The following is a 115,343-nucleotide window of genomic DNA, read 5'->3' as shown; positions in this document are numbered from 1 at the left end:
GCCAAGGCGATGTGGAACGGAGCGGTGCTCGCGGAGAGTGCCACGTACGAGGTAGTGGAGGGGAACGTCTATTTTCCACGGGAGGCGGTGAAGCGCGAGGTGCTGAAGGAGAGCCACACGCACACCACGTGCCCGTGGAAGGGAGTGGCGAGCTACTACGATGTGGAGGTGGACGGGAAGGTGAACAAGGACGCGGCCTGGTACTACCCGGATCCGAAGGACGCGGCGCGCAACATCCGGGGCCATATCGCCTTCTGGAAGGGCGTACAGGTAGAGCGCTAGCCTCTCCCCTCTCCCAGGGCGTACAGGTGGAGCGCTAGCCTCTCCCCTCTCCCCCCGGGAGAGGGTCGGGGTGAGGGTATCTGTCCCCCGAGTTCCCCAAGTGGAAGGACCCCCTGGATGTCCTGGCTGTTTCCCTGCGCATTCCTCTCCGCCGCCCTGGCGCAATCCCCCACGCCCCCATCGGACACGAGGTCCGCCGAGCCCCCGGAGACAACGGTGGTGGCGCCGAAGGTGCCCACGCCGCTGAGCCGCACGCCGGCGGCGGTGAGCGTGGTGGAGCAAGAAGACATTCAGGAAGGCCGAGCCACGCTGGGCCTGTACGAGTCACTGGTGGGAGTACCGGGGCTGGTGACGCAGAGCCGCAACAACGCCTCGCAGGACCTGCGGCTGTCCATTCGGGGATTCGGAGCGCGCTCGGCGTTCGGCATCCGAGGCATCACCGTGCTGGTGGACGGCTTCCCGGAGACGCTGCCGGACGGGCAGTCGAACGTGGACAGCCTGGACATGGCCTCAGCGGAGCGCATGGAGGTGCTGCGGGGACTGGCCTCGTCGCTGTACGGGAACGCAGCAGGCGGAGTGGTGAGCATCACCACGGAGGACGGCCCGGAGCGGCCCTTCGTAGAGGCGCGCACGGTGCATGGGGACAACGCCCTGTGGAAGCTGAACGTGAAGGGCGGGGGCAAGAGTGGGGACGTGCGCTGGACGCTGGGAGCGTCGCGGCTGACGCAGCAGGGGTGGCGGCGGCTGTCGAGCACAGAGCAGGTCCTGCTGAACGGGAAGGTACGCTGGACACCGGATGGGCGCTCGGAGCTGAAGGCGGTGCTGTCGCTGGTGGACGCACCTGAGGCGGGGGACGCGGGCGGGCTGTCACGGGCGGAGGTGGAGAGCGACCCTCAACAGGCCTCGCCCCTCAATGCGCAGTACCGAGCGGGCGAGTCGGTGCGGCAGGGTCGGCTGGGACTGACGTACCGCCGGCGCCTGGGCGAGGAGCACGAAGTGGAGGCAAGCAGCTTCCTCGCGCTGCGAAGCTTCCAGAATGCGCTGCCCCAGGTGGTAGTGGCGTTCGATCGGACATTCGGCGGGGTATCGGTGCGCTACGGCAACCGGGGGCCGCTGCTCGGGCTGCGCAGCCGCTTCACGGTGGGGGCGGAGGTGCAATCCCAGGCGGACCGGCGGAAGAACTTCGACAACGCGGAGGGCTTACCAGGCGACACGCTGCAGCTCGACCAGGACGAAGGGGTTCTGGGCTTGGGCCTCTTCGCGCAGGAGGAGTTGGAGCTGCGCGAGCGCCTGACGATGGTGGCGGGGGCGCGGTACGACGTGTCGCGCTACACGGTGGAGGACTTCCTGAAGAGTGACGGGGACGGGACGGGGGCGCGGACGTTTCAGCAGCCAACGGGACGGCTGGGGCTCATCTGGGCGCCGAGACCGGAGGTGTCGGTGTTCGGGAGCGTCACGCAGTCTTTCGAGGCGCCGACGACAACGGAGCTGGTGGTGCCCGCGGGAACGGGCGGCGGCCTGTCGAGGGACTTGAAGCCCCAGCGCTCGAACGGGGTGGAGCTGGGGGCGCGCGGGCTGCTGTGGAGCCGGCTGCGCTACGACGTAGCGCTGTTCGCGGTGTGGATCCAAGACGGGCTGGTGCGCTTCGAGGACGAGCAGGCGCGCGCCTACTTCCGCAACACGGGGCGCTCGCGGCACCTGGGAGCGGAGGTGGCGTTGGAGGTGAAGGTGACGGAGGAGTTGCGGATAAAGGCGGCCTACAACGCGTTGCAGGCGACGTTCCGTGACTACGTGTCACAGGGCCGGCAGTTGAGGGGCAAGCAGGTGCCGGGGATACCGGCGAACCAGGTGAGCGCGGAGGCGGTGTACCAGCACGCGAGCGGGGCACGGGCAGCGGTGGAGGTCTTCAGTGCGGGCGGCATGTACGCGGACGACGCGAACACGGTGCGAGAGCACACGGCCTGGGTGGTGAACGCGAGGCTGGGGCACCGCTTCCCGATGGGGGGCTTCGAGGTGAGCCCGTTCCTCGGGTTCCAGAACCTGCTGTCGGCGCGCTACAGCGACAACGTGCGGGTGAACGCAAACCGGGGGCGCTACTTCGAGCCGGCGCCGCCCCTGTCCGTGTACGCAGGAGCAGGCCTGGCACACCGCTGGTAACACCGTGATAACACCCCTCCTATGACCGCCCCCGCCTCGAACCCGCTGCTCTCCGACCGCGACGTGGACTTCCAGCTCTACGAGGTGCTGGACACCGAGTCGCTGTGCAAGCTCCCAGCCTTCGCGGACCACTCGCGCGAGACGTTCACGCTCTTCCTGGACAGCACGCGCCGCTTCGCGAGGGACGTGCTCCTGCCCACGTACCGGCTGATGGACGCCGAGCCACCGGCGTTCCGGGATGGCCGCATCCACGTGCACCCGCTGATGCGCAAGCTGTACCCGCAGCTCGTGGAGCTGGGCTTGCTATCCGCCACCCATCCCGTGGAGGTGGGAGGCCAGCAATTGCCCATCACGGTGTACTCGCTGGCCTCGGCGTACCTGATGGCGGCCAACCTGAGCGCGTACGGCTTCGTCGGGCTCACCAGCGGCGCGGCCCACCTCATCGAGGCCTTCGGAAGCCCCTGGCTCAAGGACGAGTTCATGGCCCGGATGTACCGGGGCGAGTGGACGGGCACCATGGCGCTCACCGAGCCACAGGCGGGCAGCAGCCTGGCGGACGTGAGGACGCGGGCCACGCCGGCGGAGGACGGCTCGTACCGCATCACCGGCTCGAAGATCTTCATCAGCGGCGGGGACCACGACTTCACGGAGAACGTGGTGCACCTCACGCTGGCGCGCATCGAGGGCGCCCCGGCGGGGACGCGGGGCCTGTCACTCTTCGCCGTGCCCGCGCGCCGGCCCGAGGGCGGGCGGCTGGTGGACAATGACGTGCGGGTGGCGGGGGCCATCCACAAGATTGGCTGGAAGGGGCTGCCCAGCCTGGCGCTCAACTACGGCGAGGGCGGGGACTGCCGCGGGTGGCTGGTGGGCGAGGCAGGCAAGGGGCTGGCCCATATGTTCCAGATGATGAACGAGGCGCGCATCATGGTGGGCCTCAACGGTGTGGCGACGGCCTCGGTGGCGTACCACGAGGCGCTGGCGTACGCGCAGAACCGGCCGCAGGGACGCCCCGCTTGGGAGAAGGACGCGGCCCGGCCGCAGCGCCCCATCATCGAGCACGCGGACGTGCGGCGGATGCTGCTGCGGCAGAAGGCCATCGTCGAGGGAGGCCTGTCACTGCTGGCGATGGCCTCGTTTCAGGCCGACGTGGCGGCACACGGGAAGACGGAGGAGGAGCGGCGGCGCGCAGGGCTGCTGTTGGACTTGCTCACGCCGCTGGCGAAGACGTTCCCCGCCGAGAAGGGCTTCGAGGCCAACGCGCTGGCAGTGCAGGTGCACGGGGGCTACGGCTATTCGAGCGAGTATCTGCCCGAGGCGTACCTGAGAGATCAGAAGCTCAACAGCATCCACGAGGGCACCACGGGCATCCAGGGCTTGGACCTGCTGGGGCGCAAGGTGATGGCGGCGGGGGGCGAGGCAATGAGGGCCTTCGCGGAGGAGGCGGGGGCGACGGTGGAGCGGGCGCGGCGGGCGGGAGTGGACCCTGCGTGGGGCGAGGCGCTGGGCCGGGCGCTGCAGGAGGTGGTGGAGCTGACGATGGAGCTGGGAGCGGCGGGCATGGCGGGCGAGGTGGAGCGGATGCTGCGCCACAGCGCGGACTACATGGAGCTGTTCTCGGTGCTGGCGGTGGCGTGGCGGTGGCTGGCGCAGGCGGCAGCGGCGCGCGAGGGGCTGGCGCGCGGCGGCGAGGGCCGGGATTTCTACGAGGGGAAGCTGGCGGCGGCGCAGTACTGGCTGCACACGGAGCTGCCGCGGGTGCGCCATCTGGTGGCGCTGTGCCGCTCGGGGGAGGACTCGTACACGCGCATGCGGCCCGAGTGGTTCTAAGGTGTCGCACACGGGCAGACGGACGACCCTCACCCCGCCCCTCTCCCAGCGGGAGAGGGCCAAACCTGAGTCCCCTCTCCCTCTGGGAGAGGGCTAGGGTGAGGGTCTAGCCTCCCGAGGAACCGTGTCCGTCTCCTTTCACCTGTGCCAGCCCGGCCGTGGCGCCTCGTGCGGCGCCTGCTGCGGCCTCTACAACTTCCGAGACCACTCGCGCGCCACGCTCACCCAGCAGCTCGCCGCTCAGACCGAGGCCCTGCGCACCGTGCCCCACGAGCCGAACGCCTGGCACACCGCGGCCCGGGCCCTCCTGGAGTCCCGGCGCGAGAGCCCCCTCTTCCCCGCCGTGCGCGTCTGCCCGCTGCTGGGCTTCATCGACGCGGAGCACACACGGGTGGGCTGCCTCGGCCACCCGAAGGTGACGGGCGGCGCGGACCTGCGCGACTGCGGCGTCTACCGCGCCGACATCTGCGAGACCTTCACCTGCCCTTCCTTCACCTGGCTCTCCGACGCCCAGGCCCTGCTCGTCCAGGCTGCGTGCGCGGACTGGTATCTGTACGGGCTCGTCATCACCGATGTGGAGTTCGTCCGCGGCTGCCTGCGCTTGCTCGAGTGGGAGCTGGCGGGACCCGTGGACCCCGAGGTGCTCGCCGCTCGCCCCGAGACGCTCGAGGCTGTGCGCCAGCTCTTCGCCCTGAAGGAGACCGCGCCGGGCCGTGGCACCCACGCCGCAGTGTTCGGCCGCTTCACCCCGGACACCGAGGGCGAGCCCCTCTCGCGCACGCTCGACTACGCCGCGCTGGGTGCACGCGCTGCCCCCGAGGATGAGGTGGTGCTGTGCCTTGGGTATGTGCCCACGCACCAGGAGGAGCTCACCCGGGCCCGCGAGCTCGTCCGCACGCACGTGCGGGCCGTGGCCCACGCCCTGGGAGCGTAACGCCATGGACAACCTCACCCATGGATTGCTGGGACTGGCCCTCGGCGCCCTGCGCCGGCCCGACGCCCCCGCCGGCTCGCCCCTGTCTCCCACCGACAAGGCCGTGCTCCTCGGCTCCGTCCTCGCCGCCGAGCTGCCCGACCTCGATACCCTTCTGCCCGCTGCGAACTCGGTCGACCACGCCCTGCGCGCCCACCGCGGCCTGTCGCATGCGCTCGCATTCGCCCCCGTGGTGGCTCTCGCCGCCACCGGGCTCGCCCTGCTCTTCTTCCGCCGCGCCCGCTTCCTCCCCGTCTACCTCTCCAGCCTGCTCGCGCTCTATGGAGCCCACCTGTTGCCCGACCTGTGGACCGGTTGGGGCACCCGGCTCCTCCTCCCCTTCTCCGACCGCCGCCTCACGCTCGACTGGACGATGGTGGTGGACCCGCTCGTCACCCTGCCCCTGCTCGCCGGCGCGATATGGGCCTGGCGCCGCCGGGCGCAGTGGCGGAGGGCGCTGCTCGTGGGACTCGCGTGCTCAGCCGCGTACGTGGGCCTGCGCGTTGTCCTTCAGGCCACGCTGACGTCCCGGGTGCACGAGGCCTGGCCCTCGGCGGAGCGGGTGCAGGTCTTCCCCGCGTGGTTCTCGCTCACCACCTGGCGCTACGTGGCCGTGCTCCCCTCTGAGTACATCGCTGGCTCGGTGTCTCCCGGCGAGCCCCCGCGCGAGGAGCGCCGCCTGCCGAGACCCGCGATGGACACGCTCCCCGCTTCCGTGCGTGCCGTGCCCACCGTGCATGAGGCGCTCGCCTGGGCCCGCTTCCCCGTCATCTCCTCGGCCACCAGCGCGCAGGGCCGCACCGTGGTGCGGATTGGAGACCTGCGCTACCACCTGCGTGGCGAGCCGACTCTCACGTTCGTCCTGGAGCTGGCGCCGGACCTTTCGGTGGCGGACGCACGGCTCGAGCGCGGAGGAAGTGCGCGCGAGTTGATGGAACGGTGGCGCGGGCCGCGTGGGGGGAACCCATGAGGCGGATACCCTCACCCTAGCCCTCTCCCGGAGGGAGAGGGGATACACACGGGCGCACGTTGGCTTGCCTGCTTTCATCGCCTCCGTGCGGTGAGCGCTGGTGGACAGCCGCCCGGCCGGGTGGCTTGCCGTGGTCGTACCGGCGCCCCACCTTCCCCGCGGGCAAGGGTGGGGGTGAGGGGGATGGCGAAATGGGTGGGGTGGGGACTGCTGGGCTGCTGTGTCCTCTGTCTTGCTGGGTGCCGGAAGCAGGAGCCGAGAACGGATGTCACGCAGGTCGCGGTGGCCGCAGAGGCTCCCTCCGAACCCGCTCCCGTCCAGACCATCGACGTCGTCGAGCTGCCAGAGCTCGCGGCCCCCGCGACTGAAACCCAACAGGCCGAGCCTGGAGGAGAGCGCCTCGCGGACGAAACGGACACGGAGACTCCGCCCTCGCAGCTGCTGGAGACAGACTCCGGGTCCTGGGAGAGGCCGGGGAGCCAGGCTGACCGCTCCCTCATGGATGACGAGGACCGGGTTGGCTTCCTCGAGGCCGCGGAGGCGGCACGTGCCGGCAACGCGAGCATCTCCCCCACCGAGCCCGCCGAGGAGATCACCATCGCCACCGGCACCGTGGACGGCCGGGTGAAGCGCGTGCGCCCCGGCACCATCGAGGTGAGCGACGACGAGGGCAACATCTACGAGCTGCGCATCGACGGTCGCAGCCGCGGTCTGCGCCGGGGCCGGCACATCCCGCTGAGAGACATCACCGAGGGCACTCCCGTGCGGGCCTCGTTCGACCTGGTGGGCGGAGGCGAGAGCCTCGCGCGTGACATCCAGCTCCGGCGGTGAGCACGCCCCACGGTGCTCCGGAAAAAGAAAGCGGGCGGCCCCCGAGTGGAGAGCCGCCCGCCGTCAACCCATCCTGCTCACCGTGACTACGGCTTGGTGTAGCTGAGGTTCAGGGTGTACGTCGCCGCGGTGTAGCCGCGCACCATGACGTACGCGCTGGTCGTGCCCGCGGGCACCGTCAGGTCGCACGTCTCGGAGGCGCCGGAGGTGTACGGACGGCAGTTGTAGGTGCTGGTCGTGGGCGCCGCGCCGAAGCGGACGTAGAGGTCCGGGTCACCCGAGCCCGACATCACCACCTTGAACTTGGTGCCAGCCACCACGCTGTACGGGCCGAAGTTGTCCGCCGCGCCCGAGGCCACGCTGTCGTTGATGGTCTGGGTCACCGGCGTGCCGCCACCACCTCCGCCAGTACCGCTGTACGTGCCCGTGAAGGTGACGCCCGAGTACGACGAGTAGGGGTTGAGCATCACGTACCAGGTGCCCGCGGACGGGTTGGTGAAGCTGCAGCTCTCCGTGTTGCCACCCGTGTACGGACGGCAGTCGTAGGTGCTGGCGGTGGGCAGCGCGCCGAACTTCACGTGCATGTCCGCGTCACCCGTGCCACCGCTCATGTTGAACACCAGGTTGGACTGACCGGCGGGCACATCGAGCGAGTAGTACTTCTTGCCACCGGAGATGCCGGTCACCGCCACGCCGTTGGTCAGCGGGTTGATCACCGGCGGCGGAGGCGGCACGCCCACGGCCTTCCAGGCCTCGTCCACGGCCAGGGACTCGGCCGAGCCCGCGCCGTAGAGCGCATCAGCGGCCTGGATGGTGTACGTCTTGGCCTGCTCGAAGGTGGTGCTGGCGGTGAAGAGGTCCGTGTTGGCCTTGTAGAAGATGCGGCCGGCCTTCTCCGGGCCAATGACCGGAACCACGTTGGTCGACTTGCCGCGCGGGTGCGTGCCGCCCTTGGTCAGCAGCGAGAACACCAGGTTGCTGATGCCCGAGCTGTAGTGCACGTCCACGCCCGGGGCGTAGTCGCCGTAGAAGTCGAGCGAGACCCCGTCCTTGGCCGGGTCATCCATGTAGCGGAGCGCGTCGTTCGCGGTGGCCGGCGTCCAGATGTCCTCGCCAATCATGAACACGTCCGCGTCCACGGCCCAGCTGCGGTTCCAGCTCTCGCACACGCCGGCGAAGATGTCGGACATGGACTCGTTGAGACCGCCGGACTCACCCGAGTAGATGAGGTCCGACTCGGAGTCCGTCACGGCGTGGGTCAGCTCGTGGACGGTGACGTCCAGGTCCTTGCCCAGCTCGATGGAGTCCACACCATTGCCATCGCCGTACACCATCTGGGTGCCGTCCCAGTAGGCGTTGACGTAGTTGGAGCCGTAGTGAACGGTGCTGGTGAGCGTGGCACCCGCGTTGTCGTACGAGTCGCGGTTGAAGAGCGTCTTGTAGCAGTTGTAGGTAACGCCCAGCATGTCGTAGTTGATGTCGACATGGGCGTCTCCGATGGCCGCCTGGCCCTCGCTGCGCTTGAGCGTGCCGGGCGTGCTCGAACCGTTGTTGGCCGAGTACACCCGACGATTGAGCGCCGTGTGAATGAGCGGGTTCTCCAGCAGGACGCCACCGCGCTGCGCGTCCACGTAGACGAGATCGTCGGCGGGGATGCCGTCACGCTCGCCCTTCACGCGCACCTCGTAGGCCAGCCGCAGCTCCTGGCTACGCTCGGGGCGCAGGTAGACCAGCTTCGCATCACCCTGGGAGGAAGCACCGCGCGCGCTGGAGCCGGCCACAGCCGCGGTCAGCGCGGCCTCGGGGGCCACCGTCGCGGCAGCGGACACCTGCTCCCCCGTGCGGGCCGAGCCGTTGATCGCATAGATGTTGCCCGCGCGATCCGCGTGCACGACGACCTCGCCACCCACCACCTTCAGACCGTTGAGGGTCTGCTGGAAGCGCACGTGCCGGTGGCCCTGCTCGTCCACGGAGGAACGCTTGAGCACCAGGTCCTCGCCGCTCACGCGGAATACCGGCGCGATGTCCGTTACCGCCTCGCGCAGCTCGTCCCGGGCGCGAAGCTCGCCCACGGCGCCCGCGGGCGACAACCGGCCCAGCTTGCCCGTCACGGCGTAGGGAACGCCGGCCTCGCTGCCCACCACGCGCACGTCCTTGAAGCGCGCCAGCGCCGCCTGGACGTCCACGTCCTTCTCACCCGCCCGAACCGCCTCCTCGTTCACTTCCGCCGTCGAACCGCAGGCAGCAAGGCTCGCGCCCAACCACGCCACGCACAGCGTCCGCATCACTCGATTGGCCAATTCACTACTCCTCGTAAGAAGAGACTGTTCACTTGAACTCCAATTTAAGCCGTGAACAAGGGGTTATGATGGTTTTCAGGAATTTTTCTGCTTCATGGGTTGTAAACGCTGGCCCCATGACACTTGTCTCCGCGCGGGAGAGATGGAACGGTGCGCGATTTTTTCACGCGGGCCGGACTGTACTGGCCGCGTGCGTGCTCTCGGCGCTGGTGGCATGCGCTCCCCGCCAGGTGAGGCCGCAGGCGCCGCTGCCACCACGAGTCACCGAGGAGCAGGCGACACAGCTCGTGCCCCCGGATGAGAAGGACCGGGAGGGCTGGGCGGCGGATGTGCTGGCGGCGCTGGAGGCGCACCGGCTCTACCCCTCGGCGGAGGCGGTGTGCTCGGTGCTGGCCGTCATCGAGCAGGAGTCCGGCTTTGAGGCGAACCCGGCAGTGCCGGGCCTGGCGCGCATCGTTCAGCAGAAGCTAGAGGCGTATGCGGACAAGCTGGGCCCGCTGGGGCCGCCGGCGATCAAAGGACTGCTGGAGGGAAAGGGGCCGGGCCAGACGCGCACCTTCGAGCAGCGGCTCGCGCAGGTGAAGACGGAGCGGGACCTGGATCGCATCTTCCGCGAGCTGCTGGAGTACTACGAGACGGAGTACCCGAAGACGTACATCGCGGCGCAGCTTGCGAGCAGCCTCTTCAAGTCCACGCGACTGGAGGACCTCAACCCCATCACCACGGCGGGCTCCATGCAGGTGAGCGTGCGTTTCTCGGAGGAGCTGGCCGGAGGGGACGAGCGCGCGCTGCAGAGGGTGCGTGAGGAGCTCTACACGCGGGGAGGAGGGGTGTACTACGGCACGGCGCGGCTGCTGGGCTACGAGGCGCACTACAGCGAGCCGCTCTACCGCTTCGCGGACTACAACGCGGGCTTCTACGCCTCGCGCAACGCGGCGGTGCAGGCGCAGATAAGCCGCCTCACCGGCATCAAGCTGGTGACGGATGGAGACCTCCTGGCCTACGACAAGCAGGGCGAGCCGGTGGACGCGGACAGCAACTCGCTGAAAGCGATTCTGGCCTTCCGGGAGCGGTACGTGCCGGACGACGTGAGCGAGCGGCGGGTGCGCAAAGACGTGGAGAAGGAGAAGGAGCTCGCCTTCGAGGAGACGGACACCTGGAGCGCCATCAAGCGCGTGTACCAGGAGGAGACGAGCGAGACACCGGCCTACGAGCAACTGCCCACGGTGGTCATCCGAAGCCCGAAGATGAGCGGGGAGAAATCCACGGCGTGGTTCGCGCAGTCGGTGAACAGGCGCTACCAGAAGTGCATGAACCGCTACGCGGCGCTGCCGAAGTAGGGGGACAGCGGCACTGGGGAAGACCCTCACCCCGACCCTCTCCCAGAGGGAGAGGGCCAGACGTAACTCCCTCTCCCTCTGGGAGAGGGCAGGGGTGAGGGTATGCGCCTACTGCTTCTTCGCCGCCGTCCGAGGAGCGAAGTGCGGGTCAGTGATGCTCATCTCGGTCACAGGGCCGTACTTGCGAGCCACGTCGCGGATGGCCGCGGCCTTGCCGATGAACACCACGGTGAGGTCGTCCTGGGCGGGCATGACGCGCTGAATCGCAGCCTGGATGCGAGCCTTGTCCGCGGCGGACACCTTGGAGGCGAACTCATCCACGTCGTTCGAATCCAGCCCGTAGAAGGCGAGCTCGGACAGCTTCGAGGCGATCTGCTGTCCCGTCTCCAGCGTAGGGGGGAACTGGCCCAGCACGTACTCCTTGGCGGAGGCGAGCGTGGCGTCATCCAGGCCCTGCTGGCGGTAGTTGGCGAGCACGTCCAGCGCCATATCCAGCGCCTGGCCGGTGGACTCCGTCTTCGTATACGAGGAGATGGCGAAGGGGCCCGGCTGGATGTTGGGCAGCACCATCGAGCCGGCGCCGTAGGTGAGGCCCGACTTCACGCGCAGCGCCGTATTGAGCAGCGAGGTGAAGCGACCACCGAGCACCGTGTTGGCGAGAGCCACATTCACGCGCTCGGGGTCGGTGCGCGAGATGCCGGTGTTGCCAGCCCAGAAGTACGTCTGCGTGGCGTCTGGCTTGTCCACCAGCAGCACGCGCCGACCCTTCACCGGACTGGTGGAAGGAGCCACCGGGACCTGAGCACCCGCGCGATTCCAGCCACCGAGCGCCACCTCGAGCTGCTTCGCGAGCTTCTTCGCATCGAAGTCGCCCACCACCGAGAGGATGAGCCGGTCTCCGCCCAGGTGCGACTTCGCGTACGCCAGCACATCCTCGCGCGTGAGCGTAGCCAGCGAGGCCTCGCTGCCGCCCACCGGCCGGCCGTAGGGGTGCGGCCCGAAGTGGAAGGCCTGGAAGTAGGTGCCGATGACGCCGCGAAGATCTCCGTCCTTCGCCGCGGCGAGCTCCGACACCATGCGCTCGCGCATCTTCTCCAGCTCAGCGGCGTCGAAGCGAGGCCGCATCAGCATGTCCGAGAGCAGCTCCACCATGAGCGCGGTGTCGCGCGCCATGAACTGCCCGCCGATGTCGAGCGACTCGCGGCCGGAGTACACCCCGAGCACACCGCCCACGCTGTCCACCGCCTCGGCGAACTGCGCGGCGTCACGCTTGCCGGCGCCCTTCTGGAGCAGCTCGGCGGCGAGCGCGGCCACGCCCTCCTTGCCCTCCGGGTCTCCGAGCGCCCCGCCGCGCACCTTCGCGCTGAAGGACACCAGCGGCACCTCGTGCTTCTCCACCAGGAGCAGCTTCGCGCCGTTCTTCAGCTCCAGCACCGTGGCCTTGGGCAGCTTCACCGCGTCCTGCGCCGCGGCCTTGCGTACCTGCTGCGCCGTGGGGCCCTGGACCTTCGTCTCCTGAGCCCCCGCCGTGGAGGCCACCAGCAGCGCCGCGAGCGCCACCTTCCCGTTCAGCACCTTCATCGCGCCGCCTCCTTCTTCGCCTCGTCCGCCGCGGCCTCGGGCACCAGCACCCCCACCGAGCGGTTGTTCTTCGAGAACACCTTCGCCGCCACCTTCTGCACCTGCTCGCGCGTCACCGCCTCATAGTGCTCCGGCGCTTGGAAGAGCTTCTGCCAGTCCCCGTGGAACACCTCGTAGGTGCCGAGCGCCTGCGCCCGGCCACTGTTGGTCTCCAGGCTGCGCCAGAAGTCCGCCACGACGATGTTCTTCGCCTTGCGCAGCTCCGCGTCAGTGACGCCCGCGGACACCACCTTCGCCAGCTCCGCGTCGAGCAGCGCCTCGGCCTTGCCCAGATCGCCTCCCGGCGGCAGGTCCACCAACATCCACGTGAGCGAGGGATCGAACCCCGCGCCCCGGTACCCCGCCACGCTGATGGCCACCCGCTCCTCCTCCACCATCCGCCGGTGCAGCCGCGAGGAATCCCCCTCGGTGAGGATGCGCACCAGCAAGTCCAGCGCGGGCGCCTCGGCGTCGCTGGCCTTGAGGCCGTGGAAGGCCATCTGTAGCAGCGGCGCCTGGGCCAGCTTGCGCACCACCACCCGGCGCTCGCCCTGCTGCGGCGGCTCCTGGGTGCGCACCGGCTCGGGCTCGGGCTGGGCGGGGATGGGCTCGAGGTACTTCTCCGCCAGCGAGAAGATCTCCGCGGGCGTCACCGCGCCCACCACGATGAGGGTGGCGTTGTTGGGCGCGTAGTAGGTGCGGAAGTAGCGCTCCAGGTCCTCCTGCTTCCAGCTCTCGATGTCCGAGGGCCAGCCGATGACGGGGAACTGGTAGGGGTGGGCCACATAGGCAGTGGCCTGCACCTGCTCCATGAGCATCCCGCCGTTGTTGTTGTCCACGCCCGAGCGCCGCTCCGAGTAGACGACGCCCCGCTCGCTCTCCACCACCTTCGGGTCGATGGCGAGGTGCTGCAGCCGGTCCGCCTCCAGGTCGAAGATCTTCTCCAGCGCCGAGCGCGGGAACCAGTCCTGGTACACGGTGACGTCCTCGGAGGTGTAGGCGTTGTTGCGGCCGCCGTGCGCCTCCATGACGCGATCGAACTCACCCGGGCCGTACTTCTTCGCGCCGTTGAACATCATGTGCTCGAAGAAGTGGGACAGGCCGGTGATGCCGGGGCGCTCGTTGCGGCTGCCCACGCGGAACCAGTTGTAGAGCGCGACACTGGGATTGTCTGGGTCTGCCCAGACGATGACCTTCAACCCGTTCTTCAGCGTCTTCGTGGTCACCTGGGCGCCGGGCTTCGGAGCGGCGGTGGTGGCCGCCGCCTCGGTCCTCGCGGACCGTCCCTGGGCGCACGCAGCCGTTCCGGCCAGCAGCACCAACCCCGTGACGAGCAACTTCTGTCTGAGCATCCGCTCTCCCTCCATGCCGCGAAGAGCCCCCCCAACGGGTGGGTTCGCGGGAAATTCCCCGAGAGACTGTTCCGCCGTCAGCCCACCGACGACTTGAGGGCGGACGCGGGAGCGGGCATCTCCCGCTCGCTCAGTGGCCCGTGGATCCACCCGCGCAGCGCCGTGGACAGCCACGCCAGATGCGAGCCGCGCACCGCGCCAAAGAGATAGCGATCCGGACGGATGACGGCGATCTCCACCTTGTACTCGCGGAACCACTCGTCGAGCTTCCCCTCGGTATCCACCACCTCACCGGGCTGAGCCTGTCCGGAGCGAGGCGGGATGATGCGCAGGCAGCGAGCCCCGAGGCTCTCGGCGAGCGCCTGGGCTCCACGGCGCGAGGCCTCGCGGGTATCCGGGTGCACCAGCACCGCGAAGCCGGGGCCCATCAGCTCGTCGAGCCGCACCTCCCCACCACCCGGAGCGCCCACGCGGGGCTGGGGGAAGTAGGTGCCCTCGGGGGCCTGGCGGTGGCCCCGCGAGCCCCCGAGCATGAAGCCGCGGGAGATGAGAGGCCGGGGCTTGAACTCGAAGTTGCGGATGAAGCGCTGCGCGCGGGGAATGTGGTCGAGCGCCCGGAAGACGCGGTCGCGCAGCATGGCCATGGGGCGGTTGCCGGTGAGAACGACGCGACCCATCTGGACGCTGGTGTCGAGCATGGCCTCGACGTGGGGGCGGCGCTCCTGCTCGTAGGTGTCGAGGAGCGGCTCATCGGCGTGGCCGTGGAGCACGGACGCGAGCTTCCAGGAGAGGTTGTGGGCGTCGCGCAGGCCGGAGCACAGCCCCTGGCCGAGCACGGGCGGCATGAGGTGGGCGGCATCGCCGAGCAGGAACATCCGCCCGTCGCGCCAGCGCGAGGCCATGCGGCGGTTGAAGACGTAGGCGGCGGCGCGGAGGATGGTGGCGCGATCCGGGTCCACGAAGGGGGCGATGAACTCGCGGAGACGCTCGGGCTGGAGCAGGTCCTCGGCCTTCTCGTCCTGGCGGATCGTACAATCCACGCGCATCTCGTTGCCGGAACAGCGGGCGACGAAGATGTGGCGATGGGGATCGCACACCATGCGGCACAGGGGCGGCGGCGGCTCGGGCAGGAGGAGGGAGATGGCGAGCATCTGCTCGTCGTAGGTGGAGCCCACCATCTCGATGCCGGCGATGCGGCGCACGGTGCTGCGGCCACCGTCACAGGCGAGCAGATAGCGGGCGCGCACGGTGTACTCGGAGCCGTCGTGGGTGTTGCGAACGGTGGCGGAGATGGCTTGGGCGTCCTGCGAGTAGGCCTCGAGGGAGTGGCCGAACCGCAGCTCTACATGGGGGAAGCGGGAGAGGCCCTGGCGCAGGACGTCCTCGACGTAGGGCTGGCTGAAGAAGCGGAGGGCGGGGAAACCGTTGCCGAAGTCGAGTCCCTGGATGACGACGCGGGCGAAGAGCTCACCGTCGGCCCCGGTCATCTGGACCTCGGGGACGGTGTACATATGGGCGTCCATGGGTTCGGAGAGGCCAGCAGCCTGGTAGATGCGCAGGGCCTCGTCGTCACAGGTGATGGCGCGTGGCTGGCCATGGGGGGTGGGCAGGCGCTCGAGGACGAGCGTGCGGACCCCGTACAGACCGAGGAAATTGGCCGTCAGCGCCCCCACCGGGCCGCAGCCGATGATGAGCACATCCGTCTCTTCGACCCGTGGCGTCATGGAACTCCCTGCCCGAGGACCCCAACCGCGGGGCCCTGGCGGGACGGAATGTACCGGATGCAAGCCGTCCCACCACGTCCGTTGTCACGGGACTACCCGCCCGGCGCCCGAACGGGGGGTTGACCGCCTACACTGCGGGTGCACTCTCGTCGGCTCGAGGGACGGGGATGGGGCAAGACCCACCGGTACCTCGCCGGACCCCAGTCAAGCACCAGGGCAGGCAGCAAAGGACCCGGGGCGGTGGTGCCGAGACACAGTGCACGTGGGGTACGTTGCACGCGTGAGCCACCATGAATGAAGAACAGAGGCTCCTGAGTGCCATCCAGAACCTCCAGACCTGGAGGCGCCAGGGGCAGACGGCAGCACACAAACCCCTGCTTCTCCTCCTCGCATTGGGACGTATTCAACGCGACGAACCGAGGCTCGTCTCCTTCGTGGAGATCGAGCCCAAGCTCGTGTCACTCCTGAAGAGCCACGGCCAGGCACGAAACACTCCTCATGCGGGCTACCCGTTCTGGCGCCTACAGCACGATGGACTTTGGGAAGTCGAGGTCCGCAACAAGGCGGAACTGGTTCAGCGCAAGAGCAACACCGATCCGACCCTGACGTCTCTGCGCGAATCGAATGCCCGGGGCGGCTTCATCGAAGAATACGACCAGCTACTCCGCGCACGGCCGGAGCTCGTTCGACGTATTGCTCGCACGTTGATGAATGACCACTTCCCAAGCGAGCATCATGAAGCCCTGCTCCAGCAGGCTGGTTTGAGCATCGACTGAAAACCGGCCGCACCCGGGGTATAACTGCACGCCACCCCACACCCGGCCGCACCCAGTTTCCGCGAAGCCACAGATCCAAAAAACCGCCTTCTCTCGGGACTTTCTCTCCGGGCGGTTCCGGCGATACAACCGTGGAAGTCATGTTCGCCAGAACCACATGCAACGTCACCACCCATGCGTACCCACGGACTCACGGGGCAGCGCGCGGAGCTCCCCGATCGGGATGCGGAGATCAGCACTCGGATTTTCGCCCACGTCACCATCTGCGGGTATACCGGCCCCGAGCCGCTCCGGGAGCCATGTCGACCGATCTCCACATCATCGCCAGCTGCAGCGACCGGAAGCGTGTCCCCATTCCTCCAGGGCTTCACCTGCGAACCGTCCAGGCGGCGCCACCCGAATCCCGCGCCAAACTCTGGTGGAACTGCCTCCGCGACCACCCTCATCCCAAGCGCTCCGCACAGGACTTGTACGCGGGTGATCACTGGAGTGTCGTCCAGGAGTTGCCTCCGCTGGCCACCGAGGCCGGGCTGCGCTCCCACCTCTGGGTGGCTTCGGCGGGATACGGGCTCATCCCCGCGAACGCTCCCATCCGCCCGTACTCGGCCACCTTCTCCCGAGGCCACGCGGACTCCGTCATCCCCAAGGGAGAATCCCGCCCCACGGCTGAGTTGCTCCAGCTCTGGTGGAAGGCACTCGCCCGGGAATCCGGCCCCGCCCCGGGAACGCCCCGCCACATCCACCAGCTTGTGGAGTCCTCACCGCGCGCCCGAATCCTGGTCGTGGCCTCACCGGCCTATGTCGCCGCGTTCGCGGATGACCTGGCACGCGCTGCCCAGGCCCTGAACAAGCCCGAGCATCTCCTCATCGTCTCGACGCCTGCGCCCCTCTTCAAGGGTGTCCTGGCACCCCACCAGGTTCCCTCCAACGCCCACCTCCAGAATCGCCTGGGAGGCGCACGCCAGTCGCTCCACGCCCGTGTCGCCCGGGACATCCTCCAGCGCGCTCGCGATACGGGGAGCGAAGTGGACGCAACCCACGCTCGGGAGTACTACGAGCGTCTTATCCACCGCAGCGCTCCCCCCGTGCGCTATGAGCGGACGCCCATGACGGACGACGAGGTACGCCAGTTCATCGTGCAGGCGCTGCGCACGCAGAAACGTTCCTGTAGCGCCACCTTGAGGCAGCTGCGAGACAGCGGCCTCGCCTGTGAGCAGAAGCGCTTCGGCCGGCTCTTCCACGAGCTCCAGGAGCGCCCATGAGCCGCCGCGAACCCGATGCGCTGCTGCGCCGTGCCATCCGCATCGCGCAGCACCCCCGGCATCCGCTCTACCTCTTCACCCTCACGGCCTCCGAGCTGCTCCGGGTGGCCGACGTCTCCCGCGTGTCGCGGGACCAGGGCGGGGCCCTGCTCGGCTACCAGCGCCCCGAGGTGAAGCGGCACGTGCGCAGCATCACCGAGTACCTCGACGGTCCGCAGGTCCTCTTCCCCAACTCCATCATCCTCGCCTTGTCCTCGAGCACCCTCTTCAAGCAGGTCCGAGGGCCCAAGGTGGACTCCGGCATCGGCGAGGCCGGCACGTTGCGCATCCCCCTGCCCAGGCCGGGCCAGAGCAAGCCCGCGTGGATCGTGGATGGCCAGCAGCGAGCCCTGGCACTCTCACAGTGCAGGCGGCAGGACTTCCCCGTGCCCGTCAACGCCTTCGTGGCGGATGAGGTGGACCTGCAACGCGACCAGTTCCTCCGCGTCAACAACACCAAGCCCCTGCCGCGTGGACTCATCACCGAGCTGCTCCCCGAGGTGTCCTCGCTGCTGCCCAGCAACCTCGCGGCCCGCCGCGCGCCTGCAGCCCTGTGCGACCTGCTCAACCGGGACCCCGACTCGCCCTTCCGGGGTCTCATCCGGCGCGCCTCGCTAGACGCCGACTCCCGCCACTCCGCCGTGGTGACCGACACCGCCATAGTGAAGATGCTCCAGGAGAGTCTCTCCTCCCCCAACGGAGCCCTCTTCCCCTACCGCAACATCGCCAGTGGAGAGACGGACTTCGAGTCCGTGCGCAAGCTGCTCCTCATGTACTGGAAGGCGGTCCGCGACATCTTCCCCGAGGCCTGGGGCCGCCCTCCTACCCGCAGCAGGCTGATGCATGGCGCGGGCCTCTGCGCCATGGGGCGGCTCATGGACAAGGTCATGGGCAGCATCGACCTGCACGGTGCCCGGGCCCCCCAGGTGGTGCGCACCGAGCTGGCTCGCATCCGACCCATCTGCCGCTGGACGGATGGGAACTGGGAGGAGCTCGGCGGGCTGGCGTGGAACGAGGTCCAGAACACGCCGCAGCACATCCGCCTGCTCTCCAGCGCGCTGATTCGCGCCTACCTGAACAACCGACGGACATCCGCTTGAAGTTCTTCCTGCCAGACAGCCAGGATCTCGTCGATCCCACCTTCGATTTCGAGCGCGAGCGCCGCTCGGTGGCCCGTCAGCGCCAGACCGACGACCTCTACGCTCACGAGATCTTCTCCATGCCCGCTTTCGACGGGCTGCTGGTCTCCAAGGGCATCGTCGATGGTTTCGGCGCGCTGGGCAGCCGCTACACAGCGGCCCAGCGCCACCGGCTGCTGCGACGCGGCGCACCCGAGTTCTTCCGCCTGGAGCGGGCTCCTCACCCGCTCAAGATCATGGGCGACTGTGGTGCCTTCACGTACGTGGCCGAGGAGGTCCCACCGTATTCAGTCGACGAGGTGCTCGAGTTCTACGGTAACTGCCGCTTCGATATGGGCGTGTCACTCGACCACGTCATCCTCGAGTTCAAGCCAGCGGCGGACACGCCGGGTTCCGGGGTGGAGATCGCCGAGCCCGTCCGGGACAGGCAGAAGCTCACGCTGGAGCTGGCCCAGGAGTTCCTCCACAAGCACAAGGTGGGGCGCTATTCCTTCGAGCCGCTCGGAGTGGCCCAGGGCTGGAGCCCGAAGTCCTACGCCGCGGCGGTGAAGGCGCTGCAGAAGATGGGCTACGACTACATCGCGCTCGGCGGCATGGTCCCCCTCAAGACTCCCGAGCTCCACATGTGCCTGGAGGAGATCCAGACGGTGCGCAAGCCAGGCACACGCCTGCACCTGCTGGGCGTGACGCGCACCGAGCACCTCGCGGAGTTCTCCCGCCTGGGCGTCGCTTCATTCGACAGCACGTCCCCGCTGCGGCAGGCTTTCAAGGACGACCGCGACAACTATTACTCGGACGATTTCAAGTACACGGCGATCCGCATCCCGCAGGTCGAGGGGAACCCCGGTCTGCAGCGGAAGATCTCCTCCGGGCAGGTCTCCCAGGAGCAGGCGCGCCGGTTGGAGCGGGCCTGCCTGGAAGCCATGAAGCTCTTCGAGGAAGGCCGGCGCACGGTCACCCAGGTCGTGGAGGTGCTCATGGAGTACGAGCGGTTCTACGATCCCGACACGAAGAAGAACCACGCCCCCGCCTACGAGAAGACGCTGCGCGAGGCTCCCTGGCGCCGTTGCCCTTGCGAGGTGTGCCAGAGCCTGAAATACCACGTCATCCTCTTCCGGGGTGCCGAGCGCAACCGGAGGCGGGGCTTCCACAACATCTGGACTCTCTATCGGCAACTGCAACGGCTCGGGCTGGACACGCCCCAGGAGCCCTTCACGGAGTCCCGGCAGCCCTCGCACCGGTTGAAAGCACAGGCCCGCGGCTGATGAGCAAGGGAAGAAACATGTCGAAAGAACTGAAGCTTCCCGCCGTGGAAGTGCACCAGTCCCCCGGACGGAAGCTGTACTCCTTCGCGGTGGATGGAAAGCTGGTCCATCGCTTCGCCACCATCTCGCGCGTGAACCGTCATGAGGATGGTGGCCTGCATGGCTATCAGCGGCCCGAGGTGCTCTCGCACATCGATGAGATCCGCAACTACCTCGAGAGCCCCTCGCCGATGGTGCCCAACGCCATCGTCCTGGCCTTCGATTCGCGCGTACGCTTCGAGGCGGCCAAGGGCACCTTGACCACGGACTATGCGCGTCCGGGCTTCATCACCATCCCCATGGAGGAGAACCTCGCCGACGAGCGCAAGCCAGGCTTCATCGTGGACGGCCAACAGCGCCTGGCAGCCATCCGCGAGGCCTCCATCGAGAGCTTCCCCATCTGCGTGACGGCGTTCATCACCAACGACGTCAGCCAGCAGACGGAGCAGTTCATCCTCGTCAACTCGACCAAGCCCCTGCCCAAGGGGCTCATCTACGAACTGCTCCCCAAGACGACCGCCCAGCTACCGTCACTCCTCAACCGGCGCCGGCTCCCGGCCCAGATCCTAGAGCGGCTCAACCTGGACCTCAGCTCGCCTCTGCGAGGGATGATCCAGACCGCGACCAATCCGACGGGGGTCATCAAGGACAACTCCATCCTCAAGATGCTTGAGAACAGCTTGAGCGATGGCGCGCTCTATAAGTTCAGGCAGCCGGGAACCCTGGAGGGCGATGTCGAGCCCATGCTGGAACTGCTGCGCAACTACTGGATGGCGGTCGCCCGGGTCTTCAAGGCAGCCTGGGGACTGGCGCCCAGGAAGTCGCGGCTCATGCACGGCGCGGGCATCGTCAGCATGGGCTTCATCATGGACACCATCAGCGATCGGCTACATGACACGCATATCCCCACCGTCATGCACTACGAGGCCGATCTCCAGCCGCTCAAGGAGCTCTGCCGGTGGACCGCCGGTCACTGGGACTTCGGGGGCGGGCAGCAGCGCAAGTGGAACGAGCTGCAGAACACGTCCAAGGACATCGAGCTGCTCGCCAACCACCTCATCGCTCAATACAAGAACCTGGTGTGGAACCGGGTGCCTCCCAAGTCCGAGAAGACCGGGCGCGCCGCACGACGCTGAGGAGCCACTCCCCAAGGGGCCGTGAATGAACACGGCCCCGTGCCGCAGCCTCACCGCGGAGCTCGCTAGGCGCTGAAAACACGAAAGGCCGATACGGGGTGCGTATCGGCCTCGGTGTACTGCGGAATTCTGTAGGAAGTGCCCAGGGGCGGAATCGAACCACCGACACGGGGATTTTCAGTCCCCTGCTCTACCAACTGAGCTACCTGGGCGTTCTGCTCAACCGCTCGAAGTACCGGCGATTTACGGGGACTCGGCCCTCGCGTCAAGCTGGTTCTTCAACTCCCCTCCACTTCCTCTCCTTCCCCTCCCCCGCTCGCACGCCCGGCCTCCCGCCCTCCGTCCTCTCACGCACCGCCTGTGCGTTTTCGTTAAATCCCTGGCCTTCTCCCGGAGACCCCTCGCGTGAGCTGGCTCAACTACCACCACCTCCTCTACTTCTGGACCGTCGCCCGCGCCGGCTCCATCGCCAAGGCCAGCCAGGAGCTCCACCTCGCCCAACCCACCATCAGCGCCCAGCTCAAGCTCCTCGAGGAGTCGCTCGGCCACAAGCTCTTCGAGCGCCAGGGCCGCCGCCTCGTCCTCACCGATGTCGGCCGCACCGTCCTGCGCTACGCCGAGGACATCTTCCGCCTCGGCAACGAGCTCAAGAACGTCGTCAACGGCCTCCCCTCCGGCCAGCAGCTCCGCTTCTCCGTCGGCGTCACCGATGTCATCCCCAAGCTCGTCGCCGAGCGCCTCCTCCAGCCCGCCTTCGACGTCTCCCCCGACATCCGCATCACCTGCCGCGAAGGTCCCCTCCCCCAGCTCCTCGCCTCCCTCGCCCTCCACGAGCTCGACGCCGTCCTCGCCGACGCCCCCTCCGCCGAGCCCGCCAGCATCCGTGCCTTCAATCACCTACTCGGCAAGTGCGGCGTCTCCTTCTTCGCCGCTCCCAAGCTGGCCTCCCTCTCCAAGGGCTTCCCCCGCTCCCTCGACGCCGCCCCCATCCTCCTGCCCTCTGAGTCCTCCTCCGACCGTCGCTCGCTCGACATGTGGTTCGGCAGACAGGGCGTCCACCCCCTCGTCGTCGGCGAATTCGACGACAGCGCTCTCCTGATGGCCTTCGGCCAGCGCGGCCATGGCGTCTTCCCCGCTCCCTCCGTCATCGAGGCCGAGGTCTCCCGCCAGTTCAACGTCTCCGTCATCGGCCGCACTGATGACATCGAGACATGCTTCTACGCCATCTCCGTCGAGCGGCGGCTCCGCCATCCGGCTGTCGTCGCCATCGCGGAGACCGCTCGCTCACGGTTGTTCGGCTAGGAGCTTGTCGGAGAATCGCCGAAAAACGACTCCTACATACCAACCATAGCGGTGTGTTTGAGTCGCACTACCCCTCATGTAGTGGGTAGCCGAGGTATTCCGACAGGCTCCTAGGGGGAGCAGAGCTCCTGGAGCCAGGTCCGGGAGCTCAGTCCTTCCGTGCGGAGCGGTAGGCAGCCCATCCCCGGGCGCGGAGTTCGCACGCAGGGCACTTGCCGCACCCGTAGCCCCAGTCGTGGAGCACGTCACGCGCCCCCAGGTAGCAGGTGTGGGTCTCCGTTCGGATCAATTCCACCAGTCGCTGCTCACCGAGGGACTCGGCGAGCTTCCACGTCCTGGCCTTGTCGATCCACATGAGCGGTGTCTCGATGACGAAGCGCTGGTCCATCCCGAGATTGAGCGCCACCTGCAAGGCCTTGAGGGTGTCATCCCGGCAGTCCGGGTAGCCGGAGTAGTCCGTCTCACACATCCCGCCGACGAGCACCTTGAGGTCACGCCGGTAGGCCACGGCGGCGGCGAAGGTGAGGAACATCAGGTTCCGCCCGGGCACGAAGGTGTTGGGCAGCTTGTCCTTGTTCAGTTGAATCGTCTTCGCCTGCGTCAGGGCCGTGTCACTGATCTGCCCGAGCACCTTCAGGTCGATCATGTGATCGTTGCCCAGCTTCGCCGCCCACTTGGGAAATTGGGCCCGAAGCGCCGCCACGACACGGGTGCGGCATTCGAGCTCGACCACGTGACGCTGGCCATAGTCGAAGCTGATCGTCTCGACCCGGTCGAAATGCTCGAGGGCCCAGGCAAGGCAGGTCGTGGAGTCCTGTCCACCGGAGAAGAGGACCAGGGCGGACGAAGAGGCGGGGGTGTTCGTCGGAAGTGGGAGTGTCATATCGGCACGCTGGAGAGCCGTCGAAAGTGCTGTGGAATGCAGGGCCAGGCTCCGGGGGAGAGTCGCGTCAGTGCCGGACTCCCCCCAGGCGTCTAGGCCGCCGCAGAGTCCTTGGAAGGAGCGCCGGAGAGCCCGAAAAGAGTGAGCAGGTGCTGGTAGGTCCGCTCGATGGTGTCACGGGTGTTGTTGAAGGTGTAGCCCGCGAACTCCCCTCCGTCATGCTTGGCGACCATCATGCTCTGGACCCATCCGGCGGTGTAGCAGCACCCCTCGTGCTTGTTGACCTGTCCGTTCGGATTGGAGCAGGTGGAGGGATCGCCCACCTTCGCGCGCAACTCAATGTTCTTGAGCTGATCCACGACGCTCAGCAGGGGAGACTCTGGCGCCCAGAGCGCCTTCTCCCCAAGGGTGTAGCCCACTTTGCCAAGCGCCTGGAGGAAAACAGCCTGGAACGCCACGTTCTGCTCTTCCCTGCGCTCGTTGAGGTACTTCAGGCGGTCTCCGGACGATTTGACTTCGGGGATCCACAGGTCATTCAAGACGTTCGAGACCCGCTTCCAGAACGCCTTCACGAATTCCTTCTGGTACGAGACATCCTGGAAAGCCTCCTCGCTGATATCCTTGATCCCATCGTTCCGGCCGAGCATGGAGAGGCTGTAGGCCTGGACGAGTGCGGAGAGCGTGAACAGCTTGATGCTGCTCTTCGACACCGACTTCGAGTCCTCCTCGATGAAATCGGAACTCATCCAGCGATTCTCGTCCTCAATGCGGTCTTCTTGGAGAGACAGGGTGACCGGCGAGAACGACTCGAACTTGACCTGCTCCTCCTTGGACGCCTGCGAGTTCAGGGCGTTGCCCTCGATGTAGAGTCGCTTCTGGGCCGTGAGGTCGAGTCCGACGATCGAACCGTTCGCTTTGATCTCCTTGGCATAGATGACGAACGGGATGGCGGTATTCGAGAGGAACTCGCTCACCTTGTTGAGGTAGCCCTCGCACTCCTCGATCTTCACTCGAAGGGTTTCCGCTTCGGGACTTCCGGGCGAGATCTTCTTCTGCTCGCGGCGGGCCTTGGTCAGCATGTCTTGGGCGGTCTTGCGCAGCGAGTACAAGCCGAAGCACCGGCCCTGACCATCACCCACGGCCATGGCAATCTCATCAAGGCTAGGGTTCATCTCCAGGGTAGCGATCCGGGTGTGCTTGCCCAAGGAAGCCAGGGCAATCGAGAGGCCTCCGGGTAGGTTTCCCGTGTCCGCCTCGATGAAGCGCACCTGGGCCCCCTGGAACTCCTCGGGAATCACCAACTGGATGGCGCCCAGGAACCCGTGGGAGGAGTACCCCTGATCCAGGTAGCGGATCACCGTCCTGAGGAAGTCCACGAACCGTTCCATCCGCGGCGTACGGTGGACGCGCTCGTCCTGGAGGAGTTCCTTGGTGGTCTCCTTGGAGGCGCCCTTGGACAACGAGCGCTGTGCCTCAGGGTTGACTCCCAGGTGGCCGCTCAGCAGCATCGACACCACTTCGGCCGCCGAAAACGTGCCCACGAGCACAGTCTTGCCGACGGACTTCTCCACGAAAACTGTCTGCCTCATGTTGAAACCTCGCTTGGGAAAATGGGGGGAAACCCGTCCACGAAACGCAGACGTGGAACCGAGGATTGAAGTCGGACGCGAAGCACGGACCGGCGCGCCACCACCAGGGCTGGCGGCGCGCGGTCACCCATCAGGGCCGCCCATCACTCAGCTAGAACTGAGTGCAGCGACCCTGGATGTGGATCGGGATGACCCGACCGATCTTGTGCGACCAGCGGAAGATGATCGGCTGACCGCAATAGCAGCAGATGTATGTGTTCATCTTCAGCTCCCTCCTTTCCTCGTTCAGTCCGGGTCCACGCGCGTGAACGTGACCCTTCCGTCCAGGCAGCCAAAGGAGCGAGCATTGACAACCCGGGGGTCACCCCCCATGATCGTCGTGCATAGAGACTCGGCCTCCCCCAGTGGGGCTGCGTCGTACTGAAGGCGGGACTCCTGGCCGAGTACCCGCCTTTTTTATCGGTTCAACGCCCCGATAAGAATCATCTACGTTTTTATCCGTGCTCTGAACGCCCATATGGACGTTCAAAACACATGCGATACTACGTACTCCAGTATCCACCGTCAACTACCGGTTTGTACTTCTGCGTGGGCAGAGCCTTCATCCACGTCCATCTAGGTGGTGAAGACGGCGAAGAAATACCCATTTCAGGCGAAAGCGTCAAGCCGAACAACGTCTGATTGGACGTTTTCCTGGGCTCCGATTACGTATTCAAGGAAATGTCTTGTGATTTCAATGTGTTCTGGGCTCGACCGACTGTCCGCCGGGAGGGCGAGCATCGAATCCACGACCAGGAAGGGCTTTGTCAGGGGCACGGTGGACTTCGCGGCCGCCCACCACCGTGGCCACCACCTTCGCGTCCACCAGTGACTTTGCCTCGTCCGACACCGGGTCCACCGAGAGCACTGTGAAGTCCGCGTCCATCCCCTCTATCAGCCTCCCCCGCCGCTCCTCCGCGAACGACGCCCACGCCGGCCCTACCGTGAAGCCCTCCAGCGATTCTTGTCCTGACAGACGCTCCTGCGGCTGCCACCCGCCCTCCGGCTTCCCCGACGCATCCTGACGCGTCCTCGCGGCGTACAGCCCTGACAGTACGTCCGGGTTCTCGATCGGGAAGTCACTCCCCAGCGCCAGCACCGCCCCCGCCTCCTTCAGGCTCTTCCACGCGTACGCGCCCTTCAGCCGCTCCGCCCCCAGCCTCGCCTCCGCCCACCCCATGTCGCTCGTCGCGTGCGTCGGCTGCACGCTCGCCACCAGCCCCGCCTCTCCCAGCTTCCGGATGTCCTCGGGCCTCAATATCTGCGCGTGCTCCACCCGGTGCCGCAGCGGCCTCGTCCCCGTCCCCGCCGACGCTCGGATCAGCGTGTCCACCACCAGCGTGTTCGCCCGGTCTCCAATCGCGTGGATGCACACCTGGAAGCCCCGCTCCATGAAGGCCCACGTCCTCCTCGAGAGCTCCTCCGGCTCCATCAGCAGCAGCCCCGTCTCCCCCGGCTCGTCACTGTAGGACTCGTGCAACGCCGCCCCTCGCGAGCCCAGCGCCCCGTCCAACAGGAACTTCACCGCCTTCATCTCCAGCATCCGCCCCCCGTACGTCCCCAGCTCCAGGTACGTGTGCCGGTCCTCCCCCTGCCCGTCCGCCATCGCGTACACCCGCACCGGCAGCCGCCCCGCCATGTCCCACGCCTGCAGCTTGCGGAACGTCCTCAGGTCCATCCCCGCGTCGTGCACCCCCGTTAGCCCTACCTGCGCGCAGCGCTCCAGCGCCGCCGACAGTCTCGCCTCTAGCTGCTCGTCCGTCGGTGGCGGCACCACTTGCGCCACCAGGTCCATCGCGTTGTCCACCAGCACCCCCGTCGGCTCCCCCTTCGCATCCCGGAGGATCCGCCCTCCTGCCGGGTCCGGCGTCTCGCGCGAAATCCCCGCCCGCTTCAGCGCCTCCCCGTTCACCCAGGCCGCGTGGTGGTCCACCCGCGTCAGGTACACCGGCGTCCGAGGGAAGCGCGCGTCCAGCTCGCCCCGCCCGGGGAACTCCTTGCCCGGCCACCCGTTCTGGTCCCATCCCTTCCCAATCAGCCAGTCCCCCTGGAAGCTCGTCGATGGCGCCTCCGCCAGGCGCCGCACCACCTCGTCCACCGAGCTCGCCCCCTCCAGCCTCGCCACCGTCAGGCTCCTGCCCAGCCCCGCAATGTGCGCGTGCGCGTCCACCAGCCCAGGCACCACCACCGCGTCGCCGTAATCGACGACCCGCGCCCCCTCGCCCGCCGCCTTCAGCACCTCGGCCTTCGTCCCCACCGCCACCAGCCGGCCCCGACGCACCGCCAGCGCCTCCGCCTCCGGCTTCCGCTCGTCCAGCGTCCGGATCCGGCGTGCCACGTAGACTGTCGTCTCCACTCGCGCTCCCTCGGGCGCCCTCCGGGCGCACCCCTCCCCCAGCGCCAGCACCAGTGCCCCCATCAGGGCCAGCAGCACCGCACCTCGGGCTCTCGTTCCTGCAATGTGTTGGGATGAACGTCCCTGCATCAGCGGCGACACTGTGCGCCAGCCGCTCGCTCCTGTCACGGCCGCCGTGGGGCCTCGCTGGAGCTTCCTGCCTGCTCTCCAGGTGCAGTACGTACCTTCGTGATTAAGGAGGAGGTTCCGCCATGGCGAAGGATGACTTGGTGAGGCATCTGCGCATCGGCATCGCGCGCCCACTCGATACTGTCTATGCGTAAAGCCGTTCTGGAGGCATAGCCGCGCACGTCCCCCTGGCCCGCTCACAGCGGCACAGGGGTTCACGCAGGCTCAACCTGGGGCGCTCGATACCCTCACCCCCGACCCCTCTCCCGGTGGGCGAGGGAGGAGTCGGTCAGTCTCCAGAGAGGACTACGGGGGCATTCCCGCATCCGGAACCGGGAGCGGCTCCGCTGGCCCCGGTGGCTCCGCGGGCACCAGTTGCCCTCCTTCCTTCTGGGCTGGATCCTGGATCGGCGGCGCGTTCTCCGTTCCCGGTGGCTGCGTCGTCCGGCAGGCCAGCAAGGAAACGACCACTCCTATCGTGATGAGCAGGGCACGGCGCATGCGTCCTCCTGAAGGCATTCCCCTCCCACCGTAGGGAGCCCCTCTCCACGCCGCAACGCGCCCCCCTTCGCTCCGTCCTCCATCGGATGCACGCGCCCCAAGGAGCGCTCCCCCCATCGCCCCCCGCTCCGCCCGCCAGCCTGCTCCCTTCCGCCTCCCCTCGCCGCCATCGTCACCTTTCCTCGGTGCCGCATCCCTTGCGGCCTGGAGGTCCCATGCTCGACGTCGTCGACATTGGTGACAGGTCCCTCGATGCGTACCGCGGCGTCGCTCCCGATGAGCAGCTCGATGAGCTCGTCCGCGTCGCCCAACGTCTGCGCGGCGCCCGCATCCTCCACGTCAACGCCACCTCCTACGGCGGCGGCGTCTCGGAGATCCTCCGCGCCTGCGTCCCCCTCCTCAGGGACCTCGGTCTGGAGGCCGAGTGGAAGATCATCCGCGGCGACGACGCCTTCTTTCAGATCACCAAGCGTCTCCACAACGGACTGCAGGGCGCTCCCGGCGAGCTCTCCGAGACCGAGAAGGCCCTCTATCTCGGCAACGCCCAGCTCAACGCCCCCCACCTCGCCGAGGGCTACGACTTCGTCGTCGTCCACGACCCCCAGCCCGCCGCCATCGCCGGGCTCGTCCACCACCGCAGCTCCCGGTGGATCTGGCGCTGCCACATCGATACCTCCCACCCCAATCCCGCCATCTGGGAGTTCCTCACGCCCTACCTCGGCGCCTACGACGCCGCCGTCTTCACCCTCGAGAGCTTCATCCCCCCACGCTTCCCCATCCGCCGCGTCGCCATCCTCCCGCCTGCCATCGATCCCCTCAGCCCCAAGAACCTCACCCTCCCGAAGGAGCTCGCCCGCCACATCCTCGAGTGGATCGGCGTCCGCCTCAGCCGCCCCCTCGTCACCCAGGTCAGCCGCTTCGACAAGTGGAAGGACCCCCTCGGCGTCGTCGCCGCCTACCGGCTCGTGCGCCAACACATCCCCCACCTCCAGCTCGCCCTCGTCAGCTCCATGGCCCTCGACGACCCCGAGGCCTGGGACATCTACGAGAAGGTCCGCGCCGAGACCACCGACGACCACCTCATCCACGTCTTCACCAACCTCGTCGGCGTGGGCAACGTCGAGGTCAATGCCTTCCAGTCCCTCTCCGATGTCATCATCCAGAAGTCCCTGCGCGAGGGCTTCGGGCTCGTCGTCTCCGAGGCCCTCTGGAAGGGCACCCCCGTCGTCGCCGGGCGCGTCGGCGGCATCCCCATGCAGATTCCCCCCGGCATCGGCGGCATCCTCGTGGACAGCGTCGAGGAGTGCGCCGACGCCCTGCTCCACCTCCTGCGCCACCCGCAGACCGCTCGGACACTCGGCGCGAGCGGCCGCGAGCGCGTCCGCCAGCACTTCCTCATGCCTCGCCTCCTCCTCGATGAGCTCCTCCTGCTGGAGGCGCTCGCCGTAGAACGGGCCGCCTCGGCTCCCACCGCGTCTCTCCAGCTCGAAAACGAAGCGGAGAGCCGGCTCGCGGGCGACGTGGGGCACTGAGCAGGTCATCTGTGTAGTTCAGGAAACCCCAGCCGCCCTGGGACGTGCGCCGTTCGACGGATGCCCTCGGGGGCTGGGCGACACGGCGGGGCGCAGTAGATACGTGGTCCGGGCTGATTCACGGATTGGAGCACGGGGACGGATACCCTCACCCCGTCCCTCTCCCGGGGGGAGAGGGGTTGTTGGCGGGGGTTGTTGGCGGGGGTTGTTGGCGGGGGTTGGTGGTGAGGGTTGGTGGTGAGGGTTGGTGACTGGGTTTGATGGCAGAGGGAGTTGGAGGCGTGATGGGTGGGTTCGGGCGTTCGGTCTTCGGGGTGCTCGTGCTGGGCCTGTTGCTGCTCGGACAGGCAACCAGTCGTGCGGATTCTCCCGCCCCCGCCGTCGTCTCCCGCTGTGTCCTCGATGGCACCGTCGATGCCGGCTCCAGTGCCTTCCTCGTCGATTGTGTCCGCCGCGCCCAAGAGGCCGGTCATCAGGCACTCCTCATCCGGCTCGACACTCCCGGCGGAGAGCTCGAGTCCACCCGCAACATCGTCCGCGCCTTCCTCGGGGCCCGCATCCCCGTCCTCGTATGGGTCGGCCCCTCCGGCGCACGGGCCGGTAGTGCTGGCGTCTTCATCACCCTCGCCTCCCACCTCGCGGCCATGGCGCCCGGGACCAACATCGGCGCCGCTCACCCCGTTGTCGGTCTCTCCGGCCAGGACCCCGAGGAGGCCGGCGGCAAGGAGATGGCCCGCAAGATAGAGAACGACGCCGTCGCCTTCGTCGAGGCCATCGCCAAGCAACGCGGCCGCAACGTCGAGTGGGCCATCAGCGCCGTCCGCAACAGCGAGAGCGTCCCCGCCGAGAAGGCCCTCGCGCTCCACGTCATCGAACACGTCGCCCCCACGCAGGAGTCCTTCCTCGAGTGGGCCAATGGTCGCTCCGTCACCGTCGGCGACACGCCCGTCACGCTGCGCACCGCCAACGCCCAGGTGGTGGACCTGCGGCCCTCCTTCTCCCAGCGCTTCCTCCACGCCCTCGCCCAACCGGCCGTCGTCTACATCCTCTTCCTCATCGCCGGCCTCGGCATCGCCATCGAGCTCACCCACCCCGGTCTCTTCGCCCCTGGTGTTGTCGGTGTGGTGTGCCTCGTGCTCGCCCTGCTCGCCTCCTCCGCCTTGCCCGTGCGCACCGGTGCCATCGTCCTCCTGCTGCTCGGGGTTGCCCTGCTCGTCGCCGAGCTCTTCGTCACCAGTGGACTGCTCGGCACCGCTGGCCTGGGACTGCTCGTGCTCGGTGGCGTGTTCCTCGTGGACCGCTTCGATCCGGGTTGGTTCCTCGACAGCCCCTTGCAGGTTCCCCTGCGCACGATGTTGCCTACCGCCGTCTTCGTCGCCGGGGCTGCCGTCTACCTCGCCTTCCGCGCCGCAGAGACTCGACGCAAGCCCCAGCTCGCCGGTGATGCGGGCCTCGTCGGCGAAATGGGCCAGGTGCTCGACACCGTCTCACCCTCCGGCGGCGAGGTGTTCGTCCATGGCGAGCGCTGGGCCGCCCTCTCCTCTTCTCCCCTTCCCGCAGGCACCCGCGTGGTGGTGCGCCGCGTGGAGGGACTCACCCTGTTCGTCGATGAGGTGAAGTCATGAACGATTTCTTCGGAGCCCTCGGGCTGCTCGTCCCCCTGGGCTTCCTCGTGCTCGCCTTCCTCTCCGGCGTGCGCATCGTCAACGAGTACGAGAACGGCGTCGTCTTCCGGCTCGGCCGCTTCGTGGGCCTCAAGCGCGCCGGCTTCCGGTGGATCATCCCCTTCGTCGAGCGCATCGTCATCATCGACCTGCGCACCGTCGCCCGCGACGTGCCCCCGCAGGACGTCATCACCAAGGACAACGTCAGCGTGAAGGTGAACGCCGTCGTCTACTTCCGCGTCATCCACGCCGACAAGGCCGTGCTCCAGGTGGAGGACTACCTCTACGCCACCAGCCAGCTCGCACAGACCACCTTGCGCGCCATCCTCGGCCAGGTGGAGCTGGACCAGCTCCTCTCCGAGCGCGACCGCATCAACCGCGAAATCCAGAAGGTGCTCGATGCCCACACCGACCCCTGGGGCATCAAGGTCTCCAACGTGGAGGTGAAGCACATTGACCTGCCCGTGGAGATGCAGCGCGCCATCGCCCGCCAGGCCGAGGCCGAGCGCGAGCGCCGCGCCAAAATCATCGCCGCCGAGGGCGAGCACCAGGCCGCCGAGAAGCTCTCCCTCGCCGCCGAGGTGCTCAACCGCAACCCCATCACCCTTCAGCTCCGCTACCTGCAGACCCTCGTGGAGATCACCGGCGGTGGCAACCAGACCATCATCCCCATCCCCTTGGACCTGATACGAGCGCTCGGCATCCAGCTGAAGTCACCCGCTGACATCACCGGCTGAGGTCCCTCCGTGCCCGTCGTGTCGTGCCTCGCTCCGCCACCTCGGGAGGGCGGGCTCGCTGGCTGGCTTCGTGACGAGCCAGGTACTCACTTGTGCCGCTCGCCACCAGGCCCGGGCTGCACGACGATTCCGAACATCTCGCGCTTCTCCAGCTCGAGCGCATCGCGCCCCAGCCGCAGCGACGCCAGCGCGAACACCGCGAGGGCTCCCAGCAGCACCACACCCACCGAGAAGGACAACACCGGCAGCACGTCCGACACCCCGAAGCGCCGCTGCGACAGGTACAGCAGCGACGTCACCACGAACGAGATGAGCGCCCCGTAGGCCATCCCCAGCGCACGCGCCAGCAACAGGTGCCGCCGGTCCAGGATGGCCACTTCCAAGCGCAGCACCTCGCGTCGCGGGTTGTCCTCCGGCAGCGAGCGCCACTCCTTCAGCATGTCCCGCGTGCGCGCCGTCATCCGCGCGATCTGGTTGTCCAACCCCGTGGCCAGGATGCCGCACGCGGACACCATCACCGCCGGCGTCACCGCCGCTCCAATGACCCGGATGGAGGAGATGTCCATGCCGCCTGTCGCGTCCATACCCCCCTCTGTCACACCCGCTCCCAGCCTGCGCAAGCTCGGTCGCCTGCTCTCCTACATCCCGCCACTGTCTTCATGACAGTGACAATTCACCAGTGACAACTTGACACCACCACTGTCGAGTCTTACTGTCAGTCCCGTGAGCACGACGAACACACGCAAGGAGTGGAAGCTGACGGAGCTGGCGGAAGCGGCGGGCGTGTCCCCGCGCACCGTGCGCTACTACGTCCAGCGCGGGCTCCTGCCCGCTCCGCCCTTCAAGGGGCCGGACACCGTCTATGGTGAAGAGCACCTGGTGCGCCTCAAGGCCATCCGGGTCCTACAAGCGAGGTTCCTCCCGCTCGATGCCATCCAGGTGGAGCTCCTGCGGCTGAGCCCCGACGAGCTGAAGGCGCTCTCCGAGGCGGACCCCACCCAGGTTCCCCCCTCGGTAGCGGCCCCCGCTGCCGAACAGGCTGAACCGGCCCCCGCCTCGCCGTCCCCCGCCGGGCCGGTGAAGGCCGAGGCCCCTGCACCCTCCTCCGCTGGAGTGACAAGCTGGCAGCGGTGGGAGCTGGCGCTGGGGCTGGAGCTGCACCTCGCTGACACGGCGGACGCGAAGACCCGGGCGCTCGCAGAACGCGTGCGCGCCCTCATCCAGGAGTCCCAGGAAAGGTAGAGCCATGGAGATCGAGAAGGCAGGTCTGTACACGCAGAGCGGCGCTCAGGTTCCCCTTCAGGGCGTGGACGTCACCGGTGAACTACTCGGCGGTCACGCTCGGGTTCGCGTTCGCCAGCGCTACCGCAACACCGAGTCCAAGCCCATTGAGGCCGTCTACGTCTTCCCCCTCCCCTCCGACGCCACCCTCACCGCCTTCTCCATGGAGTGTGCTGGCCGCCGCGTTCAGGGCGTCCTCAAGGAGCGCGAGGAGGCCTTCCGCGCCTATGACGACGCGGTGACTGCCGGCCACGGCGCCGCCCTGCTCGACCAGGAGCGCCCCAACGTCTTCACCGCTCAGGTGGGCAACCTCCTGCCCAACGAGGAGACCCTCGTCGAGGTCGAGTTCCTCCAGGCCATCCAGGTGGAAGAAGGCTGTGTGCGCTGGGCCCTGCCTACCCTCGTCGCCCCCCGCTACATCCCCGGTACTCCCACCGGCGACCGCTCCGCTCATGGCGTGGCCAACCCTACCAACCGCGTTCCCGACGCGGACCGCATCACCCCGCCCGTGGGCGACGCTCGCTACGGCCTCACCCTGGAGCTGCTCGTCTCGCTCGGCCGTGAGGTGGTGGTGGAGAGCCCCTCTCACAAGCTGGACGTGTCGCGCGCCGAGAGCGGCACCCGCGTGAAGCTCTCCCAGCCCAACGTGGCGTTGGACCGCGACCTCATCCTCAGCATCCGCAGCCCGGACACCAGCACCCCGCTCACCACGCTCGTCACCCACCGCAAGGGCGAGGAGCCGGGCACCTTCGCCCTCACCGTTGTGCCTGACCTGCTGGGCATGGCCGCGGGCCCCAAGCGCCAGGAGGTGGTGTTCGTGGTGGACACCTCCGGCTCCATGGATGGCGAGAGCCTTCCCCAGGCCCAGGGCGCCCTCCGGCTGTGCCTGCGCCACCTGCGCGAGGGCGACCGCTTCAACATCATCGCCTTCGACAACTCCTTCCAGCTCTTCTCCAAGGAGCCGGCGACCTTCACCCAGAAGACGCTGGAGCAGGCGGACAAGTGGGTGGCCGCGCTGCGTGCCGACGGTGGCACCGAGCTGCTCCAGCCCATGCTGGCCGCGGTGCAGGCCGTGCCCGACGGCGTGGTGGTGCTGCTCACCGATGGCCAGGTGGGCAACGAGTCCGAAATCCTCAACGCGGTGATGGGGGCCCGCAAGACGGCCCGCATCTACTCCTTCGGCATCGGCACCAACGTCAGTGACGTGCTGCTCAAGGACATGGCCCGTCAGACGGGCGGTGCCGTGGAGTTCATCCACCCCGGCGAGCGCATCGACGACAAGGTGGTAGCTCAGTTCTCCCGCGCGCTCGCGCCTCGCGTCACTGGCGTGGAGGTGCGCTTCGAGGGCGTGGAGGCCTCGGACCTGGCCCCCGCCGAGCCCCCGCAGCTCGTGGACGGCACTCCGTGGAGCCTCTTCGGCCGCTACACCACGCCCGGCAGCGGCAAGGTGCTGCTCAAGGGCAAGTCCGGGGCGGAGACCTTCTCCCTCTCCATCCCCGTGAGCTTTCCCGCCCAGAGCGACCGCCCCGCGGTGGAGAAGTTGTGGGCCGCCGAGCGCATCCGCGCCTGGCAGGACGCGGCGCTGGTGGGCCGGCGTGCCCAGGCCCTCAAGGAGCGCATCGTCCAACTGGCGCTCGCGCACGGCATCGTCACGCCCTACACCTCCTTTGTCGTGGTGGAGGAGCGCACCGGTGAGCGCCGCGCCTCGAGCCAGCCCGAGACCCGCGTCGTCCCCGTCCACGCCCCCGCTGGCTGGGCCATGTTCGGCACCGCGAAGCAAGAGGAGGCAGAGGGCGGCGCCCCCGCCTCGGGCGGAATGCCGCGGCGCCGCATGGCGCTCCAGAAGGCGTCCATCGGGGGTGCCCCCGGGGGAGCACCGCCTCCGCCGCCCAGGGTCATGGCCGCCCGGCCCGCGCCTTCACCGGCCGCGTCGTTCGCACCGCCCGCTCCGGCTCCCGCCAGGGAGGCCGCGAAGAAGAAGGGTGGTTTCCTCGGTGGCCTGTTCAAGGACAAGGCTCCGGCGCCCGCGGATGCGGGGCCCGTCATGGACTCCATGAGCTACGAGGCGGAGGAGCTCGCCGAGTCGCGCGACATGCTGTCCAGGGCAGAGATGCCCATGGAGCCGGAGCCCGCCGCCGACGGTGGAGTGGGCCTGCTCGAGAAGCAGCTCGCCAGCGGCCTGTGGGCGGGCACGGGAACGGGCGACGAGCCCGTGCGTCAGGCCCGCGCCACCGCGCTCGCCCTGCTGGAGCTGCTGCGCCAGGGCATCACCAGCAGCCACGCCCTGCACGGCGCGCAGGTGAAGAAGGCCGTGGAGGCGCTGCTCGCGCTCATCCCGCAGCTCAGCGGCGCTCCCGAGGTGGCCGAGCTCGCCCTCGGTGTGGCCTGGCTCGTGGCCGCGGGTCCTCGCACCCGCGGGCGCATCGCCCAGGCCGCCCAGCCCATCGCTGGGCTCAGCGCTCGGTTGGAGAACGAGGTGGCCCTGCGCCAGCACGTCGACACGCTCGCGACGCGCTGAGCCGGGCCCCCGTCCCATAGCGCCGGGGCACCTTCTGTGTGCTCCGGCGCCCGCCGTTACTCCCCGGCCACCTTGAGCACGAGCTTGCCCGTGTTCTCGCCCTTGAAGAGCTTGAGCAGGGTGTCAGGGAACGTCTCCAGTCCCTCGACGATGTCCTCGCGAGACTTGAGCTTGCCCTCGGCCATCCAGCCAGCCATCTCACGCACGGCCTCGCCATAGCGCGCGGCGTAGTCGAACACCACCATGCCCGTCATGCTCGCGCGGTTGACGAGCAGCGACAGGTAGTTGGACGGGCCCTTCACCGGAGTCGTGTTGTTGTACTGGGAGATGGCCCCGCAGATGACGATGCGTGCACCGCGCGAAATCTGGGTGAGCGCCGCATCGAGGATGTCGCCGCCGACGTTGTCGAAGTAGACGTCGATGCCGTTGGGGCAGTGCGTGCGCAGCGCCTTCCTGACGTCCTCGGACTTGTAGTCGATGGCGGCGTCGAAGCCGAGCTCCTCGACGATGTACCGGCACTTGTCGGCACCACCCGCGATGCCCACGACGCGGCAGCCCTTGAGCTTCGCGATCTGCCCCACCACCGTGCCCACTGCACCGGCCGCGCCCGAGACAAGCACGGTGTTGCCCGGCTGCGGCTTGCCGATATCGAGCAGCCCGAAATAGGCCGTCAGGCCGGTGATGCCGAGCACGCCGAGGTAGACAGGCAGCGGAGCGGCGCGCGTGTCCACCTTGGTGACGCCCTTGCCATTGGAGAGGGCGTACTCCTGCACGCCGAAGATGCCAGAGACCTGGTCCCCCACCGCGAACCCGGGGTGCTTGCTGGCGATGACCCGGCCCACGGCCGCGGCGCGCATCACCTCACCGATGCCCACGGGCGGGATATAGGACTTGCCCTCGTTCATCCAGCCGCGCATGGCCGGGTCCAACGAGAGGTAGAGCACCTTGACCAGCAGCTCTCCCTCGCCCGGCTCACGCACGGGCTCTTCGGTGTAGGACCAGTCTTCACGCTTGGGCAGACCAACGGGACGGGCGGCGAGGCGGAACTGATGATTGGTGGCGGTCATGAGGCCCGTAATAACTGGCCAGTGGACCCCCGAGCCAGCACGATGAAGCCGTGAGCACTCGTCACCTCGCAGGGAGCGGCCGAGCGGAGATATTGGCCGCGGCCACCAGGGAGTTCGCGGACCGCGGCTATGCAGGAGCAACCACAGCGGGCATCGCCCGGCTGGCCGGCGTCACGCAGCCCCTGGTGCACCACCACTTCGGCTCCAAGCAGGGCCTCTGGAAGGCCGTGACCGAGGCGCTCATCCAGGAGTTCCACGAGGCGATGTCCCGGGCCAAGGGAGAGGTGGAGGGGGCGGACCGCGTCACCCGTCTGGCGCACCTGCTGCGTGCCTCCGTGCTCTTCAATGGCAGCCACCCGGAGTTCTCCCGGATCATCCGCAACGAGAGCAGCGCGGGGGGAGAGGCCTTCGAGGCCCTCTTCGCGATGTTGCGCCCAGGGCCGCTGTCCTTCTTCCAGCGCGAGCTCTCCGCCGCGGTAGAGGACGGGACGGTCCAGTCCATCGATTCGCGGCACGCCTACTTCGCCATCATCGGCGCGACCAACCAGCCCTTCGCCGAGCCCGAGACAGCCCGGCGCATCTGGGGGCTGGATGTGAAGGACGAGCGCTTCATCTCGCAGTACGCGGACCTCGTGGTGAGCATGGTGCTGCGGGGACTGCTCGCCGCCCCGGCGTCCCCGCCTCCGCCCCGGAATGCGCCTGCTCGGAAGAAGCGCCCGGCCGCCCGGAAGCCCCGCCGCGGGCAGGACTGACACCCCACCTTGAATACACAGGACTGCCCGGCAGCACATACAGCTGCCAGGCACCCACACGCACGACGGGGCACGCCGGGTTGACGGGCCACGGGACGGGGCTTATAGCTCTATAAGGCTTATAGACCTATAAGTCCCCTGAGACAGGAGCATCCCGAATGCGCGCCACCCCGGCCCGAGCGTCCATCCCGCAGCCCCGCACGCGTCCCCTGGTGGGCAACATCCCCGACGTCGCGTCGGAGACGCCCATCCAGTCGATGATGCGGCTGAGCCGGGAGTACGGCCCCCTCTTCCGGCTGTCCTTCCCAGGCAGGTCCATGCTCGTCCTCGGCTCCCACGCCCTGGTGAACGAGGTGTGCGACGAGAAGCGCTTCGACAAGCTCGTCATCACCGCGCTGGAGAACATCCGCGAGTTCGCCGGGGACGGGCTCTTCACCGCGCACACCCATGAGCCCAACTGGGAGCGCGCGCACCGCATCCTGCTCCCGGCCTTCGGTCCCCAGGCGATGCGGGGCTACTTCGACCTCATGCTCGATATCGCCGAGCAGCTGGTGGAGAAGTGGGCGCGGCTCGGGCCCGATGCGGAGCTCGACGTGCCCGACAACATGACGCGGCTGACGCTCGACACCATCGCGCTCTGCGGGTTCGGGTACCGATTCAACAGCTTCTACCAGCGGGAGATGCACCCCTTCGTGGACGCCATGGTGCGCAGCCTCGCCGAGGCGGGCGAGCGGACCCGGCGACTGCCCCTGCAAACGCGGTTGATGCTGATGACCCGGCAGCAGTACCAGCGCGACATCGCGTACATGCACGAGGTCGTGGATCAGGTCATCCAAGAGCGGCGCCGCTCCGGGGATGCCGCCACGCGCAAGGATCTGCTCAGCCTCATGCTCCAGGGCGTGGATTCCGTGAGTGGCCAGGGGCTCGACGACCTCAACATCCGCTATCAGGTGGTGACCTTCCTCATCGCCGGCCACGAGACGACGAGCGGGCTGCTGTCCTTCGCCCTCTACCTGCTCCTCAAGCACCCCGACGTGCTCGCGCGTGCCACCGCCGAGGTGGACCGAGTGCTCGGCAGGGATGTATCGCAGCGCCCCACCTTCGAGCAGATGCACCAGCTCACCTATCTGGACCAGGTGCTCCGTGAGTCCTTGCGCCTCTGGCCCACGGCGCCGGCCTTCGCCCTCCAGTCGCGCGAGGACACGCTCCTGGGCGGCACGTGGCCAGTGCGCAAGGGCGAGCCGCTCATGATTCTCACGCCAATGCTGCACCGCGACCCGGAGGTGTGGCCGGAGCCAGAGCGCTTCGACCCGGACCGGTTCACCCCGGAGGCCGTCGCAGCCCGTCCACCCAATGCGTGGAAGCCCTTCGGAAACGGACAGCGCGCGTGCATCGGCCGCCAGTTCGCCATGCAGGAGGCGACGCTGGTGCTCGCCATGCTGCTGCAGCGCTTCCAGCTCATCGACCACACCCGGTACCAGCTCCGCATCAAGGAGACGCTGACACTCAAGCCGGAGGACTTCCGGATCCGCGTGCGCGCGCGGGGTGACGAGCAGGACAAGACGGTGGTGGCCCTGCGGCCGGCGCCCAAGGCGGCCCCGACAAAGCCGACCTGGACGTCTGGCCCCGTGGCGCGGCACGGCACGCCCCTGCTCGTGCTGTACGGCTCGAACATGGGCTCGTCGGAGGCCTTCGCGCGGCGCATCGCGAGTGACGCCGAGCTGCAGGGCTACGCGTCCACTGTCGCGACGATGGATGCCTACAGCGGGCGCCTGCCTCGCGAAGGGGCGGTGGTCATCGTGAGCGCTTCGTACAACGGCCATCCCCCGGACAACGCGAAGGCCTTCTGCCACTGGCTGGAGGAGCTCTCCCCGGGAGCACTCACGGGCGTGCGCTATACCGTGTTCGGCTGCGGCAACCGGGACTGGGCCGCGACCTGGCAGTCCGTGCCGAAGCGCGTGGACGAGCTCCTGGCCGCCGCCGGCGCCCAGCGGCTGCTCGACCGCGGCGAGGCGGATGCACGCGGCGACTTCTTCGGCGACTTCGATGGCTGGTACGAGAGCGTGTGGCCCAGGCTCGGCGAGGCCTTCGGCGTGACGGCCTCGGAAGCGAGCCAGGGGCCTCGCTACGAGGTGGAGCGGCTCGAGCAGGTGGCGGACCCGCTGGAGGCCGCCCACGGAGTGGTGCCGGTGAAGGTGGTAGCCAACCGCGAGCTCGTAGACATGACGTCACCGTTCGGCCGCTCGAAGCGCCACCTGGAGGTGCGGTTGCCCGAGGGCATGTCCTACCGGACGGGAGACCACCTCGCGGTGCTTCCGGAGAACGCGCCCGAGCAAGTGGAGCGGGTGGCCCGGCGCTTCGGTCTGAAGCCAGAAGAGACGGTCCTCATCCGGCGCACCCGGGAGGAGCAGAGCACCCTCCCGCTCGACAGGCCCGTGACGGTGCGCTCGCTGCTTGGGCACTACGTCGAGCTGTCGGCGCCCGCCACGCGGCGCGACCTCCTGCTCCTGGCGAAGTACACCGCGTGCCCGCCCGAGAAGAAGCGGCTGCTCGCGCTCGCGGGCGAAGGAGACTCGGAGCAGGAGCTGTACCGCACGCAGGTGCTCGACAAGCGTGTGAGCGTGTTGGACCTGCTCGAGGAGTTCCCCGCCTGTGAGCTGCCCTTCGGTGTGTTCCTCGAGCTGCTGCCCCCGATGAAGCCGCGCCGCTACTCCATCTCCTCCTCTCCGCTCGATGCGCCGGAGCGGTGCGCGCTCACGGTCGCCGTCATCGATGCGCCGGCCTGGTCGGGGCGTGGCCGCTACCGGGGAGCGTGCTCCAGCCACCTCGCCCGCGTCGAGCCGGGCTCGCGGCTGCTGGCCACGCTTCGCGAGCCGCACTCCCCCTTCCGTCCTCCCGAGGACCCCAGCGCTCCCCTGGTGATGATTGGCGCCGGGACCGGGCTCGCGCCCTTCCGCGGGTTCATCCAGGAGCGGGCACGGCTCGCGGAGCGGGGCACACCGCTCGGCAAGGCCCTGCTGTTCTTCGGGTGCGATCATCCCGACGTGGACTTCCTCTACCGCGAGGAGCTCGAGGCCTGGCAGGCCCAAGGCGTGGTGGAGGTGTTCCCCGCCTTCTTCCGGCAGGAACGCGACGGGGTGACGTTCGTGCAGCACCGGCTCTGGGAGGAGCGGGCACGAGTGGGTGCGCTGCTCGACACGGGGGCACGCCTGTATGTCTGCGGCGATGGGAGATACATGGCCCCCGCCGTGCGCGAGACGGTGGCCCGCATCCACCAGGAGCGGGCCGGGTGCACCGGCGATCAGGCAGCGGACTGGCTGCGGGAGATGGAACAGCAGCAGCGCTACCTGGCCGACGTCTTCGCCTGAGTGGCTACAGCGACTCCAGGAAGGTGAGGAGAGCCTCGCGCTCTTCCTTCGAGAGCTGCCGCACCGCCTCGCGTGAGGCCTCGGCCTCGCCACCGTGCCAGAGGATGGCCTCCATCAACGAGCGCGCCCGCCCATCGTGCAGCAAGCGCGTGTGCCCGTTGACGGTGGCCGTCAGGCCGATGCCCCACAACGGCGCCGTACGCCACTCACGTCCCGAGGCCTCGAAGTCCGGCCGCCCGTCCGCGAGTTCCTCGCCCAGGTCGTGCAGCAGCAAGTCCGTGTAGGGCCGGAGGGTTTGCCCCGCGAGCTCCGGGTAGCCCTCCAGCGTCCCCGTGGTGAGCGTGGGCCGGTGGCAGCCCGCGCACCCCACGCGATGGAAGATGGCCTTGCCCTGCAGCACCCGTGGCGCATCCACATCCCGCCGAGCAGGAACCGCCGCCACGTGCGTATAGAAGGTGAGCGCCGCCAGCCGGTGGGACTCCACTTCCGGGGCTCCACCCGAGGGCGCGTCCCCGCAGGCCTGCTCCGCCAAGGTGCAGGGCTGCTCGGAGAAGAGGGGCGTGGTGAGTCCCATGTCCCCGAGGAAGGCCCCCGCGTTCTGCTGCTCCAGGTCCGGCTGATTGGCCTTCCAGCCGAAGCGTCCCAGCACCTGCTTGCCCTGGCGCACGCTCCAGACGCGATTGGGCCTGCCGGAGATGCCGTCTCCATTCGCATCGTCCGGGTCCGCCCACTCCAGCACCTTCTCCTCGGGCACCGCCGCCAACAGGCCGAGCCCGTGCAGCGGCTGGGCAAGCCGTGGTGAGAGCATCGTGTCCGGGTGGAACGGGCCGTGGGCCGGTGCCTCCAGCACGTACTCCGGCACTTGGAGGGTGAAGGTCTCTCCATCCGCGAAGGTGCTCGTCCGCGACGTGTGACGCACCACCACCTGTGCCTCGGCTGGCACACCTGGAATGCCCTTCGGCTGGAGCTGGTCTCCATAGGTGGGCTCCGGGAGCGGGCCTCCATTCGACGCCGTGCCCGGGATGCTCAGGCGCACCAGCAGCGCCTCACCCGTGGAGCCGGGCTCGTCCGGCGGCGCGGCTCGTCCGTTGGCCGGGTGGCACGAGATGCAGGCCACCGCATGGAAGAGAGGCCCCAGTCCGTCCCGGTCCGCCCGGCTACTGGAGGCCGGTGCTGGCACCCAATCAATCTCGAAGACGCCCCGCCCCGAGACAAACCCCGAGCGCCGCTCCAGGGTCAGCGCGGGCAGCGCCTGAGCGAAGGCCTGTGCGCCCGAGTGAGTGACAGTCCCTGCCTCACCGCCCGACAGCACCTCACCAGGCTCCACCACGTCCCAGCGGACCGGGGGCTCCTCGGTCGGAGGAGACGGAGGCTCCTCGCGGCACGCCACCGCCAGCAGGGCAAGGGCCGCCGCCAGCGTCCAGCCGTGGCGCGTCCTCATGGCAGCTTCACCGTCACGGGCTCGGGGAAGCTCCAGTCGTTCTGCAGCTCGTAGTTGCCGAGCGAGCCGTTGCTGTTCCAACCCCACCCGAAGAGCTGGCCATCCCGGCGCAGCCCCAGCGCGAACGTGGAGCCCGCGGCGACGTCCCGCAGCTCCGACAGTCCCAGCACCGCCGTGTCCGCGAGCGGATGGACCGGATGCTCCTTGCCACTCAGCCCATTGCCGAGCTGCCCGTTGAAGCTCTGGCCGAACCCCCACAGCGTGCCATCCTCCTTCAGCGCGAGGCTGAAGTTGGAGTTGGCGACAACGGCCACCACGTCCGTCAGGCCCACCACCTTCACCGGCGCGTGCACCTCGGTGCCTGTACCGCTCTCGCCATTGCCCACCTGGCCGCTGACATTGAGGCCCATGCGGACACCGTGCCGTCCGAGTGGAGCGCCAGCACATGGTCGCGCCCACTGGCGATATCCACCACACCGGAGAGGCCCGGCACCTTCGCCGGCTCGGAGTGCGCATCCGAGTCCTCGGTGCCCTGGCCCAGATTGCCGAAGTTGTTATTGCCCCACACCCACACCGAGCCGTCCCGCGTGAGGGCCACCGACTGCTGCGAGCCGCCCGCCAGCTTCACCACGTCCGTCAGCCCGCGCACCGGCATCGGATGGTCCCGATCCGTGGTGGTGCCGTCACCAAGCTGCCCGTTGTTGTTCTTCCCGAAGGACACCACCGTGCCGTCGGCCTTCAACACGAGCGCATGGCTGAAGCCGAGCGCGCCGGACACCGCGTCCGTCAGACCAGGCACCTGCGTGGGCCGGTTGCGAGCCTGGGTATCCGGAGTACGCGTCTCCCCCTCCACCGGAGGACTTCCCAGCCCGAGCTGCCCGCTGGCGTTGGCCCCCCACGTCCACACCGTGCCGTCCTCGCGCACCGCGAGCGAGCTGTTGCTGTTGATGGCGATGGAGGCCACCCGCGACAGGTCCGCCACCACCACGGGCGTGGAGCGCGCCGTGGTGTCCCCCTGCCCGAGCTGGCCCTGGGTGTTCTGCCCCCACGTGTAGAGCCGCCCGCCGCGCACCGCTCCGCCATGCAGGCCACCCGCCGCCACCAGGTTGCCGAAGTAGAAGGACACGGAGGTCTCGGCCATGTGGCCTACGGAGTCCTCCGCGCGCACCACCACGGTGTTGGTGCCAGGCCGGGGCTTCAACTCCAGCACGAAGGCCCGCCCGCCCTCCGCTTCCGCGGACTCGAGCACCTGCGGCTCTCCGTCGTTGAGCCTCCAGGTGAGCCGCTCCACCCCGGTGTCATCGCTCGCCGAGCCCTCCAGCCGCAGTCCCTGGTAGGTGCCCAGGCGCCGCGCCTCGTACGTCGAGGCGAGCGACACGGCCGGCGGTGTCAGGTCCGGAGGGGTGTTCGTATCAGGCGGCGGCTTGCCACCACACCCCCACAGCAACACGGTGCCGAGCAGGGCGTAAGGCGAACGTCGGTACATGGCTCTCCCTTCACCGGAGGAGCTCTCCGGCGGAAAGTCATGCCGCTAACGCATTCCCTGGGAGGAGGACAAGCCGCTCGCACTGACGGTGAGACCCTCACCCCGACCCTCTCCCAAAGGGAGAGGGAGTACGGTCAGCGCTCGCGCAGCGGAGGAGCGCCCGTCCGGCCATCCTCCACCGGCTGCGGCCACGCCGACGTCTCTCCCTCCGGCTGGTAGCGCTGCACCTCGCGCACCATGAAGAGGGCCGCCGCCGACAGCACGCCTACGTCGTCCAGCCAGCCCAGGATGGGGATGAAGTCCGGCAGCGCGTCCACGGGCGCGATGAAATAGACGACAGCCAGCAACCCCGAGAGCCGCCGCCACAGCGGTACGCGCGGGTCTCGCACGTAGCGGAAGAACCGGGTCCCCATTGCTCGAAGGCCTGCGACGTTCATGTCCTCTCCTACGAATAGAGGCCCATCTCCATTGCGACCCCTCCACCGTAGGCGCCCGGCTGCTCGTGGGGCAAGCCACCTCGCTCCCGAGTGTCCTCAGTCCTCGTCATCGCACTTGTCCTTACCGGGCTTGTCCTTGCCGGGCTTGTCCTTCTTGCCAGCCTGCGCCCCGGGCGGCGCCGGCGCCTCGCAGTGGTCATCGGGGTCCGGGTGCTTGTCGAAGGGCGGGCGCCGCTCGAGGAAGGCCTCCAGCAGCTGCTGCCGGTACGGAAGGAAGGTGCCCACCAGTGGCTCCGAGAGCCCGAAGCGCGGGCCATCCGGCCCCTCGTCCATCGTGCGCTCGCTCACGTGCACGAAGGTGAAGTTCGTTGTCTTGTCGGGCCAGGTGAGCCCGCCTCCGAGGTCCACCTTCGTGCTCAGCTGGTGGCAGCCCGCGCACGTGAGCGTCTGCGCCCGCGCGACGATGTTCGCCACCGTGAGCGGGCTGCCCGCCAGGTGGAGCCGCTCCTGGAGCTTCGTGCGCAGCGGACTCGGGCCGTTGCCCATCTGGTGGGCGTAGAGGTTCTCCGTGCCGCTCGAATTGCTCTGCCCGCTGTTGAAGCGATCATCGATGTCCATGGTGTAGAGCAGCAGATCATTGCCCGACAGCGACCCTATCTGGGACGCGAACACCTCCGAGAACTCCTCCTTCAGCGGGTGGTCCTGCTTCGCGCTGAAGAGCACGCCGGCCGGGTTCGACTTCACCGTGTCTGGCTCGAAGCGCATCACGCACGTGTTCCCCGTGCAGCGCTTGCGCAGACGGAACTCGCGCAGCGTCCAGCTATTGTGCATGAACTGGTTGGTACGCACCTGGCCGGTGCCATGCTCCGTGGCGTTGCCGAAGTGGTCGATGTGGAGGACCGGCGGGAACTTCCCCACGCCCTCGAAGTAGAAGCGATGCAGCGCCTCGGCGCGTGCCGCAGCGTCCGGCTCCTGGGAGAGCTCCGCCCAGAAGCGCGCCACCTTGCGGCACCCATCGAGTCCCTTCTTCGGACGCGGGTTGGGCAGCACGCCCTCGAAGGCGAGCAGGTTGCGATTGCTCGAATCGGTGATGCCGGAGCGGCGCGCGAAGACGATGCGGTACTCCCCGCAGTCACTCCCATCCTCCGCCGCCAGGTCGAAGCGGTTGAAGAGTCCGATGGGCACGTACGCCCCGGGATTCGTGGCGGGCTCGGCGAAGGGGTTCTCCAGCGCCTGACGCCACTCTTCGCGTGGACACATGTAGGCGAAGCCCTTGAACGCCGGCTTTCCGTCCGGCTGCCGCTCGTCATCGCAATGCGGGCCCCCCAGCCTCAACCCTGGCCCCTTCCGCTGGGAGTCCCACCACTCCTGGTAGAGCTGCAGCCCCGTGAGTCCCGGAATGCCGCTCTGCTCCGCGAGCCGGTTCATCACCTCCTCGAAGCTGAAGCGCGCCAGGATGACCTCGTCCGTCACCGCCAACGAGCGCCGTGGATCCACGACGAAGTCCGCCTTCGGCTTCGCCAGCGTCTGGAGCCCGCCCGCGGGCAGCAGACCGATGCCTCGGCGCTCCGGGTGCCGCGACACTTGCGGTGTGGTGGGAACAGCTGGCTGCTCCACGGACGCACTACAGGCCGTGAGGGCCGTGGCTCCAGCCAGGGCCAGGAGTAAGAAAGAACGCATTGAACCCCCCTCCGCAGGCCGCCTGTCGCAACGGACGCGAAGGCGCGCCTGCCTCCAGAACTTAATGACACGGGCAAGGCGGGGTTGACCGTCCGGCCCCAGACAGCCCGCGGGCGATTCGGGACGGGTTGTGTGTGGGGCTTTACGTCTGCCACGTCCCGCAGGGCCGCGGTGCTCTGAAAATGCGAAGAGGGCCGGAGGAGGGAAATCCCTCACCCCAGCCCTCTCCCAGTGGGAGAGGGGGCTTTACACGGGCTCAACTCGAGGCCCGTTGCACCCTCACCCCGTCCCTCTCCCGGTGGGAGAGGGGTGTCAGCTCTGCTCCGGCTCCGGCTCTGAGTCCGAGGACTCCGACGGCTCCTCGGCGGCCTCGGTGACAGCTCCGGCCTCCGACGGCTCCTCCGACGCGGCGGCCTCCACAGGCGTCGTGGTCTCTCCTCCGTTCTCCGACTCCTCGTCGGACTCCGGCAGCTTCGAGATGCCCGTCACCTTCTCCTCCGCGCTCTCCAGCGCGATCAGCCGCACGCCCTGCGTGTTGCGGCCGATGACGGAGATCTCCTTCGCCTTCATCCGGATGAGCATCCCGCCGTTCGTCACCAACATCACCTCGTCCTTGTCCGTCACCTGGACCAGGCCCACCACCTTGCCGTTCCGCTCGGTGGTCTTGATGTCGATGATGCCCTTGCCGCCTCGGCCCTGCTGACGGTACTCGCTCTCCTCCGTCCGCTTGCCGTAGCCGTTCTCCGTCACCGTCAGGATGGTGGTGTCCTTCTCCACCACGTCCGCCCCCACCACCTCGTCCCCGTCCTCCAGCGTGATTCCCTTCACGCCGTACGCCTGACGGCCCATCGAGCGCACCTCTTCCTCCGGGAAGCGGATGCTCATGCCCGTCGCCGTCGACAGCAGGATGTCCTTCGTCCCATCGGTGATCTTCACCGCGACGAGCTCATCCCCCTCGTCAATGCCCAGCGCGATGATGCCGCTGACACGCACGTTGGCGAACGCCGACAGGTCCGTGCGCTTCACCACGCCCCGCTTCGTCACGAAGAACACGAACTGGTTCTCCGCGAACTCCCGCGTCACCAGCACCTGCGCCAGCCGCTCACCCTCACCGAACTGCACCAGGTTCACGATGGCCTTGCCGCGCGACGTGCGGCCCGCCGACGGAATCTCGTGCACCTTCAGCGAGTACAACCGGCCCTTGTTGGTAATCGGCATCAGGTAGGCGTGCGTGCTCGCCACGAACAGGTCGGTGACGAAATCGTCTTCCTTCGTCGTCGCCCCCGTCTTGCCGCGCCCACCTCGCTTCTGCGCCCGGTACTCGCTCAGCGGCGAGCGCTTCACGTAGCCCGTGTGCGACAGCGTGACCACCATCGTCTCCTCGGCGATGAGGTCCTCGCTCGTAATCTCATCCACCGCGCCGGTGATCTCCGTGCGCCGCTTGTCTCCGTAGCGCTCGCGGATCTCCTTGAGCTCCGTCTTGATGACATTGAGCAGGCTCGACTCGTTGGCCAGGATGTCCTCCAGCCGCAGAATCTCGCGGATGAGGTCCACCAACTCGCGGAACAGCTCCTCGCGCTGCAGGCCGGTGAGCCGCTGCAGGCGCATCTCGAGGATGTTCTTCGCCTGCTCCTCGCTGAAGCCCGCGCCCTCGTACTTGTGCTCCAGGCCCGAGTAGCTCGGCACCTCGGCACGCGCGCGCGAGACGAGCAGCTCCATCTGCGCCTTGGCCTTCTCGTAGTCGATGCGCTGCAGGTTCTTGAAGCGCTCGTGCGCGTAGAGGGCCGGCGACAGGATGTTCATCAGGCCCCAGCGCGCCTCGTCCGGGTCCTTCGAGGCGCGGATCAGGCTCACCACCAGGTCGATGAGGTCCTGCGCGACCAGCAAGCCCTCGACGATGTGGCGGCGGGCGCGCGCCTTGCGCAGCTCGAAGCGGCTGCGGCGCGTCACCACGTCGCGGCGGTGCGAGATGAAGCGCTCGAGCAGCTCCTTGAGGGTGAGCGTGCGCGGCTGGCCCGCGTCGATGGCCAGCATCACCGCCCCGAAGGTGGTCTCCAGCGGGGTGTTGGCGAACAGGTTGTTGAGCACCACCGCCGACATCGCATCGCGCTTGAGCTCGATGACGATGCGCATGCCCTGCCGGTCGCTCTCGTCGCGGATGTCGCTGATGCCCTCCAGCTTCTTCTCGCGCACCAGGTCGGCGATCTTCTCGATGAGCCGCGCCTTGTTCACCTGGTAGGGAATCTCCGTGACGATGATGCTCTCACGGTCACCCTTCTTGGAGGTCTCGATCTCCGTGCGGGCGCGCAGGGTGAGCTGTCCGCGGCCCGTCTCGTAGGCGCGGACGATGCCCTCGCGGCCGGAGATGAAACCGGCGGTGGGGAAGTCCGGACCGGGGATGAACTGCATCAGCTCCCGGACGGTGGTCTCGGGATGGTCGATGAGGTGCAGCGTCCCGTCGAGCACCTCGGTCATGTTGTGCGGCGGGATGTTGGTGGTCATACCCACCGCGATGCCCGTGCTGCCGTTGACCAGGAGGTTGGGGAACTTGGTGGGGAGGACGAGCGGCTCGACGGTGGAGTCGTCGTAGTTGGGACCGAAGTCGACGGTCTCCTTGTCGATGTCCGCCAGCATCTCCTCGGCCAGGCGGTCCATGCGCACTTCGGTGTAACGCATGGCGGCCGGGGAATCGCCGTCCACCGAGCCGAAGTTGCCCTGGCCGTCCACCAGCAGGTAGCGGAGGCTCCACTCCTGGGCCAGACGCACCATGGCGTCATAGACGGCGGTGTCGCCGTGGGGGTGGTACTTACCGATGACGTCACCCACCACGCGCGCGGACTTCTTGTAGGCGCGGTTGTGGTAGTTGCCCAGGTCGTTCATCGCGTAGAGGACGCGGCGATGCACGGGCTTGAGGCCGTCACGCACGTCGGGCAGTGCGCGCCCGATGATGACGGACATCGAGTAGTCGAGATACGAGCGGCGCATCTCGTCTTCGATGTTGACGGGGATGAGTTCTCCCACGCTGCCCGGAGGCGGAGGAGCGGGGGGCGTTGCCGGCTTGTCGGTGGTGTCGTCGGCCATGAAATCTGGAGGTCTCGAGGGGGGCCCGCACGAGGGGGCCCATCTGGGTAACGTGGTTACCTAACCCCCGGATTTTCCTGCGTCAACAAGGGAAACACGGGGGTGGTGGGGGGTAGCCAGAAAGGCGGTCCGGAGCCTGCCCGGCCGGGGGGTTTCGGACACCCTTCCGGGCGTCGGATTTCTTCTTTCAACCCATGAGCCCGCGGGCTTGTTGCACCAGGTTCACCAGCCGCGAGGAATCCTTCCAGCCACGCAGGCTCTGGGTGCCAATGCCGTGCCGCTGGATGAGCTCCCGGAGGACTCCGCGGACCCGCTCGCCGTCCGCCCCGCTCCGGCCCTCATCCGCCCTCCAGGCCTGCTCCTCCAGCCGCGCCCAGCGTGCGGGCGTCCAATGTTCTTCGTCGGGAATATCCGGCCGCTGGGCATCCCACAGCTCGTAGGCCACCTCGATCAGCCCCGCCCGGGCCTCCTCGATGGCGTCCGAGGCGAGGAGCCGGACACGCGGCACGTACTCGCGCTCGAAGAGCCACCAGAGCACGGGGGCATACTCGTGCGGCTCGGGCACGAGGGGGGCCAGCCGCACCTGGACGAGCTGGCGCATCCGGGCCCAGGCTTCTTGGTGCCAGTACTCGGCATGCAGCAGGCGTTCGGGGCCGGTGCGCGGCGGGTAGAGCGGCGCCCGGGTGGCCTGCTTGCGGAGCTCGGCCACCATGAGCCCCTTCGCGTCCACCCCGGACAGCCGGCCCCAGAGCGAGGCCAGCGCTGCCTCGCCCCTCGGCCACCACAGGTGAAGCTCCTCTCGCTGTGCCTGGGTGAAGGGGATGCGGCCGGTGAGCAGCATCGGGTGGGCGAAGAGCGGTTCCAGGAACTCCCCGAAGGCGGCGGCCTCCCGGAGCGCGGGCAGCGAGTCCGGGAGCAGCTCCAGCGCGGTGCTCGCGCGCAGGTGGGGAGGCACCTCGCGCGGGATGGTGATGAGCCAGTCCTCCAGGGCACTCATCAGGCTGCCCAGGGGCTCATGGGCACTGCGTCCGAGCTTGCGCGCCACGTCCCGGACGAGCTGCTCATGGAGCGAGTGCACCTCGTACAGGCAGCGGACGGTCGGGTTGCTGGTAGGCCAGGCCTCGGCCTGGGCGCGGCGCAGGGCGGGGGCGAGCATCTCGTCCAATGCGCCCTGGTGGGCCGTCACCTCACGCAGCAGGGGCAATTCCTGCCGCAGCCGTTGCTGCCAGCGGGAGTCAGCGAGCACCAGCACCAGGCGGTAGTAGCGCTCCCGAGCGGGCTCCAACAGCTCCGCCCTGCCTTCCAGGCGCAATCGGTATTCGTCGAGCGGCGCTCCCATGGTGCCCCGCAGTATACCCCCCGCGAGGCCTTGGCCAGGGGCCGCTGGGAATCAGGACGAAACCGGCGTTATGCGGTCCAATCCAAGTGCTCAGGGGGCTCGTGCCCGAGTCAGGGAGTCGTACTCCGCGCAGCGCTCCAGGAACTTCAGGATGGCCGCCCGATGGTCTCCCCCTGACTCTTCCAGATACAGCCCGGCCCACCCCTTGCCTGACGGGAACTCATTCCGGACGTCTCGGAGCCAGGCGCCAAACTCCTGGTACCGCGAGTCCTCGACTCCACCGCAGTACAGGTGGAACCGCACGCCGTGCACGAATGCCGCCAACGCCCATACGTCCAGCCGGCCGAAGAACATCTCCGGCATCACTCCACCCAGCACCTGTTCCCGGATGAAGAGCAGGACGTCCAGGGTCGAAACGAACCGACCCTTCCACTCCTCGGGGGGACGAATCGCGCTCATGGAATCACCGTGTACTGAAGCGTCCCCAGGTACGTCATGGCTGCCTGATACTCGGCCCAGGCCATTCCCGCCGAGCCCGTAAAGGCATCGAAGATTCTTCCATCATTGCGCACGGCCACATGGAAGTTGTTGTCCGAAACCAGCTGCCTGCCCCTCCACGACAGCATGTCTCCACCCGTGCTCGAGATGCGGATGAGTTGGGGACTCTGGCCCAACTGCCTGAATCCCTCGGCGATCGCCTTGGCCGCAGACTGGCAAGCGTTGGGAGCGCGGCTTGCCGTATCGAAAGCCTTTTGAAGTGCCGTGAACCATCCCGGCAACTGCGACGCCCCCGTGGCCAGCAAGTAGTAATCGCCGGCTGCCGCAACCTCTCCGCGCAGCATCAGCGCGAGCGTATGCATCCGAACGGAATCGGGAACTCCGCCTGACAAGTCGGTGAAGCGGATCGGATGGCCCAAGGCCTGGACTGGCGTCGGATGACCGACGACCCCAGAGGCGTCCGCGTGCTGGATGGGGGCGAGCAGCAACGCGACACACATCAGGCTCTGAAGAATCCAGGCCATGCACACCTCCAAGGCTCAAGAACGAGGATACGCCCCTCGTTCACAGGCGTCAGCCCGCCTGAGCAATGGTGTTGTCCTTCGGACGCAGCGGAACCGCGAGCCGCTCAGCCTCAGCGCCGAGGGGGCCTTCCAGGTCCAGCGCCTTGGCGCGCTCGAAGGCGGCGAGGGCCCCCGTTTTATCCCCCTTCAGCTTGAGGGCCACGCCTACATTGAGGTGCGCCCCGATGTTGTCGCGGTCCATGGCGAGCGCGTCGCGGAAGTGCGCGAGGGCGTCGTCCAGGTCACCCGCGAGCAGGGCCTCCTTGCCGGCCTGGACGCGCTTGTCCGCGTCGTTGACGAACTCCACCTGGAGCAGGCTGCCACCGGCCACGGTGAAGACGAGCGCGCGCAGGATGCCGCCCCAGTAGAAGGTCAGGCCCTCGGCGGCGACCACGGCGGCGATGGGCAGGTCCGGCAGCAGCTGCTTGCCTCGGAACTTGAAGCGCACCTTGGTGTAGCGGCCCTTGTTGGCCCAGTGGACGAGCTCTTCGCGCAGCTTGCCCAGGCTCTCCTCGACGCGCTTGGGGTCAATCTCGAAGGGCAGCGTGGGGCCGGCCAGGGGCTCGCCGGCAGGCAGGGCCTTCATCTCGGGGAGCGGCTCGGCGCTGGAGGCCGTCTCACTCGAAGCGGTCTCCTCGGGCTCGGGAGGCGGCACCGGAGCAGCGCGCTTCTTCGCGGCGGCGGGCTTCTTCACCGGCACTCCACGCTTCTTCACGGGCGCGGGGCTCTTCTTCGCGGAAACGGCGCTCTTCTTCGCGGAAACGGCGCTCTTCTTCTTCGGTGCCTTGCGGGCGGCTTTCTTCTGGCTCGCCGGGGCCTTGCGGGATGCGGTCTTCGCCATGGTGGGTAGACTCTAACCAGTCGCGGGCCGGCTTGCTCGATGGTTCACCCCGCGGGTGCGTCCAGCCGGCGCCGCCAGAAGTCCTCTCCGGCCCAGCGCTGCTCCAGGGTGTAATGGGCCTGGCGCGCGGACAGGTAGCGGCTGAACTCCTCCGCCTGTTGCCGTGCGTAGTCCTCCAGTGCGCTGCTGTTTCCGCCCAGTGCGGCGCACAGGGCCCGCGCCGCCGCGCACCCGGTGCGCAGCCCCTTCAGGATGCCGCTCGAGGAGAGCGGATCCCACATCGCCGCGGCGTCCCCCACCGCCACCCAGCCCACCCCCGCCGCATGCTCCAGACGGCTCGTCTCACAGCGGCGCAAGTGCAGCCGTGACACCGCCGCGAGCCCCCCGACCCTCTCGCTCAGGTGCCGGGTGGTGGAGAAGAGGGCGCCCCACCCCGCCGGCTGCAAGGCGCCGTGGCGCTGGAGCACATCCACGTCGCTCAGCAGCGAGAGGATGAGGCGGCCCTCGGGCAACGGCGCGGCGTACCACCAGCCCTGGGGCGCGGCCTCCACCACCAGGTGCTGCGCCTGGAATCCGGGCGGCCTGTCGATGACCGTGGACACGCTGCACAACGCATCCCAGTCGTGCCGCCGCACGCCCTGCCACCGCGCCACCTGGGCTGAGCGCCCGGTCGCATCCACCAGGGCCGCGCAGCGCAATTCCACGGGGCCCTGGGGCATGTTGGCCCGCACCCGCCACCCATGTCCCTCGCGCTCCAGGTGGGTGACGCAGGTGCTCCGCCACAGCGGCACCTGGAGCGACTGGACCTGACGGGCCAACATTGCATCCAGGAGCCGGCGCTCCACGTGCCAGCCACTCCCATAGGGATTGGCGAGGAAGGAGTGGTGGTGGGGCTGCTCCGAGCCCCAGGTGGCTTCCAGGCCATGGGACTCCAGGAAGCCCTCGGTCTCCAACGGCTCGGGTGCCAGCAATTGCCGCAGCTCGGCGAAGGCCACCGGGGAAAGGGTTTCCCCCGGGCGCCACGGGGAGTAGTCCGTGCGCTCCAGGACGCAGACGGAGGCACCCGCCCTCACCAGGGTGAGCGCGGCACTCAAGCCGGCCACACCGCCGCCCATCACCACGACGTCATAGGAGGCCCGTGGTTCTTGCGCTTCGAAGGCCGAGGAGATGGGAGCGGTGAGCATGAGCGTGGCTAGGAAGCCTTGGCGGTCCCGGTACCCGCGGAGGCAACCGCTGCCGGGGCGCTGCGCTCCTGGGTCTCGAAATAGGCGTCGCCCTCGTTGATGACGAAGCCGAGCTGCCACCAGTTCTTCTGCATCTGGATGTACATGGCCATCTCGACGGCGCTGGTGCCTTCGGGCGCGCTGTTCTTGATCTCCGGCTTCTTCGCCTCGGTCTCGGCGACCGCATCCAGGGCGCGAGTCCAGGGCACCATCTGGATGTCTCCCTTCTTCGCGTAGACATCATCCGGACGATGCGCGGCCCACCACATGTGGTACATGCCGTCGCCCTGGAAGTTGTCCTTCTTGAAGGACTTGGGGTCGAAGAACTGCTTCTTGCACTGGTAGAAGTCCGCCTGCCAGGGCAGCGCCATCTGCTGGGAGAAGAACCCCGGGCCAATGGCGAGCTTCGCCGCGGTGGGGAACACCGTGCCCGAGTGCTTGATGCGGAAGGGCGCCGCGTACAGCTCCGGCTGGCGCACCAGCCAGCTGCAGTCGATGCCAGGGAAGAAGGGGCCACCCACGGCGTTCTCCATCGCGGCCCGATCCAGCCCTCCGGGGCTGATGTCCGGGTCGATGGCGCGGGCCTTCGCCGCGTCCCAGTCCTCCTCGAACTGCCCCTCGGACCAGCGCTTGAGCAGCGCGTACTGCACCCGCGTGAGGGTCATGAAGTAGCCCTTCTTCGTTCCCTCGTCGGGCGCCTCGTCCCTGTAGCCGTCGCCCAGCCCCTTGGGCATCAGCAGGGGCTCCTGGGTGGTGCTGAACGGGTCACGCAAGTAGTTGAAGATCGTCTTGCGCAGGCGCTGGCCCTTGACCGAGGCCACCGTGCCGAGATCCTGCTCCACGCCCGCGAGGGTGGCATGGAAGGCCTTGGAGGCCTCGGGGTTGTGGACATGGCGGTGCCCCAGGGCCCGCTCGAGGATGGGAAACACTTCCAGCCGGTAGGAGGGCTTGTACGTCTGGAAGGAATGGCTCGCCGTGCTCCAGTCGGCGCGCTGCTTCTCGAGTCGGGCAAACAGGCCCTTGTCGAAGAAACCGTCGCTGGCGGGAAGCGGCACCTCCTTGGAGCGCACCGCCACGTCCCACATGGTGTCGAACAGGCGCACGACGTTGCCCACCGCGGGACCGAAATCTGGCGGCGCCACCAGCAGCCAGGCCCCATCGGTGCCCTCCAGCTTCGCCGTCAGGGTCTTGCCGCCCTCCGTGTAGGTGATCTCCGCGCTCACGGGCCCGTCCGACATGTCGTCGAACCAGTGGTCATTGTTCACGTAGTCGTCGATGAGCTTGCCCTGCGCGGTCTTGCTGGCCTGACCGAGCCCGCCCAGCACGAGCAGGCGGCCCTTCGCATCCGTGCGCAGCTCGCCCAGGGTGGTGATGGGGATGTTGGCATTGGGGTTGGTGAGGTTCACGGGCGGCTTGCTCTGACCCGAGATGGACTTGAGCCCGGGGTCGATGACGAGCAGCCGCTCGCGCTCGGCCGCGGCCTGGACATGCGCATTGCGCTTCCCCTTCCAGACGCCGTTCGCCCCGTCCTGCCCATCGAACTTGAAGAAGGCGGCCTTGCGGTTGGCCAGGTGGACATTCCACTTGATGCCGGTGACCTCGAAGCTGCCCGCGGTCACTTCCCGCAGGGGCGTCTTCACGCCGTTCTGCACCGTGTATTCGAAGATGCGGAAGCGAGCCGCCTGCCGCTTGACGCGGCCCTGGCTGTCTTTGAAGGGCTGGAACTTCTTCTGCGTAATGTCGAAGTTGGGCGGCTGGTTGGGATGCTCCGGACCGATGAAGAACTCGTCCGGGGAGTTGCCGACGCGGGCAATGCCCACGGCAGGATGGATGCGAAAGAACCGGGCCATGGCGTGACCTCCGAATCAGTGGGTCTGGGTGTACAGCTTCTCGATGAGCTCGATCAGGCGCTTCTTGTCCTTGTCACTCATCTCCCGGTCCACGGGCATCTTGAAGCCAGTGATTTTCGCCTGCGTGGGATTGGGATCGAGCCGGTCGAGGATGGGGCTGCTCTGGTCCGCGACCATGTCCTTGCTGAAGATGTCGTAGCGGACGGCGCCGTGGCAGCGGTAGCAATACTTGTTCATCAGGCCGAGCAACTCCTTGTCATCGGCGCTCGATGTCCAGTTCAGGGGAGCCGCGGTGGGCTTGCGGTCCTTCTTGAGCGGATGGCCCGTGTTGAAGAAGGTGAAGGAGCGTTTGACGAGGTCCGGCTCCGGCGCCACCGAGGTCTTGTGGACCTCCAACCACCTGTTGGCCGCGGCGAGGTGGAAGCCCTTGGGGTTCACACGCTTCTGCATGGCCGCGACCTCCTGGTTGAGCTGGCGCAGCACGCCGAAGGCCTCGGCGTACCGGGCCGACCTGGCGTCCTTGCCCGCGTCGAAGAGCGCGGGAGGCGCATCGGGCTTGTTCAGGGCGGGGAAGTCGCCATCCGTGAGGCGGTCCAACCAGTGGTCGGTGTCGAGGTGGTTGAGCACGGCCTGGCCACGCAGCGAGCCATGGCAGGTGTCACACCCGTTGGGGACGAAGTAGGGGGCGGCGCCCGGAAGCGAACCGGCATCGAAGAAGGCGTCGAGCTTGTAGGAGAGCTTGTAGCCCTGGTTCGAAGCTCCGAAGTCCATCCAATAGATGCTGTTGAGCTCCGCGTTCTGGCACGCGGTCTGGCCGGCCTTGCATTGGGTGAGCAGGGCCACCTGCGTGTTGACGGAGCCATTCTTCGCCGACAGGGGCACGTTGGTGCCGCCAAAGGGGCTGTGGACGGGGGGACTGGTGAAGTGGTTGAAGAGGATCCAGGCGCTCTCCACGAAATGCTTCTGCGCCTGGGAACCAGGGCGGGCCTTCATGCGCACCAGCCGGCGCCAGCCAACCTTGCGCTGCGCGGGATCGACGCTGAAGTCGACGATCTTGGGCGCGAAGAAACGGGAGACGAGGATGTCTCCGGGCGAAACACCGTTCTGCACGACGACGGTCCACTGGGCCACGGCCTGCTTCCGGGCATCGGTGGCGTGGATCCCAACCGTGTTGGGAGTCTTGGAGGTAGGCGAGCAGTCCTTGCACCGGGCCAGGTACTTGCCCGTGTCTGCCTTGAAGGCGACCTTCCCGTTGGGAAGGAGCTCCGGGGTGAATCGGGCGATACCGGGCGGGGTGGCACCGGTCACGTGGATGGTCGCGAATTCCTCGATGGTGGCCTGCACGATGCATCCATGGCACCGGGCCACGTATTTGCCCGTGTCCGCCTTGAGGGCGATCTTGCCATTGCCCGCATCCACTACCTCGAAGCGGACGAAGGGCCCAGCGTCCGCGCTGGTAGCGTGAACGGTCACGGTATCCGGCAGTGGGGGCGTCACGACCTGCTGACAGCCATCGCAGCGGGCCATGAACGAGCCCGTGTCCGCCTTGAGCGAGACCTTGCTGCCCACGGGCAGTGCCTGCGCGACGGTCGCCCTCCCCTCCATCAACGACTCGGGGGTGGCGAATTCAACGTCCTCGGGGGTGAGCTCCTTGTACCCGAGGTAGCTCAACAGATCCTTGAAGGTCGCCTGCGTCTCGATCGTCGCGGGCGTGAGGATTCCGAGCGTCTTGGAGAGCTCCTTGTAGTACTTGGACGCCTCCTCCGGGCTGCCATTGTTGAGGGCACTCTGCTGTGGATCGGGGGCGGCGGGCTTGGGAGCGGCGCTCTGGGCGAAGCCGGGCAACGCCTGCAGGGCCCCCCACAAGAGGCCGAAGGCGAGAAGGGAACTTCGACGAGGACGTGACGAGAGGACCGCGAACGTTTTCATCTTGGGTTGGTTCCTGTTTGTGCAAACACGACCCACGATGCGGTGTTCTCAGCAATTCACGTGCCTCTCATTGGCAATGTATTAATTCGCGTATAACCAGACGGGAGCAGCCGTTCGGGCCACGCGGCCAGCGGTTTTGACGCGTCAGCCCGTCCATTGACGCGTCAGCGCGTATGTTTTGACGTGTAATCCCACGACACGTGGGAGAGAGCCCGGCATGGCACGGGCTCTGCGGTGGTCCGCCGTTACCGCCTCACGCTCGCGGCAGGCGCGAAGGTCTCTCCCTTTACCCGCGCATCGGCAGGACGAAGCCCAGCTCCAGCGGCATGCCCGCGTACTCCGGCCGCACCAGCGCCGTCACGCGCACGCCCCGAGTTCCCTCTCCGGTGGACACCACCTCGCCGCGCACCCGGCCCGCCGGCGTCGCTCCGCCGAAGAGGAACACGTCCGCGGCCTGGGAGAACAGCGTCGACACCTCCGCGTCACCCGCGCTCGACGGGAGCTGATCCCTCACCCACTGGGCGAAGCGCACGATGCGGCCCGTGAGGATCTGCGCCGGCAGCGGCACCTTGTGCTCGCCTCCGTACACCATGGGCGCCGCCGTGAGCTGCAACACATCCGAGTTCTTCCCGCTCCCCAGCCCCAGCACGCCCAGCTCGGCCAGCCGCGACTGCGTGCGCACGGGGAAGAACGCCTCCGTCGGCACCGCCGTCCCGCCCTCGCGTCCCGGCGGCAGCTGCCACACCGCGGGTGCCTGCACCCCACCCGTGCCCCCGAGAATCCGCGCGAAGCTGCCCGTCTCGCGGAAGCTCGACGCCAGCATCGACGCCACGCCCAGGGACGCGCTGGTGAAGCACGTCCGCCGCCGGGCGCCCTGCCCATCCACCATCACCACCACCCGCTGCAGCGCCACACACAGCCAACGCGAGGACTCCTCGGCGCGCAGGCCGGCCCAGGCCTCCGACAGCCCGCTGCCCTCCTCCTCCACCCGCGTCGCCACCTCCGCGGCCGACGTCACGCCGAAGAGCGAAGGCCGCACCTCCGCCACCACCGGAAGCTGCGCGCGCTCACCCAGCGCCGCCAGCCGTCCCAGCACGGCCACATCGTCCACGGCCTCCACCACGAAGAGGACATCGGGGCGCTCGAAGCGGTCGAGCGGAAGCTGCGACTCCAGGCCCTCCACCGCCGCCGGCCCCTCCACGTCGAACACCTCCACGGCCATCCCGGACGACGCGGGGCAGTGGTCCACCAGCATCTTCAGGCCGCGCCAGGCCGACTCGAGCCGCGCGACGAGCGGGTGGGCGAGCACATCCCGGGCCGTGGCCAGCACCGCCTCCTCCACCAGGGCGCGCGCCGGGGCAGCCACCGAGGAGGAAGTCGCCGGAGAGGACGAGCGAGTGCCCACGGCACGCAGGAAGGCATCCACTCCCGCCTTCGCCGCCTGCGCGGGCCTGGCCGCGTCCGTCTGGTCGAAGATGGAGTCCACGAGGTCCGGCTGCTTGGGGGCCGCGGGCGAGTGCGGCACGACTCCGTTGCTCCCCTTCGGCGCGGGAGCGGACGGGGCCTGCTTCTCACGCAGCACCTCGCCCACGGACTCGGAGAGGCGCCCGGCTCCCACCACCGCCTCGAGGCTCTTGACCGCCGCTTCCGCGGGCAGCTTGTCCAGCCCGTCCATGAGGGCCTTGAGCGCGCGCAGCTCGGGGAGGGCCGACACCACCTCCGCCACCGTGAAGGAGCGCAGCTTGGGGAAGTTCAGCTCGAAGGCACGCGTCTCTCCTGCCCCCAACCGGTCGGCCACGCTCACGCGCAGCCCGGTGGCGGAGCGCGCCAGCTCCTCGGCGTACGTGTCCGACGTCACCAGGAAGTGCCTGCCCGAGGGGCTCTGCGTGAAAGCCCCCGCGACCCACCACCTCACCTGAGAACCCGCTGCCTCACGACTCATGTGGACCTCCCCCCTCTTCGAGAGGGGGGCAGGTTATCCCGAGTCATGGGGGCTCGGACAGATCCCGGACGTCTCCCCGCCTCACTCCGGCAGCGCCCAGTCGATGGGCTCTCGCCCCGCCTTCTTCAAGGCCTTGTTAGCGCTACTGAAGGGCTTGCTTCCGAAGAAGCCCTTGCTCGCGGACAAGGGGGAGGGGTGCGGCGCCTCCAGGATGATGTGCCGCGACGTATCGATGAGCGCCTTCTTCTTCTGGGCGTAGCTGCCCCACAGGATGAACACCACGGGCTCCGGATTGTTGCTCACCCTCTGGATGACCGCGTCGGTGAAGCGCTCCCAGCCGTGTCCCTCGTGAGCATTGGGCTCGCTCTGGCGCACCGTCAGCACCGCGTTGAGCAGCAGCACGCCCTGCTCCGCCCACGGCTCCAGCGACCCATCCTTCGGCTTCGGAGCGCCTATGTCGCTCTGCAGCTCCTTGAAGATGTTCACCAGCGAGGGCGGTGGTTTCACTCCTGGCTTCACCGAGAACGCCAGGCCATGGGCCTGCCCCGGTCCATGGTACGGATCCTGCCCGAGCAGCAGCACCTTCACCTGCTCGTAGGGTGTCAGGCGGAAGGCCGAGAACAGGTCCTCCTCCGACGGGTACACCGTGTGCTCCCGCCGCTCCTCCGCCACGAACGCCTCCAGCTCCGCGAACTCCGGGCTGGCCAGCACGTCCTTCAGCACCTTCTTCCAGTCCGCCGGCAGCCGGTCCTTCATCGAGCCCATCGCGTCTCCCACGTGTCATACCTCATTGACCCGCACGTTCTACACTACTTTTGCGGTCAGATAGCGTATGTATTGGCCAATGGGACTTTTCCATGCGGGAGTCATTTGGTCAGGCCGAAGTGAATCCACCGAGACGTGTGCCCGGCGCGCGGAGACGCTCTTCCAGCAGTTGGGCCGGTGTGACCCGGTCTATGCTCGCTGGTTCGAGTGTGCGTACTCGCGCAAGCACTCGCTCCAGCTTCCCTTCGAGCCTACTTACGAGGCCTTCTTGCGCTTCTTCAAGAGAAGGAGGTACCGGCTCGCCAAGGGCGTGTTCTCCTTCGATGCGTGGACGGGGCAGGAGCAACGGGGGCGAGGCGGCAAGCTGAACTTCGTCTGCGGCTCCGAAAGCCCCTCCTATCTCAACGAGTGCCTGCTCTACCTGCCCCGGGAGGAGCCGGCCGCCAGCCGGGTGCTCACCGTCCCTGTACTGAGGGAGGTGGTACGCGCCATGGTGCAGGCGTGGGACCCGAACGGATGCGCCATCATCGCGGATGGCGACCTGGCCGCGAGGAAGGAGATGATGGACGGACACCCCTGCCTCGGATGGCTCACGTACATCGCTGGCGGGAGGGGAAACGTGCCGCCCCTGCCGCGGCAGGTGCACGTCGAGCCGATGGAGGACCAGGGCACGCTCATCATCCTCACCCAGGAGCGCTTCTCCCTGAAGAACCCGGAGCACGTCGCTCTGGCCAGGGACACCCGCGAGCAGCTCGTGAAGGCGGGCCTGATGCCTCCGCTCAAGAAATGACCGGGGCGAGGAGCAGGCGCTCCCGGCTCATGGGAAGGACACACCGCGCACGGTGAGGGTGCGCGCTCCTTCCGCCTCGCCCAGTTCGAGGCGGAAGGAGCCTCGGGCCTGCTCCACCGTGGCCTCCGCCTCCACTACGAGTCGGTGCCGTGTCCCCGCTACCAGGGGCTTGGGCTGCCAGACCCGAACCACCTTGAGCCGCACGCCTTGCTCGTTCACCAGCTCCGCGGCCCCGGCGCCCTCCGCCACCCAGGGCCGTGTGTCCGTGTTGTCCACGTGCAGCTCCACCGCCACGCGGCCCTGCACCTCGACGCGATAGCTGTAGGCCTCCATCACCACGAGCGTCTCACCGGGACGCTGGGTGAAGTCCTTGCCGCGCTCGAGCACCCGACCCACGATGCCCGCGCCGTAACCCACCAGCCCGGCGTCGACCAGGTCCGAGAAGCCCTCGGGGCGCGGCGCTTCCGGGCCGGTGCGCTCCCGCTCCCGCGCGGCCTCGCACCGCTCGGCCCGCTCGCGCTGCCACCGGGCCTCCTGGTGCGACGACGCACAGACACCAGGCTGGCGGACGACCTGCACCTCGTGCTCGCCCCGGATGGGGTGCACCCACAGCCGGAAGGTGACACGCTCGGGCCCCTGCGCCTCCGCGAAGCGCACCGTCACCGTGAGCGGCTCGTCCGGCGGTGGTACGCCGGCGAGCCGCAGCGTCACCATGCCCTCGGCCTCGTTCACCGCCTTCTTCACCCACCGCTCGTCCACCTCCACGCCACCGGGTTGCAATGGGGTGTCGAACACCAGATGGGTGGAGTGACGAGGGCTGACGTGCACCGGGTGTTGTTCTCTCGCGTTCTCCACCGTGAGCTCCAGGCGGCGTGCACCCGGCATGTCCCCCTCCTCGGAAGCGAGTCTGGCAGAGGCGGACAGGTCCGTGAGCAGCGCGAGCAGCAGGGGGGCGGCGAACAGGGGAGACATGGGTGGAGTGACCTCGGGAGTGACCCAGGGTAACAGAGACTTCCGGCGTCAGTTCCTACCGCTTCTCCCGCTCCTCGAACTTCCAGGCCTCCCCGAAGCGCTCCACTGGCCAGAGGGAGCCGCCATTGCCGATCATGGCGACATCCTGGCCGCTGCCCTCCAATTTCTTCCAGCCCCAGTCCGGTCCCCACTTCAGTTCCAGGCACACCACGTACGATTTCCCCTCGGGCGTGTGCGCCTGTGTGAAGCGGCCGTGCACACGGCGCTCGCCGAAGAGCGCCTCGCCGGTCATCAGGGTGCCCTCGGGCAGCTTGCCCCACCAGCCTTTGGAAGTGCCCGACAGACGCAAGGACACCGGGCCGGGGCGCACGGAGATGGGATAGACGCCACCAGGAACGAACACGCTCCCACGGGAGCCAGGGTAGATGAGGCCCAGTTCCTTCATGTTCTGCGCGGCATCGGGAGGGCACTCGGCGGGAGGCGGGTGCTGAGGCGTGGACCGCTCCGGGGGAGTGGTGGTGGCGGTGGCACAACCACTGCCGAGGGTACAGGTGAGCACGGCCGCGCTCACCGTCGCGGCCACGGAGCTCGTGTCCTTCGGCGGCTGCGGGGGAGCGGGAGCCTTGGCTGGAGTCTTCTTCTTCATGCGCGTCTCCTGGGAGCGCGTCGCACGGGCGACGGGCGCGGGGGTTGCCGCCACCGCGGGCGCCGCGCCGCCGTCACCTTCTGGCCGCTTCCACAGGGGCGCCACTTCCTGGTGCTCCGGCTCCAGGGTGATACGAAAGAACTCCGGCGGTAGGCTGGCGCGCGGCGTCCCCAGCGGTGGGAAGGTCGACACGGAGCCGCGCAGCACCAGGTGCCCGGCGAGCCATGCACCGAGGCCCAGCATCAGCACCAACCCTGCGGCTTGGAGCACCCGCTGCGAGCGTGCGGCGGGCAGGGCAGCCTCTCGGGTGAGCGGAGTCGGTGGTGCCTCTGCTTGCGGTGCGTCCGCCTCGCTCGCCACCTGCGGCCCGGCGAGCGGCGCGGTTTCCCCCGGGGCTGCCTGGGGCCTGTCCGCGGCGTCTGGTTCCACGGCTTGCCCTGAGGTTTCCTCACGCACGGGCGAAGCGTCTGGGGACCCAGACACTGGCGGCTCCCCGTCCGAGGCGAAGGTGGACACCTCGTCCAGAGGACGCGGCTTGCCGCGCACGAGCAGGTGCTCATAGGAGGCCAGCCGCGCGTAGAGCGCCAGCGCGTCCCCACCCGCCCACATGTCGCGCTCGCGCACGGTGGTGGCGTGGTGCGGCCCCCAGGCCTCGCACAGCGGTGTGCGCCACGCCCCGTCCGCTTGCTTCAACGCCTCGCCCAGCGCCGCGTCCACCGCCAGCGCGTCCGCGTACCGCTCCTCGGGCCGCTTGCGCAGCATGCGCCAGCACACCTCGCCCATCTCCCGGGGCACCCGGGGGTTGAGCTCGTGCGGCACTGGCGGCTCCTCGTGGAGGATGGCGTGTACCAGCTCGCCCTCGCTGCCTTGGAAGGGCAACCGGCCCGTGAGCAGCACGTACAGCTCCACCCCGAGTGCCCAGAGGTCATCCGCCGGGCAGGGGCGCGAGTCCTCCAGGCCGCGCCAGGCGCGCCACACGCGAGGGCTGAGGTAGGGCCAGGTGCCCGGGGGAAAGGCCCCCGTCACCGGAGGAGCGCCCTCGTAGGTGGCCACCCCGAAGTCCACCAGCACCAGCCGCTCCTCGCCGTACACCAGCAGATTGGCCCCCTTCACGTCGCGGTGGATGATTCCGGCCGCGTGTGCCGCCGAGAGCTGGCGCGCGCCCTGGCGGAAGAGAAGCGCCGTCTGGAGCGAGTCGGGGTTGTGCACGCGAGTCCACACGTCCAGCGGCAGCCCGCGCACATAGGGCATGACGAGGAAGAGGAAGAGGGGCTGGTGCTCGGGCCACAGGCCATGTTCCTCCAGGGGCAGGCCGCCCGCCTCGCTCAGCTTCCGCATGACGTCGCGCTCGCGCAGGGCCCAGTGCCGGCCGCGCGGCAGGGGGAGGAACTTCACCGCATAGGTGCGGCCCTGGCGCACGGCGCGGAACACGGTGCCCTGGCCGCCGCTGCCCAGCTTCGCCTGCAACTCGTAGCCGGCCACCTCCAGGCCTGGCCGGGGCTGGTAGCGCTCCGGCGAGTCCTGCTTGAGGTGCGGCGGTGCTTTCAGCCTTCGCGGCTCGTCCCCAGCGCTGTGCGTCCCGGCCTCGCTCATGCGCGCCTCACCTCCGAGGTGGGTCAGCCTAACATGACCGCTGAAAGCTGGTGTGCGCGGACGGTCGCCCTTGTCCCGCCTCCATCACCGGGAGCCAGTCTGGAGGCCCCTTCCCTGGGTGGAGGTGACTTGTCATCATGACAAGTGAAGATATCTTTATCCTACATATTTCATAAACTACACTTGTCATGATGACAAGTGAGGGCCCGGCTTGTCCCAGACCGCACGTCGGTGGCCGGGCCGAGGGAGGGAGGAATGCGCCGGGGAGGTCAGTCTGGGCGGGTACAGGTGGGGACTCGCTTTTTCCGGGAGGCCCGCATGTCCCTGCATTCTGCTGACGCCCACTCCGACGGGTGGGGGCGCCGCGCCTCAGTGGTGCTCACGCTGGCCTTGCTGGTGCTGGGCGGGTGCGCCACGCATGGGCCTCGGGCCGGGCCGTTCGCCAGTCCACGCCCCCGCCACCTGTTGCCCTCCTCCCACGAGGCGCGCCAGTCGCGGCCTCTGGCCGACGCCGTGCGGACTCCCGCGCTACCAGAGGACTCTCCCGCGCTCGACGAGGACGACGACACGGAGGACGACTTCGACCAGGAGAGCGGTGCCGCGCTCGCCCTGACGGACGGGCCGCCGGAGAACAGGGGCGAGGGCCCGGTGGGCTGGCCCGATGGCGTAGGCGATGGACGCCCCTCCGCGGTGCCCTTCAGCCGGGACTACTTCCAGGGACTGCTGCACCAGGTGGGGGTGCCTGACGAGGCGCTGCCGAAGGATGGGCGCACCCTGTCGCCCGAGCAGGCGGTGCAGTTGCTGGGGCACCTGGTGGAGGCGGAGGCAGGGCTGGGGGAGTTTCCCCGCCAGCGCATGGCGGCGCACCTGCTGCTGGAGGTGGCGACAGGGCCGGGGCCGGTGACGCGCCAGGAGTTACACGCGCGCATGGACCGGTTTCACCGGCTGAGGGTGATGAGGCCAGACGGCTACCTGGTGCGGGTGGTGACGGGGGAGGCGGTGCAGCGAGCGGGCGAGGTGTGGCTGGCGAAGGACGGCACGCTGCGCGCGGGCGGCTACGAGGTGGGCCCCTTCTACGCAGTGGAGGACGAGCAACTGTGGCCGGTGGACACGGGGTTGGAGGTGCCCCGGGGTGCGAAGCCGCTGGGCCCCTATGTGCCGGATGACGGGGTAGTGCTACCGGCGCTGGAGGGGGCGGGGCTGGCACTGGGGGACACGCTCGAGGGACTTGCCCGGCTCGTCTTCCACCCCGTCGAATCCTTGGAGGGCCTGGCCCAATTGCCGGGAGCGGTGCGGGTGCTCTTCCAGAACGCCCCCGAGTACTGGGAGGACTTCCGTCAGAAGCCACGAGGCGAGCGGGTGCGCACGGTATTCCGGCTGACGGCCCACGTGCTGCTGACGGTGGGCACTGCTGGGGCAGGCGCGGTGAAAGCGGTGACGTGGGGGGAGAAGCTCAGCCGGCTGTCGCTGCCCCTGCTGACGTTGACGAAGCGGGGAGAGTTGGTGCTGCGACTGGTGGCGGTGCCCGGGAGAGCCGTCACTGTGGCGGGGCAGGGGCTGAGCGTTACCTGGGGCATGCACCTGGCGAAGGTGGGAGCGGGCGGAGGTGGCAACTGGGTGCCTCCGGTGGGTGGACCGGGCCAGTGGGTGCCCAAGAACGAGCGCATGTCACCGCGCTCGCGCGCCTTCCAGCACAAGGTGACGAAGGCGCCCGCGGGCTGGGTGTACCGAGTGCGGCGCAACGGCGAGAAGGCGGACTTCGACGGCTTCGACTTTGAGCAGGGCTTCCTACAAGAGACCAAGGGCCTGGGCTACGACAAGCACTTCGACGCAGACCTCGAACCCAAGAAGTATTTCCAGGGAGCGAAGCGACTCGTCAGGCAGGCCGAGCGGCAGAGCCGGGTGGCTAACGGCATCCCCATCCGCTGGCACGTCGCGGAGCCCAGGATGGTGGACATCCTCCAGAAGTTGTTCAGGAAGTCGGGGGTCCAAGGTATTGACGTGGTCCACACGCCACCATGACCTTCTGGAGGATGGCCCAGGTGAGGGAGACCTATTACGCCGCCGTCTACTGGGGCTGCCGGGTGGAGACCGCGGAAGAGTGCGCACGCCGGGCGGAGATGTTCTTCCACCGCCTCTCGCGGTGCGCCCCTGATTACACCCGCTGGTTCGAGCAGGCGGACTCCCTCAAGAAGGCGTTGCAACTCCAGTTCGAGCCCACCACCGAAACCTTCATCCGCTTCTTCAAGAAGAGGAGTAACAGGCTTGGAAAGGTCGGCTTCATCTTCAGCACCTGGACGGGACATATGGAGGATGAACGGGGCGGCATGGTCCGGTTCCTGTGTGGTTCCGATGCCCTGGGCGCCTCCAACAGTTGCCTCCTCCAGTTGCCCAAAGAGCAGCCAGGACAAGAGCGCGTGCTCACCGTGCCCGTGCTGACCGAGATCATGCGCGCCATGGTGTTGGCCTGGGCGCCAGACTGGGGCGTTGTGACTTCCGATGACCTTCGGGACAGCTTGTCCGAAAAAGGCTATGCCGGCACGTTCCCGGGCTGGCTGACGTACTTCTCCCATTCGCGTGGAGAGGTCCCCGCGTTGCCAGCTCCAGCACGCACCGAAGCAGTGGAGGACCAGGGCACACTCCTGATTCTCACCCCCGAGCGCCTGACCGCCTCCAACCCAGAGCACCTCGCCCTGGGCCGCCATATCCAGGACACGCTGCACACCCAGGGGCTGCTCGCGCCCGTGGTATCCAGGGCCCCGGCGAGCTGAGCTGTTGCCCGTCCCGGCCGGAGCCGCCCGCCCCCCTGCCCTCCCGGTAACCAGGCCCTCCGCTTGGGCCTCGGCCAGTCTCGGGCTACCCTCGGGGGCGCTATGTCGATGTATTCCGAGTCGCTCCGCGCCTTCCTCAAGCCCGTCCTCCCCTATCTCGACGACCCCTCGGTCTCCGAGATCATGATCAACGGGCCCACCGACGTCTGGATCGAACGCAAGGGCAAGGTCTCCAAGACCGATGCCACCTTCACCGAGGAAGGCCTCATCGGCGCCGCGCGCAACATGGCGCAGTTCGTCGGCCGCCTCCTCAACGACGAGCGCCCCCGCCTCGACGCCCGCCTGCCCGACGGCAGCCGTATCCACGTCGTCATCCCGCCCATCGCCCGCAAGGGCACCACCATCTCCATCCGCAAGTTCTTCAAGGACAAGCTCACCATCGAGTCCTTGATCAAGTTCAAGTCCATGACGCCGCAGATGGCGCGGCTCATCGACGCGGGCATTCACACCAAGCTCAACATGCTGGTGTCCGGTGGTACCGGCTCGGGCAAGACGACGCTGCTCAACATCGTCTCCTCCCTCATCCCCGACGAGGAGCGCATCCTCACCATCGAGGACTCGGCCGAGCTCCAGCTCAACCAGTCCCACCTCGTCCCCTTCGAGAGCCGGCCCCCGGACAAGTTCGGCAAGGGCGGCGTGGACATGGGAGACCTGCTCAACTCGGCCCTGCGTCTGCGCCCCGACCGCATCGTGGTGGGCGAGGTGCGCGGCGGTGAGGCCTTCTACCTCGTGCAGGCGATGAACACCGGCCACGGCGGCTCGCTGGCCACCACCCACGCCAACACGCCCACCGACACGCTGCGCCGCATCGAGTCGCTCTGCCTCATGTCCGGCATCGACCTGCCCATGGTGGCCATCCGCGCCCAGGTCGCCAGCGCCATCAACTTCATCGTCTGCTGCGAGCGCCTCCACGACGGCAGCCGCAAGACGATTGCCCTCTCCGAGGTGCTTCCCCTCAACGAGAAGGGCGAGTACCGCACCCAGGACATCTTCGTCTTCACCCCGGTGACGAAGGACGAGGACGGCCACATCCTCGGCTACCACGCGCCCACCGGCATCGTCCCCCACTTCGTCGCCCGGGCGCGCGCCTACGGCTTCTCGGACCTGGACGACTCCTTCTTCGACCCGGCCACCTACGGCGTGCCCCCGCCGCCCTCCTTCCACGCTGGCGAGAGCTACTCCGTGCGCTGGGCCCCCTCGCTCAAGCACCGCGAGCGTGGCGAGCAGGACCCCGCGAGCTACAAGAAGGAGTGGCTGGACTTCGAGCAGCGCCTCAAGGACGAGGCCCTCGAGGCCAAGGGTGGCAAGCCCGCCGCCCCACCCGTCTCCCCACCTGTTCAAGTGCAGGTGCCCGCCAACCTCCCCGTCGCCGCCCCCAAGGCCCCCGAGCCGCCCGCCCGCTCCAGGACGTCCGAGGTCCCCGCCGCGCGCACCGGCGGCCCCGCCCTGCGGCCCAACCTGCCCTCCAACAAGCCCGCCCCGCCCGTGGACGACGACAAGACGCCCCCGCCCACGCGCAACCCCTTCGCCTCCGAGGAGGACGACGCGCTCGGCGCTCCCCGCGACGACGAGCCCAGCGTGCAGGTGTCCGCGGACCTCCTGGCCGACGAGCTCGAGACCCAGGGCCGGGGCATTCCCCCGCCGCGCCCGGCCCGCCCCTCCACGCCCCCACCGCGCCCCGCCACGGCCACCAGCTCCCGCCCCGCCGTGGCGGCTCCCGCTCGCCGGCCCGCGCCTCCCGCTCCCGCCCGCCCGCCTCCCCCCGTCCCCTCCGAGGACCTGGAGGACGATGACGCACCGCGCGAGTTGGACAGTTCGGAGAAGACACACATCAAGCCCATGCCCGAGAAGCCTCGCCGCTGAGCCCGCCCGGCTGGGCACACGGGATTACGCACTTGCCGTCACTTGGAGTGCGTGACCTTGCGGTGGGCGCAACATGGGGGGAAAGTGATGAGCACCGTGTTCCTTTCACTCCTCGCCACGCTCGTCGTGCTCGGCCAGGCGCCCGCGACTTCCGAGGCTCCCCTCACCGTCCTGATCGCCCCGCCCGAGGCCGCGGGTGTCCCCTCCCACATCGTCTCCTTCGCCCAGGAGCATGTGTACGAGCAGCTCAAGGCGCAGGGGCTGCAGGTGGTGCGCGCCTCGGAGCTGTCCCAGCGGCTGCCGCCCGCGCAGCGCAAGACGGTGCTCGGGTGCAACCGCATGGAGGCTGCCTGCCGGATTACGTTGGGCGAGGCCGCCCAGGCTGACGTGGTGATGATCGCCGAGCTGGTGCAGTTCCTCAGCGGCTACCGGGTGGGCCTGAAGGCCTACGCCACGCGCGACGGTGAGCAGCTCTCCGAGCACTACGTGCCGGGCGTGCGCGAGGACCAGCTGCTCGACGCGCTCACCCAGGCCAGCGACAAGGTGATGCCCCCGGTGCGCCGCGCGCTGCGCCCGTCCTCGGAGCCCGTCGTCGAGGTGCAGCCCCAGCCCACCACCCCCACTCCCGTCCAGCCGGTGCAGCCGCGGCCGGAGCTGACGGCCTCGCGCTCGAGCGCGCCGGGCTGGGCGTGGCTGCCCGCTGCCGGTGGCGCGGTACTGCTGGGCGTGGGCACGGTCTTCTACGTGCAGGCGACCAATGACTACACCGCCCTCAAGGAGCACAGAGTGTCCGGTCCCGAAGACGGCGCCCGGCTGCGCGACTCGGGCAAGCGCTCGCAGCTGCTGAGCCAGGTATCCTTCGGGGTGGGCGCGGTCGGCGTGGTGACAACCGGACTCATCTATCTGCTGTCTGGCAAGGACAAGGGCGAGCCCGTGCTGGTGCGGCCCACTGCCTCCGTAGGCAACGGGGGCGGAATGGTAGGCGTGGCCGGAACGCTACCGTGAGGACTCACATGTTCGAGAAGAAGAAGCCTCTCGCCGCGGCGCTCACGCTGACGCTGCTGGGTTCCACCGGCTGCTACAACTTCGACGCGGCGTTCGACGACTGCGTGAATGCCGGGCGCTGCCAGCCCTCCACTTGCAACACCGCGGCGGTGGACCCTCCGGATGATCTCTTCCACGATGCCAACTGCGACGGCATCGACGGCATGGCCGATGGCGGCTTCTTCGTGGACCCCGCCCGGGGCCTGGACGACGTCAATCCCGGGACGTCGCAGGCCCCGTTCAAGACCCTCAAGTACGCCCTGCCGCGCGCCGCCACCGAAGGCAAGGTGCTCTACCTGGCCAAGGGTGACTACAACGAGCCGGGGCTGGAGCTGAACGTGCCCGTCTCCCTCTACGGTGGCTATGCCGGCCTGGAGGGGGAGTGGAAGCGCAGCGCCGACAACATCACCCGGCTCAACGGCAACAACATCGGCCTGACGGTGAACAGGCTGGACGCGGGTGTCACGCTGGAGCGGCTGCGCATCTCCTCCACGACCAGCACCGACCCCGGAGCCCCCTCCATCGGCCTGCGGGTGCTGGACTCGAACGACGTGCAGCTGCGCCATGTGGAGATGGCGGCCGGAGCTGGCTCGGCTGGCAAGCCGGGCGACGACTCCAGTGACATCCCGCACGCCGCGGATGGCGGCCAGCCCGCGAAGCCCATCGAGGCGGACATGCTGCAGGCCCAGGGTGGCACGCCTGGCTCCAGCGTGTGTGGCACCTACCACGGAGGAACAGGGGGCAAGGGCGGTACCGCTAATGCCCTCGCCACCAACGGAACGGGCGGTGCTCCTTCCGCGGATGGGGGAACCGGCGCGCAGAACCACTACCCCCCCACCTGTTCCGACACGAACTGCGTCTGCACGGGCATACCAGGCACCGCCGGGCAGGATGGCTTCCATGGGAGCGATGGACCGAACGGTGACCCGGGCGATGGCACCGGCGTGCTGGAGGGTGGAACCTGGCGCGCGAGCACCGGAACGGCTGGCACGGTGGGCACGTCCGGGGGCGCGGGCGGAGGTGGGGGTGGGGGCGGCTACTGCACGATGAACACCTTGGGCACGTCCAAGGGAGGCGGAGGCGGAGGCGGAGGCGCTGGCGGTTGCCCTGGCCAGGGCGGCAAGGGCGGCCAGAGCGGTGGGGCCTCCATCGCCTTGCTGCTCGTCAACGGGCACGTGGAGATGGAGAGCTGCACCCTGAGCACGGTGGGAGGGGGTAAGGGCGGAGACGGCGGAAAGGGCGGCCTTGGCAGCACCGGTGGTGTGGGAGGACCCGGTGGCCTGGCGAACACGACGACGAACAGCAACGTGACCTCCACCGGAGGCACGGGCGGCAAGGGCGGCAATGGGGGCAAGGGCGGCAATGGGGGCCACGGCGGAAACGGCGGCGGCGGCCCGTCCGTGGGAGCCTGGTGTACGTCCACCTCGTCCCTCACCCAGAAGGACACGCGCCTCACCCGAGGGCCCGCCGGCACGCCCGGCACCGGCCCCGGACGCACCATCACGGACGTACTCCAGGCGGACTTCCACCACTGCCCCGCCACGTCCCCCTGACGGGGCACGACCGGGCGGGTCCCCCCTGGCTGCTCGCCCGCTTGTGGGAATCCGCTCCCGGTCTGCTACCCTGGGGGCACTTCCCCGATGGCTGACTCCCGTACTTGCGAAACCTGCGGTCTCTCCGTGCCGGCGGACACGGATATCTGCCCACGCGATGGCACCGTGCTGCTCGACGCCTCGCTCTCGCCCTTCAGCGGCGACATGGGAGGCGCACGGCGGACCTCGCCCGGGATGACGGTGCACGTGATGGATGACTCCTCCGCGCAGGATCCGCTCACCGGGCTGAAGGTGGGCGAGTACGAGCTGCGCCAGCGCATCGGCGTGGGTGGCATGGGCCTGGTGTACGAAGGCATCCAGCCGCTGATCGGCAAGCGCGTGGCGGTGAAGGTGCTGCGCCCGGAGCTGGCCGCGGCCGAGGAGCAGGTGGCGCGCCTGCTGGCCGAGGCCCGGGCCGTCAACGCCATCCGCCACCGCGGCATCGTCGACATCTTCGGCTTCGGCCAGGTGCCCGACGGGCGCCAGTACATCATCATGGAGTACCTCGAGGGCGTGGCCCTCGATGCGCACCTGACGGAGAAGAACCGGCTGCCGGTGCCCGAGGCACTGGAGATCCTCGACGAGGTGCTCAGCGCGCTGGGAGCCGCGCACGGGGCCGGCGTCGTCCACCGCGACCTCAAGCCGAGCAACATCTTCCTGGTGAAGCAGCCGGACGGCTCGCGCTACGTGAAGCTGCTGGACTTCGGCCTGGCGAAGATGGGCCTGCCCACCGGACGCACCGCGCAGACGCGCACGGACATGGTGGTGGGCACCCCGGAGTACATGGCGCCCGAGCAGGCCCGGGGCCAGCCCGTGGGGCCCATGACGGACCTCTACGCCCTGGGCGTGGTGGCCTTCGAGATGGTCACCGGCCGGCTGCCCTTCACCGGCACCTCGCCGGTGGATCTGCTGATGAAGCACGTGGACGCGCGGCCGCCGAGGCCCTCGGACTTCGTCCCCGAGCTGCCCGCCGCGCTCGACGCCTTCATCCTGCAGATGCTCACCAAGGACCCGGAGGCGCGCCCCGGTTCCGCCGAGCAGCTGCGCCGCCAGCTCCAGCGGCTGCGCGACACCCTCAGCCAGCCGGCGACCGCCCAGCCCAAGCCTCCCATCCGCGAGCCTGCCCGTGAGGCCTCCCCGGAGGCCCTGGCGCCCGCCGAGCCCGTCAAGCCCGAGCCTCGCCCAACGCCCGAGCCGGTGAAGAAGCCGGAGCCCCAGCCCGAGGGGCCGCGCCCCACCGGCGGCAATCCGTCCTCGCGGCGGCTGCTCATGGGCGCGGGAGCACTGGCCCTGGTGGCCGTGGGCGGAGGCCTCGCGCTCGCCCTGCGCGGGGAGCCCACCACCACCCCCACCCCTCCGCAGGTGGTCACCGCGCCCCCGGAACCGGTGAAGCCCCAGCCCCAGCCTCAGCCTCAGCCCCCACCAGTGGTGGAGCCCACCCCGGATGCGGGCCTGGCGCAGCAGACGCCGCCCCCGGCCGCGACGCCCGACGCAGGCACCCCGGTGCAGCATGCCGACGCGACGGAGCACCCGGACAACCACGTCCAGCCGGCGGGTGCCACGGTGACTCCCGCCGAGCCGGTGAAGCGAGTCATCACCCAAGCCGCGCTGATCAACCGCATTCGCAAGCTGGACAAGGACATCGACACGCTCGCCCAGTCCGGCCAGAAGCTCAGCCCCGCCACGCGCCGCATGCTCGAGGACATCCGCAAGAAGGCCGAGGCGGCCACGACTTCCGAGGAGCGCCGCAAGGTCGCCCGGGAGCTGGACGGCTGGGAGAAGTTCTTCCTGCGCCGCAAGTGAAGAGGGGCCTGGCCCGCGCCAGATCCCCCGTCCCCACTCAGCGGCAGATGACGGGCTGGGCCATGGCGGTGCGCGCCCGCTCCTCGGTCACCAGCTTGAAGCCCGCCAGGTCCAGCAGCAGCACGTCCCGGTTCTGCCGGATGAGGCTCGCGTTGCGGCACACGAGCGCATCCCCGTACATGTTGTGCGGCGGCAGGGTGAGCGCCAGCTCGGCCATCTCCGACAGCTTGAGCGTGTCCAGCTCGCGCCCGAAGACCTTGAAGGCCGCGTCCTCCACGCCCACCACGCCCCGGTCGAAGTAGAGGGTGGACAGGTCATAGGCGATGAGCTGGTCCTTCTGGAGGAAGGAGTGCAGCCGGTTGGCCGCCACCGCCTGCTCCAGCGCGCCCGAGATGCCCAGCGCCGTGGCGAGCCGTGCGGCGATGAGCCGCTCGCAGACCCCATCCCCTGGGGGCTCAGTGCCGAAGGTGACCACGGAGAAGAGGCGCCAGGCCCACTTCGCACCGTCCTCGCGCCGCGTCTGGAAGTAGGTGGGGCACCCGAGCTGCGAGATGTAGAGGGCCACCAGGTCCTTGGGCAGGCGCGAGAAGTCCGGCCGGGTGTAGGCAATGGACCGCTTGCGGTCGAAAGTGCCGGCCTGAAGGCTCATCCGCTCGCCTTCGATGGAGTGGCGCAGCTGCTTCTCCAGGTCGAACTCAGTCTCCAGCTGGGGCAGCTTGCTGGCGGTATGGAGGTAGAGGGCCGGCAGCGCCACGCCCGCCAGCCCGATGAGGAACAACACCAACCAGAGCAGGGTCTTCACGCCCCCAGAGTATCAAAGGGCGACGGCGGACCGGGTCCGGGTTAAACCAGGGATCGACATGAACGACTGGCACCCCACCACCGTGGCGGCCGTCCTCCCCGCGGCGGAGGGCCTCACCGAGCTCGTCCTGGACATCGGCGGTACCCCGTTGGTGGGGACCCACCGCACCCCGGGGCAGTACGTGCGCCTGGCCCTGCCCGAGCTGGGAGAGGGAATGTTCGCCATCGCCTCGCCGCCGGAGCCCTTTGGCACCCGCTGGGAGTTCCTCCTCAAGGGGGGCAGCCCGCTGGTGGATGCCCTGGTGAAGCTCCAGCCGGGGGCTCGGGTGACCAGCAAGCGCCCCGAGGGCCGGGGCTTCCCCCTGGGCCACGCACGCGGCGGGAACCTGCTGCTCTTCGCCACCGGCTCGGGCATCTCCCCCATCCGCTCCGTCATCGAGAGCATCCGCCAGGAGCGGAGTGCCTACGGGCGGGTGACGCTCTACTTCGGGGCACGCACCCCGCTGGCCTTCGCCTACGAGGACGAGTTCCACCACTGGGAGGCGGCGGACATCCGCGTGGTGCGCACGGTGAGCCAGCCGGGGGCGAGTGGCTGGCAGGGCCTCATCGGCTACGTGCAGGCGCACCTCGGCGAGGAGCCGGTGGAGGACAGCCTGGCTTTCCTCTGCGGCCAGTCGGGCATGGTGCAGGGGGTGATCGACGCGCTGCGGGCTCGCGGACTGGCCCGCGAGGCCATTCACCTCAACTACTGAAGACACCCCGATGGCCCACGCGCGGGAGGACGAGTGGCTCTGGGGATGGGATCCCACGCCGGGCATCGTCTCGGTCTGGGCGGAGCCTGATGGGCGTGCCTTCGTATGGCGACGGCTGCCCGGAAGTGGCGCGCTCGTGCGCGAGGATGTGCGCTTTCGCCCCTGGCTGCTGCTCGCCTCGCTGGAGAACCTGACGCACCTCGGCGCGAGGCTCCGGCCCGAGCACGAAGGGCCCGCGCCGCACCGGGTAACCTGGCAGGAGTTGGAGGGACCCGGCGCGCTCCGCTATGTGGTGCGTGCGGACGATGGGCGCATGCTGGCCACAGCCGTGCTCCAGGGCGCCGCGCGGCGACTCGGCCACCCGGTCGGGAACCTGCGGGAGCTGGGCGCCCACGCGGTGCTCTCGCTGCCCCCCGAGGAGCAGTACCTCGTCGCGTCCGGACGCACGTATTTTCGCGACCTCGGGTTCGATGACCTGCGCCGCATGCAGTTCGATCTCGAGACCACCGGGCTGGAGCCTCAGCACGACCGCATCTTCCTCGTGGCGATTCGGGATGCGGACGGCAAGACCGATACCCTCGAAGCCCATGGCGACAGCGATGCCGCCGAGGCCGACCTCCTCCAGCGTCTGGTCGCGCGGGTGCGCGCCATCGACCCGGACGTGATTGAGAACCACAACCTGCACGGCTTCGATCTGCCGTTCCTCGCCCACCGTGCGCGGTTGCTCGGCGTGACGCTCGCGCTGGGACGTGCCGGAACACCAGGCCTGCGGCAGCGCCCGGCTGCTCGTGGGGCTGCCCCCGGACGAGGAGGGCCCGGCCACGATGCGATGCGCCGCGCGCGGTACACGGTTCCCGGCCGCGAGTTCATCGACACACTGGATGCCGTGCGGCGGCACGACTTCTCGACCCGGGAGCTGCCTGGACATGGGCTCAAGGCCGTCGCGCAGCACCTGGGTCTCTCGAGCCCCGAGCGGGAGCACATTCCGGGGGCCCAGGTCTATGAGGTCTTCGGCAGCAACCCCGAGCGCGTGCGGCGCTACGCCCGCGACGACGTGACGGAGGCCGCCGGACTGGCACGCATGCTCGGTGGGGCTGCCTTTGCACTGGCTCGCATGGCACCGCGCCGCTACGAGCGCCTCGCGGATGCGGGGCCCGCCACCGGCGTCATCGACCCAATGCTCGTGCGCGCCTATCTCCGGGAGGGGGCCGCACTGCCAGCCCATGAGCCGGGCGACGGCACTCCTCACAGCGGAGCGGCGCTCCACCTGTTCGCCACGGGTGTCGCGAGGCACGTGGTCAAGGCTGACGTTGCCAGCCTGTACCCCTCGCTGATGCGCGAGTACCGCATTGGGCCGAAGAGAGATCGGCTCGGCGCAATGCTCGCGCTGGTGGACCGGCTCGTGGAGCAGCGGCTGGCGGCAAAGGCCCGGGCACGCGCCGCACCATCCGGCTCGCCAGAGCGCTACACGAACGAAGCACTCTCCGCGGCGATGAAGATCGTCGTCAACTCGGCCTATGGCTACCTGGGCGCGGGCGGACTCACGCGCTTCGCGGACGTGCACGCCGCCAACGAGGTGACGCGGCGCGGGCGCGAGGTGCTGAGGTTGATCTGCAACGAGCTGGCCCGGCGCGGCGTCACACTGCTGGAAGCTGACACGGACGGTGTGTACTTCTCCGTGCCGGACGGCTGGGGCGAGGCCGATGAGCGGCGCGTGGTCTCGGAGGTCGCGGAACTGCTGCCCCCCAAGGTCCGTCTCGAGTTCGACGGACGCTACGCCGCGATGCTCTCGCATGAACCGAAGAACTACGCGCTGCAGCCCTATGATGGAGCGCTCATCCTGCGCGGCGTGGCGTTCCGCTCCAGCCGGGCGGAGCCCTTCGGGGAGGACTTCCTGCGCCGAGCGCTGCGCTGCTTGCTCGCGGGCGACATCCCGGGCGTGCGGGGAGCCTATGTCGAGACCGTGACGGCGCTGCGCCGGCGGACGCTCCCGACCTTGAGTGTGGCGGCACACGTGAGGCTGACGAAGACGCCGGAGCAGTATCTCGCCGCGCGCAGGCGTGAGCTGCCCTACGAGGCCATGCTGGCGAGCGGACAGAAGCACTGGGCTTCCGGCGAGCAGGTCCGGGTCTATCGAGCGGTGGGAGGGCGTGCGGCACTGTTGCCCGAGCCGGAGGCCGGCGACAACGGCGGAGATCCTCGGGACTATGACGCCGAGTTCTATGCGCGGCAGCTCCGTGAGACCTTCGCCGCCCGGCTGGTGCGAGCGCTGGCGCCCGAGGACTTCGCGGAGGTGTTCGCGGACCCCGAGCAGCCCTCCCTCTTCGCGCCATCACTGGCGAATGCCCGGCCCATCCTCACCGTGCTGCGCGAGCCCGAGACCGAGGGTGAACCCCCGGGACTAAGCGCTGACAACTTCCCCTAGCCCATTTCCCCGCGGCCATTTCCCCTCTCCCCTCGGGAGAGGGACGGGGTGAGGGTATCGGGTGAACCCGGGTTGAACCCTCTGTCCACATCGAGAGCCACGGGTTGAAGAACGGACCCAGGAACCCTCACCCTGACCCTCTCCCGGAGGGAGAGGGAATATCGCTCGCGGGAGAAGGTCTTCCGCGCATCACCGCTCCACAGTGGGAGCGGCGTAGCGCACGGAGAAGAGGGCCGCGGCGGGATCGCTCTCCTGATTGCCCGAGGCCTTCTGGGGCGTCCACGCAGCCACGCCCACCAGCCGCCCATCCGGGCTGAAGCGCACCCTGCGCACGGACCAGCCGAACTTCCGCTCCGCCACCGGAGCATCCAGGCCCTCGCGCCACACGTAGAGCTGCTTGTCCCAACCCCCGCTCGCCAACGAGCGCCCATCCGGAGAGATGCCGGCGGAGGCCACCACGCCTCGGTGCGCCGTCCACTTCCGCAGCACCTGGCCCGAGCCCGCATCCACCAACGCCGCGGCGTTCCACTCCGCGGGCGGCTCCACGAGCCCCTTCTTCTCGCGCTCGTAGACGGCGCGATTGCGCTCGGCCTTGGCCTCGGAGAAGGCCACGCCCAACCGGCGCCCGGCCGCATCGAGCGTGACGTCATTGACGTGCGCCTCGAAGCCAAACCCAGTGCGCGGGACGAGCACCAGCCCCTGCTGCGCCTCCTGCTTCGCCTGCACAGGATCCTTCAAGGTGAGGACGGCCTCGCCCGTGGCGTCGTCGAAGGCCACATCCACGCGCTCGGCGAAGGGAGCGCCCAGCACCCCGCCCACGCCCGGAGGCAGACACGCGTCACACACCGCCACGTCCAGCCCGTCCAGCTCCAACCCCTTGAGGCGCAGGTGCTGGCCACGAGCCACCCGAGCCAAGGTGGAACCGAGCGCCGTAGGCAGCGACACCGTCTCCTGCAGCATGGCCGTGTCGATACCGGCCGCCGCCGCCGCCTGCGTGCCGAGCACCACCGCGGGGGCGCGCGAATCCAGCGCGAAGGCCACCGGGGACTTCCCATTCAGGGTACCGCCCACCACCGCGAAGCCGCCACGCCGCTCGAAGCGCACCCGCGCCTGCTCGCGTCGCAGAGCCTCCTCGCGCGCATCGAAGACCCGAATGCGCTTGTCCCAGCTCCCCGAGTACAGCGTCCCGTCCGGTGCAAAGGCGAGCGCGCTCACCCGGTCCGTATGGGGCCGCGACTCGGAGGAGAAGCCCAGGTCCCCCACGCGCAGCACGGTGAGGAGCCCCTGGGCACTGCCCGCCACGAGGTACCCACCCGCCGGGTGGAAGGCCACCGCGGTGAGGGGCTCCTCGGTGCGCAGACTGGCCTTCAGCGCACCGGTGGCCGCGTCGTAGAGGCGCACCGTGCCGTCCCAGCCCGCGCTCGCCAGCAGCGAGCCGTCCCGAGAGAAGGCCAATGCCTCTACGTCGAACTCAGAGGGGTTGATGCCCTGGTCCACCACGCGCGCCAACGAGGGCCGCAGCGTCCACAGCGCGAGCTGGTACTCGCGCGCGCCCAGGTGCGAGTAGGCCACGCGCGAGGAATCCGGCGAGAAGGCCAGCGTCCAGACGAAGTCCTTGCGGTCGAGGACAGCGCTGTCCTCGAGCCCCAGGGCCTCACCCGCGAGGAAGCCGCCCGGCGTGGACTCCAGCCGGGAGGCGGTATCCGGCGCGAGCACCGGCGCGGTGTGCTGACACCCAGCCAGCGACAACACTCCTACGAGCCACAGCGCACCAGGCGCGGCAGCCTTCACGAGCCACCCAGCGCCGCCGACTGCTCCGGCGGCACCTCCGTCACGCCCTTGTTGCTCACGGAGAGCAGGAAGAGGGGCTTGCGAGCCTCACGCTTCTCGTCGAAGGACGTCTTGCCCGTGGCGCCGTCGAAGTCCTTCACGTTGGCCAGCGCCTCGCGGAACTCCCCACGCGTCCGAGGCGCCTGCTTCGAATCCAGAATCTGCCGCACCATGCGCGCCGAGTCGTAGCCGTAGGCCTCCAGCAGGCCCGGGTCGCCGGGGTTCGCCTGACGGTAGGCCTGGACGAAGCGGCGCGTGGCCGGCCGCTGCGAGTCCACGAAGAAGCCATCCACGTACACCGAGCAGGTGACGAACTTGCCACCGCGCTCGACGAGCTCGGGCATGCCGCTGGCGCCCTTGGAGCTACTCCACGCGTTGGTGCCCAGCAGCATCACCGTCTTGATGGTCTTCTTGCCCGTCGTCTTGCGGATGCGCTCCACGTCGCGCGCATCACACGCGTTGGTGACGATGTCCTCCACCGCCAGCGCCGGAGCCACCAGGCTCACCCGCCGCCACTCGTCGGGGATGAAGATGGCCTCGAAGTCGATGATGGGATCCACCTCGCCCCTCATCTTCTCCATGGCCTTGCGCTTGCGGAACGCGTCCTGGCCGCTGGTCTGCTGCTGCACCTCGCGCACACCCTCGATGTAATCGAGCCGGTCCTCCAGGTAGTAGCGGCCCACCAGCTTCTTGGCCTCGGTGGTGAACGTCGTCTGGTCGTGGTTGTACGTCTCGGCGCCGCGCACCTGGCCGCCGTTCTCCACCACGTGGTCCCAGAAGTCGTTGGCCAGCTCCACCCCGTACGGCAGGTTGGGGTAGAGCATCGCGAAGCTCTTGAAACCCTTCTGCTTCATCGCGAAGTCGGCGATGGCCCGCGCCTGCGCCGAGTTGGTGAGCATGTTGCGGAAGACGAAGGGCCCGATGCCCGTGATGTCCTCCTGACGCGTGAGCGTCAGCAGCGGCACCTGGAGTTCCTCGGCCAGCAGCGCGGCACGGCGCGACTCGTCCGTGGTGATGGGACCCAGCACGGCGATGGCGCCCTCGTCGAAGGCGAGCTGCTCCATGGCCTGGCCGGTGATGTTCACATCGCCCTGGGTGTCCTTGACGACGAGCTCGATGTCGCTGCCGGCCAGGGCCAGCTTCACCCCGCGCAGCACGGCCTCGCCCACCGCCTTGTACTTGCCGGACATGGGCAGCAGCAGACCCACCGTCTTCGTCTGCACGTCCACGCGGCGAGTGGCACGCGCGAGCAGCTCGCGGGCCTGGGGGGCGAACGTGTGGTTGGGCGCCTCCGCCAGGAAGCGGTTGAGCGTCTCCTCCAGCCGCGTCCAGTCGCGCAGGTGGTAGTAGATGCGGGCCAGCTTGAAGCTCAGCACCGGCCAGGCGGGGTTGGACGGCGGCAGGTCCTCCATCACCTGGGCCACATCCATGAAGCCCGCGCGGCCCTCCACCAGCTGCTGCACCCGGGCCACCGCGGCCTGCTGCGCCTCGGGCGTCTGGGCGTCACCGGCCAGGGCGACGGAGATCTTCAGCGCCTGCCCGAAGAGGCCCGCCTTCTCCGCGGCCTTCACGGAGTCCTCGAGCAACTGGGTGCGCTCGGCTCCCTCGGCCCGCTCGGCGAGGCTGTAGAGCGTCTGGTACGCGTCGCGGTAGGCCCCCACCTCCAGCGCGGCCCGGCCCAGCCGGCGCTTGGCCTCCGTGGCCTGCGGGTGGAGCGGGTTCTCGAAGAGCAGCTCGTTGAAGCTCTTCCGCGCGTTGACGTAGTCCTGCGAGTCGTAGAAGAGCACGCCCGCCCGGTAGAGGGCCTCCTGGCCGGCCGTCGTCTGCGGATACGCCTTGCGCACCGAGAGGAAGGCCTCGGCAGCCTGCTTGCGCGGCGCCGTCTCGGCCTGCTGAGCGGCCTGGGCGAGAGCCTGGTCCGCCTGCGCGTCCTTGCGCGCCTCGACGGTGGGCTTCGACGGGAACGGATCTCCCTGGGGGACGTCTTCGTTCCGGCCCTGTCCCGAAGAGGAAGAACCGGACGAGCGGTCAGGAGAAGAGCCACCGCCCGTAGCGGAGGGCGTCTTGCAGGCGGTCATCAACAGCGTCAGCGCGAGCAGCAGCGCGCGGCGCGGAGAGGGGCGGACATCCATGGTGCGTGTGTGCATAGCAGCGGGGCGCGCCTCCGTCGACAGTCGAGCGCGGAGGACATTCCCCGCGCCGTCCGCTGGGTTTTGCACCAGACGTGCCGCCCCCGGAGTCCCCCTTGGAAGCCTCGGGAGCCGGGCCTGTGTGGTTTCCGGACCGCAGCGGTGTGTGCTCGGGTACTCGCCTGCCCAGGGGACAGCAGAAAAGGCGCCCTCCAGGACTGGACCTGGGCCGGGCTCTCCCTGGAAGGGAGGCGTTGCGGCCCCCGCCCCCCATCCCAAGCGTTAGGGCTCGGACTTTCTCACCCAGGAGCTGAGCATGGCAGGCAAGGAACGGTTGCGGGAGGGCTACGGGAGCACGAGCGAGCAGCGGCAGCGCAACCTGGAGGGCGACAACTTCGAGGAGCGCTCGCCCCATACTCCAGAGGAGAGCGAAGCGGCCCGCGCCCCGCCCGACAAGGGAGGACACGTGGTGCACGTGAATGCCCTGGCCGAGCCGCTCGACAAGGACAGCGGGGACTGAAGGAAGCGAACGGAGCCAGTCATGTCCCAAAGGAAGATTCAGGCGGGAATGGTGGTGCGCAGTCACGATGGCGAGCCGCTCGGGCGCGTCATCTCCGTCGATGACGAGTGCTTCGTGCTCGAGCGCCGGGTGGTCGTCACGCGCGAGCACCGGGTGAGCCTCGAGGACGTGAAGTCCCTGGACGAGCACGGCATCGTGCTAGGCCCGGAACATGGCCACCCGCGAGCCCGCTTGGAGGCCACGGACCTCGTGGAGGTCTTCTGGTCCTCGAAGCGCGCGCGCGACGAGCAGCGGCCCTTGGAGGAGCGAGAGGAGCCAGACACTCTGGCCTCGCACGAGATGGTGGCCGCGGCGGAACACGCCGAGGCCTACCCCATCCACGTGGAGCGCGGCACCGTCCCTCATCCTCGCTATGTGCCGATGTCCGAGGAGGAGCCTCGCAGGAGCGGCGGTGCCCCGGAGGAGTCCTGGGACTCCGACACCCGCCACGCCTCACGGGACGACCCTCCCTCGAAACACGGGATGCGGGAGACGGTGATTCACTACGCGACCCATCCCATCGAGGCGGCGAGCGAGCTCCTGGGGCTGCTGCGCGGAGAGCGGACCCATCCTCGCCACTGAGCACCAACCAGCTCCCTGTCCTGTCTGAGCAGGAACCGGTTTCCCAGACTGGGAGTGAATTACCTGTCTGGCGCGTTAAATGATTGTTGCGGGATAGGCATCTTTGTGAACGCGTGCTAAGAGCCCATGGGCTTTGGCATCGTCCTCCACGTTCGACTCGTCCTCGCTCCTCGAGCTGTCGCGCCGCCGTGCCGAATCCCAGCCAGAGGAGCTCGCCTACACCTTCTTGGTCGACGGTGAGACCGAGGAAGCGCGCCTCACCTATGCGGGACTGGATGCGCGGGCACGGGCCATCGGTGGACTCCTGCAGGAGCTGGGCGCTCAGGGCGAGCGGGTGCTGCTGCTCTACCCGCCAGGGCTCGACTACGTCACCGCCTTCGTCGGCTGCATCTACGCTGGAGCCATCGCAGTACCGGCCTATCCGCCGGATCCGATGCGCCTGGGACGGACGCTCCCGCGCCTCGAGGCGCTGATCTCCGACGCACGCGCCCGCTTCGCGCTCACCAACGAGCTCATCCGCTCCATGGCGGACGGGCTCGCGGAGCAGTTCCCCGGATTGGCCGGGCTGAAGTGGGTGGCCACCGACGAGGTGCCCGCGGAGAGCGCCAGCGCATGGAAGGACCCGGGCCTCACGCGCGAGTCGCTCGCGTTCCTCCAATACACCTCGGGCTCCACGGGCACGCCTCGCGGAGTGATGCTCAGCCACGGCAACCTGCTGCACAACTCGAAGGCCATCCAGAGCGGCTTCGAGCCCTCGCCCGGGAGCGTGGGCGTCATCTGGTTGCCGCCCTACCACGACATGGGCCTCATCGGCGGAGTGCTCCAGCCGCTGTTCGGCGGCTTCCCCGTCGTCCTGATGTCACCGCTGGACTTCCTCAAGCGTCCCGCGCGGTGGCTCGAGGCCCTCTCGCGCTACCGGGGCACGCACAGCGGCGGGCCCAACTTCGCCTACGACCTGTGCGTGCGGAAGACCACGCCCGAGCAGCGCGCCGCGTTGGACCTGAGCTCCTGGAGCGTGGCCTTCAACGGCGCAGAGCCCGTGCGAGCCGCGACGCTCGACCGCTTCGCCGAGGCCTTCGCCATCTCCGGCTTCCGCCGCGAGGCCTTCTACCCCTGCTACGGCCTGGCCGAGAGCACCCTCTTCGTCACCGGGGGCCGCAAGTCCGAGCCTCCCGTGGTGCGCGAGTGGAAGCCCGAGGGTGCCAGGGGCGTGCGCCAGCTCGTGGGCTGTGGCACGAGCGCGATGGACCAGGAGTTGCTCATCGTCCATCCCGAGACGCTCGCTCCCGTGCCCGAGGGACAGATTGGGGAAATCTGGGTGCGCGGCGGAAGCGTCGCCCAGGGCTACTGGAACCGGCCCGAGCTGAGCGAGCAGACCTTCCGCGCCCGCCGCAGCGACACCGGCGAGGGACCCTGGCTGCGCACCGGGGACCTCGGGTTCCTCTTGCACGGAGAGCTGTTCGTCGCGGGCCGCATCAAGGACCTCATCATCATCCGCGGGCGCAACCTCTATCCGCAGGACCTGGAACAGACCGCCGAGGCCAGCCACCCCGCGCTACGTCCGGGTTGCTCCGCCGCCTTCAGTCTGGAGGCGGATGGACAGGAGCTCCTCGTGCTCGTCCACGAGGTGGACCGCGCGAAGCTCTCGGAGCCCTCTGAGGTCGTGGGGGCCATCCGCCGCGCCGTCGCCGAGCAGCACGAGGTGGCACCGGGCCGCGTGGTGCTAGTCCCAGCGGGCCACATCCCCAAGACGTCCAGCGGCAAGATTCAACGCAGCACCTGCCGCGCCATGTACCTCGCGGGCGAGCTGGAGCTCATCACGGAGAGCGCCGCGCCCCAGGCAGAGACCCCGGCACCGGCCGAGCCGCCCGCCCTCACTCGCGAGGCCCTGCTGAGCGCCTCGGAGACGGAGCGGACCCGGTTGCTCGGAGAGCACCTGCGGCACCGCCTTGCACGTGCCCTCGCCGTGCCCGCCTCTGCACTGGACGAGGAGCGGCCCCTCACCGCGTTCGGCCTGGACTCCATCCACTCCATCGAGCTCAAGGGCGCACTGGAGGAGGAGCTGGGCATCCACCTGCCGGTGGCGCTGCTGCTGGATGGCGCCACCCTGGGCACGCTCACCACTCGCGCGCTGGAGGCACTGCATTCCGCACACTCGGCGTCCTCCGCACCTCCGCCCCTCGAGCCCGCCAACCACGGCCCCCACCCGCCCCTCTCCTATGGCCAGGAGCGGCTCCTCTTCCTGGACCAGCTCGCGACGGCTAACTCGGCCTACAACATCGCCGCGGCGGTGAGGCTCGAGGGACGGCTCGACGTGGAGGCCCTGGGACGCAGCCTCGCGGCCATCCTCCGCCGGCATGACTCGTTGCGCGCCCGCTTCCCCTTCGTGGACAGCAAGCGCGTACAGGTGCTGCTCCCCGCGGCGCAGGTGCCAGACATGGGCCCGCTCGATGGAGAGGGCACCGTCGTGGACCTGTCCGGCCTGCCCGAGGCCGAGCGCGAAACCGAGGCCACCCGGCTCACCACGCGAGAGGCCCGCCACCGCTTCGACCTGGAGCGAGGCCCTCTACTGCGCGCGAAGCTGCTGAAGCTCGCCCCGGAGCGACACCGGCTGGTGCTCTCGGTGCACCACATTGTCTCGGACGGCTGGACCATGGGCGTGCTCGTGCGCGAGCTGGGCGCCCTCTACCCCGCCTTCGCCGAGGGCCGCCCTTCTCCTCTGCCCGCACCGCGCATTCAGTACACGGACTACGCCGCCTGGCAGCGGCGCTGGCTGGAGGGCGGCACACTTGCCTCGGAGCAGTCCTGGTGGAAGGAGCGCCTCACCGGCTTGCCTCCCCTGCTGGAGCTGCCTGGCGACAGACCCCACCCCGCCACTCAGTCTTTCGAGGGCGCTCGCCATCCGCTGGACCTCTCCGCTCCCCTCACCGTGGGCCTCGAGCAGCTCGGACAGGCCGAGGGCGCCACGCCCTTCATGGTGCTGCTCGCTGGCTTCCTCGTGACGCTCCACCAGCGCACCGGCCGCACGGATTTGGTGGTGGGCACGGACATCGCCAACCGCGAGCACCCGCGCACCCAGCAGCTCGTGGGCCTCTTCGTCAACCAGCTCGTCCTGCGCGTGGACCTCTCGGGCAACCCCACCTTCCGGCAGGTGCTCGCCCGCGTGCGGCAGGTGGCGCTCGGCGCCTATGCGCACCCGCATGTTCCTTTCGACAAGCTCGTCGAGACGCTGCGCCCTCCACGAGACACCCGCTACAACCCGCTCTTCCAGGTGATGTTCGTCCTGGAGAACGCGCCCCTGCCCGCACTGGAGCTGCCCGGCCTGCGCCTGGAGCTGCTCGAGCTCGATGACGGCGGCTCGCCCTTCGACCTCTCGGTGCTGTTGTCGAAGCACGGAGGCAAACTGGGCGGCGTGCTGCGCTACAGCACCGCGTTGTTCGACGACGCCACCATCGTCCGGCTCGGGGAGGGCTATCAAACGGTGCTCTCGGCCGCAGTGCAGCGCCCGGATGCCACGCTGGAGGAGCTGCGGGATGTCCTCGCCGAGCATGAGCGACAGCGCGAGCGCGAACGGGCCGAGGAGCTGAAGTCCAAGCGGCAGGACATGTTTCGCAACGTGCGCCGCAAGACCGATATCCCCTCTCCCTCTGGGAGAGGGTCAGGGTGAGGGTCATCCCCCGCTCCACGGGAACCCCACACGCGAAAACCCTCACCCCCCGCCCTCTCCCAGAGGGAGAGGGAGCATGCGCAACCATGGAAGGCACACCATGAAGAAGGCACTCCCCCAGGTGAAACGCCGGGAGGTGGCGGAGTCCGGCGAGGACTGGGTCCGCTTCGAGCCGCTCGAGCCTGGACTCCACCTGCCCGTGCTCGCCCGTCCCACGCTCCCGGGCGTCGACCTCGCCAACTGGGCCAGCAAGCACCGTGCTCGCGTGGACGAGCACCTGCATCGCCACGGTGCCGTACTCTTCCGCGGCTTCGACATCGCCTCCGCCGAGGCCCTGGAACGCTCCATCCGCGCAGTGGCCGATGAATCCCTCCCCTACGAGGAGCGCTCCTCACCGCGCTCGCAGGTGAGTGGCAACGTCTACACCTCCACGGACCACCCGCCCGCCGAGCACATCTTCCCGCACAACGAGCAGTCCTATAACCAGGCCTTCCCCCTGCGCCTGTTCTTCTGCTGCGTGACGCCCGCGCAGGAGGGAGGCCGTACGCCCCTGGTGGACTCGCGCCGCGTCTTCCAGCGCCTCCCCCCCGCGCTGCGCACCCGCTTCCTCGAACAGGGCTACACATACGTGCGCAACTTCGGCGGCCAGTTCGGACTGAGCTGGCAGACAGCCTTCCAGACGGAGTCGCCCGCCGAGGTCGAGGCGTACTGCCGCCGCAATCACATCCAGTTCGAGTGGCGCGAGGGCCAGCGACTGAGGACGCGCCAGGTGCGCCGCGCCGCCGGGCTCCACCTCGCCAGCGGCGAGCCGGTGTGGTTCAATCACGCCACGTTCTTCCACGTCTCCACCCTGCCTCCCGCCGTGGCCTCGGCGCTGCTCGCGGAGTTCGGCCAGGAAGACCTGCCCAACAACACCTATTACGGCGATGGCTCGCCCATCGAGCCGGAGGTGCTGGAGGCGCTGCGCGCGGCCTACCACGCCGAGACGGTCTCCTTCCCCTGGGAGCGCGGAGACCTCCTCGTCGTCGACAACATGCTCGCCGCGCACGCACGCACGCCCTTCTCCGGCCCGCGCAAGGTGCTCGTCGGAATGGCCCGCCTCTTCCCCTGGGACGACGTGCGCCCCGTCCCCTCCCCCACCTAGGAGACTCCGCCTTGTCCTCCTCCAACGGCTTCCGTCTGTCTCCGCAGCAGGCCCACCTCTGGTCCCAGCTCGTCCCGAGCCTGGACACGCCCTTCCGCACTCAGTGCGTGGTGGAGCTCCAAGGCGCCCTGGACAAGCCGCGCCTCGAGCGCGCCGTGCGGGAGGTGCTCTCCCGGCATGAGATCCTCCGCACCACGTACCGTCGGCTCCCGGGCACCGAGACCGCCGTCCAGGTGCCCGGTGACGTGCCCGCGCCCCTGCTGCAAGAGCTCGACTGGCGTGGGCGCGACACCTGGCCCCATGGTCTGGAGCATTGGCTCCGCGGCGACCTGATCAACAAGCTCCTGAAGCAGGGACCAGAGGGGCAGGTATCCCGCGTGCCAGAGGAACCGAGTCGCCTCGCGTTGGCAGCGTGCGGTGACACCCAGCACCTGCTGCTGGTGGACCTCCCGGCCCTCTCGGCGGACCGGCGGAGCCTGAGCTGTTTCATCCGCGAGCTCGTCAAGGCCTATGCCGCACAAGGCGGCGGCGAGCCCCTGCCCGAGCCGCCCATGCAGTACGCGGACGTGTCGGAGGTGTTCCAACAGTTGCTGGAGTCCGAGGACTCCCGCGATGGCCGGCGCTACTGGGAAGGCTTCGACCTGTCGGGCCCGACCACCATCGAGCTCCCCACCCGGGGGCCAGGTGCACCCGAAGAGCCCTTCAGGATCAACCGGTGGCGGCCATGGGAGCTGCCGCCCGGACTCTCCGCCATGGTGAGAACCGGAGCTGGGCGCATCGGCGTGCCGGTACCGACTTTCGTGCTGACCTGCTGGCAGCTCCTGCTGGCCCGCCTCTCCGGACGCCTCGAATGGTCCGTGGCGGTGCACTTCGATGGCCGCACCTACGATGGGCTGGATGAGGCGATGGGCCTCTTCGAGCGCTACCTTCCGCTGCGCTGCGAGGTACGCGCGCACGCCCGTTTCGCCGATTTCGCCCGCGAGGTGGCCCGGGCCACGCAGGACACTGTCGCGTGGCAGGAGTACTTCGACGTGGCGAAGGCCCCGCTCCTTCCCTTCGCCTTCGAGGACCTCACCTGGCCCGAGGCGCTCCACCAGGACGGCCTCACCTTCACCACCTGGCGGATGAACGCCTGCACCAGCCGCTTCGAGCTCAAGCTGCTCTGCGGGCAGCGCCAGGACATGCTCGACCTGGAAATCCATCGGGACCCGACGCGCTACCCTGACGACAAGTTGGGGGAGCGCCTGCTGGCGCTGCTCGAAGCCGCCGCCGCCAATCCGGAGCGCACGCTGGAGTCGCTACCGCTGATGGGCCCGGAGGAGCTGCAGCGGCTGGAGTCCTTCAACCACACCGAGCGCCCCTACGACACCACGGGCAGCTTCCCCGAGCGCTTCGCCGCAGTGGCTCGGAGCACACCGGACGCGCTCGCCGTGGCCTTCGAGGACGAGCGGCTCACGTTCTCTCAGCTCGCATCCCGCGCCCACAGGCTCGCGTGGCACCTGCGCTCGCTGGGCGTGGGCCCCGAGACGCGCGTGGGCCTCTTCCTGGAGCGCTCCGTGGAGCAGGTCGTTGCCCTGCTCGCCATCCTCCAAGCCGGCGGCGCCTTCGTCCCGCTCGATCCGCTCTACCCTCGCGAGCGCCTCGGCTCCATGCTCCAGCAGGCCGACGCCCGGCTCGTCGTCACCCGCTCCCACCTCCAGTCCCTGCTCCCCGAGGGCATGGCCACGGCCGTCCTCCTGGACTCCGACGCCGAGCGGATCTCCAGCGCGCCGGACACCGCGCCAGACGTCACCGTACAGCCCGAGCAGCTCGCCTACGTGCTCTTCACCTCCGGCTCCACGGGCAGGCCCAAGGGGGTGATGATCCAGCACCGCTCGCTGCTCAACCTCGCGGCCACCCTGCGCGACACCGTCTACGAAGGCCGTGGTCCCGGACTGCGCGTCAGCCTCAACGGGCCGCTCGTCTTCGACACCTCCGTCAAACAGTGGGTGCAGCTCCTCAACGGCCACTCGCTGCACATTGTCCCCGAGGAGGCCCGCCTGGACGCCTCGCGGATGCGTGGCTTCGTGCAGCGGCAGGCGCTCGATGTCCTGGACACCACGCCCTCGCTGCTGGCCCCCCTGCTGGACCAGGGCCTGGGCCGCGAGCCGGACTTCTCCCCTGCGCTCGTGCTGGTGGGCGGCGAGGCCATCTCCGCGAGCACCTGGACGGAGCTGCGCGCCCGCTCGCACACCCGCTTCGTCAACATGTACGGCCCCACGGAGTGCACGGTGAACTCCACCACCTGCCCCGTCGCCGCCTCGCCCGAGCCCACCATCGGCGGGCCGCTCGGCAACGTGCGCGTGCACCTGCTGGACGCGTACCTGCGCCCGGTGCCCCCTGGTATCCCGGGCGAGCTCTATATCGGTGGTGCGGGCGTGGGCCGTGGTTACATTGGCCGGCCTGAGCTCACCGCCGAGCGATTCATCCCCGATCCGTTCGGCGAGCTGGGCTCGCGCCTCTACCGCACGGGAGACCTCGGCCGCTGGCGCGAGGGCGGCCGCATCGAGTTCCTCGGCCGAGCGGACCACCAGGTGAAGCTGCGCGGTCTGCGCATCGAGCTGGGGGAGATCGAAGCCGTGATGCGCACTCACCCCGAGGTGGGCGAGGTCATCGTGGTGCTGCGCGAGACCCAGCCCGGCGAGCAACACCTCGTGGGTTACTTCGTCCCGCGCCGCGGCCTGACTCCGGGCGCCGAAGCCGAGGGACAAGAACTGGCCAATCAGCTCCGGGGCCTGCTGCGGCGGATGCTGCCCGAGTTCATGGTGCCCTGGGCCCTGGTGCCACTCGCGCGCCTGCCACTCACGCGCAACGGCAAGGTGGACCGCGCCGCGCTGCCGAATCCGAGCACCGCTGCTCGCGAGTCCGACGTCCCCTACGAAGCACCCACCAACCAGATAGAGCAGACCATCGCGGCCATCTGGCAGGAGGCCCTCAAGGTCGACAAGGTGGGCTTGCACAGCAACTTCTTCGACCTGGGCGGACACTCACTCCTCATGGTGCAGGTGCACGAGAAGCTCGCCGCGGCCTTCGGCCGACGCTTCTCCATGGTGGAGCTCTTCCAGCACCCCACCGTCGCGGCGCTCGCCCGGCACATCGGGCAGGCCCAAGGGGGCGCGACGGCGGCCTCCGGACAGAGCCAGCAGCGGGTCGAGGACCGCGCGCAGAAACAACGTCAGGCCTTGCAGCAGCAGGCCCTTCTCATCAAGGCAGGCAGAGGTCGGAAATGAGCCCCCCCGAGCAGGAGTCCTTTCAGCCCGAGGCCATCGCCATCATCGGCATGGCGTGCCGTTTCCCCGGCGCCGCCACGGTGGAGCAGTTCTGGAAGAACCTCCAGGAGGGCGTGGAGTCCATCCGCTTCCTCTCCGACGAGGAACTGGACCGCGCCGCCATCGACTCGGCCGAGCTGAGGGACCCGAAGTACGTGAAGGCCCGCGCGGTGCTCGACGGCATCGACCAGTTCGACGCGCGCTTCTTCGACTTCTCGCCGCGCGAGGCCGAGCTCACCGACCCGCAGCAGCGCGTCTTCCTCGAGTGCGTGTGGGAGGCGCTAGAGAAGGCCGGCGTGGAGCCCTCGGGCTTTCCGGGCCCCATCGGCGTGTACGCGGGCGCGGGCGCCAACGGCTACCTGCTCCACAACCTGTCCTCCGCCGGGCACCTGGTGGGCACGGCCAACGCCTTCCAGGCCGTCATCCACAACAAGAATGACCACCTGTCCACGCGCGTGGCCTACAAGCTGAACCTCAAGGGCCCCGCCGTCACCGTGCAGACAGCGTGCTCCACGTCGCTCGTGGCGGTGTACCACGCGTGCCAGAGCCTCCTCAGCCACCAGTGTGACCTGGCGCTCGCCGGCGGTGTCACCCTCACCGTTCCGCAGAACACGGGATACCTGCACCACGAGCGCGGCATCGGCTCGCCGGACGGGCACTGCCGGCCATTCGACGCGAAGGCCCAGGGCACCGTGGGCGGCAGTGGCGCGGGCGTCGTCCTGCTCAAGCGTCTGTCCGAGGCCCTCGCCGATGGCGATCACATCCATGCCGTCATCCGCGGCGGCGCCCTCAACAACGACGGCTCCGGCAAGGTGGGCTACACCGCCCCGAGCGTGGATGGCCAGGCTGAGGTCATCTCGCTCGCCCAGGCCGTCTCCGGCGTGGAGCCTGGCTCCATCTCCTATGTCGAGGCCCATGGCACCGCCACGCCGCTCGGAGATCCCATCGAAATCCAGGCCCTCACCCAGGCCTTCCGCAACGGGGGTGATGAGCGCAAGGGCGCCTGTGCCATCGGCTCGGTGAAAAGCAACCTGGGCCACCTGGACACCGCGGCTGGCGTCGCGGGCCTCCTCAAGACGGCGCTGTCGCTGGAGCACGGGAAGCTGCCCCCCACCCTCCACTTCGAGAAGCCCAACCCGGAGATCGACTTCGCCAACAGTCCCTTCTACGTCAACGCGAAGCTGAGCGACTGGACTGCCCCCGCGCCGCGCCGCGCTGGCGTCAGCTCGTTCGGCCTGGGCGGCACCAACGCCCACGTCGTCCTGGAGCAGCCCCCCGCGCGCAAGGACTCGGGCACCGCTTCGCGCGGGCCGCAGCTCCTGGTGCTCTCCGCCCGCTCCGAGGCAGCCCTGGAGGCGATGACCACCTGGCTCGCCGAGCACCTCCAGCGCACCCCGTCCCTGAAGCTCGCGGACGTGGCGTACACCCTGCACAAGGGCCGCAAGGTGTTCGACCACCGTCGCTTCGCCGTATGCCGGGACGTGGAGGACGCCGCGCGCACGCTGGCCACCATGTCCCCGGACCGCGTCTTCACCCGCGTCCAGGAGCCGGTGAACCGCTCCTTCTCCTTCATGTTTCCCGGCCAGGGCTCGCAGTACCCCGGCATGGCCGCGGACCTCTACCGCTCCGAGCCCGTGTTCCGTCGCGAGCTGGACCGGTGCCTCGACATCCTCGGGCGCCAGCGCGGTGAGCTGCGGCGGCTGCTGCTGGACTCCACCCCGGACGATGCGCGAGCGGCCCGCGAGTTGGACCAGACGGACATCACCCAGCCTGCCCTCTTCGCCGTGGAGTACGCCCTGGGCCGGCTGCTGCTGAGCTGGGGCCTCCAGCCCGAGTCGATGATCGGCCACAGCGTGGGCGAGTACGTGGCGGCATGCCTCGCGGGCGTGTTCTCGCTGGAGGACGCGCTCGGGCTGGTGGCACTGCGCGGCAGGCTGCTCCACGCGTTGCCTCCGGGCGCCATGCTCTCCGTGCAGATGGCCGAGCAGGACGTGCTTCCGCTGCTGGGCCCGGGACTGGAGCTCGCCGCCATCAACGCGTCCTCCTGGTCCGTGGTGGCCGGACCCTTCGAGGCCATCGACGCCCTGGAGAAGCAGCTCTCCGCACGCGACGTGCTGTGCCGCCGACTGCGCACCTCGCATGCCTTCCACACGGCGATGGTGGAGCCCGCCGTGGCGCCGTTCCGCGAGGCCGTGGCCCGCGTGCAGCGCCATGCGCCCCAGCTCCGCATCGTCTCCAACGTGACGGGAAAGTGGATGACCGCGGAGCAGGCTGTGGACCCAGACTACTGGGCCCGGCACCTGCGCGCCCCCGTGCGCTTCGCGGACGGGCTGGACACGATGCTGCAACAGCCCGAGGCCGCCTTGCTGGAGGTGGGCCCGGGCAAGGTGCTGCAGACGCTGGCGCGCGGGCGTCCCCGCAACAAGCCGGGACACGTCATGCTCACCACGCTGCCTCCCGCCGGAGACTCTATGCCCGCGCTGGAGTTCCTGCTGCGCACGGTGGGCCACCTGTGGACGCTCGGTGTGCAGGCCCCGGAGCTATTCGCTGGAGAGGAGCGCCGCCGCGAGCAGCTCCCCACCTACCCCTTCGAGCGCCAGCGCTACTGGGTGGACCTGCGTGCGTCCGGCGCAGCAGGAGCAAGGCGCGGCTCGCTGGAGAAACGCTCGGACGTGGCGAGCTGGTTCTACGTTCCCGTCTGGAAGCAGTCCGCGCCTCGCGTGCTGGCAGCGGAGGGCTCGCGGAAGAAGGCCTCCTGGTTGGTGCTGGTGGACAAGACGGGCCTGGGCTCGCGCGTGGCCGAGCGCCTGCGGAAGCTCGGACATGACGTGGTCGAGGCGTCCCTGGGCCGCGAGTGGCGCCGCACGGGCGCGCACGCCCATGAGCTGAACCCCGCCCGCCGTGAGGACTACGCGAACCTGCTCTTGGAGCTGGCCACCGAGGGACGTCTGCCCACGCGCATCGTGCACCTGTTTGGCCTCACCCCCGAGGGCCCAGGCGCGGCATCCGAGGACATCCTCTCCCGCTCCTTCTCTAGCCTGCTGCACCTCGCGCAGGCGCTTAGCGGGCTGGAGACTGGGGCCCCCGTGCACCTCACGGTGGTGTCCAACGGTATGCAGGAGGTGGTGGGCGGAGACCTGTCCTCGCCTGAGCAGGCGACGGCGCTGGGCCCGTGCCGCGTCATCCCTCGTGAGCTGCCGGACGTGCGCGCCCGCAGTGTGGACGTGGTGCTCCCGCCCCCGGGCAGCGCGCAGGCCGAGCGCCTCGTGGAGCAACTGGTGGCGGAGCTGGACTCTGAAGCTGGGGAGCCCGCGGTGGCCTTCCGCAACGGCCGCCGCTGGGTGCAGGACTTCGAGGCGCTCCGCCTGGAAGACGGCGCGGGCTCCGCCATGCCCCTGCGCGAGGGCGGCGTCTACCTCATCACCGGTGGCCTCGGCGGCATGGGCCTGTCCTTCGCCGAGGAGCTCGCCAGCAAGGTGAAGGCACGGCTGGTGCTCACTGGCCGCTCGGAGCCGCCTCCCCATGAGGACTGGGGCCGAATCCCCGCGCTCCAGCGGATGGAGGCGCAGGGGGCGCAGGTGCTCGCGCTGAAAGCAGACGTGACGGACGCGGAGCGCATGCGTGCCGTGATTGCCGAAACCCTCCAGCGCTTCGGTGCGCTCCACGGTGTCATCCACGCGGCCGGTGTGCCCGGTGGCGGAATGCTTCAGCTCCGGACGCGCGAGGCCATCGAGGCCGTGCTGGCGCCCAAGGTGAAGGGTACGCAGGTACTGGTGGCGGCAATCGAGGGCCTGCCGCTGGACTTCTTCGTGGCGTGCTCGTCACTGACGTCGGTGGTGGGCCGCTTCGGACAGGTGGACTACACGGCGGCCAACACCTTCCAGGATGCCTTCATGCGGGCGTGGCAGGCGCGCACGGGCACCTACGCGGTGTCCGTGAACTGGGGCGCCTGGGACGAGGTGGGTATGGCCGCCCGCCCCGCCACCCGCGCCCAGGAGGGCAAGCCGTTCGCTCATCCCATCCTGCACCAGTGCCTCGTGGACACACCGCAGCGACTGGTGTTCTCCGGCACGCTCGGTGAGGCCCGCTCGCTGTGGATTACGGACGAGCACCGCATCCTCGGCAATCCCACCGTGCCGGGCGTGGCCTATCTGGAGCTGGTACGTGCAGCCATCGCCGGACGAGCCCAGGGCCGGGTCATCGAGCTGCTCGATACGTACTTCCTCACGCCGCTGCGCGTGCCGGAGAAGGAGACGCGCGAGCTGCGGCTCATCCTCGAGCAGGACGGTGACGGCTATCGCTGGGTGGCGCGCAGCCTGCCGAAGGGCGGCACCGGCCCGAGCACGGACCACGCCGCGGGCCACGTCCGCATCGGCGGGCCCCAAGAGCCGCGCTTCATGGACCTGGAGGAGCTGCGCCGCCGGTGCCACCGCCCCCAGCCCGCCTCATTCGAGACAGAGCACGAGGAAGGGCTCGGCCCCCGCTGGCGCAGCGTGCAGGGCATTCACCCCGGTGATGGCGAGCTGCTCGTCACCCTGGAGCTGATGCCGGAGTTCGCCCCGGACTTCGAGCGGATGCTCTTCCACCCCTCGCTCATCGACCGCACGTCGGGCATCGCCAAGAGCTTCCTGTCCGAGCACGGCTACTACCTGCCCTTCTGCTACAAGCAGCTGCGCCTGTACGCGGACGTGCCGCGCCGCGTGGTCAGCTACGCGCGCTTCCGCAAGGACGAGCTCACCGACGGAGAGACGCTCGCCTTCGACGTAGTAATGATGGACGAGCGCGGCCGGGTGCTCGCCGAGGTGGAGCGGCTCACCCAGAAGCGGGTGAACGACCCCGCCGCCGAGCTGCGGGCCCTCGCCGCCGCGGCTCGTGAATCCGCGAAGGCCCGCGCGCTGCCTACCGAGGAGACGCAGGAGATCCTCCCTCGCGAGGGAGTCACAGCACTGGAGCGCATCCTCGCCGCCCGGGTCATGCCCCAGGTGGTGGTGTCCGTGAGGGACCTCCAGACGACGCTCGAGCACACTGACGCGCAGGTGCGCGAGCGCTTCCTCCAGGCGATGGGCGAGACGCACGCCTCGGGCGAGAAGACGCCCCGTCCGTCCCTCAAGGCGCCCTACGTGGCCCCGCGCAACGAGCTGGAGCAGCGCATCGCCGAGGCCTGGCAGGGCGTGCTGGGCATCGACAAGGTGGGCATTCACGACAACTTCCTGGAGCTGGGCGGAGACTCGGTCCAGGCCATCCAGATCATCGCCCGGGGTAACCAGCTCGGGCTCCAGCTCAACCCGCAGCAGTTCTTCCAGTACTCCACCATCGCGGAGCTGGCGGGGATGCTCTCCAGCATGCTGTCGAAGCAGGCCGAGCAGGGACCCGTGACGGGCCCCGCCCTGCTCACGCCCGGACAGCGCCACTTCTTCGAGCAGGCTCCACGCGAGCCGTCTCGTATCAGCCGAGTGCTGGGCCTGGACGTGGACAGCAGCGTGGAAGCCGCCACGGTGTCCAAGGCCATGGGGACGCTGCTCGCGCACCACGACGCGCTCCGCCTGCGCTTCTCGAAGAAGGGAACGGAGTGGAAGCAGGAGGGCTCGGAGCCCACGGACGAGGTGGCCCTGACCGAGGTGGACCTGCGGGCGCTCCCCTCGGGCGAGCACGCCTCCGCCCTGTACGCCGAGGAGCAAAAGCTTCGGGCGCGGCTGGAGTTGTCGACCGGGCCGCTGTTCGCGGCGTCCCTGGTGCGGCTCTCCTCCGGAAGCCGGCTGCTGCTGGCGGGCCATGAGCTGGTGCTGGACGCGGCCTCGTGGCGACTGCTGGAAGAGGACCTGACTGCGCTTCTGCGGGCTCCGAATGGCGCAGCGGCTCCACGCGCGAAGACGGCCTCGGTCAAGCGCTGGTCCGAGCGGCTCGCCGACGAAGCCACCGCCGAGGACGTGCGCAAGGAGGAGGCGGTGTGGCTGGCGGGCCCGTGGGAGGGACTCGCGCGGCTGCCCGTGGACCGGGCCGATGGTGCGACGGGCACGGTGCGCACGCACACGGTGGGTCTGACGGAGGAGGAGACGCGGCAGCTCACCGAGCGGCTCTCCACCACCTGGCGCGCGGAGCTGGAGGAAGGTGCGCTGGCGGCGCTCGTGCAGGCCCTGTCCTCGTGGACGGGCAGCACCCGGCTGCTGCTGGACGTCCGCTCCAACGGGCGCGAATCCTTCGACGGCCTCGACTGCTCGCGCACCGTAGGCCCCTTCACCGTCACCTGGCCGCTGACGCTGGAGCTGGGGGAGTCGGCCACGCCCGATGCGCTCAAGGCAGTGAAGGAGCGGATGCGCCGCGTACCTCGCAAGGGCCTTGGCTTCGCGCTGTTGAGGGACGGCGCCCACGGTGAGCTGTCCGAGAAGCTGCGCCGGCTGCCCCGGGCCGAGGTGGCCTTCCAACACCTGGGCTCATCTGCTCCCAGCGAGAGCACCTGGCCCGGCGGATACCTGCTGGAGGTGGAGACGTTCCTGTCCGGAGACCGGCTCCACGTGCGCGTCAGCGGTGACGACGGTGCGTACCGCGGGGCCACGCTCGGACAGCTCGCGGAGAACGTGCTCGGCGCGCTGCGGGCGCTGTGCAACGAGGAGCAGGCTCGCCCGGCCATCTCCGCGGTGGACTTCCCGCTCACCGGGCTCGATGACTCGCAGCTCGGAATGCTCGCGCAGCTCATCCAGGACGCGGACGAGTCCTGATCATGTCCATGAAGAACGTCGAAGACATCTACCGCCTCTCCCCCATGCAGCAGGGCATGCTCTTCCATGTCCTGCAGTCGCCGGGCACGGGCACCTACGTCGAGCAGGTGTACTGGATGTGGAGAGGGCCGCTGGACACGGAGCAGTTGCGCCGCGCCTGGCAGAAAACGGTGGAGCGCAACACAGCCCTGCGCACGGCCTTCTTCTGGGAGGGCATGCCCGAGCCGCTCCAAGCCGTGCGCCGCAAGGTCGAGCTGGGGTGCCAGGAGTTGGACTGGCGCGACGTGCCCACCTCCGAGCAGGAAACGCGCTTCACGGAGCTGCTGGAGAAGGATCAGCTCCAGGGCTTCAACCTCTCGGCCGCTCCACTGGTGCGCCTGTGCGTGGTGCGCGTGACCTCCGAGCAGTACCGCTGCCTCCTCACCTACCACCACCTGGTGATGGATGGTTGGTCGGTGCCCCTGTGCCTGCGCGAGGCGTTCCTCCACTACGACGCCGCGCTGCGCAGAAGCGAGGCGAAGCTGGAGCCCGCGCGCCTGTACCGCGACTACATCGCGTGGCTCGCCAAGCAAGACAGGGCAGAAGCCGAGCGTTACTGGAAGCAGGCGCTGCGAGGATTCACCGAGCCCACGCCACTGCGAGTAGAGCGCGCCTCCACGCGAACGACACCGGGAGCGGAGCGCTACGGTGGGGAGACGCTGCGGCTGCCCGAATCGCTCGGAATGAAGCTGTCGGCGCTCACTCGGCAGCACCAGCTCACGCTGAGCACCCTCATTCAGGGCGCGTGGGCGCTGCTGCTGGGCCACTACAGCGGGAATGTGGACGTCGCCTTCGGCACGGTGGTGTCGGGCCGTCCGCCCGCGCTCCCCGGCGTGGACACCATGCTGGGCACCTTCATCAACACGCTGGTGAGCCGGGTGAAGCTTCCCTCCCAGTCGCAGGTGCTGCCCTGGCTCAAGCAGTTGCAGGCGGAGCAGCTCGACGCACGCCGATTCGAGTATCTGTCGCTGGTGGAGGTGCAGGGGTGCTCCGAGGTGCCGCGCGGACAGCCGCTCTTCCATAGCCTCGTCGTGGTGGAGAACCTGCCCCGGCGCGGCCTGCCCGCGGAGATGACGGGGCGGCTGCCCGTGGAGGGCTTCACCCGCACCGAGGGCCGTACCGGCTATCCGCTCACCGTCGTCGTGCTGCCGGACGTGGAGTTGGAGGTGCAATGCCTCTACGACTCCGAGCGTTTCGACGCGGTCTCCATCCGACGGATGTTGGAGCACTTTGGCACCCTGCTATGCGCGCTGGTGGAGACGCCGGAGCGGCGGCTCGGGGAGCTGTCCCTGCTCGCACCCGAGGAAGAGCGCCGATTGCTGGCTGAGTGGAGCGGCGTGCGGGACAATGCTCCGAGTGGAGCCTGCCTCATGCCCCTCTTCGAGGAGCAGGTGCACCGCACGCCCGAGGCGGTGGCCCTCACCTATGAGGGCACGCGCCTCACCTACCGAGAGCTGGACTCCCGCGCCAACCAGCTCGCCTGGCACCTGCGCTCGCTCGGCATCGGCCCCGAGGTGCTCGCCGCCCTCTACCTGGAGCGCTCCCCGGAGCTGGTGGTGGCCATGCTCGGCGTGCTCAAGGCCGGCGGTGCCTACGTCCCCATCGATCCCTCCGTCCCCCAAGAGCGCGTGGCCTTACTGCTGCGGGACGCGGCGCCTCGCGTCGTGCTGACGCAGCAATCGCTCCAGGCCCGGCTGCCGTCCTCCCCGGTGCCAGCCCTGTGCCTCGACTCGGGATGGGAAGAAGTAGCCCGGCACCCGTCGCAAGCACCCGCGCCGCTGGCCACGCCCGACAACCTCGCCTACGTCATCTTCACCTCGGGCTCCACGGGCACTCCCAAGGGCGTCATGGTGCCCCACCGTGGCGTGCCCAACCTCGCCTTCGCCCAGGCCCGCGCCTTCGGTGTCCACGCGGACAGCCGCGTTCTTCAGTTCGCCTCCCCCGCCTTCGACGCCACCGTCTCCGAGGTCTTCGTCACCCTCCTCGCTGGCGCTACGCTGAGCCTGGCACCGAGAGACTCACTCCTCCCCGGGCCCTCACTGGTGGAGCTGCTGAAGCAGCAGGCCATCACCACCGCCACCCTGCCGCCCACCGTGCTGGCGATGCTGCCCGCCGGGGAGCTCGGCTCGCTGACCACCGTCATCTCCGCGGGTGAGACCTGCCCACCCGAAGTCGTGGCACGCTGGGCCACTGGCTCTCGCCGCTTCATCAACGCTTACGGGCCCACCGAGACCACTGTCTGCGCCACCCTCACCGAGTGCAGCACGAACGGGCAACCACCACCCATCGGACGGCCCCTCGCCAACACGCGGGCGTACGTGCTGGACGGCTCGCTGCGGCCCGTTCCCACGGGCGTTCCGGGAGAGCTGTACGTGGGAGGCCTTGGCGTCGCGCGCGGCTACCTCAACCGCCCCGAGCTCACCGCCGAGCGCTTCCTGCCCGATCCCTTCGGCCCGTCCGGCACTCGCATGTACCGCACCGGCGATCAGGTGCGCTGGCGAGCAGATGGCCAGCTCGAGTTCCTCGGCCGCGTCGACTTCCAGGTGAAGGTGCGAGGCTTCCGCATCGAGCCAGGGGAGATCGAAGCAGTCCTCGCCCAACACCCATCCGTGCGCCAGAGCGTGGTGCTCGCCCGCGAGGACAAACCCGGGGACAAGCAACTGGTGGCCTACGTGGTGCCAATATCCCCTCTCCCTCCGGGAGAGGGACGGGGTGAGGGTATCTCGTCCCCCGGGTTGAATCTCGCCGACCTACGCGCCTTCCTGCAGCGCAAGCTGCCCGAGTACCTGGTGCCTACGGCATTCGTCCCGATGGAGACCCTGCCGCTCAACACCAGTGGCAAGGTGGACCGGAAGGCCCTGCCGGCGCCGGAGGGAGCGAACCTCGCAAGGCGCCCGTACATCGCGCCGGGTGACGACGTGGAGCGCAAGCTCGCCGAGCTCTGGTCCAAACTCCTGGGCGTGGAGAAGGTGGGCGCCGAGGACCACTTCTTCGAGCTCGGAGGCCACTCCCTGCTGGCCACGCAGGTGGCCTCGCGCATCCGCGCCACCTTCGGCGTGGAGCTCCCCCTGCGAGCCGTCTTCGAGGCCCCCACCCTCTCGGCGCTCGCCACACGCATCCGAGCCGCCTCCGGCTCCAGCACACCGCCACTGCGGCCCGCGCCCCGCAACGGCCCGCAGCCGCTCTCCTTCGCGCAACAGCGCCTGTGGTTCCTCCACGAACTGCACCCCACGAGCGCGGCCTACAACCTGCCCGCGGCCCTGCGCCTCGAGGGCGAGCTGGACGCCGAGGCCCTGCGCCTCTCCTTCGAGCACCTGGTGCGCCGCCACGAGTCGCTGCGCACGACCTTCTCCCCGAACCAGGGAGACACACTCCAGGTCATCCACCCCGCCTCCCGCTGGGAGCTGCCCGTGGTGGACCTCTCGGCGCTGCCCGAGGGCAACCGCCACGCCGAAGCCCTGCGTCTGGCCGAGCAGGAAGCGCTGCGCCCCTTCGACCTCACCACCGGGCCGCTGCTGCGCACCACGCTGCTGCGCCTCGGCGAGCGGGAGCACCTGCTGCTCGTCACGCAGCACCACATCGTCTCGGATGGCTGGTCCATTGGAGTGCTGGTGCGCGAGGTGGCCGCCCTCTACGAGGCCCTCCGCGCCGGACACGAGCCCCGGCTCCCGGCCCTGCCCGTCCAATACGCTGACTACGCCGTCTGGCAGCGACAGTGGCTGAAGGGCGAGCCGCTCCAGGAGCAGGTGGAGTGGTGGAAGAAGCACCTGGCCGGCGCACCCCATGCCCTGGAGCTGCCCACCGACAGACCTCGCCCGCCCGTGCAGTCCTCCCAGGGTGCCTCGCTGCCCGTGCACTTGCCTCCGGCGCTGACGGAGCCGCTGCGGGCGCTCTGCCAGCGCGAAGGCGCCACGCCCTTCATGGGCCTGCTCGCCACCTTCCAACTCCTACTCTCACGCCACTCGGGCCAGGAGGATGTCCTCGTCGGCACCCCCATCGCCAACCGCACCCAGGGAGAGACCGAGCCCCTCATCGGATTCTTCGTCAACACACTGGCGATGCGCACCCGGGTGCGCGGGCACGAGTCCTTCCGCTCGCTGCTGGCCCAGGTGCGCACCTCCACCCTCTCCGCCTTCGAGCACCAGCATCTGCCCTTCGAGAAGCTGGTGGAGGAGCTGCACCCTCCGCGAGACCTCAGCCGCACGCCCATCGTCCAGGTGCTCTTCGCCCTCCAGAACGCACCGGCCAGCGAGCTGCGCCTGCCCGGACTCACCCTCCACACGCTCCCCATCGAGAGCGTTTCGTCCAAGTACGACCTGGAGCTCTACCTCTCCGAAGCTCCGGACGGCCTGCGCGGCTCGTTCGTCTACAACACCAACCTCTTCGAGCGCACCACCGTGGAGCGCCTGGCGAGCCACCTCCAGGTGCTGGTGGAGACCCTGACTACCCAGCCCGACGCGCCCGTGTCGGCCCTGCCCTTGCTCACCGCGACCGAGCGCCGGCAGGTGCTCGTCGAGTGGAACGGCGCCCGTGCCAGCTACCCCGCGGACGCCCTCATCCACACGCTCATCGAGGCACAGACCCGACACACGCCCGAGGCGGTAGCGCTGCGCTTCGAGGACAGCTCCCTGACGTACCGGGAGCTGGATGCCCGAGCCAATCAGCTCGCGCACCATCTACGCGGCCTCGGCGTGGGCCCCGAGGTGCGCGTGGGCGTGTGCCTGGAACGCTCCCTGGAGCTGGTGGTGGCCCTGCTGGGCACGCTCAAGGCGGGCGGAGCTTACGTACCGCTCGACCCGACCTTTCCCCCCGAGCGCCTGAGCTGGATGTTCGAGGACTCGCGCCCTGCCGTGCTGCTCGTCCAAGAGCGGTTGCTACCAGCACTGCCCGCCAACGCGGCCCGTGTCGTGTGCGTGGACTCGGGGTGGGACGAAGTGGCCCGGCACTCGGTGCAACCTCCCGCGCCGCTGGCCACGCCCGACAACCTCGCCTACGTCATCTTCACTTCGGGCAGCACGGGCCGGCCCAAGGGAGCCATGAACACCCACCGCGCGGTGTGCAACCGCCTGCTGTGGATGCAGGACGCCTATGGCCTGGAGCCCTGGGACACGGTGTTGCAGAAGACGCCCTTCAGCTTCGACGTGTCCGTCTGGGAGTTCTTCTGGCCGCTGATGGCGGGCGCGCGGCTGGTGGTGGCGAGGCCCGGAGGCCACCAGGATCCGGCCTGGCTGGTGCGAACCATCACCGATGAGAAGGTAACGACGCTGCACTTCGTCCCGTCCATGCTCCAGGCCTTCCTGGAGGAGCCGGAAGTGGGCCGGTGCACGCCGCTGCGGCGCGTGGTGTGCAGCGGCGAGGCACTCCCGAAGGAGCTCGAGGCGCGTTGCCTCCAGCGGCTGCCTGGAGCCGGGCTGCACAACCTCTACGGGCCCACCGAGGCGGCAGTAGACGTCACCTTCCACGAGTGCGAACCGACGGACGGCAAGCGCTCGGTGCCCATCGGCCGCCCGGTGGCGAACACGTCCATCCGCGTGTTGGATGTGCACCTGCGACCGGTGCCGGTGGGGGTGTCCGGCGAGCTGTATATCGGTGGAGTGCAGGTGGGGCGGGGCTACCTTGCCCGTCCCGAGCTGACCGCCGAGCGCTTCATTCCGGACCCCTTCAGCGACGAGCCAGGAGCGCGCCTGTACCGCACGGGGGACGTGGCGCGGTGGCTACCGGATGGAGAGCTCGAGTACCTGGGCCGCAACGACTTCCAGGTGAAGGTGCGCGGCCTGCGCATCGAGCTGGGGGAGATCGAATCCGCGCTGGAGCGGCACGAGGCGGTGCAACAGGCGGTGGTCCTGGCACGCGAAGACAGCCCCGGCGACAAGCGGCTGGTGGCCTACGTGGTCCCCATCTCAACCAAGCCCCCCACTCCCCCCACTTCCCCTCTCCCCCCGGGAGAGGGACGGGGTGAGGGTGCCACGGTTCCCAGCTTGGAGCTCACGGAGCTGCGGGCCTTCCTGCACCAGCGCCTGCCCGAGTACATGGTGCCCAATGCGCTGGTGAGCCTCCAATCCCTCCCCCTCACGCCGAGCGGCAAGGTGGACCGCAAGGCGCTGCCCGCGCCGGATGGGACGCACCTGCAGAGAGGCCTGTACGTCGCGCCGCGCAACGAAACAGAGCAAACACTGGCCACCCTCTGGGCGCAGGTGCTGCACGTAGACCCAGTAGGGGTGCACGACAACTTCTTCTCGCTCGGTGGCGACTCGCTCCTGGGACTTCGCGTGGTGAGCCTGGCTCGGCAGGCGGGACTGGACCTCACCATCCGCCAGCTGCTCCAATTCCAGACGGTCGCCGGACTGGCGGCCGCGGTGGGCACGCTCCAGCAGCGAGGGGACGAGCCACTGGAGCCCGAGGGTCCACTGCCCCTCACGCCCAACCAGCACATCTCCTTCGCGACGGATGATCCAGAGCGCCACATCTGGACCTCCTCGGCCTTCTTCGAGGTGGACGAGCCACTCGACGCGGAGTTGCTGGCCCAGGCGGTCCGGCTCCTGGTAGCCCGGCACGATGCGCTGCGAGTGCGCTCCATGCGCGAGTCCTCCGGGTGGCGACAGCACCTGGCTACGATAGAGGCGCACGCGGGCTGCTTCGTCCAGGTGGACCTCGCCTCCACCTCGGATGCAGACCTGTCCACCGCCATCGAGGCGAAGGCCAACGAGTTGCAGCGCAGCCTGGACCTGACAGAGGGCCCGCTCATGCGGCTGGCGCTCTTCGACACTGGGCCTGCCCGCCTCCGCCGCCTGCTGCTGCTCGTGCACCACACCGTGTGCGACGGCTACTCGCTCGAGGTGCTGTGGAAGGAGCTGCTCACCGCCTACCAGCAACTGCGTACGGGCCAGTCCGTGCAACTGCCCGCGCGAACCACCTCGTTGCGAGCCTACGCGCGCAAGCTGGAGGAGCTGGCGCGCACGGAAGCGGTGCGGCGTGAAGCGCCCTACTGGCTGGACGAGGAGCGCCGCCACACTCTCGCGCTGCCGGTGGACATCCCCGGCGGTCAGCACACGGGAGCCTCGGCGCGGCGGCTCACCGTGTCGCTCGATGTGCCTCGGACCCAGGCGCTCCTGCGTGCGGCCTCCGTGGAGCGAGGAGTCCAGATGACCGACCTGCTGCTCACCGCTCTGGCTCGGACGCTGGCGCGCTGGACGGGGCATGCGCGCTCACTGGTGGACCTGCACGACCACGGGCGCGACATCGTCGAGGACCTGGACGTCTCGTGCACCGTGGGCTGGCTCAACTTCCTCTTCCCAGTGGTGTTGGACGCGGGCCAGGGCCTGGCGCCGGCCGAGTCCCTGCGAAACACCCAGCAACGGCTGCGAGCGATTCCCCAGCGAGGCCTGGGCCATGGGCTGCTGCGCTACCTGAGCGGCGAGCCATCTCTGATGGAGGCCCTGAAGGCGCTGCCGCAGCCCCAGCTCCTCTTCAACTACCGAGGCCACTTCACGGGAGCAACCACTGCCCTGCCTCCGGGCGTGCGTCCCGCGCGGGAGAGCGCTGGCATCGGCTACAGCCTGAGCGTGGTCCGGCGCCACCTGCTCATGGTGAACGCGCAAATCGCCCACGAGGCGCTGCACGTGGAGTGGATCTACAGCGAGCAGGTACACCGCCGTGACACGGTGGAAGCCCTGGCGCGGAGCTACTTCGAGGAGCTGGAGCGGCTGCTGCCATGAGCACCGGCACGGTGGAACACGCGCAGGAGACACCAGCCAGCGGGGCGCGCTCGAAGCGTGGGGAGATCCTCCGCTTCGCCCTGCCCGCGAGCCTGGAGGTGGTGCTCTTCCAACTCGTCATGCTGGTGGATCAGCTCTTCGTGGCCAGCCTGGGCGAGCCGAGCTTCGTGGCCGCTGGGCTCACAGGGCAGCTCTTCGGGCTCGCGTTCGTGGTGCTGGCGGCGCTGGGCAGCGGCGCGGCCATTCGGCTGGCGCGGTACGCGGGCGCGGGGGACGAGGAGTCCTTCTCAATCCTGTCGGTGCAGGTGCTCTGGCTGGCACTGCTGGTGGCGGTGACCCTTGCCGCGGGCATGGGGCTGGGGGCGGGGCCGCTGATGAGGGCGCTCGGGGCCGAGCCGGCCGTGGTGGAGCGGGGCGTGCTCTTCATCCGGCTGGTGGCCTGGAGCCTGCCCTTCATGGCCCTGACGGAGGTGGGCAACCAGGTGCTGCGCTCGCGGGGAGAGGCGAGGAGCCCGGCGCTCATCGGCGCGGTGTCACTGGTGACGAACAGCGTGCTCAACTACGCGCTCATCTTCGGCTGGTGGGTGCTGCCAGAAATGGGGCTGGCGGGAGCGGGCGTGGCCACCGTCGTCGCGCGGGGCCTGGGCTTCGTGCTGGTGTGCCAGCGGTTGCTGTCGCGCCGTCATGCGTTGCGCGTGCGCGTGGAGCACCTGTGGCGGCTGGAGCTGACTCCGCTGCGGCAGCTCGTTGCGCTGGCGCTGCCCATGGCGGCGGGCCAAGGCGTGTGGATGCTGGGGTTGCTGGGCTACACAAAAGTCTTCGCGGCGCTGGGCACCGCCGAGCTCGCCGCGGCCAGCGCCATCGGCCAGTTGGAGACGCTGTGCCTCATGGTGTCCTTCGGCTTCGGCATGGCCTGCCTGACGCTGGTGGGCCAGGAGCTGGGGCGCCGGGATGGGGCGAAGGCGCACGAGGTCGCCGCCGAATGTCTGCGGCTGGCGCTCGGCGTGTCGGTGGTGACGGGGGCCGCGGTAGCCGCGGGCACGCTGCTGCTCGGCACGCTCTACCCGCGATTGGAGCCCGGGACACTCGCGCTGGCGTCAATAGGACTGATGGTGCTGGCGCTCCTCCAACCCGTGAAAGCCCTCAACATGGTGCTGGCCAATGGGGTGCTACGGGGTGGTGGGGATGTACGTTTCCATCTTGCATGCGAGCTCCTCATGCTGGTGGGCATCGCCTGCGCATATGCTCTCGGCGTCCCGCTCGGCTGGGGCTTCCTGGGCGTCCTCGTAGGCAAGGCCTGCGAGGAGTTGCTCAAGCTGGCGGCCTTCTCTTGGCGCTATCGCTCCCAACGCTGGGTGCATGAGTTGTCGTAGTCGTCCGCTGTACTCCACCCCTATCCCCTGAACATGACCCCACTCGAATCCCTACACTCCCGCCGCTTCCTGGGCACCACCCTCCTGGCCCTCGCGCTCTCCGCCACCGGTTGCGGTGAGACGGACGACCCCTCCACCAACGGGGCCCGCTACGAGGCCACCGTGCGCCGCACCGCCTTCGGCGTGCCCCACATCACCGCCGACGACCTCGGCTCGGCGGGCTACGGCCAGGGCTATGCCTTCGCTCAGGACAACGCCTGCACCCTGTTGGATCAGATCATCAAGGTGCGCGGCGAGCGCGCCCGCTACCTGGGCGCGGGCCCCAACGGCGTCAACGTGGCCACGGACTTCGCGTACCGGGCGCTGGAGCTGACCCGGCGCGCGCAGGAGTCCTGGCCGCGCGAGAAAGAGGACGTGCGCGAGCTCATCTCCGGCTATGTGGCCGGCTTCAACCACTTCCTCTCGCTGCCGCTCGCCCAGCGGCTGCCCTGCGCGGGAGAGGAGTGGGTCAAGCCCATCACCGAGGTGGACCTGGCGGCCTACCACCGCTCGCTGGGGTTGCTGCTCAGCGGAGATCGCCTGATCGGCGCCATTGCCGCGGCGCAGCCTCCCGGCGCTCCCCCGAGCATCCAGCCCAAGAGCCTGCCGCTGGTGCGCGAGGTAAACACCACGACCATGGGCAGCAACGGCTGGGCCCTGGGTGCCAACCGCACCAACCTTGGGCGCGGCATGCTGGTGTCCAACCCGCACTTCCCCTGGGAGGGTGAGTTCCGGCTGTGGGAGAGCCACCTCACCGTGCCCGGCAAGCTCAACGTGTACGGCGTGGGCATCCTCGGCGTGCCCGGCGTGTTGATCGGCTTCAACGAGAACGTGGCGTGGACGCACACCGTGTCCGCCAGCTCGCGCTTCACCGCGTACATGCTGCCGCTCGTGCCCGGCAAGCCCACCTCCTATGTCTATGACGGTCAGGTGCGGGACATGACGGCGCTGCCCATCACCGTGCAGGTGCTGCAGGCGGACGGCACGCTCGCCGACGTGTCGCGCACCTACTACAGCAGCCACTACGGCCCCATCCTCGCGCTGCCGGGCATCGGCTGGAACACGCAGTTCACCATCACCTACCGCGACGCCAACATCGACAACGAGTCCCTCATCGCCCAGTTCCTGGGGATGAGCCAGGCCAACAGCATGGAGGAGTTCCAGCAGGTCTTCGCCAACGTGGGCGGCATCCCCTGGGTGCACACGATGGCCACGGACAAGCAGGGCAATGCCTGGTACGCGGATGCGGCGGCCACGCCCAACCTGAGCCAGGAGACGCTCCAGGCCTGGGGTCAGGCGCTGGCCAACCCGGACTCGCCGCAGGCGCAGCTGCTGCGCTCGAGCATCGTGCTGCTGGACGGCAGCACCTCGCGTGACGAGTGGGTGGTGGAGACGGGCTCGCGCAGCCCGGGCCTGATTCCCTTCACCCGCGCCCCGAAGCTGCTGCGGCGGGACTTCGTCTTCAACGCCAACGACAGCCACTGGCTGGCCAACCCGGCGGAGCCGCTGACGGGCTTCTCGCCGCTCCAGGGCCAGGAGGGTACGCCCCGCTCGCTGCGCACGCGCATGAACGCGAAGATTCTCTCCGAGACGGGCGCGGGCACGGCCTCGGGCGCGGACAGCCGCTTCACCTTGAATGAGCTGCAGGACGCCATCCTCTCCAACCGCAGCTCCACCGCCGAGATGCTGCTCGCGGACGTGGTGACGCGCTGCGCGTCTCTCACCACGGGTACTGCCAGCGGGCAGACGGTGGATGTGAAGCCGGCGTGCAACGTGCTGGCGGCCTGGAATGGGCGCTACGACACGGACAGCGTCGGCGCCATCCTGTGGCGCCAGCTCCTGAGCGCGTACGGCTCCGGGGCCCTCTACAACGCGGGCACGCTGCTCGCCACGCCCTTCTCGCCGGCACAGCCGCTCACCACGCCCAGCACCCTGAAGCCGGCCCCTGAGTCGGGGACGGATCCGCTGGCCGACAAGCTGGCCGCGGCCGTGCTGAAGCTGAAGGAGGCGGGCCTCGATGTGTCCACCCCGCTGGGCCAGGCCCAGTACGCCCTGCGTGGCACCGAGCGCATCCCGGTGCACGGTGGCATCGACGTGGACGGGGTGACCAACATCTGCACCTACGACAACAGCATCAACTCCTCGCTGGAGCCGAGCACTCCGCGGGGCGCGTCGCTCGACAATGAGACCCGGCTGTCCGTCGACGGCTACGTCGTCAACACGGGGACGAGCTTCCTGATGGCGCTGGAGTACACCGAGAACGGTCCCCGCGCCCGGGCGTTCCTCACCTACGGCCAGAGCGCCGACCCGGAGTCGAACCTGTACCGCAACCAGCTCCAGCGCTTCTCCCAGAAGCAGTGGCGCCCCATCGTCTTCGCGGAGAAGGAGATCGCCAACGACCCGGCGCTCGGGACGACGCGACTCTCGGGTGAGTAAGCCCTCACGAGACACTCCATGAAGAACGTCGAGGACGCGTACAAACTCTCCCCACCCCAGCGTGAGCTCCTCACCTGGCGCCAGCCCGCCCTGGAGACGCGGCTGGAGCACTTGTGCTGGAGCTTCCGGGGCCCGCTGGACGAGGGCGCCCTGGAGCAGGCCCTGAAGGAGCTGGTGCATCGGCACACCGTGCTGCGCACCGCCTTCTTCACCCAGGGGCTCGCCGAGCCGATGCAGGTGGTGCGGGAGAAGGTGTCCGCCGTCCTCGAGCGCGTGGAGCTGCCCCATGTCGCGGAACCGGAGCGGGCGGAGCAGCTCGCCGCATGGCTGGAGGAGGACCGGCGGCGGGGGATGAACCTCACCGCCGCGCCGCTCGCCCGCCTGACGCTGCTGCGCACCGCTCCGGAGTCGGGCACGCTCGTGTTCGGCTACCACCCGCTGGTGCTGGACGCACGGTCCGCGCACCTGTGCCTGGAGGAGCTGCTCCGGCTCTTCCAGGCCATGCGGGAGAAGACGGTGGGGACGGAGGCTCCAGAGAAGCCCCGGCCCTACCGGGAGTATCTCGCCTGGCTCGAGCAGCAGGGCATGGGCGAGTTGGAGAATCATTTCCGACACGTGCTGCGCGAAGCCCAGCCCACTCTGCTGCCCGAGTCTCCGGCGGCGGGAGCGGCAGAGGGCACGCCCACGCACCAGGTGCAGCAGCTCGTGCTCACGCCCGCGGCCAGCGGTGCCGTGCAGCTGTTCCTGCGCCGCAACAAGCTGAGCCTGGCCACGCTCGTCCAGTCGGCGTGGGCGCTGCTGCTGCGCCCCTACGCATCCGGCGGGGACGTACTCTTTGGGGTGCTCGTGCCGGGCCGCCCCACCTCGCTGCCACGCGGGGAGTCCATGCTCGGCCGCTTCGCCCATGTGCGCCCCTGGCGCGTCGCCGTGCCCGCGGATGGCAATACTCTGCGCTGGCTGCGCGGACAGCAGGCGGAGCTCACCGGGCGGCAACGTGACCCGTCCGTCTCGCTGGCCCAGGTGCGCAGTTGGCTCGGGCTGCCGGAGGACGCGCCCCTCTTCCAGAGCGCCGTCACCACCTGGGAGTCGCCCGAGGAGAACACGCTGGAGGAGCTCGGCCGGAGCCTCGGCCTGCGCTCGCTGCATCCACGGGTTCTGCCCCTGCCCTTCCCGCTCACCGTCGAGGCACTCTCCGGCGAGCGGCTGACGTTGCGCCTCCACCACGACCCGCGGCGCTTCTCGGCGCTGAAGGCCATCCACCTCGTGGGCCGGCTGGGCGCGCTGCTGGAGACACTGGCCACGCAACCGGACCAGGACCTGTCCTCGCTCCTGCGTGAGTTGGAGTCCGAGAAGAGAGAGCCCGTCATCACCGCGGGAGCGCGCGTGGAGGTGGCGGAGCTCCAGACCTTGCTGGCGCAGCACCCTGCCGTTCGCGAGGTGGCGGTGCGGGCCGAGGGCTCGGAGCTGGTGGCACACGTCGTCCCGGTGAGCCGCCAGACGCGCAAGCTGGACTTCAGCCTCTTCTTCTTCGCGGACGAGGACGACGGAGCCTCGGACAAGTACCGCCTGCTGATGGAGGCGGGGAAGTTCGCGGACCGCCACGGCTTCCGCGCCATCTGGACGCCCGAGCGGCACTTCCATCCACATGGCGGCCTCTATCCCAACCCGTCGGTGCTCGCCGCCGCGCTGTCCTCCGTCACCGAGAACATCCAGCTGCGCGCCGGGAGCGTGGTGCTGCCGCTGCAGAGTCCCTTCCGAGTGGTGGAGGAATGGTCCATCGTGGACAACCTCTCCCGGGGCCGCGCGGGGCTCTCGGTGGTGTCCGGCTGGGTGCCCAACGATTTCGCCCTCGCGCCGGAGAACTTCGCCCGCAAACGCGACATCCTCTTCGAGCGGCTCGAGCAGGTGGAGCGACTGTGGCTGGGAGAGGCCATCCCCGCGAAGGACGGCGCCGGCAACGAGGTGCAGCTGCGGGTCTTCCCCCGCCCCGTGCAGCCGAAGCTGCCTCTCTGGGTGACGTGCTCCACGGACCCGGGCCTCTTCGAGAAGACGGGGACGCTGGGCTACCACGTGCTGACGTCGGTCATCGGCCAGTCACTGGACGAGGCGCTGGAGAAGCTCGGCCTCTACGGAGCGGCCCTGACGCGAGCCGGGCACCGGCGCGAGGAGCACATCACCTCGTTGATGATGCACGCCTTCGTGGGACGGGACGCGGACGAGGTGCTCGACAAAGTGCGGGGTCCGCTCACCAGCTACCTGCGCGCGCACGTGGCGCTCATGCAGACACTGGTGAAGAGTCTGGAGCTGCAGGTGGACATCAACCAGCCCCAGTGGCTGGACTACCTGGCCTCGTATGCCTTCGAACGCTACTACCGCACGGGAGCGCTGATCGGCACCGTCACCTCATGCCTGCCCATGGTGGACCGGCTCATGACGAGCGGCGTGGACGAGGTGGCGTGCCTCATCGACTTCGGCGTGGACGTGGACGCGGTGCTGGAGGGACTGACGCACCTGGCGGAGCTGAAGCGGCTGGTGCACGACGACGCGCTGCGCATGGAGCGCGTGCTCACCGAGTCCCTGGAAGAGAGACTGCCCGGAAGGCGCCCCGCTGTGCGCTTCCGCCTCGTCGAGGCGCTCCCGTGAACTCATATCCCCTCTCCCTCTGGGAGAGGGTCAAGGTGAGGGTCTACACGCTGATGACTACCCTCACCCCCCGCCCTCTCCCAGAGGGAGAGGGGGCATGCGGAACCCTCACGCGGAAGCAGAGGCCGTGACCATCGCCGCCGTCACGGAAGGAGCCGGCGTCGGAGTCACGGAAGCCCTGCGAGGCTGCAGGGCACGCCGCAGCTTGGCCACCAGCACCTCTGGGTTGACCGGGTATGTGAGGACATCGTCCGCACCGGCATCCAACCCGGCCTCCACGAGTCCCGGATCCTCCGGAGGCGCCAGCACGAAGATGGGCAGCGAGGCCGTCTCCGCCGTGGAGCGCAGCGCACGCGTGAGCTCGGCACCGTCCCCGTCCGGGAGTCGCGAGGCAACCACGAGCGCCTGACTGCCCTGCGACAGCAGCACCCGGGCCCGGGCCGCCGAATCCGCGAGCACCACCCGCACCCCGTCCGCGAGGAAGCGAGCCTGGAGCGCCGAGGCCCGTCCCACGTTGGGCTCAGCAAGCACCACCGTGTGCGAGGCGCTGTCACCGAGCACCAACTCCATCACCTCCGCGGAGAGCGCCTCCAGGGCCGCCGCGGGCAACCGGCTCTCGGCGCGCAGCTTGACGAGCGACTGCGAGGCGGCCGAGGCCTCCAGCATGGCCGTGCCCGCGACCTCCAGCAGCGACACCGCCGCGGCCAGGGCCTGCGTGGCCTTGTCGGCCTTCTCCGTCAGTGGCGGCGCGTCCCGGGTGCATGCCCCGATGAGCCCCACCAACTCGCCCGCGTCCCGGCCGAGGATGGCGCGCATCGACTCGCACGAAGGCCTGGTGAAGCGCTCGCCCGAGCCCGACTCCTGGAAGGCCGCGAGCGCCAGTGCATAGGCCACAGCGGAGGCACGCTCGGCCTCCGCGCGACCCGCGCCGAGCCGCCGGGCCACACGCCGGGCCAGCTTGGCCAACGCCGCGCCCTGCACCCCTACTCCACCGAGCGCCGCGAGCGCCGCGTCCACCACGCGCGCATGCAACCGCGCCGCACGACTCAACGGACCGGCCTCGCCCCCGAGCGCCTCGGCCAGCGAGGGCAGCACGCGGACCTCCATGGAGGGCGCCACCGTCATCAGCCGCGCCACCACCGCGGGCGCGTCCTGCACCGTGTCCGCGGCCACCAGCGCCACCTCGGTGCCGCCGAGCGCCACGGCCTTCTCCACGTCCGCGGCACTGCTACCCGAGGCCGCCACGCCCTGACGCGTGAACAGCCGCACCGCCGCCTCGCGCAGTTCCACGTCGTCCGACACCACCAGCATGGTGCGCGCCAGCGAGGCGGGCGCGGGCGTCGCACGCAGCACCGGCGGTGCGAGGACAGGCGCAGGCGGGGGCTCGGCCACCGGCGGCGGCGGCGCGGGCGGTGGAGAGGGAGCGGCCGAAATCTCCTCGAAGGCGGACTCGTCCAGCAGACGCTCGCGCGTGCGGGTGTGCTTGTCGGCGTAGGGCGTGACACCCGCCTCGGACTCCGAGCCCGCCAGCGGCATGATGTTGGACCAGTCATCCATCTGGTCCGGGTCATCCCCCCGGTAGAAGCGGCCGATGGCGCGGCGGATGGCGCCCTCGGTGGCGTAGATGCCTCGCACGGAGCAGCCGGTGATGAACTTCAGCTCGTCCAGGCGGGCCAGGTCGCGCGGCTCGCGCATGGCACACACCAGCTCCTTGGACTGCTGGGCCACGGGCACTGCCTCGAGCCGCTCGGCCTTCTCCACCGGCAGCAGCGCCAGCAGCGCCTTGGGCACTGGCATGGTGCGCAGCACCTTGTCCGAGACGAAGGAGATGCCGCCCTGCTCGCTGAGGGCGCGGACCACGTCCTCTTCGGTGACGATGCCTTCGGCGACGAGCAGCTCGCCGATGCGTCCGCCGGTGCGCTTCTGCCGCTCCAGCGCGCCCTTGAGCTGCGTCTCTGACAGCCTGCCGGAGGCCACCAGCATCTCCCCCAGCTTGCGGCGCGCCGGGCGCATCACGCGCGTCTGCGTCGGCAGGTTGAGGGCGGTGCCCAAACCTGGCTGCGTCCCCGTGCGTGCACCGGTCGCGGGAGGCAGCGGCATGGTGGCAGAGGTGTTCCGGAGGCCAGGCTGCGGAGGCACCTGCATCGTGACGGAGGTACCCGCGCGCGCCTCGGGAGGCGGTGGCGGTGGCGTCGACCGGCCCGGGTCCGTCACCGGCCTCATCATGGGAATCGATGGCGTGCCCGGACGAGGCCCTCCCGGGAAGGGCGGGCGCGAGCGCACCGTGGTGAGCGGCGGCGGGCGCTGCTGGCCCGCGTCCGAGCCGAGGCGAATCTCCTCACCACGCACCTCGGTGGCACCATCCAGCGGAGAGCGGCGGTCCGGGAAGCAGCGAGAGAAGAGCGCAGCCACGTCCTGCGGGCCCACGCGCAGCCGGTGGTCGAAGAGGAAGTTCTGCAGCGCGTCCGAGATGTCCCGCGCCCGCTGGAAGCGCGCCGACGGCTCCGGTGCCAGCGCCCGGGTGACGATGCTCCAGAGCGCGGGGGGCACGCCCGGCAGCGGCGCCAGGCTCTTCACGTCGAACTGGGCGATGTTGCGCAGCGTGAGGAAGTAGTCCGGCCCGCTGAAGAGCTGCTTGCCGGCGAGCAGCTCGTACAGCATCAGGCCGATGAGGAAGAGGTCCGCGCGTTGATCCACCTCGGCGCCCTTCACCTGCTCTGGCGCGAGGTAGCCCGCCTTGCCCTTCACCACGCCCGCCTGGGTGCCGTTCTGCGCGTTGGCCGCCTTGGCGATGCCGAAGTCCGCCAGCTTCACCTCGCCGCTGCTGGCCACCATCACGTTGGACGGGTTGACGTCGCGGTGGATGATGTTGAGCGGCCGGCCCACCGCGTCCGAGCGCCCATGCGCGTACGCCAGGCCCTCCGTCACTTGCTGGACGATGAAGCACACCTCGCGCAGGCCCAGGGGCACCTGGTTGCCCGCGGCGCCCCGCTGCACGGCGCGCAGGTTCTCCCCGTCCACGAACTCCATCACCATGTAGTACTGGCCGTTGATGGAGCCCAGGTCGAACACCTGCACCACGTTGGCGTGCTGCAGGCACACCGTCAGCTTCGCCTCACGCAGGAACAGCTCCACGAACTCCCGATCCTGCGCGAGCGACGGAAGGATTCGCTTCACCGCGACCGGCTTCTCGAAGCCCTCGGCCCCGACCACCTTGGCCAGGAACACCTCCGCCATGCCGCCTGCTGCCAGCTTGCGGATGAGTCGGTATGTGGCCATGCCGGCACCTCCCCCATCTCCCTTGGTTGCGTGCTCGGTATGCTCACGAGAGGGCGGGTTTGTGAGTGCCCATCGCTCCAGGACGTGGTGAACGTCCACCTGGCAGCACTCGGATGACGCACTGCGCCCCCGAGGCGTTCACAGGTGGTCAACGCTCTCAGACTTCAGGGCCGGTGGGGCCCTCTGCGGCACCGGGGCAGGTGACGGCACATGTGCCTCCACTCCGGTGCGCTGTGTTGCGCCGGATCAGAAAATTCAAACACGAAGGGCCCCGCTCCACCGTGTGGAACGAGGCCCTCGGAATCCAACACGGCCAGGTATCAGCCGAACAGCTCGCGCACCTTCTCGAAGAAGTTCTTCGACTGCGGGTGCACCTCTTCCCCGCTGGCGTCGGCGAACCTCTCGAGCAGCTCGCGCTGCTTCTGCGTCAGCCCCGTGGGCGTCTCCACCACCACGCGCACGTGCTGATCTCCCCGCTGCCCGCTGTGCAGGTGCGGAACACCCTTGCCCTTGAGCCGGAACACCTTGCCCGACTGCGTGCCCTCGGGGATGGTCATCTTCACCTTCCCGTCCAGCGTGGGCACGTCGATCTTCGCGCCCAGCGCCGCCTGGGTGAACGAGATGGGCACCTCGCAGAAGACGTCGTAGTCCTCGCGCTGGAAGAGCGAGTGCTCGCGCACAATCACCGTCACGTACAGGTCACCCGGAGGCCCGCCCCGGTCTCCCGGCTCGCCCAGGCCGCCCAGCCGCACCCGTGTGCCGTTGTCCACGCCGGCGGGGATGTTGACCTCGATGACCTCCTCGGAGGGCACCTTGCCCGAGCCCCGGCACTTGTTGCACGGGTCCGGCACCACCGCGCCCGTCCCGCCGCAGTCCGTGCACGGCCGGCTCACCGCGAAGAAGCCCTG

General features: G+C 69.1%; 70 protein-coding genes and 1 tRNA gene (2 of these 71 running past the window's edge). 39 read left to right on the top strand and 32 right to left on the bottom strand.

Translation table 11 applies throughout. The features are described from left to right. The 6 genes from OV287_RS05745 to OV287_RS05720 all read left to right on the top strand — a co-directional run. On the top strand, nt 1-282 hold the 3' portion of the coding sequence (locus tag OV287_RS05745; RefSeq protein ID WP_267532967.1) for a DUF427 domain-containing protein. 3 nt of this gene lie to the left of the window's left edge; only the last 282 of its 285 coding nucleotides appear in the window; the start codon falls outside the window, past its left edge; the stop codon is at nt 280-282. A gap of 117 nt (nt 283-399) precedes the next feature. Further along, nucleotides 400-2,439, top strand: coding sequence for a TonB-dependent receptor family protein (locus tag OV287_RS05740; protein ID WP_267532966.1), 2,040 nt, complete (start codon nt 400-402; stop codon nt 2,437-2,439). A gap of 21 nt (nt 2,440-2,460) precedes the next feature. Continuing rightward, nucleotides 2,461-4,266 carry an acyl-CoA dehydrogenase gene (locus OV287_RS05735; RefSeq protein WP_267532965.1) on the top strand — a complete coding sequence of 602 codons (1,806 nt, stop codon included), beginning with the start codon at nt 2,461-2,463 and terminating at the stop codon, nt 4,264-4,266. A gap of 124 nt (nt 4,267-4,390) precedes the next feature. Next, nucleotides 4,391-5,200 carry a hypothetical protein gene (locus tag OV287_RS05730; RefSeq protein WP_267532964.1) on the top strand — a complete coding sequence of 270 codons (810 nt, stop codon included), beginning with the start codon at nt 4,391-4,393 and terminating at the stop codon, nt 5,198-5,200. A gap of 4 nt (nt 5,201-5,204) precedes the next feature. Further along, on the top strand, nt 5,205-6,209 hold the full coding sequence (locus OV287_RS05725) for a metal-dependent hydrolase (RefSeq protein ID WP_267532963.1): 1,005 nt from the start codon (nt 5,205-5,207) through the stop codon (nt 6,207-6,209). 183 nt (nt 6,210-6,392) lie between these two features. Next, nucleotides 6,393-7,040 (top strand): hypothetical protein, encoded by a 648-nt coding sequence (locus OV287_RS05720; protein WP_267532962.1) that lies wholly within the window; start codon nt 6,393-6,395, stop codon nt 7,038-7,040. A gap of 86 nt (nt 7,041-7,126) precedes the next feature. On the opposite strand, the gene OV287_RS05715 is transcribed toward OV287_RS05720, so the two are convergent. Continuing rightward, nucleotides 7,127-9,340: a M4 family metallopeptidase gene (locus OV287_RS05715; protein ID WP_308809548.1), complete on the bottom strand. Its 2,214-nt coding sequence runs from the start codon at nt 9,338-9,340 to the stop codon at nt 7,127-7,129. Between the two features lie 116 nt (nt 9,341-9,456). Between OV287_RS05715 and OV287_RS05710 the strand changes: the two genes are divergently transcribed. Beyond that, on the top strand, nt 9,457-10,680 hold the full coding sequence (locus OV287_RS05710) for a DUF1615 family protein (RefSeq protein ID WP_267532961.1): 1,224 nt from the start codon (nt 9,457-9,459) through the stop codon (nt 10,678-10,680). Nucleotides 10,681-10,788: 108 nt separating this feature from the next. Here the strand turns inward: OV287_RS05710 and OV287_RS05705 are convergent, their stop codons facing one another. From OV287_RS05705 to mhpA, 3 genes are all read right to left on the bottom strand, one after another. Beyond that, on the bottom strand, nt 10,789-12,261 hold the full coding sequence (locus tag OV287_RS05705) for a M16 family metallopeptidase (RefSeq protein ID WP_267532960.1): 1,473 nt from the start codon (nt 12,259-12,261) through the stop codon (nt 10,789-10,791). Continuing rightward, a complete protein-coding gene (locus tag OV287_RS05700) occupies nt 12,258-13,652 on the bottom strand; it encodes a M16 family metallopeptidase (RefSeq protein WP_267532959.1) in 1,395 nt (464 codons plus the stop codon). The genes OV287_RS05705 and OV287_RS05700 overlap by 4 nt, the downstream gene beginning before the upstream one ends. 77 nt (nt 13,653-13,729) lie before the next feature. Next, nucleotides 13,730-15,376, bottom strand: a complete 1,647-nt coding sequence (gene mhpA / locus OV287_RS05695; protein WP_267532958.1) for a bifunctional 3-(3-hydroxy-phenyl)propionate/3-hydroxycinnamic acid hydroxylase MhpA — start codon at nt 15,374-15,376, stop codon at nt 13,730-13,732. A 290-nt stretch (nt 15,377-15,666) separates the two neighbouring features. Here mhpA and OV287_RS05690 point away from each other — a divergent pair, with 290 nt between their 5' ends. From OV287_RS05690 to dbpB (OV287_RS05670), 5 genes are all read left to right on the top strand, one after another. After that, nucleotides 15,667-16,152, top strand: a complete 486-nt coding sequence (locus OV287_RS05690) for a phosphorothioated DNA-binding restriction endonuclease family protein (protein ID WP_267532957.1) — start codon at nt 15,667-15,669, stop codon at nt 16,150-16,152. Between the two features lie 299 nt (nt 16,153-16,451). Further along, a complete protein-coding gene (locus tag OV287_RS05685; RefSeq protein WP_267532956.1) occupies nt 16,452-17,414 on the top strand; it encodes a hypothetical protein in 963 nt (320 codons plus the stop codon). Then, nucleotides 17,411-18,553, top strand: a complete 1,143-nt coding sequence (dbpB, locus tag OV287_RS05680) for a DGQHR domain-containing protein DpdB (RefSeq protein WP_267532955.1) — start codon at nt 17,411-17,413, stop codon at nt 18,551-18,553. The genes OV287_RS05685 and dbpB (OV287_RS05680) overlap by 4 nt, the downstream gene beginning before the upstream one ends. Further along, nucleotides 18,550-19,857 carry a tRNA-guanine transglycosylase DpdA gene (gene dpdA, locus OV287_RS05675; protein WP_267532954.1) on the top strand — a complete coding sequence of 436 codons (1,308 nt, stop codon included), beginning with the start codon at nt 18,550-18,552 and terminating at the stop codon, nt 19,855-19,857. Before dbpB (OV287_RS05680) ends, dpdA begins: the two co-directional genes overlap by 4 nt. A gap of 17 nt (nt 19,858-19,874) precedes the next feature. Continuing rightward, nucleotides 19,875-21,032, top strand: coding sequence for a DGQHR domain-containing protein DpdB (gene dbpB / locus OV287_RS05670; protein ID WP_267532953.1), 1,158 nt, complete (start codon nt 19,875-19,877; stop codon nt 21,030-21,032). Between the two features lie 139 nt (nt 21,033-21,171). Here dbpB (OV287_RS05670) and OV287_RS05665 read toward each other — a convergent pair. Continuing rightward, nucleotides 21,172-21,244 (bottom strand) — tRNA-Phe (locus tag OV287_RS05665). Nucleotides 21,245-21,437: 193 nt separating this feature from the next. Here OV287_RS05665 and nhaR point away from each other — a divergent pair. Next, complete coding sequence (gene nhaR, locus OV287_RS05660) at nt 21,438-22,334, top strand: transcriptional activator NhaR (RefSeq protein ID WP_267532952.1); 897 nt, start codon at nt 21,438-21,440, stop codon at nt 22,332-22,334. 148 nt (nt 22,335-22,482) lie between these two features. Here nhaR and queC read toward each other — a convergent pair whose 3' ends face one another. The 3 genes from queC to OV287_RS05645 form a co-directional block, all read right to left on the bottom strand. After that, a complete protein-coding gene (gene queC, locus OV287_RS05655) occupies nt 22,483-23,217 on the bottom strand; it encodes a 7-cyano-7-deazaguanine synthase QueC (protein WP_267532951.1) in 735 nt (244 codons plus the stop codon). A gap of 92 nt (nt 23,218-23,309) precedes the next feature. Further along, nucleotides 23,310-24,806, bottom strand: coding sequence for a DNA sulfur modification protein DndB (locus OV287_RS05650; RefSeq protein ID WP_267532950.1), 1,497 nt, complete (start codon nt 24,804-24,806; stop codon nt 23,310-23,312). 733 nt (nt 24,807-25,539) lie between these two features. Further along, nucleotides 25,540-27,330, bottom strand: coding sequence for an amidohydrolase (locus OV287_RS05645; RefSeq protein WP_267532949.1), 1,791 nt, complete (start codon nt 27,328-27,330; stop codon nt 25,540-25,542). 755 nt (nt 27,331-28,085) lie between these two features. Between OV287_RS05645 and OV287_RS05640 the strand changes: the two genes are divergently transcribed. The 3 genes from OV287_RS05640 (at nt 28,086) to OV287_RS05630 (ending at nt 31,803) form a co-directional block, all read left to right on the top strand. Then, nucleotides 28,086-29,402, top strand: a complete 1,317-nt coding sequence (locus OV287_RS05640) for a glycosyltransferase (protein WP_267532948.1) — start codon at nt 28,086-28,088, stop codon at nt 29,400-29,402. Nucleotides 29,403-29,686: 284 nt separating this feature from the next. Continuing rightward, on the top strand, nt 29,687-31,027 hold the full coding sequence (locus OV287_RS05635; protein ID WP_267532947.1) for an NfeD family protein: 1,341 nt from the start codon (nt 29,687-29,689) through the stop codon (nt 31,025-31,027). After that, nucleotides 31,024-31,803 carry a slipin family protein gene (locus tag OV287_RS05630; RefSeq protein WP_267532946.1) on the top strand — a complete coding sequence of 260 codons (780 nt, stop codon included), beginning with the start codon at nt 31,024-31,026 and terminating at the stop codon, nt 31,801-31,803. Before OV287_RS05635 ends, OV287_RS05630 begins: the two co-directional genes overlap by 4 nt. An 86-nt stretch (nt 31,804-31,889) precedes the next feature. Here the strand turns inward: OV287_RS05630 and OV287_RS05625 are convergent, their stop codons facing one another. Then, on the bottom strand, nt 31,890-32,387 hold the full coding sequence (locus tag OV287_RS05625; protein WP_267532945.1) for a DUF2721 domain-containing protein: 498 nt from the start codon (nt 32,385-32,387) through the stop codon (nt 31,890-31,892). A gap of 139 nt (nt 32,388-32,526) precedes the next feature. Here OV287_RS05625 and OV287_RS05620 point away from each other — a divergent pair, with 139 nt between their 5' ends. Then, nucleotides 32,527-33,045, top strand: a complete 519-nt coding sequence (locus OV287_RS05620) for a helix-turn-helix domain-containing protein (RefSeq protein ID WP_267532944.1) — start codon at nt 32,527-32,529, stop codon at nt 33,043-33,045. A gap of 4 nt (nt 33,046-33,049) precedes the next feature. Beyond that, nucleotides 33,050-35,602, top strand: coding sequence for a VIT domain-containing protein (locus OV287_RS05615; RefSeq protein WP_267532943.1), 2,553 nt, complete (start codon nt 33,050-33,052; stop codon nt 35,600-35,602). A gap of 56 nt (nt 35,603-35,658) precedes the next feature. On the opposite strand, the gene OV287_RS05610 is transcribed toward OV287_RS05615, so the two are convergent. Beyond that, complete coding sequence (locus OV287_RS05610) at nt 35,659-36,669, bottom strand: NADP-dependent oxidoreductase (RefSeq protein WP_267532942.1); 1,011 nt, start codon at nt 36,667-36,669, stop codon at nt 35,659-35,661. Nucleotides 36,670-36,719: 50 nt separating this feature from the next. Here OV287_RS05610 and OV287_RS05605 point away from each other — a divergent pair, with 50 nt between their 5' ends. Both OV287_RS05605 and OV287_RS05600 read left to right on the top strand, forming a co-directional pair. Beyond that, on the top strand, nt 36,720-37,421 hold the full coding sequence (locus OV287_RS05605; protein WP_267532941.1) for a TetR/AcrR family transcriptional regulator: 702 nt from the start codon (nt 36,720-36,722) through the stop codon (nt 37,419-37,421). A gap of 158 nt (nt 37,422-37,579) precedes the next feature. Then, nucleotides 37,580-40,789 carry a bifunctional cytochrome P450/NADPH--P450 reductase gene (locus tag OV287_RS05600; protein ID WP_267532940.1) on the top strand — a complete coding sequence of 1,070 codons (3,210 nt, stop codon included), beginning with the start codon at nt 37,580-37,582 and terminating at the stop codon, nt 40,787-40,789. A 4-nt stretch (nt 40,790-40,793) separates the two neighbouring features. Here the strand turns inward: OV287_RS05600 and OV287_RS05595 are convergent, their stop codons facing one another. The 15 genes from OV287_RS05595 to OV287_RS05525 form a co-directional block, all read right to left on the bottom strand. Next, a complete protein-coding gene (locus tag OV287_RS05595; protein WP_267532939.1) occupies nt 40,794-42,230 on the bottom strand; it encodes a di-heme oxidoreductase family protein in 1,437 nt (478 codons plus the stop codon). After that, nucleotides 42,227-42,640: an RCC1-like domain-containing protein gene (locus tag OV287_RS05590; RefSeq protein WP_267532938.1), complete on the bottom strand. Its 414-nt coding sequence runs from the start codon at nt 42,638-42,640 to the stop codon at nt 42,227-42,229. Before OV287_RS05590 ends, OV287_RS05595 begins: the two co-directional genes overlap by 4 nt. Beyond that, the gene (locus OV287_RS05585; protein WP_267532937.1) at nt 42,568-43,716 is read right to left on the bottom strand and encodes an RCC1 domain-containing protein; all 1,149 of its coding nucleotides are present in this window, start codon (nt 43,714-43,716) and stop codon (nt 42,568-42,570) included. Before OV287_RS05585 ends, OV287_RS05590 begins: the two co-directional genes overlap by 73 nt. A 134-nt stretch (nt 43,717-43,850) precedes the next feature. Then, a complete protein-coding gene (locus tag OV287_RS05580) occupies nt 43,851-44,153 on the bottom strand; it encodes a YkvA family protein (protein WP_267532936.1) in 303 nt (100 codons plus the stop codon). A gap of 96 nt (nt 44,154-44,249) precedes the next feature. Continuing rightward, a complete protein-coding gene (locus OV287_RS05575) occupies nt 44,250-45,833 on the bottom strand; it encodes a hypothetical protein (protein ID WP_267532935.1) in 1,584 nt (527 codons plus the stop codon). Between the two features lie 312 nt (nt 45,834-46,145). After that, the gene (gyrA, locus tag OV287_RS05570; protein ID WP_267532934.1) at nt 46,146-48,914 is read right to left on the bottom strand and encodes a DNA gyrase subunit A; all 2,769 of its coding nucleotides are present in this window, start codon (nt 48,912-48,914) and stop codon (nt 46,146-46,148) included. A gap of 187 nt (nt 48,915-49,101) precedes the next feature. Further along, on the bottom strand, nt 49,102-50,253 hold the full coding sequence (locus OV287_RS05565) for a hypothetical protein (RefSeq protein ID WP_267532933.1): 1,152 nt from the start codon (nt 50,251-50,253) through the stop codon (nt 49,102-49,104). A 90-nt stretch (nt 50,254-50,343) separates the two neighbouring features. Beyond that, complete coding sequence (locus OV287_RS05560; protein ID WP_267532932.1) at nt 50,344-50,712, bottom strand: hypothetical protein; 369 nt, start codon at nt 50,710-50,712, stop codon at nt 50,344-50,346. Next, entirely contained in the window at nt 50,709-51,275 is a 567-nt protein-coding gene (locus OV287_RS05555) for a hypothetical protein (RefSeq protein ID WP_267532931.1), read from the bottom strand. Before OV287_RS05555 ends, OV287_RS05560 begins: the two co-directional genes overlap by 4 nt. A gap of 49 nt (nt 51,276-51,324) precedes the next feature. Continuing rightward, complete coding sequence (locus OV287_RS05550) at nt 51,325-52,155, bottom strand: hypothetical protein (protein ID WP_267532930.1); 831 nt, start codon at nt 52,153-52,155, stop codon at nt 51,325-51,327. 44 nt (nt 52,156-52,199) lie between these two features. Beyond that, nucleotides 52,200-53,339 (bottom strand): NAD(P)/FAD-dependent oxidoreductase, encoded by a 1,140-nt coding sequence (locus tag OV287_RS05545; RefSeq protein WP_267532929.1) that lies wholly within the window; start codon nt 53,337-53,339, stop codon nt 52,200-52,202. A gap of 8 nt (nt 53,340-53,347) precedes the next feature. Then, nucleotides 53,348-55,228, bottom strand: a complete 1,881-nt coding sequence (locus OV287_RS05540) for a LodA/GoxA family CTQ-dependent oxidase (RefSeq protein WP_267532928.1) — start codon at nt 55,226-55,228, stop codon at nt 53,348-53,350. Nucleotides 55,229-55,243: 15 nt separating this feature from the next. Further along, nucleotides 55,244-57,157, bottom strand: a complete 1,914-nt coding sequence (locus tag OV287_RS05535) for a fascin domain-containing protein (protein ID WP_267532927.1) — start codon at nt 57,155-57,157, stop codon at nt 55,244-55,246. 286 nt (nt 57,158-57,443) lie between these two features. Then, nucleotides 57,444-59,099 carry a type VI secretion system contractile sheath domain-containing protein gene (locus OV287_RS05530; RefSeq protein ID WP_267532926.1) on the bottom strand — a complete coding sequence of 552 codons (1,656 nt, stop codon included), beginning with the start codon at nt 59,097-59,099 and terminating at the stop codon, nt 57,444-57,446. Nucleotides 59,100-59,180: 81 nt separating this feature from the next. Further along, a complete protein-coding gene (locus OV287_RS05525) occupies nt 59,181-59,855 on the bottom strand; it encodes a uracil-DNA glycosylase (RefSeq protein WP_267542296.1) in 675 nt (224 codons plus the stop codon). A gap of 88 nt (nt 59,856-59,943) precedes the next feature. On the opposite strand from OV287_RS05525, the gene OV287_RS05520 reads away from it, so the two are divergent. After that, nucleotides 59,944-60,654: an Imm52 family immunity protein gene (locus tag OV287_RS05520; protein WP_267532925.1), complete on the top strand. Its 711-nt coding sequence runs from the start codon at nt 59,944-59,946 to the stop codon at nt 60,652-60,654. Nucleotides 60,655-60,681: 27 nt separating this feature from the next. On the opposite strand, the gene OV287_RS05515 is transcribed toward OV287_RS05520, so the two are convergent. Both OV287_RS05515 and OV287_RS05510 read right to left on the bottom strand, forming a co-directional pair. Further along, nucleotides 60,682-61,626, bottom strand: coding sequence for a DUF2381 family protein (locus tag OV287_RS05515; protein WP_267532924.1), 945 nt, complete (start codon nt 61,624-61,626; stop codon nt 60,682-60,684). A 55-nt stretch (nt 61,627-61,681) separates the two neighbouring features. Beyond that, complete coding sequence (locus tag OV287_RS05510) at nt 61,682-63,865, bottom strand: serine/threonine protein kinase (RefSeq protein ID WP_267532923.1); 2,184 nt, start codon at nt 63,863-63,865, stop codon at nt 61,682-61,684. 318 nt (nt 63,866-64,183) lie between these two features. On the opposite strand from OV287_RS05510, the gene OV287_RS05505 reads away from it, so the two are divergent. The 6 genes from OV287_RS05505 (at nt 64,184) to OV287_RS05480 (ending at nt 72,998) form a co-directional block, all read left to right on the top strand. After that, nucleotides 64,184-65,887 (top strand): Tox-REase-5 domain-containing protein, encoded by a 1,704-nt coding sequence (locus OV287_RS05505; RefSeq protein WP_267532922.1) that lies wholly within the window; start codon nt 64,184-64,186, stop codon nt 65,885-65,887. Continuing rightward, nucleotides 65,884-66,636, top strand: a complete 753-nt coding sequence (locus tag OV287_RS05500; RefSeq protein WP_267532921.1) for an Imm52 family immunity protein — start codon at nt 65,884-65,886, stop codon at nt 66,634-66,636. The genes OV287_RS05505 and OV287_RS05500 overlap by 4 nt, the downstream gene beginning before the upstream one ends. A gap of 102 nt (nt 66,637-66,738) precedes the next feature. Continuing rightward, the gene (locus OV287_RS05495) at nt 66,739-68,559 is read left to right on the top strand and encodes a TadA family conjugal transfer-associated ATPase (RefSeq protein ID WP_267532920.1); all 1,821 of its coding nucleotides are present in this window, start codon (nt 66,739-66,741) and stop codon (nt 68,557-68,559) included. Nucleotides 68,560-68,646: 87 nt separating this feature from the next. Continuing rightward, on the top strand, nt 68,647-69,564 hold the full coding sequence (locus OV287_RS05490) for a hypothetical protein (RefSeq protein WP_267532919.1): 918 nt from the start codon (nt 68,647-68,649) through the stop codon (nt 69,562-69,564). Nucleotides 69,565-69,572: 8 nt separating this feature from the next. After that, the gene (locus OV287_RS05485; protein WP_267532918.1) at nt 69,573-71,156 is read left to right on the top strand and encodes a right-handed parallel beta-helix repeat-containing protein; all 1,584 of its coding nucleotides are present in this window, start codon (nt 69,573-69,575) and stop codon (nt 71,154-71,156) included. Nucleotides 71,157-71,243: 87 nt separating this feature from the next. After that, a complete protein-coding gene (locus OV287_RS05480; RefSeq protein WP_267532917.1) occupies nt 71,244-72,998 on the top strand; it encodes a protein kinase domain-containing protein in 1,755 nt (584 codons plus the stop codon). A gap of 37 nt (nt 72,999-73,035) precedes the next feature. Here OV287_RS05480 and OV287_RS05475 read toward each other — a convergent pair whose 3' ends face one another. Further along, on the bottom strand, nt 73,036-73,800 hold the full coding sequence (locus OV287_RS05475) for a transglycosylase domain-containing protein (RefSeq protein ID WP_267532916.1): 765 nt from the start codon (nt 73,798-73,800) through the stop codon (nt 73,036-73,038). A 58-nt stretch (nt 73,801-73,858) separates the two neighbouring features. On the opposite strand from OV287_RS05475, the gene OV287_RS05470 reads away from it, so the two are divergent. Both OV287_RS05470 and OV287_RS05465 read left to right on the top strand, forming a co-directional pair. Continuing rightward, nucleotides 73,859-74,551, top strand: coding sequence for a ferredoxin reductase domain-containing protein (locus tag OV287_RS05470; RefSeq protein WP_267532915.1), 693 nt, complete (start codon nt 73,859-73,861; stop codon nt 74,549-74,551). A 10-nt stretch (nt 74,552-74,561) separates the two neighbouring features. Beyond that, nucleotides 74,562-76,976 carry a ribonuclease H-like domain-containing protein gene (locus tag OV287_RS05465; RefSeq protein ID WP_267532914.1) on the top strand — a complete coding sequence of 805 codons (2,415 nt, stop codon included), beginning with the start codon at nt 74,562-74,564 and terminating at the stop codon, nt 76,974-76,976. Between the two features lie 189 nt (nt 76,977-77,165). Here OV287_RS05465 and OV287_RS05460 read toward each other — a convergent pair whose 3' ends face one another. Further along, entirely contained in the window at nt 77,166-78,767 is a 1,602-nt protein-coding gene (locus OV287_RS05460) for a WD40 repeat domain-containing protein (protein WP_267532913.1), read from the bottom strand. Then, complete coding sequence (locus OV287_RS05455; protein WP_267532912.1) at nt 78,764-80,953, bottom strand: penicillin-binding protein activator; 2,190 nt, start codon at nt 80,951-80,953, stop codon at nt 78,764-78,766. The genes OV287_RS05460 and OV287_RS05455 overlap by 4 nt, the downstream gene beginning before the upstream one ends. 298 nt (nt 80,954-81,251) lie before the next feature. Here OV287_RS05455 and OV287_RS05450 point away from each other — a divergent pair, with 298 nt between their 5' ends. The 10 genes from OV287_RS05450 to OV287_RS05405 all read left to right on the top strand — a co-directional run bounded on the left by OV287_RS05450 (nt 81,252) and on the right by OV287_RS05405 (nt 111,156). Further along, complete coding sequence (locus OV287_RS05450; protein ID WP_267532911.1) at nt 81,252-81,455, top strand: hypothetical protein; 204 nt, start codon at nt 81,252-81,254, stop codon at nt 81,453-81,455. Between the two features lie 21 nt (nt 81,456-81,476). Continuing rightward, nucleotides 81,477-82,076, top strand: a complete 600-nt coding sequence (locus OV287_RS05445) for a hypothetical protein (protein WP_267532910.1) — start codon at nt 81,477-81,479, stop codon at nt 82,074-82,076. Nucleotides 82,077-82,209: 133 nt separating this feature from the next. Further along, nucleotides 82,210-85,743 (top strand): condensation domain-containing protein, encoded by a 3,534-nt coding sequence (locus OV287_RS05440; RefSeq protein ID WP_267532909.1) that lies wholly within the window; start codon nt 82,210-82,212, stop codon nt 85,741-85,743. A gap of 100 nt (nt 85,744-85,843) precedes the next feature. Next, nucleotides 85,844-86,887: a TauD/TfdA family dioxygenase gene (locus OV287_RS05435; protein WP_267532908.1), complete on the top strand. Its 1,044-nt coding sequence runs from the start codon at nt 85,844-85,846 to the stop codon at nt 86,885-86,887. An 11-nt stretch (nt 86,888-86,898) separates the two neighbouring features. Further along, a complete protein-coding gene (locus OV287_RS05430; RefSeq protein ID WP_267532907.1) occupies nt 86,899-90,156 on the top strand; it encodes a non-ribosomal peptide synthetase in 3,258 nt (1,085 codons plus the stop codon). Continuing rightward, nucleotides 90,153-96,911 carry a type I polyketide synthase gene (locus OV287_RS05425; RefSeq protein WP_267532906.1) on the top strand — a complete coding sequence of 2,253 codons (6,759 nt, stop codon included), beginning with the start codon at nt 90,153-90,155 and terminating at the stop codon, nt 96,909-96,911. The genes OV287_RS05430 and OV287_RS05425 overlap by 4 nt, the downstream gene beginning before the upstream one ends. 2 nt (nt 96,912-96,913) lie before the next feature. Next, the gene (locus OV287_RS05420) at nt 96,914-104,665 is read left to right on the top strand and encodes a non-ribosomal peptide synthetase (RefSeq protein WP_267532905.1); all 7,752 of its coding nucleotides are present in this window, start codon (nt 96,914-96,916) and stop codon (nt 104,663-104,665) included. Further along, entirely contained in the window at nt 104,662-106,038 is a 1,377-nt protein-coding gene (locus tag OV287_RS05415) for an MATE family efflux transporter (protein WP_267532904.1), read from the top strand. Before OV287_RS05420 ends, OV287_RS05415 begins: the two co-directional genes overlap by 4 nt. A 33-nt stretch (nt 106,039-106,071) precedes the next feature. Then, nucleotides 106,072-108,513: an acylase gene (locus OV287_RS05410; protein ID WP_267532903.1), complete on the top strand. Its 2,442-nt coding sequence runs from the start codon at nt 106,072-106,074 to the stop codon at nt 108,511-108,513. 18 nt (nt 108,514-108,531) lie between these two features. Beyond that, entirely contained in the window at nt 108,532-111,156 is a 2,625-nt protein-coding gene (locus tag OV287_RS05405) for a MupA/Atu3671 family FMN-dependent luciferase-like monooxygenase (protein WP_267532902.1), read from the top strand. A 108-nt stretch (nt 111,157-111,264) separates the two neighbouring features. Here OV287_RS05405 and OV287_RS05400 read toward each other — a convergent pair whose 3' ends face one another. Together OV287_RS05400 and dnaJ are read right to left on the bottom strand one after the other, a co-directional pair. Next, a complete protein-coding gene (locus OV287_RS05400) occupies nt 111,265-114,435 on the bottom strand; it encodes a protein kinase domain-containing protein (protein WP_267532901.1) in 3,171 nt (1,056 codons plus the stop codon). 320 nt (nt 114,436-114,755) lie between these two features. After that, a protein-coding gene (dnaJ, locus tag OV287_RS05395; RefSeq protein ID WP_267532900.1) for a molecular chaperone DnaJ crosses the window boundary here: on the bottom strand, nt 114,756-115,343 show its 3' portion. It continues 540 nt past the right edge of the window; 588 of the gene's 1,128 nt are visible here — the last part of the coding sequence; its start codon lies off the right edge, out of view; it ends in the stop codon at nt 114,756-114,758.

The organism is Archangium lansingense, assembly GCF_026626635.1.
Taxonomy (GTDB): Bacteria; Myxococcota; Myxococcia; order Myxococcales; family Myxococcaceae; genus Archangium; species Archangium lansingense.
This window is presented reverse-complemented; position numbering and strand designations above follow the sequence as displayed.

Excerpts from the sequence above, each read along its gene's own strand:
- OV287_RS05465 (WP_267532914.1), top strand. The coding sequence starts at position 74,562 with ATGGCCCACGCGCGGGAGGACGAGTGGCTCTGGGGATGGGATCCCACG.
- OV287_RS05490 (WP_267532919.1), top strand. The coding sequence starts at position 68,647 with ATGAGCACCGTGTTCCTTTCACTCCTCGCCACGCTCGTCGTGCTCGGC.
- OV287_RS05530 (WP_267532926.1), bottom strand. The coding sequence starts at position 59,099 with ATGAGTCGTGAGGCAGCGGGTTCTCAGGTGAGGTGGTGGGTCGCGGGG.
- OV287_RS05455 (WP_267532912.1), bottom strand. The coding sequence starts at position 80,953 with ATGCACACACGCACCATGGATGTCCGCCCCTCTCCGCGCCGCGCGCTG.
- OV287_RS05565 (WP_267532933.1), bottom strand. The coding sequence starts at position 50,253 with ATGGGAGCGCCGCTCGACGAATACCGATTGCGCCTGGAAGGCAGGGCG.
- dbpB (WP_267532953.1), top strand. The coding sequence starts at position 19,875 with ATGTCGAAAGAACTGAAGCTTCCCGCCGTGGAAGTGCACCAGTCCCCC.
- dbpB (WP_267532955.1), top strand. The coding sequence starts at position 17,411 with ATGAGCCGCCGCGAACCCGATGCGCTGCTGCGCCGTGCCATCCGCATC.
- OV287_RS05705 (WP_267532960.1), bottom strand. The coding sequence starts at position 12,261 with ATGAAGGTGCTGAACGGGAAGGTGGCGCTCGCGGCGCTGCTGGTGGCC.
- OV287_RS05600 (WP_267532940.1), top strand. The coding sequence starts at position 37,580 with ATGCGCGCCACCCCGGCCCGAGCGTCCATCCCGCAGCCCCGCACGCGT.
- OV287_RS05540 (WP_267532928.1), bottom strand. The coding sequence starts at position 55,228 with ATGGCCCGGTTCTTTCGCATCCATCCTGCCGTGGGCATTGCCCGCGTC.
- OV287_RS05630 (WP_267532946.1), top strand. The coding sequence starts at position 31,024 with ATGAACGATTTCTTCGGAGCCCTCGGGCTGCTCGTCCCCCTGGGCTTC.
- OV287_RS05575 (WP_267532935.1), bottom strand. The coding sequence starts at position 45,833 with ATGCGTTCTTTCTTACTCCTGGCCCTGGCTGGAGCCACGGCCCTCACG.
- OV287_RS05535 (WP_267532927.1), bottom strand. The coding sequence starts at position 57,157 with ATGAAAACGTTCGCGGTCCTCTCGTCACGTCCTCGTCGAAGTTCCCTT.
- OV287_RS05595 (WP_267532939.1), bottom strand. The coding sequence starts at position 42,230 with ATGAGGACGCGCCACGGCTGGACGCTGGCGGCGGCCCTTGCCCTGCTG.
- OV287_RS05415 (WP_267532904.1), top strand. The coding sequence starts at position 104,662 with ATGAGCACCGGCACGGTGGAACACGCGCAGGAGACACCAGCCAGCGGG.
- OV287_RS05450 (WP_267532911.1), top strand. The coding sequence starts at position 81,252 with ATGGCAGGCAAGGAACGGTTGCGGGAGGGCTACGGGAGCACGAGCGAG.
- OV287_RS05525 (WP_267542296.1), bottom strand. The coding sequence starts at position 59,855 with ATGAAGGACCGGCTGCCGGCGGACTGGAAGAAGGTGCTGAAGGACGTG.
- OV287_RS05485 (WP_267532918.1), top strand. The coding sequence starts at position 69,573 with ATGTTCGAGAAGAAGAAGCCTCTCGCCGCGGCGCTCACGCTGACGCTG.
- OV287_RS05610 (WP_267532942.1), bottom strand. The coding sequence starts at position 36,669 with ATGACCGCCACCAATCATCAGTTCCGCCTCGCCGCCCGTCCCGTTGGT.
- OV287_RS05470 (WP_267532915.1), top strand. The coding sequence starts at position 73,859 with ATGAACGACTGGCACCCCACCACCGTGGCGGCCGTCCTCCCCGCGGCG.
- OV287_RS05625 (WP_267532945.1), bottom strand. The coding sequence starts at position 32,387 with ATGGACGCGACAGGCGGCATGGACATCTCCTCCATCCGGGTCATTGGA.
- OV287_RS05585 (WP_267532937.1), bottom strand. The coding sequence starts at position 43,716 with ATGTACCGACGTTCGCCTTACGCCCTGCTCGGCACCGTGTTGCTGTGG.
- OV287_RS05445 (WP_267532910.1), top strand. The coding sequence starts at position 81,477 with ATGTCCCAAAGGAAGATTCAGGCGGGAATGGTGGTGCGCAGTCACGAT.
- OV287_RS05735 (WP_267532965.1), top strand. The coding sequence starts at position 2,461 with ATGACCGCCCCCGCCTCGAACCCGCTGCTCTCCGACCGCGACGTGGAC.
- OV287_RS05545 (WP_267532929.1), bottom strand. The coding sequence starts at position 53,339 with ATGCTCACCGCTCCCATCTCCTCGGCCTTCGAAGCGCAAGAACCACGG.
- OV287_RS05685 (WP_267532956.1), top strand. The coding sequence starts at position 16,452 with ATGTCGACCGATCTCCACATCATCGCCAGCTGCAGCGACCGGAAGCGT.
- OV287_RS05425 (WP_267532906.1), top strand. The coding sequence starts at position 90,153 with ATGAGCCCCCCCGAGCAGGAGTCCTTTCAGCCCGAGGCCATCGCCATC.
- queC (WP_267532951.1), bottom strand. The coding sequence starts at position 23,217 with ATGACACTCCCACTTCCGACGAACACCCCCGCCTCTTCGTCCGCCCTG.
- gyrA (WP_267532934.1), bottom strand. The coding sequence starts at position 48,914 with ATGGCCGACGACACCACCGACAAGCCGGCAACGCCCCCCGCTCCTCCG.
- OV287_RS05710 (WP_267532961.1), top strand. The coding sequence starts at position 9,457 with ATGACACTTGTCTCCGCGCGGGAGAGATGGAACGGTGCGCGATTTTTT.
- OV287_RS05500 (WP_267532921.1), top strand. The coding sequence starts at position 65,884 with ATGACCTTCTGGAGGATGGCCCAGGTGAGGGAGACCTATTACGCCGCC.
- OV287_RS05405 (WP_267532902.1), top strand. The coding sequence starts at position 108,532 with ATGAAGAACGTCGAGGACGCGTACAAACTCTCCCCACCCCAGCGTGAG.
- OV287_RS05400 (WP_267532901.1), bottom strand. The coding sequence starts at position 114,435 with ATGGCCACATACCGACTCATCCGCAAGCTGGCAGCAGGCGGCATGGCG.
- OV287_RS05590 (WP_267532938.1), bottom strand. The coding sequence starts at position 42,640 with ATGGGCCTCAATGTCAGCGGCCAGGTGGGCAATGGCGAGAGCGGTACA.
- mhpA (WP_267532958.1), bottom strand. The coding sequence starts at position 15,376 with ATGACGCCACGGGTCGAAGAGACGGATGTGCTCATCATCGGCTGCGGC.
- OV287_RS05555 (WP_267532931.1), bottom strand. The coding sequence starts at position 51,275 with ATGGCCTGGATTCTTCAGAGCCTGATGTGTGTCGCGTTGCTGCTCGCC.
- OV287_RS05645 (WP_267532949.1), bottom strand. The coding sequence starts at position 27,330 with ATGCAGGGACGTTCATCCCAACACATTGCAGGAACGAGAGCCCGAGGT.
- OV287_RS05495 (WP_267532920.1), top strand. The coding sequence starts at position 66,739 with ATGTCGATGTATTCCGAGTCGCTCCGCGCCTTCCTCAAGCCCGTCCTC.
- OV287_RS05515 (WP_267532924.1), bottom strand. The coding sequence starts at position 61,626 with ATGTCTCCCCTGTTCGCCGCCCCCCTGCTGCTCGCGCTGCTCACGGAC.
- OV287_RS05720 (WP_267532962.1), top strand. The coding sequence starts at position 6,393 with ATGGCGAAATGGGTGGGGTGGGGACTGCTGGGCTGCTGTGTCCTCTGT.
- OV287_RS05550 (WP_267532930.1), bottom strand. The coding sequence starts at position 52,155 with ATGGCGAAGACCGCATCCCGCAAGGCCCCGGCGAGCCAGAAGAAAGCC.
- OV287_RS05690 (WP_267532957.1), top strand. The coding sequence starts at position 15,667 with ATGAATGAAGAACAGAGGCTCCTGAGTGCCATCCAGAACCTCCAGACC.
- OV287_RS05700 (WP_267532959.1), bottom strand. The coding sequence starts at position 13,652 with ATGCTCAGACAGAAGTTGCTCGTCACGGGGTTGGTGCTGCTGGCCGGA.
- OV287_RS05480 (WP_267532917.1), top strand. The coding sequence starts at position 71,244 with ATGGCTGACTCCCGTACTTGCGAAACCTGCGGTCTCTCCGTGCCGGCG.
- OV287_RS05410 (WP_267532903.1), top strand. The coding sequence starts at position 106,072 with ATGACCCCACTCGAATCCCTACACTCCCGCCGCTTCCTGGGCACCACC.
- OV287_RS05615 (WP_267532943.1), top strand. The coding sequence starts at position 33,050 with ATGGAGATCGAGAAGGCAGGTCTGTACACGCAGAGCGGCGCTCAGGTT.
- OV287_RS05635 (WP_267532947.1), top strand. The coding sequence starts at position 29,687 with ATGGGTGGGTTCGGGCGTTCGGTCTTCGGGGTGCTCGTGCTGGGCCTG.
- OV287_RS05580 (WP_267532936.1), bottom strand. The coding sequence starts at position 44,153 with ATGAACGTCGCAGGCCTTCGAGCAATGGGGACCCGGTTCTTCCGCTAC.
- OV287_RS05510 (WP_267532923.1), bottom strand. The coding sequence starts at position 63,865 with ATGAGCGAGGCCGGGACGCACAGCGCTGGGGACGAGCCGCGAAGGCTG.
- OV287_RS05420 (WP_267532905.1), top strand. The coding sequence starts at position 96,914 with ATGTCCATGAAGAACGTCGAAGACATCTACCGCCTCTCCCCCATGCAG.
- OV287_RS05640 (WP_267532948.1), top strand. The coding sequence starts at position 28,086 with ATGCTCGACGTCGTCGACATTGGTGACAGGTCCCTCGATGCGTACCGC.
- OV287_RS05520 (WP_267532925.1), top strand. The coding sequence starts at position 59,944 with ATGGGACTTTTCCATGCGGGAGTCATTTGGTCAGGCCGAAGTGAATCC.
- OV287_RS05725 (WP_267532963.1), top strand. The coding sequence starts at position 5,205 with ATGGACAACCTCACCCATGGATTGCTGGGACTGGCCCTCGGCGCCCTG.
- OV287_RS05505 (WP_267532922.1), top strand. The coding sequence starts at position 64,184 with ATGTCCCTGCATTCTGCTGACGCCCACTCCGACGGGTGGGGGCGCCGC.
- OV287_RS05740 (WP_267532966.1), top strand. The coding sequence starts at position 400 with ATGTCCTGGCTGTTTCCCTGCGCATTCCTCTCCGCCGCCCTGGCGCAA.
- OV287_RS05435 (WP_267532908.1), top strand. The coding sequence starts at position 85,844 with ATGAAGAAGGCACTCCCCCAGGTGAAACGCCGGGAGGTGGCGGAGTCC.
- OV287_RS05650 (WP_267532950.1), bottom strand. The coding sequence starts at position 24,806 with ATGAGGCAGACAGTTTTCGTGGAGAAGTCCGTCGGCAAGACTGTGCTC.
- OV287_RS05560 (WP_267532932.1), bottom strand. The coding sequence starts at position 50,712 with ATGAGCGCGATTCGTCCCCCCGAGGAGTGGAAGGGTCGGTTCGTTTCG.